This window comes from Brevibacterium sp. H602 (assembly GCF_051172395.1).
In the GTDB taxonomy this organism is placed as follows: Bacteria; Actinomycetota; Actinomycetes; order Actinomycetales; family Brevibacteriaceae; genus Brevibacterium.
The window spans coordinates 288,358-399,019 of sequence record NZ_JBPIZD010000001.1 but is presented as its reverse complement, the minus strand read 5'-3'; the positions used below and the strand labels follow the sequence as shown (position 1 = coordinate 399,019).

The window sequence follows — 110,662 nt, the reverse complement described above, 5'->3', positions numbered from 1 at the left end:
CGCATCGTCGATGAAGACCGGTTCCTCACGGCTCACGGCGCTGACGACGGTGGGTACGCTTGCGTCGTAACGGTCGCGGATCCGAACCGTCTTGCGCTTCTCGAAATCGACTCCGCTGAGATGCTCGATGAACGTCGTCACGAAGTGTTGGCGGGTCTGCTCTCCGTCGCTGACGATATCGATGCCGCGGTTGTTCTGCTCATGAGTCGAGATGCGCAGGGCATCGCGCCTGCCCTCGAGCAAGGCATCGCCCTGGAGGTTCCAGGGAGACCAGAGGGTTTCGGGCTGCGCGAGCCAGGACGGCTTCGGCAGACTGCCGACGATTGAGGTGGGCAGCAGCGGCTGGGTCATCGTTTCTTCTCCTGCGGTCATGCGACTGGGGCGGGTCGGTCGGACGCCCACTGCTCGAGCATCTCTCGGTGCGGGTTGACGAAGAACTTCTCCGTGAACTTTCCCTGTCTGGTGCCGAGCTGGTTGCGTTCGACGCGATCATAGGTGACCGGCATCTCCGAGAAGTCGTGCCGGTCCAGCGTCGGCCGGTAGACCTCTCCGGCGGCGGTATTCGCGTTGTAGATCTCGGGCCGATAGATCTTCTGGAAAGTCTCCATCGTGCTGATCGTGCCGATGAGCGCCAGATCGGAATAGTCGCCGAGCAGGTTGCCGCGATGGTAGAAGGCCAGCGGTGCGACGCTGCCCGGCGGCATGAAATACCTCACCTGGAGTCCCATCTTCGCGAAGTAGTCATCGGTCAGCGAGTAATCGTCCTGCTGGTATTCGAACCCGAGAATCGGGTGGTGATTCTCGGTCCGACGGTACGACTTGCTTGTGGACACGCTGATGCAGATCACGGGTGCCGTCTGGAACCGTTCCCGATAGGCGACAGAGTCGAGGAAGTGTTGAAATAGTTTGCCATGCAGATCACCGAAGTCATCGGGGACCGTGAACTCGGTTGCGGCCTCATTGGCAGCCGGCAGCCGCACGCTGAAATCGAAATCGCGGACGAAGGACGAGAAATTGTTCCCCACGATCCCGGGATGACGTTTTCCAGTCAGTCTGTCGATGATCTGGATATCCAGGACTTCGAGCAGGGGGAACTCCTGTTCCCGGCCGCCCGAGGTGAAGTGAAGCCCTCCGGAGACGATGTCGAGTTCGAGGACATAGCGATCCCGATCGGGATTGTCCCAGGACGCGAGTTCGTTGAAGCGGCGATTGATAATGCTCAGAGCAGTGCGGAGGTTCTGCTGACGGTCCTCGCCCCTGGCGAGATTGGCGAAGTTCGTCGTCGCTCGGGTGCTCTCTGACGGCGAGTAGTCCTCGTCGAATCGAGTCGTGGTGATGCTGAATGAGAACTCAGGTGTCATGGAGGTCCAATTCGGTGGGTGTGCGGCCGGTTGCGATCGCTGGCATGTCTGTGAGCCATCCTGCCCGTCCCCGGTGGTCATCGGGTAACTCGGGGGAACTATGGATTCCTATAGCCTTGATCTATGTCTCGAGGCCTGAAGAACATCACGCTGCTGCAACTCCAGTACTTCATCGAGGTCGCCTCGGAGGGGTCGATCACCGCCGCCGCCGATCTCCTCTATGTCTCCCAGCCGACCATGTCTGCTGCGATGAAGGACCTGGAGACCCGTGTGGATCGCGCTCTGCTCGTCCGATCCGCTCGCGGGGTGACTTTAACTGACGACGGTGTGGAGTTCCTCGGCTATGCCCGGCAGGTCGTCGAACAGGTGGAACTGCTCGAACAGCACTACCTAGGGCGCCCACCGTCACGGCGTCTGCTCGGAGTCTCGGCGCAGCACTACTCGTTCGTCGTCGATGCTTTCGTTCGGATGGTCAAGGCCAGCGATGCTGCCGAGTACGAGTTCTCACTGCGAGAGACGCGTACCTGGGACATCATCGAAGACGTTCGCACGCTCCGCAGTGAGCTCGGCATCCTCTACCGCAACGACTTCAACAGGAAGGTCATCGACAAACTGCTGCGAGATTCGGGGCTTGCATTCCACCCGCTCTTCCTCGCCTCCCCGCACATCTTCATCTCTCGTACGAACCCGCTTGCCTCCCGCCACCGCGTCACCCTTGACGATCTCGCCGCCCTGCCGCGGCTCACTTTCGACCAGGGGGCGAACAACTCGTTCTCCTTCGCCGAGGAGATTCTCTCCACCCTGTCGAGCAAGCAGGAGATCCGGGTTTCTGACCGTGCGACCATCTTCAACCTCATGATCGGTCTCGACGGCTACACCATCTCGACGGGCATCATCAGCGACGATCTCGATCCGGCCATTGTCGCGATTCCACTCGAGGTCGATGAACGCATCGAGATCGGCTGGATCGATCATTCCGGGATCCCGCTGACCGAACAGGCGCAACGCTACCTCGACGAAGTTCGGGCCGTCGTCGGCGGTTTCGGCATTGCGCTGCTCGATCAGCCGTGACCGAGGACAGCGCCGAGGCGGTCTCGAATAGCCGACGACTCGCTGCGCCCCTCGTTTGAAGACCACCTCGGTGCAGGGGCCGTGCTCTCTGGGGTTGCAGATCGCGGAACCCGCGAGGCGATGAGCCCTGGGGCCACGGCTGTCGCCGACCTACTCGAGCCAGCGAGGCCGCGTCTGACTCAGGCCCTGGCCGTATGCATCGGGGATCGAGAGCTGGAAGCGATGAGATTTCACTCCGACGTCGATATGACAGCCTCGTTGGACGTCTCATGGGTGGAACTCAGATCCGACGTCTAGCGGAGGGTGACCGTGTCACCGAGTATCGAGACCTATCAACTGATCCGTGATGCTGCGGGGGCTGCGTCCGAGGAAGCGCGTGAGCGTGGGGTCCGAATCAGAGAAATGCCCGCTCCTCGTTGCCTGGAACATCGACAGGGTGAAACGCGCGACCTCCTCGGGCGTACCGCGGGAAATGGCGTCGGCCACCCACTTCTCGTCGTCCACGACGACGCGCTCGATTCGGCGTCCGGCGATCTCGGACGCGGAAGCGGCGAAATCCGCGAGGGTGACCGGCTCGGGCAACGTCAGGTCGATCGGGCCCTCGAACGGTTCATCCGCAGTCAGAACCGCAGCGGCGGCCTCCGCCGCGTCGCGGCGATCGATCCAGGAAAATGGTCCATCGGCGGGCATGGCGATCTCGCCGGTTTGCTCCCACGCACCGAGCAGCTGAGCCGGGTCTCCGTAGAAGCCGTTTCGCAACGAGGTCCAGGCTGCTCCCGATTCTGATAAATACTGTTCCGTGGCCGCATGGATTCCGAGCGGCGGGTAGGGAGTGTCGAAGCCTGCTCCGTGGGTGCTTGTGTACAGGATCCGCTGAGCCCCTGCATCGACGGCTGCGTCGATCGCCCTGCGGTGTTGTGCGACGACGTCGGCAGTAAGGTCGCTGGAGGACACCAGGAGAACCTGTTCGGCGTCCGCGAATGAATGGCGCAGAGCTGCTGCATCGTCATAGCTCCCCTGCCGGACGCGGACTCCTTGAGCGGCCAAATGGGTCGCACGCGAGGGATCGCGGACACTGACGCCGATCTGCCCAGGCGGAATCCGCTTCAGAAGATGGTCGAGAGTAGCTCCGTTGAGAGTGCCTGTCGCTCCGGTGACGATGATCATCTGACATTCCTTTCGTATGAACTGTGAGCTGACAGCGTGTTTCGTGCGCACGTCAGAGCTGCTGCAATGGCTGAAGTTGACCCGTGGGGTTAATTTGTGTGGTCCCATCCTGCACTAACTTGACTGCTATGATCAAGTTATTTGTCACCGCGGGAGGGAGCGTCATCGTGTCTGATCCAAGTGGTGTGAAGTCTCTCCGCTCGGATGCTCGCCGCAACGTCGACCGGATTCGACGTGCGGCGGCCCAGGTGTTCCGGGAGCAGGGGTTCTCTGCGCCCCTCGAGGAGGTCGCCGCTGTTGCAGACGTGAGCAAGGCGACGATCTTCAATCGGCTCGGCGGGAGAATCGGCTTGATTGATGCTGTCATCGACGAGGTTGTTGCGGTGGAACTGCGGACGGTCATCGAGGAGATGTGGTCCATCGACGAGATCCGAGAACGTATCGGCTCGTATATCTATGCGTTGCGTGACCTGCAGTATCGAGTTCCTGCGGTCAACGATGTTCTCCTCCAGGAGTATCGCGACTCCGAGCCGTTGCTGGCCCTGTGCCATGCCGGAACGGAATTCCACGACAGCCTTGTCGCTCAGGGGCACGCCGCCGGCGTATTGGTCCCCGACTTCACAGCAGAAGACTTCCAATCACTTGCCCGGGACAATGCCCTCGTCCTCAAACACGGGGGCCGACCGCCTCGAGCCGACTACGACCGCCGAACCGCATTCCAGCTCGGTGGGATCTGCAGATCGTCCAGCGTGCCCGACTAGCCTCGTGACCTCGATGAGGCTGACTCAGTGCAGGGAGTCTCCGCTAAATTCCGCTGCGCTCCCAGGGCCGTGGTCGCAGGCCGATTCATCTAGGTTGTGAGAATCGGACTGCGTTAGAGTGGCCCCTGGCGTCAGGAGGTGACCGCCACGATGAGATCTGCTGCAGCGGGAATCTCAACCCGAAAGATCGGAAGGCGAGGACCGAAGTTGACGGCCAGTAAGAATTCGTCACAGCCCGCGGTGCCTCAGCGCGTGACCAAAACAGTTCGGGCAACGGGCCTCATCCTCGCGCTCGTGTTCGGTGCGATCGCTGCGGTCATCGGCCTGGCATCGCTCGTTCCCGGGCTTGGCCCAGTCAGTTCCGCCGCGGCTCGGTTTGCGCCCACGATCGCGCCGATGGCGACTGTGGTCGGAGCGATTGTGTTTGGGTTGGGAATCTTCTGCCTGCGCCGAGGCCGGCGAAGGCCCGGAGCTGTGGTGACAGGATTCGGAGTGGTGAGCACGATCGCGAATCTGGCTGTCGTCATTGTGCTCCTCGTTGCCATCACCTCGGCTGGTGGTTCGGTGAATCTGTTCACTGCGACGTTCGGGCTCTCGGCGATCGACTCGGCGTCGCCTGATCGCAAGGAAGTGTACGACAAGTCCAGCTCGGGCGATGACCTCTCCGTATCGATCTACGAACCGGAGAGAGCGAAGGGGTCGGCCCCGACGATCATGTACGTCCACGGAGGCGGTTGGATCGCAGGCGAACCGGACGCAGCGAGCTCAGAGCTCCGTGAACTCGCCGATCACGGCTACCTGGTCGTATCGGTCAAATATGAACTCGCCACCCTGGATAACGCAACCTGGCAGAGCGCACCATCGCAGGTCGCATGTGCGGCAAGCTGGATCCAGACCCACGCAGACGCGATCGGTGCGGATACCGATCGCCTTGCGTTCTGGGGCGAGAGTTCGGGCAGCAACATGGTCGCCAATACCGCTGGTGCCGCAGCGCAGGGCGACGCCGAGTCGTCGTGTGGCGGGACGGTTCCGGTTCCGGCGGCGGTGATTGCCGACTACCCAGCGTTCGACGTGACGGGTCTCTACGAGAACGCACCCACCGGGCCAGGTGCGGGATCCGGCACGCGCCTGTTCGCGACCAGTTACACGGGTGGCACACCGGAGGAGTATCCGGAACGCTATGCAGTGGCCGATTCCGTTACGCATCTGAAAGCACCCGCGCCGCCGATGCTCATGATGACAGCGATGCGAGATGACGTGATCACCCCAACCGACCAGCTTTCATGGGCCGAATCAGCCCGAAGTCGCGGCGTCGACGTCAAAGCCGTGAAAGTTCCTCTCGCCAATCATGCGTACACGCAGAAGGCGAAGAACTCAATCGGCAGCCAGGGACATCTGAGCATCGCAGAGGCCTACTTGTCCGAGCAGCTTCGCTAGGCACACGTCTGTTGTGGACCTCAGCTGCCCTGGCGGGAGGCGTCGATGCAGGTATCGTGGAAACCGGCAGCCACGTACGGTTGTCAGCACTTCCAGGTACCTAAGCCTGAATCATTGCGGAGAGCTCCGGTCGGCCCGGAACATGTCCAGATGGGGTGCGGCGCATTTCTGCGCCGTCTTCAACCGCCGGTGCGACACACCGGCTGACGTAAGGACATGACATGACGACCAAAGACGAGAAGAACCTGTTCCAGGTGACCGCCAAGATCGCGAAGATGGACGAGCCGGAGCGATCGCTCATGCAGCGAGCGCACGAGATCATCGTGACCGTCGCCCCGAGTCTCAAACCGCGGATCTGGTACGGCATGCCGGCCTATGCTCTGTCCGCGAGCACTCCCGTACTGGTGACACTGCGCAATGACGAGCGGATCAACCTGGCCCTCACGGAAAAGGTCGAACTCACCCCAGCCGGTGATTCCGACGGAACGCTGATGCCCGCCGCGTGGTACTTCGAGACCATCGACGAGGCCGCCGAGAAGCGCATCGCCGAGATCGTCAGGACGGCAACCTCCTGACGGTGACGATCGCCGGGGCCGCGCCCGCAGACGTCACTTCGTGCGATGTCTGTGACTGGGGCTCGGCCGCGCGGTCGGCGCTGAGCGTCTGAGTTCCGATTGGCTATGGTGGTGCTTGAAGGGAAAGCAGTTCCGTCTGCCATAAGTCTGAGGAGTGATCGACATGAGTTTCTCTGTCTACCTGTCCGGTGAGATCCACACCGAGTGGCGCGATGAGATCAAGCGCGGCGCCGAGGCAGCGGGTCTCGACATCGAATTCACCGCACCCGTGACCGACCATCCCGCCAGCGATGCTGCTGGTGACCACCTCGGCGAGAACGACAGTTCATTCTGGCGAGACCACCAGTCGTCCAAGGTCAATGCCATTCGCACACGCACCCTCATCGAGAAAGCCGATCTGGTCGTCGTGCGTTTCGGGGATAAGTACAAGCAGTGGAACGCCGCCTTCGACGCCGGCTACTGCGCAGCACTCGGCACACCCTATATAACCCTTCACGATGCCGACATCGTGCATCCGCTCAAGGAAGTCGATGCCGAAGCCAAAGCCTGGTGCCAGACAACCGATCAGGTGGTCGAAACCCTGAAGTATGTCCTCAGAGACTGATCCTCAAAAAGGCTGAGCTCGACGAGCTGAGGCCGCGAATGACCGGATGGGAACCGATCGTTCGCGACCTCTGGCCTTGCGAGTCGTGACGCTATGGCAAGGGATGATCGCCCTTGATCTTGAAGAAGGATCCGCGGATCTCTCCGGCGAGCTTCGACTTCTGACGGGCGAACTTGAACGCCGACAGCTCGGGAGGAACGTCCATCCCTTCCGAAAGCTTGAAACCGACGGCCCGTTTGCCATTGCCTGCTCGCGTCCACAGGACATTGATTGCGAGCCCGGACTCATAGAAGACGTGCACCCAATAGATGCCGTCGACATCATTGACGCTGACTTCGAGAGCCGACGAAGTCGGCACGATCTCACGCTCGGAGGCAAGGATCTCCTCCACCCAGTCCAATTCCTCCTGTGCCTCAGCGGCCGGGGCCACTGTGAACGTGTGCTTGTACTTGTTGGAGAAGTACCGCGCCTCGTTCGCGCGCAGGCCGGCCAGCGCCTCGGCGACGGGGGAGGATTCGAGTCCCGCGGTGGAGACATCGGTGAATGAAACGGCTTCGAACGGCATGGGTCAAGGATATGCCCGAGGTATTCGACCGTACACGCCTGAATGCGAGAGTTGCTTGCCCATCCGTACAGAGCTGAGGTCCGCGACCTGCGATAGAGTATCGGCATCTCGGCGATTGTTCTGATTGTTATGGAATCTCGGTGTAGACGACGCAACTGACAAAGGAGTCCGGCTTTGGCCCTGCACGAAATCACATATCCCTCGAGCAACGACCGCGACACGATCAATGCTTGGCTCTACACTCCGACGACAGCCCCGAACGCCATCGTGCAGATCATCCACGGACTCGGCGAGCATTCTCGGCGCTACCTCCACCTCATTACGACCTTGCTCGACGCAGGATTCGCCGTTGTCGCCGACGACCATGCCGGTCACGGACGTACGGCGATGGAATCCGGCATCTGGGCCGATGCCGGAGACGAGGCAGCCCGCGTCATCGTCGATGACGAGCTGACTCTGCAGGCGAAAGCCCGCGATATCCTCCCCGGACTGCCCTATATCGTCTTCGGCCACAGCTGGGGGTCGATGATCGCACGGGGAATGGCCTCACGTCCTGAATCCGAACTCACGGGTCTGGCTCTGTGCGGCATCGCCGCCCAGTGGCAGGGGATCGAGCGCGTCATCGACCGCAAGGACCTCGCCGAGGCGGCCACCGGCGACGACCGCGCGGACCCCGTGCCGGGCCACCTCGTCGATCAGTTCTTCGATGGGTTCCTCGACCGCTGTGGTCCCGATGCCGGCCCCACCGCCTGGGTCGCCCTCGACGATGCTGTCGTCGCCGATCATGGGCGGGACCCCTTCAACAACTTCGGCGCCCCGATGAGCTCCCGATTCCTGCAGGGCTTCGTCGAACTCTATGACGGTGCCAATGCCGATTCCTGGTACGCGACGATCCCCAGCGGTCTGCCGGTGCTCATCCTCGCAGGTGACCAGGATCCTGTCGCGAACTACGGCGAAGGCGCCTATCACGTCGCGAACCGCCTCCGCGCGACCGGACACGACGATGTGCGCACCCGCGTCTTCGCCGGAGTCCGCCACGAAGTCCACAACGAACCGACCACCCGCCTCGAAGTCGAGGCGGAGATCGTCGACTTCGCTTCCCGCATCAGCAATCGGACGAGGCCCGATCGAACGAACGAGAGCTGAATCCGTGAACCCGGCAGAGAGCTCGAACTGCAGCGTGAATTGGCCACAGGCGACACCCATCGTCACCGACAGGTTGCAGCTTGAGCCGCTCGAAGTCCATCATGCGCCGGAGATGGTGGAGACACTGTCCTCACTCGACCTGTACACCCATATCGGTGGGACGAGCCCGAGCCTGTCCGAACTCGAACGACTCTATGCACTCCAATCCGCAGGTGCCTCACCGACCGGTGACGCCGGCTGGCTGAACTGGATCGTTCGCGAAACGGCTGAGTCCGCTGCAGTCGGATATGTCCAGGCCACAGTGACAAGAGCCGAAACCGGTTATCAAGCCGACATCGCTTGGGTCATCGGAGTCGACAGCCAAGGGCAGGGATTCGCCACCGAGGCGGCCCGAGCCATGGTCGATTGGCTGGCGGATCACCTCGTAACTGTATCGCAAGCGGCCATCCAGCCTGACAACGCCGCCTCCGCCCGAATCGCTGATCGTCTCGGACTGCAACCGACCGACGAGATCGACGACGGTGAAGTCATCTGGCGCGCAGAGGCGAGGACAGAGGAATGACCATGTTGACACCGACTACGACGGACCTGCCGGACATCATCGACACGGTCACGTCCTGGCAGCGCGAAGGACTGCCCATCCAGGTTCATCCCGGCGACCTCGGCTGGTACCAGCGCTTCGGAGCCGAAGCGCTCGCCTCGGCCCTGAGGGTGTGGACGGTCGGTGACGAACCCGCGGCCGTCGGATTCCTCGACGAATCTGAACTCATCCGAATGGCCATCTCACCCGATCACGCCGATGACCGAGCGCTCGCTGAGGCGATCCTGGCCGACCTCAACGGAGACCTCACCGAACTGCTGCCGGCAGGGACAGGCATCGTCGAGGCCCGGTTCGGATCCGCCCTGCAACATACCCTCACCGAGGCGGAATGGGGATCTGACGGCCCGTGGACCACTCTTCACCGAGACCTGAGCGAACCGATCCCACCCGTTACCCTGTGGATCGAAACGGTTGACCCCGACAGAGCAGATAACCGTATCGCCGACCGTATCGCGGTCGAATCCTCGGCTTTTCCAGGGTCCTCATTGACCGCGGACCGTTGGCGATCCATGGCCGACGGTCACGCTTACAAGCAGGCCAAATGTCTCGTCGGCTTTACCGCCGACGGCGCTCCAGCCGGTGCCGCAACCGTCTGGTCGGCCGGAGCCGGACGTCCAGGCATCATCGAACCACTCGGCGTCCACAGCGACCACCGGGGTCACGGATTCGGAGTCGAGATGACACTGGCCGCGGCCACTGCGCTGCGCGGGACGGGAGCCTCGAGCATCACCGTTGCCACTCCGTCATCGAACACCGCCTCAGTCGCCACCTACCGTGCGGCCGGGATGAGCATCCTCGGCGAAGTCAGGGATTTCTGTCGACCCTGAACCGAATCAAACAGTCGCACCTGCGATGAACGCCGCCTGCGCGACATGCTGGATCGCATCGTCGATGATCGAGACCATGCGAACTCCGCGAGTGACTGCCGGCGTCCAGTTCTCGTCGATGACTTCGTCGAAGTCATCCTCGGAGAGCGTCTTTGCATAGTCGGTGAACGCGTTCAGAGTAGCGGCGAGGTAGTCGACGAGCAGCTGTTGATCGTCGACCTTGATCTCTGCCGCCTGTTCGGGACTGTGTCCGTAGCCGAAGGTCTCGCCGATCTCGCCGAGATCGAACCGGTTCCGGAAGTCCTCCCACTGCTCGGGCTTGCCCGTGAGGGCTGAGAGCTGCACATCGATCTCTCGGCCGCTGTGCCAGAGCAGCCAGGCGATGGAATTCGGATGACCGCCGAGGTGGCTGTTGAGCTGTTCGGGGGAGAGGCCGGGCAGAGCTTGGGCTGCCTGGCGAGGACGCTGGGACAGGTCGGTGAGAATGTCAATGCTGTTCATATCGCCCATTCTGCTCTTCACAGCAACCGCTGTCACCACCGCCCATCAACCGCTGTCACCACCGGGGCTCAATCGAGACGGGGCCTGCGACGGTTGCGTTTGATCTCTGAACGCCGCTGTTCGGTCCGGACTCGGCGACGACGGGAATTGCGGGACGGCTTCGTTGCTCGCCTCTGCACCGGCGGAGCCAACGCTTCCCGCAGCAGCTGCGCTAGCCGTATGCGTGCGTCCTGACGATTCTTCAGCTGTGACCGCTGCTTCTCCGAAGTCACGGTCACCACAGTGCCCGACAGACGTGGTGCCAATCGACTGAGCACCCGCTCGCGTTGGACCTCGGTGAGGAAACTCGCAGAGGCCAGGTCGAGGCTCAGCTGCACCCGTGAATCGGAGGTGTTGACGTGCTGGCCACCCGGGCCGGAAGACCGGGAGAACTGTTCGGACAGGTCGGATGCGGGGATGACCAGCCCGGCGGGGATACCCGGCCCGGCGGGGACGCGCAGATCACCGTCCATCTCAGTTCGGCTCCGCTTCGCCTTCGCGATCGTCACCAGCGGAGTCTTCTTCGCGCAACCTCGGCGTGACCTGCAGGTGCGGTCGGATTCCACGCTTGTCGGCGTAGAATTCGCGGATCCGATCCATGTCCGCGGCGATGTCGCCGCTCATCTCCAGGGTCGGGCCCAGCCCCGTCGTCCGGGTCGCGGTATCCAGGTAGCCCAACGTGACGGGCATTCCCGTTGCCATCGCGATGCGATGGAACCCGGACTTCCAATGAGTATGCCCGCCGCGGGTTCCGTCTGGAGTGATGACGAGAGCGAAGACCTCCCCTTTACGCATACGGCCGACCACCTCGTCGACGATCTTGCTCGGATCCGACCGGTCGACGGGTATCCCGCCGAGTCCGCGCATTATCGGCCCACGCCATCCGGTGAAGAGGGAATGCTTGCCCAGCCAATGGACATCGACACGAAGGCGCCACGCGATCGCGAGCATCACGACGAAGTCCCAATTGGAGGTGTGGGGTGCCCCGATGAGGATCGTCGGACGATTCGGGGCGGGCTCGGTGACGAGCTTCCACTTGCTGAACGACCAGAAGGCGCGGGCGAGGAGGCGTCGGATCATGATCTCAACAGTAAGGCACGCGCATGTGCGGGCCTATCGGGGCCCATGAAGGCGCGGTGCGAAACGGGCGTGTGCGGCTTTCAGGACCGGGAAGAGTCGACGGGGACTGAGGACAAAACCATTCCTGACGAGTAACCGCGGATGATGCCCGCGCCCGAGTCGTCGACGGGTCGCCTCCTCGGTGAGGATATACGCCGCGGCCTTGAGGCCACGGCGTGCCGCCTTTTCGAACACGATCGCTTCGATATCCTGCCACGGCAGCAGCGTGCCGGGCAGTACCTGATCGCGCCGTGCCAACGCGACGCCGGCGGGGGAGAGGACGAGGGATTCGCGCCTGCGCATTCGCACGAACAGACCGATCGGTGCGACGACCAGGCACCCGACGATGCCGATGACCAACGCCCACATGCGCAGGTTGATGATGATCAGCCACGGGCTGCGCCAGTCCTCGATTGTGGCGGTGACGACGTAGATGAAGAAGGCGAGTAGACCGATGCCGATGACGAGCGCGACGAGCAGACCAAAGAGGACCTGCCGATTCGAGGAGGGGATGACGACCTGCTGTCCACGGTCGAGCCGACGCACGACTGCGGCAGGGGAGAGATCGTCGGTCATGGACATCAGAATACCGGCGGCACGGAATAATTACGGCCGACCTGTCGCTGTACCGGACACCAAGCATCACCGACAACGGAGGTAGATATGTCTGATTCAGCTCGTGTCGTCATTCTCGGCGGCCATGGAAAGATCGCACTCCTGGCAGCACCCAAGCTCAAGGCCGCAGGTTTCGCCGTCGATTCGGTGATCCGCAACCCCGACCAGTCATCCGATGTCGAAGCCGCAGGGGCCAACCCGGTCGTCCTCGACATCGAAACCGCCGACTCTCAGGCGCTCGCCGACCTGTTCGCAGGAGCCCAGGCGGTCGTCTTCTCCGCCGGAGCCGGCGGCGGCAGCCCGGAGCGGACGAAGGCCGTCGACCTCGAAGCAGCCAAGCGATCCATCGACGCAGCCGAACAGGCCGGGGTCAAGCGCTTCGTCATGGTCTCCTATGCCAGCGCGAGTGTCGACCGTGACCGTGTCGACCCGGAGAGCTCCTTCTACCCCTACGTGCAGGCCAAGAGCGGTGCCGATGAGCACCTGCGAGCAAGCTCGTTGGACTTCACGATCCTCGGACCCGGCGGTCTGACCCTCGAGCCCTCCAGCGGCAAGGTTCTCATCGCCGATGCGGCCGGCGACCTCGATGGGCAGACACCGGCCGACGATGTGCGGGTGACCTCACGCGACCTCGTCGCCGACGTCATCACCCATGTCCTCGCTGAGTCCGCTGCGGTGCGTGAGACCGTGAACTTCTACGACGGGCAGACCCCCATCGCCGAGGCGATCAGCTGAGCTGAATAGTCACACGGGCTCAGCCCCAATCGAACCCGCTGGCCTGTCGTCTCCGATCGGAGACGACAGGCCAGCGGTCTTTCGATCGAAACAGTCTTGTGCCGCGCGTGAAGTTTAGCCCTTTCGATTCCACAGTTGATGGGTCAGACCACTGGCCGTGGTGATGGTCTCGATCGTGAAATCCTTCTCCAATCCCTCGAGTCCTTCCCAGAGCCAGACTCCGCGGCCGAGGGTGACGGGGACGATGACGAGGTGCATGAAGTCGAGGAGGCCGGCCGCAAGGAACTGTCTGACCATCGAAGGACCGCCGCCGATGCGGACATTGCCGCCGTCAGCGGCGGCGGTCGCCTCGGCGAGGACATCGGCTGGGGAAGCATCCACGAAATGGAAGCTCGTGCCGTTGTCGAACTCCATCGGCTCCCGCGGATGATGAGTGAGAACGAAGCACGGAGTCTTGAACGGCGGTTCCTCACCCCACCAGCCGCGCCAGCCGTCGTCGGGCCACGGCCCTGTCTGGGGGCCGAACTTCTTCCGGCCCATGATCTCGGCTCCGATGCCCTGCCCCCACATGGCGAACAGAGCGCGGTCTGCGGTCACCGGGGCGTTGACCTTGTCCACTCCCTCGATGCCGCGGCCGTCGAAGAAAGAGAACAGTGCTTGGGCTTCGCCGATCGGCTGGTCGAAGGTGACGAACTCGCCGGCAGCGAAGCCGTCGAGGGAGACGAAGAGGTTGTTGACACACGCTTTGGCCATGAGCACTCCAATGTGATGGTTCGGCTGATGTCTTCAGTCCGACGGATGGCGGCGGTTCCGGAGAAGTGGACCCAGTGTAAGATTAAGTAGTTTCAGAATGCAATCACTGGAGGTGGGGCGATGCCTGCACAGCCGCGTTCAGGATGTGCGATCAATGCCGCCGTCGAGGTCCTCGGCGACAACTGGTCGCTCATCGTCCTGCGCGACATCATCTTCGGCAATCGTCGGCACTTCCGCGAGCTGCTCACCCACAACAATGAGGGCATAGCCTCGAACATGCTCGCCAGTCGTCTGCGGAAGCTCATCGACGAAGGGCTGCTGACAAAGGCGGAAGCCGCACGCGGGCAGCGAGCCGAATACTCCCTCACCGAGGCTGGAATCCAGACTCTGCCCGTCATGGTCGCCCTCGGAACGTGGGGAATGACCCACCGGGAGACTGCACCGGAGCTGACGATCCGATCCAGAATCATGGCCGATGACCCCCAGCTCGTCGCCGGCCTCATGGATGAACTTCGGGAGACCCACCTCGGGGTGCCGCGCCCGAATCCTGACGAGCCGCGTTCCTCAGAGCAACTGCAGGCCGCCTACGAGGCGGAGATCTCCGGAAGCTGAATTGGGTGGGGCTACTGCTCAGGCGGTCTCAGTCGCTCCAGCAGCTTCCTTGAGGTGATCGAGACGATGCCGATCATTCTGCCGTCTGCCACGGTGCATGCCATGAGTCCCAAACGGTGACCGCTTGCGGTCAGAACGAGCAGACCCGGCTCGCCGTTGACGTTGACCTTTCGAACTTCGATCCTGTGCGGATCGCCGCGGCGAATCGCTGCGAGCACCTCGTTCGCACCCATCCGGACCATGTGGCCGCGGGTGTTGCTGCGGTGCCACGTCAGTCGCGGGTCGAGAATGTGCAGCAGAGCGTCGAAGTCTCCATGCCGTGCGGCAGTGAGGAACGCGTCGACGACAGCACGACGCTGTGAGAGTTCTCCGGACGGTCGTGGTGTGACCTTGACCTTGCGTCGGGCCCGACTGGCGGCCATCTTCGCAGCAGCTTCCGAGGATCCGTTGACGGCCGCGATTTCGGCGAAGGGCACTGAGAACATGTCATGGAGGACGAAGGCGACTCGCTCCTCCGGACGCAGTGAATCGAGCACGATGAGCATAGCTGGTCCGAGCGAATCCGACAGCGTCGCATTCTGCTCGGGAGTCGGGTCGTCCTCGTCGACGATGGCTTCGCTTAGCCAGGCATCAAGCGACGATTCTCCCCGAGTGGCGCGTCGGCGGAGCGCATCGAGACAGATGCGACCGACGACCCTGGTCAGCCACCCGGCGAGATTGTCGATGGACTCCGGGCCGTTCCGCTCCCAGCGGAGCCATGTCTCCTGAACGGCATCCTCGGCGTCCGAGTGCGAGCCGAGCACTCTCGTGGCCAACGCGGTGAGGCGAGGGCGATGAGCTTCGAACTCTGAGGTCGAAGATGACTGCGCGATGGCTGTTACCTTTCCTGGCGGCGGTGCGTCATCAGAGCGAGAGTCCGACCGGGCTCTTTCGGCAAAGGAGAATTGCAATGATGGACATCGTACTATGGGTCGTCGCCGCTGCTATGGCAGTGGCTTTCGGTATCGGCGGAGCCTCGCAGGTGATCCTGTCCAAGGAGAAGTATCGGGCGCTGGCCCGCAGCCAGCACTGGGTGGACGATTTCGGTTCGGGACATATCAAGGCCATCGGAACCATTAAGCTCCTCGGCGTGATCGGACTGATCGTGCCGCCGCTGGTGGGGATCCTTCCGGTTCTCTCGCCGATCGCGGCGTGTGGACTCATGCTGGTGATGGCTGGGGCGGCGACGACCCGATTTCGGCGCAGCGAATGGGGCCTGATGATGGGGGACACCGCATACCTGCTGGTGTTTGCGTTCCTCGCATGGGGCCGGTTTGCGTTGGCCCCGTTCGGGGGCTGAGCTGAGCGTCGCTCTTGTTCCCGGGGCCGATGTGTGCTTCCATGGAATAAGTGATTGCAGAATGCAATCACTCGATCTCGAGACTGATCCCGAAGGAGCGATCATGATCACCGGACTCATGGCCAATATCGTTGTCACCGGCGAGAAGGAAGCGACCGAATGGTATTCCCGACTCTTCGAAAGACACCCGGACAGCAAGCCGATGGCGGGGCTGGCCCAATGGCTCTTCGACGAGAGTTTCGGAATCCAGATCTGGCAGGACCCACAGCGAGCCGGACGCTCCAACGTGGTTCTCGACGTGGACGACCTCGACAAGATGGCCGAGCATCTGCGAGCGGCCGGAATCGACCATGACGAACCGTCCCCAGGCGGCGGACAGCGCATCCTGCCGGTCACCGATCCGGACGGAAACCAGGTGGTGTTCTTCGGTGAGTGAGGCAGCATCTGACCAGGGGGCGCCGGTGACCGCGACGATCAGCCTCGGCGCTGATTTCGAGCATCCGGTCTCGACGGTGTGGAACGCCTTCGCCGATACGGACCAGCGCGTGCAGTGGGGTGTCCCCGCGGGAGAGGAGATGGTCTGCAACATCGACGAATTTCGTCCGGGCGGATCGATCCGTGCCCGCTGTGGGTCACCGGGAGAACTCGAGTTCGTCTCCACCGGGCAGTACTGCTCATTGGAACCGGAGCGTCATATCGTGACCACCGAGACTCTCACCAACGACGATGAGATCCTCTCGACGGCCATCATCACCTGGACCCTGACCGCCATCCCGACAGGCACCCGGGTCGAGCTCGTCGACCAGGTCGTGTCCTTCGTCGGTCAGGGAATGATCGACGGACACCGCAACGGGCACGACATCTGCCTGCGACAGCTCGGCGAATTCCTCAGTTCGTGAGGTCCCCGGCCCACGGCAGATCCGCACCCTCACGGCTGACCGTGATCGCCGCAAGCGCCGATGCACGATCTCCCAGGGCCGCGAGTTGTGCCGTGCTGAGATCGGACACAGCGTTCTCCTGAGCATGCAGGTCGTGGATGAGCGAGACCATGAACGTGTCCCCGGCCCCGATCGTGTCTTTGACTTCCACCTTCCTTGAGGTCACCGATGCCCGCGCCGAGGCGGTCGCTACGATCGCACCCTCACCACCGCGAGTCATGGCGACCAGATTCGCCCCGAGGCTGAGAAGACGGTCGACCTGTGCGGTCTCGTCGAGATCGGGATAGAGCCAGTTCGCATCAACGTCGCTGAGTTTGAGAACGTCGACTCGACGAGCCAACTCCTCGAATCGCGGCAGCGCATCGTCGCGGGAGCCGATGATCGACGGTCGGATATTCGGATCGAAGGAGATGAGCGGACGAGGATGCGTACCGGAAGCCCCGGTCGCAGAGGCGAGGACATCATCGATGACTGCGGAGCCGGGCGACAGGAATGCCGCAATCGAACCGAAATGCACAACAGAGCGTGGTGCCTCCTTGAGCGGGGAAGAGTCAGGATCCCACCGCAGGTGGAACTCGTACTCGGCGGAGCCGTCATCGGCGAGGCGAGCCAGCGCTGTGGACGTGGCGCCACGTGGTGAAGCGAGCACGGCGACCTGAGACTTCTGAAGGTGAGCGAGAAGGAATCCGCCGTGGAAGTCATCACCGACATCGGTGAGGAACTCGACCTCGACGCCGAGGCGGCCCAGGCCGAGAGCGACATTGGCTGGAGCTCCACCCGGTGCATAGCGATCGGGAGCGCCGGGCGTGCTGACGATGTCGATGAGGGCCTCACCGATGACGAGAATGCTCATGGGAACGATTCTAAGGTGAAGAATCATCTCCGGCTGTGACCTGCAGAAATAGGACTAAAATCGGGGAGCGATGTGAAGTCGCATCGTTTCGTGTCAGTGCCGTCTGGAACTGTGTGGTCATGGACAAGAACACCATTGACAACGACGTCAGAACGATCATCGACGAGGAGACCGCCCGTGTCTTCGCCCCGCGCCCCGGCGAATGCCTGGCCTGCTACGTGTTCCGACAACTCGGCGAATTCGGCTGCAACGGCACACACCGGTTCGCGGAAGGCTTCCGCGACCGTACGGCTCCACGCGCCACGGCACTGCTCGCGCGGCTGAGCAGCATGGGTGCCTGCTGCTGTGACTGTGAAATGTTCCTCAATGCTTTCACCCTCGCCGCCAAACCGTGGATCACCAGCATGCCGTTCGGTGAGGTCATCGGCACTCCCTTCGGCAGTGAGGAGGCCATCGACATGAGAGAAAGGTTCGGAATCGACGAACCTCCCTCGACGAAGCTCTACCTCTGCTGTCGACTGGTGAGACGGGGATCGACCCAAGCCTGCGGAAACTGGGCCCGCATCCGACGGTGGTGACACAGCCGGGTCCGGCAGAATGGGACCATGTCATCCACTCTGCCGCTCTTCCTCGACTGCGACCCCGGAATCGACGATGCTATTGCACTGGCCTACCTGTGCTGCCAAGACGATGTCGACGTTGTCGGCATCGCCGCGTCTGGAGGCAACGTCGCCACTGCACAAGTCGTCGAGAACACCCGCGGGTGGTTGTCGCTGGCCGGACGCAGCGACATTCCCGTCCACGCCGGCCACAATCTTCCGCTGGCACGGCAGGTCCTGCAGATGGATCCGCAGGCATCGGAGACGGCAGCGGGCGAAGCCGTGGAATATGCCGACCTCACCCATGGCGAGACCGGGCGGGGATATGCGCGGCTGCCGGCCTCGAGCACGCCGGTGAGTTCGGCAACGGCGGCTCAGGCTTGGGTTGATGCCGCCCACGCCCATCCCGGACAGCTCCTCGGTGTCGTCATCGGTCCGGCCACGAATCTCGCGCTCGCCCTCGAAATCGACCCGGATCTTCCGAGTCTGTTCAAACGGCTCTTCATCATGGGCGGAGCGTTCAACTACCGGGGCAACACCCATCCGACGACGGAATGGAACGTCACCTTCGACCCCGAGTCCACCGCCCAGGTGCTCGCCGCTTTCGACCGCACCAATCAGAAGGTGGGGCTGGCACAACTTCCGGTCATTGCCCCGATCGAAGCGACCGAAGCCGTAGAGATGACACCCGAGCGGCTGACCACCATCCTTGACGGAGCCTCTGCCGATGCTGCCGATGACCGCTGGCAATCAGCACTCGCAGAACTGGCCGAGGCGCTCCGGTTCTACTTCGAATTCCACGAATCCGATGGACTCGGCTACCTCGCCCACATCCACGATCCCTTCGTCCTCGCCTGTGCTCTGTCCTGGGCTCGGCAAGACACCACAACGTCGTCCGGAACAGAGCCCGAAGGATCGGACTCCGACGCCCGGGAGCCGTCCGCCCCGGTGCCCGTGAGAGGAGCTGCGGGGGCCCTGCCATGGGCGTCGACGCTGTGGGCACCTGTCGATGTCGAACTCACGGGTACACTCACACGAGGCGAAACCGTCGCCGACTGGCTGGGGCGGTGGGGCCGCCCCGTGAACGCAGAGATCATCCGCGCCATCGATGCCCCCGCATTCCTCGACCACCTCAGCACCACCCTGATGAAAGGACCACCCGCATGACCGCACATTCCAGTCCGTCTGGGCAGGGGCCGACCACCACGGTCGGTCCCGGACAAAATCGCAACCGCACTCTTCCCCTCATCCTCACTCTGCTCGGCACGCTCGTCGTCATAGGCACCTACGTCGCCGTACTCCTCACCCAACCCGCCAACCTCGGCGTCGACCTCGGATACACCACTCTGTGGGTCATGCTCGGCTATCTCGGTGGAGGCATTCTGCTCGCCGCCGGCACCCTCCCGCTCATTCCCCGCAGCGTTCTCGCGCTCATCCCGGTCGCCATCGCCCTCAACGTCGTCATCGGGCAGGTCATCGGCAACTACACACCCGTGCCCCTCTATCTCGACTCCATCGGAACCGTGCTCATCGGCGTTCTCGCCGGTCCCGCAGCAGGTGCCTTCACGGGAATCGTCTCGAACCTCATCTGGGGCGTGACCCTGAGTCCCAGCGTCATCGCCTTCAGCTCCGGGGCCGCCTTCATCGGCGCCGCCGCCGGCTGGGCAGCAAGGCTCGGAGTCTTCCGCACACCCTGGACCGCGGTCATCGTCGGCGCCGTCGCCGGTGTTCCCGCCGGTGCCATCGGAGCACCCGTCGCCGCTTATGTCTTCGGCGGCGGGCTGGGTGCCGGCACCGGGGGAGTCGTTGCGATCCTCCAAGCGGCGGGCCTCGAGATGTTCAACGCCACCTTCGCACAGAGCATGGTCTCCGACATCGTCGACAAGGCGCTCATCTTCGCCCTCGCCTATGTCGTCATCCGGTCGCTGCCCAAACGCATCGTCGGTCGCTACGAGTTCGCCGCCCACAGTCGCCCCCGGACGAAGAAGACCGACGGCCCTGATCTGACCAAACAGGCCGAATCGGCACAGCCTGCGGAATGAGTCCCGCCTCTTCCGACACGCACACCGCCGTTGACGCGGCTGAGGCTCACCGCCGGAAACGTCGTCTGCACCCGGCCACGGAATTGATCATCCTGGCCTGCAGCCTGCTTCTCGTCTTCGGAATCCCCTCTCCGATCGTGCCGGTCATCATCCTGACCGGCACGGTCGTGACCGTGACAGTCTCACCCGTCGTGCGACTGCGGGCATGGGCGATGACGGTGGGTCTCCTGTGCCTGCCGACTCTGGTTGTGCTCATCGTCGTGCAGGGGCTGTTCTACCCCGGCACCGATGTGCATGTGCTCTGGCAAGCCGGACCCGCTCGCCTCAGCGTCGAAGGACTGAGCATCGCCGTCCAGATCTGGCTGCGGGTGAGCGCCTTGATCGGGCTGTGCACGCTGTTCGGCCTGGGCGCCGACTCCGCTCGCCTCTTCGACGGTCTGCGTCGACTTCGTCTGCCCTCGGCAGTCGCCTATATGTGTGCCTCTGCCATCGGTCTCATCCCAATGATCGGCGCCCGCACCCGACACATCATCGAAGCCAGACGGGCGCGAGGCTGGGCCACCGACTCCTGGCGGGTGCGCATCCGACTGCTGCCGGGAATCGTCGCAGGACTCGTCACCGCGATCCTGCTGACCGTCGACCAGCGTCACGACGTGCTCGAATCCAGCGGACTCGATTCGGATGGGACCGCGACTGCGCTTCAAGACCACACGGACGGGACAGGGCAGAGTCTCCTGCGGATCCTGACTCCGCTCGTGACCATCGGACTCATCGTCGCCTCGGTGATGGGAGTCCTCCCGCTGCCGGGCGCCGCGCAGCTGATCGGCGGTGCCTGAGATGACCGTTGCGATCACGGACGCGTGGTTCACCTATCGTGGAGAGGATGCTGCCGCGCTGAGCGGAATCACTTTCGGCATCACTGGTGGAACCAAGACCGCAGTGCTCGGACCGCTCGGATCGGGAACGTCGACTCTCTGCCGCCTGTTGGCCGGACAGCTCGTCTCCCGGGGAGCCCTGACCGGCACCATCGACCGGCACGGAACCGTGGCGCTGCTCGGCGATGACCCGGAAGCGCAGCTGAGCGGAATGACCAGCCACGTCGGTGACGAGTCGCAGCTGGCGTGTCGACTGCACGGGTATGACCCGGCCGATGCCCACCGCCGCGCCCGGAACCTGCTCGAGCTCCTCGGCGTCGGAGACCTGTGGAACCGACGGCTGGACACGCTCTCCGGCGGGCAGAGGCAGCTGGTCGCGGTGGCACGGATCCTCGCACCCGGTCCCGACCTGCTCGTTCTCGACCAACCAGCAAAGTCCTTGGATCCGCAGATGCGTGTGCGTCTGGCGACAGTGCTGCAGGAGTTCTGTGATCGGGGAGGGGCCGTGCTCATCACCGGTCATCAGACTGACGAACTGACCCGGATCTGCGAAGAGATCCGCTTCCTCGACGCAGGTCGGCTGCAGACGGCGACTCCCACGGCTCGATCCGGCGGGATCTGGGACAGCCGCCCGAACGATGAAGCGACCCTCTCGGCGATGCCGAGGTCACTGGCAGATCCGCTGCTCACCGTTCGCGACCTCACCGTGGATCGGGGAAGCAGCCGCATCCTCGACGGCCTCGATCTCGATCTGCGGCCCGGCGAACTCACCTCAGTCACCGGAGCCAACGGGGCCGGCAAGTCCACGCTTCTGCGGGCCCTCCTCGGCCTGCTCGACCGGTCGGCGTCCGTGACGGGCACGATCACGGTCAGCCGCCTCGGCGAGATGATCCGATTGGACACCCTGCCCGCCCACGCACGCAGTGCTCACCTCGGATGGGTGGGACAGGATCCGGGCCTGCAGCTCTCCGCCGCCACAGCGGCACGCGAACTGCTCCACGCCGTGCCGCTGCCGCCGCATCGACGGCGAGACCGAAAACGAGTGCGCAGCCATCGCCAGGCAGACGCAGACTCCGTCCTCGCCGAGGCGGAACTGACCGAGGTCGCCGACGACCATCCCTTCGACCTCGATGTGGCCAGGCGCAAAGACATCGTCATCGCCTCGGCGCTGATGACCGAGGCGACGGTGCTGCTGCTCGACGAACCGACGATCGGGCGCGACCACGCGGCAATGACCCGGCTGAACGCGATCATCGAGTCGTTCCTCAACCGTGGCGGTGCCGTTCTGGCGACGACACACGACCAGCGCTGGGCGAACGAGTTCGCGCACCGCAGACTGCGGCTGACCGACGGGCGAGCCCGGTCATGATGGAATGGCGGACGGATACTTGAGAGCGGATGACAGCGGTCAGTAGTCGAAGGAGTCGTCTCCGGCGGCCGCGGGGCTGCGCAGCCTCTGCAGGTGCAGATGCCTGATGAGGCGGATGACCGGGCGAATGAGCATCTCGACACTGCCGATGACGAACAGCCAGGTTCCCGAATAGGTCAGAGTTTCGGAGAAGAACATGAAGCTGCCGATGAGGAACCACAGGCCGATGAGCACATCATTGGCGATGCTGATGACCTGGTAGCGCTGCCGGATGACGAGTTCCTCCCGTCCGATCCGCAGATGAAGATCCGGATTGTGCTCGGTCAACACTCTCTCCTTTCCGCTGAATCCTTCTCACATCGAGCCTACCGCCGGCGTCCGGGCACGGACTCCGACCGGGGACGAATCTCGTGTCAGGGGCTGCACCTACCGTGAGGACATGGACCAGAAGTCGAAACCAATCGATTCCCACGCTGCCGAGTCGTTTGACCGTCACCTGCCGATGCCATGGGACGAGCTGCTCGCCGCTGTTCGTCGATCCCCGCAGCTCTCCGCCGTGGAGGCGGCCCGCACTGTGAGGCAGCGGTCCGATCTCACGACCGACGGTCTCAGTACTCTGCCCGCGGCGAGCCCACCCACCTGGGATGGACTGCACACAGCCATCAACACGCTGCACCGGAAGAACCTGCTGCCGGACGACCTTCCGCACACCCGCAGCCCCTCCGTCATGCTCACCCATCTCCTCAACGAACTCGCCCTCATCTTCACCGGCCACCGCAGGCTAGGGCATGACCACGGTGCGGCGTCGGCCGAGCCGAGGAATGAGGGCGCGCAGGTGCGTTTCGAAACCGAGTGCATCACCTGGCTCATCACCGGACGACTCGGAGTGAGGGCCGCCGCGACAGGATCACTCAAGGGCTATCTCAAACACGGAGAGCTCATTCCCGAGTTCTCACGAGACCGAGTGCTGCAGACCGTCGACACGATCGAGGGACTCTTCGGAGGTGCGGTCGCCTTCGGGACCACGATCCGCGAGGAGATGCCCAGCTTGTTCGAACTCGATGGCAGCCTGGCTGTCTGAACCCTGACAAATCATCCGCGACCCTGGTACTCAGCCACCCACCGGAGCAGAATGACCACCATGTCCACCTCACCACAGCGTTGGAGCATTGCCACCGTCTACCCCGATATGTGGGTCGATCCCGACGACGATCCCCGCAACTCCGACGGACACAGTCCCGACGGAGAACTCGCCACACTGCTGAGCTACCTGCACGACTACCGGCTGACTCTCAATCTGAAATGCCAGGGGCTCACCCTCGAGCAGATGATGAAGCTCTCCGTCCCACCGTCGACGATGTCGCTGCTCGGGTTGGTCCGACACATGACCGAAGTGGAGCGAGACTGGAGGAATTGGATCACCGACGGCGAACCCGAACCCCCGATCTACGGGAGTTCGGACGACGCATTCGACCTCAGCGATGCTTTGTCCCATCCCGACGAAACCGTCCTCACCGATGCCTTCGCCCGGCTGGAACAGGAACAGGTCGCCACTGACGCCGAAGTCAGCAGACACGACGACCTCGGCACACACGTAGGCCGAGAAGACATCGCGGTGCGCGAATTCCTCGTCCACCGCATCGAAGAATATGCCTGCCACTGTGGTCACGCTGATCTGCTGCGTGAATGCATCGACGGCAGAACCGGACAATAGGGAGCCACCGATCATGAGCCGAATAATCCAGGTCACCGTCGACTGCCACGATCCCGAAAGGCTCGCCCGCTTCTGGGCCGAAGTACTCGGCTACATCATTCCGGGTCCTCCCGGAGTGAGACTCGGTGCCGACGACGATCCCCTCGTCGCTTGGAAGGAGTTCATCGCCGGTCTCGGCATCGAACTCAGCCCCGAGAACATGCGTGCCGCCATCGAAGACCCTGAACAGGTCGGTCCCCGGGTCTTCTTCCAAACGGTGCCCGAGCCCAAAACGGTGAAGAACCGCGTGCACCTCGACGTCCGTGCCGCTCCGGGACTTGACGGCGATGAGCGGATGGATGCACTCGAAGCAGAATGCACCCGACTCACCGAACTCGGAGGCGCTCGGTTGCGCCGAGTCGATCCGGACCCGCCATTGGAACACGGCTTCATTGTCATGGCCGACCCCGAAGGCAACGAATTCTGCCTTGACTGACCACCAGAATCGAACCGTTGCCCAGATGAGATTGTTCTCAGAAACCACTGGTGAGAGGCGTTCCCTTGCTAGCGTGGCGGCCATGAAGACGAATCGCATGGCAATGAGTACAGCGGCCGGACTTGCAGCACTCGCTCTCGGCCTGGCCGGGTGCGGCGGAAGTGATTCCGGAAACGGAGGCGATGAGGCGCAGGACTCGCCCGCGGCAAGCGAATCGGCCGAGGCCAGCCCTGCCGGAGGCGAGGACCAGAGTGGCGACGACCAAGGCGACGACGGTGATGAAACCAAGTCGGCAGAGGAATCGTCCGGGAAAGGCCTGAGCGCCGGCGCCGACCTGAGCAAGGAATCGCCGGCCATCAGTGCCGAAGACGCGATCAAGACAGCCGAGGAGGAAGTCGCGGACGGAATCGTTCACGGCATCGAGCTCGACTGGGACGACAAAGACGGGGCTTGGCGGTACGAAGTATCCATCCTCGACGGAAACACCGACCATGACGTCGAGATCGACGCGGAGACCGGGAAGATCGCCGAACACGAGCAGGACTCGACCGATGACAAGGAGAAGGCCATCGACCTCAACGACCCTTTGACCTTCGACGACGCTCTCAAACGTGCCCAGAAGGAAGCCGACGGAAAGCTCGTGAGCTGGAAACTCGAATTCGACGACGGCAAACAGGAATATCAGTTCGACTTCGAGAACGGCGGCGAAGACACGGAAGTCACCGTCGAAACCGATTCCAAGAGAGTCAGCGTCGATGACTGACACCGGTCGTCTCACGGTCATCGCCGGACCCATGTTCTCCGGAAAATCCGAAGAGCTCATGCGCAGGGTCCGGCGGGCCACGATCGCTGGAATCGATGTCCTCGTCGTGTCCCACTCACTCGACACTCGCTCGGACATCTCCACGATCACCTCCCACACCGGGGTGAACATCCCCGCAGTTCCGCTCGGAGACGTTTCATCCCTCGCCGAGGCGGCCCGACAGAAGGACTATGACCTCATCGCCATCGATGAGGCGCAGTTCTTCGGCCCGGAGCTCGTCCCCGCCGTCGAGGACCTCCTCGGACGGGGCCTCGATGTCATCGTCGAAGGACTGTGCGTGACCTTCGACGGGCAGCCGTTCGAACCGCTGCCCAGCTTCATGGCCGTGGCTGAGGAGGTCCTGAGACTCACCGCGGTGTGCACAGTCTGTGGGAAGGACGCTGTGTTCCACCAGCGCTTGGAACAGACGGAGAGCTCGAACGGATCAGACGCAGCACAGACAGCTCAGTCACCCGAGGCGACTCTCGCCGCGACAGCGATCGATGCCAGCCATATCGGTGGGCTGGATGCCTATGTCGCTCGTTGCCGCCAGCACTTCACCGGAGCCGGCCCAAGGGCTTAGCCGTCGATGCTGTTCCAGACCTCATTCCAGATTCGCGCGAGGTCTGGTATCTGATAATGGGCGTTGAGGCCGCTCGGCTGCGGAACCACGTGCAGCGCGACCTCCGCCGGCCATCCCTCGATCTGCGTCGTATCCTGCCGACCGAGTTGAGCCTTCGGCACCTGAAAGCCGGTGCGGAACGCTGTGATCCCGGCGATTGCGACCGCTCGGGGCCTGATATCGGCAAGACGCTCGACGAGGTGGGTCGCACCTTCACGCAGCTCTTGCCGGGAGAGTTCGTCGGCCCGGACAGTGGCTCGCCCCACGAGGTTGGTCAGACCGATTCCACGACTGAGCAGCTGCAGTTCATCCGCAGGCTCCAACCCACACGAGGCATCGACCTGGTGATCGGTGAGACCCGCCTGGTGCAGAGACGGCCAGAAGCGGTTGCCAGGTCGTGCGAACGGCGCATTCACTGCGGCCGTCCACAGCCCCGGGTTGATGCCGACGATGAGCATCTTCAGCCCGGAGGAATCGCTCGGCAGAATATCGTCGATCGCATTCGGGTCGTCCGTGGCGAAAGCCGCAAGATCGTCCTTGGTCGGTTTGCGACCGCCCAGAGGGGATGGCCGACGATTGCTGACGAAGTTGTCCTTACTCACATCTTTCACACTACCGTCGGACCATGAGCTACGAGCATGTGACCCCGCAACCCGGAGAGTCCGCACCCTTCCATTTCAACGACCGCTGGATCACCGACGCCGGCATCGAATCGGTGTGGGCGGTTCTGGAACAGGTCGATGAGTGGCCCGGGTGGTGGCCGGGACTGACAGCAGCCGAAAGGGTCGGGGCCGCACAGGCTGACGTTGATGCCGCCGATCTGCCGGTGACCCCAGGCAGCCGAGCCCGCCTTCTGGTCCGAGCGCCGATCGGGTGGTCTCTCCGCTTCTCCATCGAAGTCGACGAGGTCGATGCACCCCATCACATCCGGTTCCGGGCGGAAGGTGACCTCTGCGGCGAAGGCCGCTGGACTCTGACCGCCTCCGAGGGTGTGACGACAATCGATTCTCTGTGGTGTGTGACGACGAGCAGAACGATCATCAGAGCGATGCGACCGCTGTCCGGACTCATGCACGGAGCTGTGATGAGAGCCGGCGAACGGGGACTCCGTCGGCGACTGTCAGGACTCAACCGCCACTGATCCGAACCCCTCAGGTCACCCGAAACTCGAAAACGACGCCGCCGGTGACGTTAGTTTCGAGTTTCGCGTGACCTGAGCTCGTTTCGCGCTGCCGGAGGCTTCAATCCTGCTCGGCCCACGCATCGATGCCCCCGGCAAGGGAACGCAGACGGACTCCGGTCGGGACCGATCCGGACAGAATCCGGACGGCCTCGGCCGATCGGGCCCCGGACTTGCAGTGGAAGACGATGTCGACAGGCGCCTCCGGCCGGACTGAAGCACCGACCAGCGACTGGAGCGCCGGCCACCCGCCGTCTCGGAGGCCGCCGAGGGGCAGGTGGAGTGAGCTGGGGATGGCCGCCAGCTCACGTTCCCAGTCCTCCCGCACATCGACGACGAGCACATCGTCTTCGACAGACAGGAAATCGGCGACGTCGATCTCATCCGGGCCAGGCTCTGCCACGCCGTCGGCGTCGAGGTCCACAGCACAGGCGGCAGCCACTTCGGTGAGGTCGGTGACCGGGGGACGGTCGGGATCAGGGGAGAATCGCAGGGTCGAGTACTCCCCGGTCAGCGCTTCATAGCGCAGGAGCCGACCGATGCATGGGGCACCGATGCCGCAGATGAGTTTGATCGCCTCGGTCGCCATCGCCGAGCCCACGGTTCCGCACAGCACTCCCAGGACCCCGCCCTCCGCGCAGTTGGGCACCGAATCGGGTTCCGGGATATCCGGGAACAGGTCGCGCAGCATCGGCCCGTGACCGGGAACGAACGTGCTCACCTGACCGGCGAAGCGGAAGATCGTGCCCCACACCAGCGGGGTGCCGGTGAGTTCGGCGGCATCATTGGATAAGTACCGGGTGGCGAAGTTGTCCGCCCCGTCGAGCACGACATCGTGTTCAGCGAAGAGACCGAGCGCATTCTCCGGGCTCAGCCGGTGCTCGATCGTGCGCACCTCGAGGTTCGGATCGAGCCGGTGCAGGGCATCGGCGGCAGAGGCGACCTTCGGTCGGCCCACATCGGCATCCCGGTGGATGATCTGGCGCTGCAGGTTCGAGGCCTCCACCACGTCATCGTCGATGATCGTGATCGACCCGACCCCGGCGGCCGCCAGATAGTTGAGGACCGGGGCCCCGAGACCGCCGGCCCCGATGACCAGCACCGAGGCGGCCCGCAGACGCCGTTGTCCCTCGAGTCCGAAACCCGGCAGGCTCAGGTGCCGGGAGTAGCGTTCCAGCTCCGTCCGGGACAGGGATTCCACGGGGTCGACGAGCGGAGGCAACGATGTCGGAGTGGTGGCAGCGGCGGTCATTGTGCTGCGACCATTCCGTCGAACGGCGATGACGCCAATGCCAACGGTCGTTTGGGAATCCTCCCGGCACCGCCAGCGAGATGCCCGGCCTCGACGGCCAAAGCCATCGCCCGGGCCATGGCGTGAGCATCGTGGGCGCGGGTGACGGCCGAGGCCAGAAGTACCGCGGTGCACCCGAGCTCCATCGCCAGAGCGGCATCGGAGGCGGTGCCGACACCGGCGTCGAGGATGACGGGCACCTGTGCACGGGAGACGATGGTCTCGATGTTGTGAGGGTTGAGGATGCCCAGCCCGCTGCCGATCGGAGCTCCGGCCGGCATGACCACAGCCACACCGGCGTCCTCGAGACGTTTTGCCAGGGCCGGATCGTCGTTCGTGTAGGCGAAGACCGTGAACCCGTCGAGGACGAGTTCCTCGGCTGCGGCGAAGAGTTCGATGGGGTCCGGCAACAGGGTGTCCTCATCGGCGATGACCTCGAGCTTCACCCAGTTCGTCTCCAGAGCCTCTCGAGCCAGTCGGGCGGTGAGCACGGCATCCCTGGCCGTATAGCAGCCGGCCGTGTTCGGCAGCACCCGAATACCCAGACGCTGGAGCATGGTGAAGACCGAGTCCCGGGACTCAGCGTCGAAACGGCGCATCGCCACAGTCGTCAGCTCGGTTCCCGAAGCCACGAGTGCGTCTTCGAGGATGCTCAGGGAACTCGCCCCTCCCGTGCCCATCACGAGGCGAGACGACATCTCCACATTATCGATCGTCCAGGTCATCTCAGCCTCCCTGCACAGCGGTGACGATGTCGACGGTGTGCCCATCGGCAAGGGTGAGAGAGGACCAGGTGCCGCGACGGATGACTTCACCGTCGACGGCCAGGGCGATGCCCAATCGTCCACCGTCGGCCGCTGTCCCATCGGGATTCAGTTCCCGTCCGGTGACCTCGGCGACGAGGTCGAGCGCCGAGGTGGCACCCGACAGCTCATGGCGATCGCCATTGAGGACGATGGTCGGTGAGTGGTCGCGGTCGGTCATGAGATGCTCCTCATCGGGTAGGCAGTGGTGTGTTCTGTGGTGAAGCGGTGCGGGGACACGGACTCGAGGGCCCCATCGGGGGACCAGCCGGAATCGACGCCCAAGGTGATCTCGGCGCCGAGCCGGCCACCGAACGGGGCCAAGAGGATGCCGTGGCGGAAATACCCTGTGCTCACGATGCAGCCGGGATCGATGCGGCCGATCATCGGCAGATCGTCGGGCGAGCCGGGTCGGGCACGGGTGGTGATATCGGTGATCTCCGCGTCGAGGATTCCCGGGACCAATCGCTGCCCGTCGGCGAGCAGTCGGTGGAGCGCCCCGGCCGGAGTGCCGGAGAGTCCGTCCTCACGCGAACTGGCACCGAGCACGATCTCGCCATCGGGGCGGGGGACCAAATAGACGGAGCGACCGTTGACCAGCCCGCGGATGGTTCGGCTCAGCAGCGGAGCCGCCTCGGCGGGGGCGCGCAGTCGCAGAACATCACCCCAGACCTCACGCAGAGGCAGCTGTGGGGCACCGACGATCGCGGACACAGCGCTGCCGGCGCAGATGACCACCTGATCGGCCTCCAGCCGGCGGCCGTCGCCCAGCTCGACTCCCACAGTCGTATCGCCGTCCTTGACCAGTCCGGCCGCGCGCTGGCGAACGAAGCCACCTGAATCAGAGGACAGGACAGTCAGCAATGCGGCAGTGAGCCGACGGGGGTCGATCGAGTGATCGCCTGGAATGTGCACGGCCCCGGCCACGGCAGGCGACAACGACGGCTCAACCCGGCGGGCAGCGCTGCCGGTGATGAGCTCGGTGGCGAAACCGGATCGGGATTGTGCATCGCGCAGCTCCCGCAGAGCTTGCAGATCAGCTCGGTCACCGGCGCACACCAATGTGCCGGCATCCGAAAAACCGAGATCGCTGCCGGCGGCGCTCGCCACCTCGGCGGAGAACTGAGGATACATCTGCGCGGAGGCCCGCATCAGCGGGTACAGGGGAGTCTGCCCCCAGACCACCTCGGCGGCGGGAGCCAGCATCCCCGCAGCAGCATGGCTCGCACCCTGGGCGGGCGCAGGATCGATGATGGTGACTTCGGCGCCGAGGCGGTGCAGATACCAGGCCGTGGACAGGCCGATGATCCCGGCGCCGACGACAATGACTCTCACAGCTTCTCCCTCCGGCGGCATGATCCGCATCAGGTCTGACGGTCGGCTCTTACGCCCTCTCAGCCTCGTTGGGAGGCTCCCGCGAACTCCTCTACTCTATGACCATGACCACACAGATGCCACCGCGCACCGCAGCGCGGCAGACGAAAAGAGCCTGGAGAGAGGCCCGACTGGCGGAGGCGAAGCTCTACCTGTGCACCGATGCCCGGACCGGTCAGGACGACCTCGCCGAGTTCCTCGACGCCGCCTACCGTGGGGGAGTCGACATCATCCAACTGCGGGACAAGAGCCTCGAGGCCCGCGCCGAGATCGCGGCCTTGGAGGTCCTCAAAGATGTCGCCGCCGATCACGACAAGCTCTTCTCAGTCAATGACCGTGCCGACGTCGCGCTGCTGACCGACGCCGACGTCTTCCACGTCGGTCAAGGCGACCTCACCAGTGCTCAGGCCAGGGCCGTGCTCGGACCCGATGTCATCCTCGGTCGCTCGACGCATTCCCGCGAGCAGGCGCTCGCCGCCGAGGCGGACCCGGAGACCGACTATTTCTGTGTCGGGCCGGTCTGGGAGACCCCGACGAAGCCCGGCCGTGCTTCTGTGGGGACGGCTCTGCTGACCGCCACCGCCGCCAAGGCGGCCAAACCGTGGTTCGCGATCGGTGGTATTGCGACCGGGGAGAGGCTGGACGCGATCCGTCAGGCGGGCGCGAGGCGTGCCGTCGTCGTCCGTGCGATAACCTCGGCTGAGGATCCCGCTGCGGCCGCGCGGGAGCTCAAGGAGGAGTTGGAATGACCCAAGCAGCTGACAGCGCATCCGACGGAATCAGCACTGGTGCCGACCTGTCGATTCTCATCGCCGGGGCGGGGGCCACCGGCGGAGCGTTCGGCACCTATCTGCAGGAGGCCGGACGTGATGTCACTTTCCTGCTCCGGCAGGCACGGGCGGAGACGGTCCGCGCGGAGGGACTGCGCTTCACTGCACCCGGTGATGATCGGACGAATCAGGTCGATGTCATCACCGCTGAGGAGCTCGCAGCCGCACCACGAACTTTCGACCTCGTCATCGTCGCGGTCAAAGCGGGTGGACTCGACTTGGTCATCGCCGATATCGGACCGGCTGTCGGCGAACAGACGACGATCATCCCGTTCCTCAACGGCATGGCTCAGATCGAGAAGCTGCAGAGCAGATACCCCGGACAGGTGCTCGGCGGGTTCGTCAAGATCGTCGGCACAATCAGGGACGGAGCTGTCGTCCAGCTCACCGACATGGCCGTGATGACTATCGGAGATCTCCACGGCGCTGAAGTGCCCACACGCATCTCCGAAGCGCTCGATGTCCCCGGTTTCAAACTGCAGACCGTCGACGGCATCATCGATGGGCTGTGGGAGAAATGGATCTTCATCGCCGCGGCGGGAGTCGTCACCTGCCTGTTCCGCGCCCCGGTCGGAGCGATCATGGAAGCCGGCGGCAGGTCGCACGTGCATGCCATCGTCGATGAGCTCGAAGCCGTGGCGGCTGCGGCCGGACACTCGGTGTCGGAAGCCTCCCACACCATGACAATCAAGATGCTCACCGAGGATGGTTCGGCCTTCACCTCATCTCTCTACCGGGATGTGACGGCAGGGCTGCCGAGCGAAACGGAGCACATCCTCGGCGACCTGTCGCTCAAGGCGGAGGAACTGGGAGTGGCGACTCCGCTGCTCGACCTCACGCTTGTGCAGCTGCGGGCAGGGGAAGCCCAGAAGCGGCTCTGACTTCGGCTGTGCCCGTGCGCAGCATCGCCAGATACGGCTCCTGCGGCTGAGTGTGTTCGACGTCGGACGAACCGTGCGCGGCGGTGAACGTGACCATGGGGACGCCGTCGACATCATCGAGGACGAGCAGCGTCTCGTACCCGCCCGGACCCAGCGAATGGGAGCTTCCTGTCGGCAGGTCGAAGACGAGGCGTTCCACCGGACTGTCCGGTTCGGGTGGGCGGTGCATCTCCTGTGCCGCCACATCGGCGAACTGTTCGGCGGTGATGAGGTAGGCCTTGGCGGGGGTCGGCCCCGGGACGGAATGATCGTAGAAGGCCATGCCGCCGCCCCACACCTTGGACTCGCCGGCGAAGTAGATCGTTCCGGGCAGTTCGATCCCTGCCTCGGCGCGGGGCAGTGTTCCGTCCCTGGCACCGGGGTAGGTCACCATCGCCCCGGGCGGTCGCCCGCCCTGCAGATAGCAGGAGAGCCGATCGCGAGCCATGTTCGATCCGTAGCTGACGTACCACACATATGTTTGAGACATCCCTGCCATCGTGACATCTCGGTCTTGGAATTTGGTGAACCGGTGACGTGCGCGTCCTCTGCCGCGCCGGCGCAATCGGCGGACGAGCTCGGCGCTGCCGGTGATGGCCAGGGCGATGCCGATGCCCACGGCGACTCCGAGCAGCGGCCGGTCCTCGAAGACCATTCCCCCGATGAGTCCGATCACCGTCGAATAGAGCGCCCAGGCGAGGCTGCCGATTCCGTCCCAGAGCAGGAAGGTGCGGATCGGGAACCCGAGCAGACCGGAGCCGATGGTGGCCAGGCTGCGGCCCCCGGGAACGAATCGGCCGGCGATGAGCACGGTCCCGCCTCGGCGAGAGAAGACCGTGTGGGCGGAGCCAAGCAGGTTGGCGATGCGAGTCCACCGCCGCCATCGGCCGACCCCGGTCGCAGCGAATCGGCCGACGAGGTGAGCTGCCAGATCCCCGAGGAGAGCCCCTCCGGCAGCGGCGAGGACGAGCCCTGCCGGGTGAGGGTGCCCCATCGCGGCGAAGGTTGCAGCGGTGATGAGCAGGGTCTCCGACGGCACAAGCGGCACGAGCGAGTCCAGTGCCGCGGCCACGGCGATGAGCAGGTACACCCACGGAGAGGTGAGGGTGGCGGTGAGCAGCTCGAGTGCGAGATCCATACTCATCCACGCTAGGCACAAGGCGGCAGGGCCGGTACGCGGTCGGGCGCACGGTCAGTGCGGCCGACCGGCAGCCGCCATTGCGGAAAACCGGAATCCGGGAGTGCGGCCGAACCCCTGGGAGGCGGCGACGGGCGTTGCTACGATCGACTTATGCCCTGGCCGAGCGCGCTGTCCACCCGCCTTCCTCCTGAAGTACGGATGTTCACCGCGCGGTGGGCGCGGTCCGTGCTCGCCGTCGTATGGGGCGGTCTGCTGTGTCTGCCGCTGCTCATCGCCTCCGTGCTTCCGCCCACTTCACGCATGGCCGCGAAGGTGCGGAGCTGGGAACTCGCTCGGCATTCTCGCGGGTTCGGACTCGTCCTCGCCGACGAGCCGACCAAACGTCGATTCCTGCTCGGCAACGGCCTGGTCGCCGCACTCGCCATCATCCCCACCGCGAACCTCCTCGGCGGCTTCTTCGTCGTGACTCTCGGATCCCTCTTCCAAGGATTCTTCATCGGGGGAGCTGTCAACATCGGGTTCGATATGTGGTCGATCTCCCAACCCACGCTCTTCGTCGGTGTCCTCTATGGGGCGGCGAACCTCATCGGCGCCGTCGCCCTGGCCGAGGCGGCAAGTTGGGCACATGGTCGCATCGATGCGCGTTTCGTCGAGGTGGAGCGTCCCTTCGCCGTGTACACCCGCATCAGCGAGCTGCTGACGACCCGCCGTGGAGTCGTCCTCGCCATCGACGAGGAACGACGTCGGATCGAACGGGACCTGCACGACGGCGTACAGCAGAACGTCGTCTCTCTCTCCGTGCTCATCGCCCGAGCCAGGCGTGCCTCTGACCCGGCGAAGTCCCAAGCGCTGCTCGACGATGCGCTGGTTCAGTCCCAGGACCTCATCGACGAGATGCGCGAAGTCGCTTGGCGGGTCTATCCCACAGCGCTGGACGAACATGGTCTGAGAACCGTCCTCGAGAGGATCGCCGGTCGCAGTCCCATTCCGCTGACCCTTGTGACCGTGCCGGAAGGCAGATTTTCACCCGCAGCGGAATCCGCCGCCTACTTCGTCGTCCGTGAAGCCGTCACGAATGTCGTCAAACACGCCGAGGCGACCGCGATCACGGTGAGCATCGTCGCCGAGGCCCGGACCGCGTTGACCGTGACCGTCTCCGACGACGGTGTGGGCGGAGCCGATCCGCGCGGGGGAGGGCTCCAAGGGCTCACACGGCGGGTCGGAGCGCTCGACGGGAGTCTCGAAGTCGACTCCCTTGAGGGCGCAGGCACCACAGTGACCGCCCGGATCCCGCTCGGGACCGACGCACAGGACGGCAGCACGACGAAGGAGAAGAGACAGAAGTGATCACGACAGAAGTCCAGCCAGAGAACCGGATGCGCGTCGTCCTCGCCGATGACGCGGTGCTGCTGCGAGAGGGTGTTCGCAGTCTGCTCGAAGACGAAGGGATCAGCGTCGTCGCGTCCGTCGGAGACGGAGGGGAGCTGCTGCGGGCGGTCGCCGAGCTGCGGCCGACCCTGGCGATCGTCGATGTGCGGATGCCTCCGACTCACACCACCGAAGGACTGGAGGCGGCGTTGGCGATCAAACGTCGCTTCCCGGATATCGGAGTCCTCGTCCTCAGCCAGTACGTGCTGCGCGAATATGCGACCGAGCTGCTGAGCACCGAATCAGTGGGCGTCGGCTACCTCCTGAAGAACCGGGTGACCGACATCGACCGGTTCCTCGAGTCGGTACAGCGAATCGCCGAGGGCGGTACGGTCATCGACCCCGACGTCGTCCGGCAGCTGCTCACCACCTCGGAGAGGCAGAACACGCTGTCGACCCTGACCCCGCGCGAGAGTGAAGTGCTCGAGGCCATGGCCGAAGGGCTGTCGAACCGGGGAATCGGCGAACGCCTCTTCGTCTCGGTCAGCTCCGTCGAAAAAGCGATCAGCTCCATCTTCGATAAACTCGGCCTCCAGGCAGGAGAGACCACGAGCCGCCGTGTCGCGGCAGTGCTCGCCTACCTCAACCGAGAACGAGGAGAGAGATGAAGCGCCGACTGCCCGATCTGAAAGAACTCGCCCCCTTGCTGCAGTTCGACCTGCCCCGACTCGACCGGGTCGCAGCCAGATTGGAGTCGGCCGCAGACACCTGGGACCTTCGCCTCATCGCCAAGCGCGTAACACCGACCGCGCCGTTCGACTATGTCGACGGTGCCGCTCTGGACGAGCGGACCTTGGCGAAGAACCGTGAAGCGCTCGGCAACGTTGAGCTCCTTCCGCGCATCCTCCACGGCGTCGACGCGCCGGATACGTCGACGACGATCGCCGGTGCCCGGGCCAGGCTGCCCTTCGGCATCGCTCCGACCGGCTACACCCGCATGATGCACTCCGAAGGCGAGGTCGCCGGAGTGCGTGCCGCAGCCAAGGCCGGAATCCCGTTCTCACTGTCGACGATGGGCACGACCTCGGTCGAAGACGTCGCACAGGCGGCACCGGACTCCACCCGGTGGTTCCAGCTCTACCTGTGGAAGGACCGGCAACGCAGCCTCGACCTGATCCAACGAGCCGCCGCCAGCGGATACGAGACCCTGCTGGTCACCGTCGACACTCCGATCACCGGTCAGCGTCTGCGCGATCACCGCAACGGTCTGACGATCCCGCCCCGGCTGACGCTGGGAACCATTCTCGACGCCTCCTACCGTCCCGGCTGGTGGTTCAACTTCCTCACCACCGAACCGCCGAAGTACGCATCGCTGTCGAACACCTCCCAGTCCCTGGCGGAGATGACGAAGACGATGTTCGATCCCACCCTCGACCTCGATGACCTGCGATGGATCCGTGAACAGTGGAACGGACGGCTGTTCGTCAAGGGGATCCTCACCGCCGAAGATGCCCGGCGAGCTCAATCCATCGGAGCCGATGGACTCGTAGTGTCCAACCACGGCGGCCGCCAGCTCGATCGGGCTCCGGACTCGCTGACCTCACTGGCCGAAGTCCGTGCAGAAGTCGGACCCGAGATGGAGCTGATCTTCGACTCCGGGATCATGTCCGGCACCGATGTCGTCACCGCGCTGTGCGCCGGAGCCGACTTCGTGCTCATCGGCCGGGCGTACCTGTACGGGCTCATGGCCGGAGGCCAACGCGGAGTCGAGAAGGCAATCGAGCTCATCGGACAGGAGATCCTCACCGCCATGGGGCTCATGGGAGCCCGCAGCATCGCCGACCTCGGTCCTGACCTCGTCCGCGGGCTGCCTCAGGCACCGGCCACGGACCGGGAGCTGCGGACCGACTCTGTGTGAGCCTGTCTCAGGCACTCAGCAGACGCGTGAGCAGTCTGAACTGATGGGTTGAGATCTCCTCCGGGCCGACTGCTGCGCTATCGCTCTCCGTGAGGTGCAGAGCCCGTTCGTCGAAAGTCCGGAGAAGCGAGAACACTGCCGTGGTCTGGAGCTCAAGCGGACACTCAACATCGATCGCCGCGGCCTCACGCCCGACGATGAGCACAGCGCGCACCCATTGTTCGACCCGATCGGCGAGCTCCCGGACAGCGAGGCTGTCCGAATTCGCGTAGACGATGTGCCACAGGAATGTGAGCTCTGTGCTGCCGGGCCACGTCTGCGCTATGTCATCCCAGACCTTGCGCGCACGGTCCCAGAACCCGTCTGCGAAGCTGCCCGGGTCAGGCGGGGCCCAATACCGGCCGGCTGCTGCAGCGAGATCGGTGACGACGAGGGCGAAGAGGTCGTCCTTCGAGTCGACGACATGGTAGAAAGAGCTCTTGCTCATCCCGCAGGTGGTGATGATGCGATTGAGCGATGCCTCCTCGAACGTCCTCGAAGCGAATTCTCGCGCGGCGGCTTCGATGAGCGCAGCACGCTTCTCGGGGCGCATACGCGCCAACGCAGTCTCGGACACGACGTCAGTCTAGCAATCCTCGGCACCCTTCTGGACCATGTGGTCCACTCGGTGCTACCGTGTGTGGACCAGTCGGTCCACAATGGCCTCGGCAAATCGGTCAGACGGGGAGTCCACGCATGATCATCGCGGCAACGGTCAATGAGCAGCTGAAGCACGTGAACACGAACGAGCCGCGCATCCTCATCGTCGGAGCCGGAATCGCCGGAGTAACCCTGGCGCAGCTGCTCCGGGGTCGCGGGATGCACCCGATCCTCATCGACCGGTCGGCCGATTCCGGCCGGATGATCGGTGACAATCGTGCCGGATATATGCTCGCCCTCATGCCCATGGTCGATCCCCTCATCGAAGAACTCGAGTGCCGGGTGGCCTACCTCGAAGCCAGCGTCGGCATCGATCGCTATATCGCCCATGCACATACCGGGAAAGTCCTCCGACAGGACCACCTCGGTGATCTTCTGGCCCACTTCGGCGACTATCGCGGAATCTCCCGCTCGGCGCTGCTCGACGTGCTCACGGGCGGGGACTGCCCGATCGCCTTCGGCACCACAGTGACCGGTCTGTCCGACGACGGCGGCACCGTGACACTGGCCCAAGCGAGCAACGGCGGACAGCGCTATGGAGAGCAGGAACAGAGCCGTGGCCAGGAAGAAGTGCTCGAATTCGATGCCGTCGTCATCGCGGACGGAATGAATTCCCGCACCCGCAGGCTCGTGTCCGCTGGGCCTGCCGTGACCGCCGAGTCCGGCTCAGGTAAGACTGCCGCTGTGGTTTCCGGGAGGCCCTCGTCAGAGTCCGCTGTGGACACGACATGGGGCGGATGGGTCTGCTGGGCCGAGGCCGATGACGATCAGGGCGCCGTCGATGAGATATGGGGCGATGGATTCTTCCTCGGCATGTATCCGGTCAAGGGCGCCATCGGAGTCTTTCTCGGCTGTCCCGACGCCCGGCAGTCGCTCGGCCCCCGGCGGTTCGCCGCCGAGGTCCGCAGTCGACTCACGGTGATGACTCCGCGGATCGACGCCTGCCTCACCGCGGTCGAAGAGGCCGAAGCGACGTTCTTCTGGCCGCTGCGGGATTCTCGGGCGCAGCGCTGGAGCCGTGGTCGCACCGTTCTGCTCGGCGATGCGGCGGCCGGATTTCTCCCCACTGCAGGAATCGGCGCCGGAATGGCGATGGAATCAGCCGGAGTGCTCGCCGAAGAGCTCTCTGCCCTGACGACTGGGCCAGGTGCAGTTTCAGGCGGGGGCGTCCGAACCGGGTCCTCAGGCGCTGCAGGTCCAGTCGTAATCCCATTCGAGGGCGGTCCAGACGCAGCTTCCTCAACGGTCGCCGCGCTCGAACGCTTCGAGACCCGCCAGCGGTCGCGAGTCGAAGCCGCTCATGACAACTCGCGGTCCCTGGCGCGACTGATGCTCGGCCGGTCCCGCCTCCTCGCCTTCGCCCGCGACCAGGCGTTCCGCTTCATCAGCATCCGCACCGCGCTCAAACCGATACTGCAGCTGCTCGAATCTCCGCCGAAGAGGATGTGACCCTCCTCCCACCCTGCATCCTCATCGGCCGCGGACGCCCCCGATTGTGGTAGGAATGGCCAGGGTCCTCGTGCACGGACCTGCCGAACCACGAACGAGGATGACCATGGGAATGCCAGCCGCCTCGGCGAACGAAGAACGCCGACTCCGACGGGGACTGAAGTCCCGCCACCTGCAGATGATCGCCATCGGCGGTGCCATCGGCACCGGGCTCTTCCTCGGTTCCGGCGGTACGATCTCACAAGCCGGCCCCGGCGGTGCCCTGCTAGCCTACGCCGCGATCGGCATCATGGTCCTCTTCGTCATGCAGTCCCTCGGCGAGATGTCGACCCACCTGCCGGTGGCAGGATCGTTCCACACCTACGGAACCAAATACGTCAGCCCCTCGTTCGGCTTCGCGATGGGCTGGAACTACTGGTTCAACTGGGCGATCACCCTGGCCGCCGAACTCGTCGCCGCCGGCGTCATCATGTCCTTCTGGTTCCCCGACGTGCCGTCATGGATCTGGGCGGCGGTCTTCCTCATCCTGCTGGCCGGGCTGAACTTCCTGTCCGCGAAGGCCTTCGGCGAAGGCGAATTCTGGTTCGCCGCCATCAAGGTCACAGCCGTATTGGCGTTCCTCGTCCTCGGTGTGCTCATGATCGCCGGCATCCTCGGTGGAACCTCACCCGGAGTGAGCAACTGGACGACGGGAGAAGCTCCGTTCGTCGGCGGCTGGATGTCCGTCATCAGTGTGTTCATGATCGCCGGATTCTCGTTCCAGGGAACCGAGCTCGTCGGCGTCACCGCGGGGGAGTCGGAGAACCCGCGCAAGGACATGCCGCGCGCCATCCGCACCGTGTTCTGGCGCATCATGCTCTTCTACATCGGCGCCATCGCCGTCATCGGCTTCCTCCTGCCCTATACCGACCCGTCGCTGCTGGCCTCGGCGAACAACGAGGACATCACGGCCTCACCGTTCACCCTCGTCTTCGAACGCGCCGGAATCGCCGTGGCCGCCGGAATGATGAACGCCGTCATCCTCACCGCCATCCTCTCCGCCGGCAACTCCGGCCTCTACGCCTCCACCCGCATGCTCTACGCCATGGCCAAAGAGGGAACCGCGCCGAGGCTGTTCGCCCGTCTCAACGAACGCGGAGTCCCCGTCATGGCGCTGCTGGCCACCGCCATGATCGGCCTGTTCGGATTCCTCACCGAGATCATGGGCGACGGTGGGGCCTATACCTGGCTGATGAACGTCTCCGGACTCTCCGGCTTCATCGTCTGGGTCGGCATCGCATGGTGTCACTTCCGGTTCCGCCGCGCCTATGTGCGGCAGGGGCACAGTGTTGCGGACCTGCCCTACCAGGCGCCGCTGTTCCCGATCGGGCCGGTCATCGCGCTCATCATGCTCATCGTCGTCATCATCGGCCAGAACGTGCAGGCCATCGTCAACGGCCAGCTGCTCCAGGTGGCCAGCGCCTATGCCGGGCTTCCCGCGTTCCTGCTCCTGTGGGTCATCCACCGCATCGTCACCGGCCGACGCTCACGCATGGTCGCCCTCGATGACATGGACGTCGAGGGACTTGAGATCAAGGCGTCCTGACCCGGGGGTCGCTTCTCGCCGAGGCGGCCTCGCGGTGGGAATCACACCACCGGAGAAATGAGTTAAGCTAGGCTCGCCTAACTACTCAAGAAGGATTCCATGCGCCGTATTCTCGCCCCAGTGATTGCCTCTGTCCTCGTCCTCGCCGGCTGCGGCGGAGGAGGGGGCACAGCCGAGGAAGCCTCGGGTCCCACCGTCGAAACGAAATTCGGCGCCGTCGAGGTGCCTGCCGATCCGCAGAGGGTCGTGGCTCTGGGGTGGGGTGATGCCGAGACCGCGCTGGCGCTCGGCGTCCAGCCCGTCGGTGCCTCCGACTGGGTCGAATTCGGCGGCACGGGCGTCGGCCCCTGGGCCGAGGATCTCTACGACGAAGCTCCGGAGATCATCGAGACGATGGAACCCGACTACGAGGCCATTGCCGCGCTCGAGCCCGACGTCATCCTCGATACGAACAGCTCCGGAGAGAAGAAGCGCTACGACCGCCTCTCCGAGATCGCTCCGACGGTCGGAGTTCCCGAAGGCGGCGACAACTACCTGACGACGATGGACCAGCAGGTCGAGCTCGTCTCCCAGGCACTCGGCAAGGCCGACGACGGGAAGAAGCTGCTCGACGACCTCGACAAGACCTACGCCGATGCGCGCGAAGCTCATCCGGAGTTCAAGGACAAGTCCGTGACCGTGGCAGCGAAGACCTCCGAGGGCTGGGGTGCCTATGTCGAGGAGTCAGGTCGTGTGCAGGTCATGGAGCAGCTCGGCTTCAAGCAGTCCGAGACGATTGCGGGAATGAAGGCCGAAGGCTTCTCCGTTCCGATCTCCGAGGAGAACCTCGATCAACTCGACGCAGACCTGCTTCTGACGTTCCCGATCTACATCGAGGACAAGGAAGTCACCGAGGATGCTGCCTACAAGCGCATCCCGGCCGTCGAAGACGGACACGACTTCGTTCTGACCAAGGACAACGACGACATCCGCAAGGCGTTCTCACTCAACTCGATCCTCTCGGCCGAGTACACCGCGGAGCAGCTCCCGGGACTCATCGCCGACAAGGTGAAGTAACCGACTGACGAGCGCTGCTGCGCGCCCCTGCGCAGAACTTAAGCAGAACTCACACGGCGGCACGCCACGCATCGAGGCCGAGGTCGATGATGCGGGCGTGCCGCACACTTTGCAGCGAATCGATCGGCAGCCATTCCGCCCGATCCGTCGTCCCATCGACTTCGAGAGTGCCCAGGGTGCCCCCGATGATCCGAGCCTCATAGACGACGCGGGCTCCTTTGAAGGGGCGAGCCGTCGAGTCGCCGAAAGCCGGATTGCGACGTGACTCCGTGAATGAATGTGTGGTCAGGGGGCGGATCAGTTCGGCGTCGAAGCCGGTCTCCTCCTTGATCTCCCGGATCGTGCCCGCTTCGATGCTCTCGTCGAACTCGATTCCGCCGCCGGGCAGCGTCCAGATCGCGTGCAGGCGGTCCTTCCCGCCGTTGAACCAGCTGAGTAGGATTTCGTCGTCGTCATTGACGATGACCGCGTAACCGGCAAGTCGAGTGTCGTATTCGGAGAAGTGCATGACCTCACCCTACCCGCGTCGACACCGGTCACCGATGAATGAAGTCGGCACGGATCTCTTGTTCGGCGGCACGCGGATGCATACTGTGAAGACATGAGCGAACAGCCGCAGACGCCGAACGACAGGCTCGTCCGTACCCGCACGATCCCCGCCTCCGTCGACCAGATCTTCACACTGCTGTCCGACCCGCGACGCCACCATGAGACCGAACCCGGCGACTGGGTCCGCGGCGCCATCGACGGCGCCCCCATCACGGAAATCGGCCAGGTGTTCTCCATGGACATGTATCTCGATGTCGTGGGCGGGGCCTACCGCGTCGACAACACCGTCACCACCTTCGATCCTCCGCACGCCATCGCCTGGGACCCCGGCCAGGCCGACGAATCCGGCCGGATCGTTCCGGGAGGGTGGAGATGGCGCTACGACCTCACTGCGTCCGACGCCGGCACCGAGGTGACTCTGACCTATGACTGGTCCGCAACGACCGAAGCCACCCGGGAGGAATTCGGCGGCTTCCCTCCGTTCCCTGCCGAATTCCTCGACGCCTCACTGGAGAGCCTCGAACGTGCCGTCACGGGCTAGGCTGGGATCGTGACCACCATCAACAGCACTCGAATCGGCGAATCCGGGCGCCTGGTCGTCTTCCTCCACGGCCTGTTCGGCCGAGGCAAGAACTTCACCCGCATCGCCAAGGACATCGAGCCCGAATTCTCCAGCCTGCTGATCGACCTGCCCAACCACGGCGAGTCCGAATGGACCGAGACCTTCGACTATGTCGAGCTCGCCGATGCCGTGGCAGCCCATATCGCCGAGGCGGTCGACCCCGACGATCAGCCCGTGCACCTGGTCGGACATTCCCTCGGCGGAAAAGTCGCCATGGTGCTCGCCCTGCGCCACCCGGAACTCATCGACCGCCTCGTCGTCGTCGACATCGGCCCCAACGCCGGCGGGTCCACCGGAGTCTTCGACCATCTGCTCTCCAGCCTCGCCGCCCTCGACCTCGACCGGATCGAATCGCGCACCGACGCGGATGAGGCGCTTCGGGACCCGATCCCCGAGGCCGCGATCAGGGGATTCCTGCTGCAGAACCTGCGCCCCACCTCGGCGGGGTATTCCTGGCAGCCCAACCTCGCGTTGCTGCATTCGAGCCTCGACGTCATCGGGGGCTTTCCGGACATGGGCGATGCCGTCTTCGACCATCGGGTCCTCTGGATCGCCGGTGAGAGATCGGACTATGTCGACCGTGCCGACCTGCCGCAGATGCGCAGCCTGTTCCCCCGCACCACCCTTCTCACGGTCAAGGGCTCGGGACATTGGGTGCATTCGGAGAAGCCGCGGGAGTTCGTCTCAGCACTGACGGCATTCCTCAGCCGCCCCTGAAAAGGAATATGCTGAACGCGCTCGACGTTGCCACAGCGAGCACAATTGGACCCAAACTCTCAGGAGGAATGCGTGAGCACTTCGATCCCGGCCGATCCCGCAGAGAAGTTCGCCGAATACGCGGACGGAACCCGACTGGTCAGCACCGATTGGGTCGCTGAGCATGCAGGCGATCCCGGACTCGTCATCGTCGAAAGCGACGAAGACGTGCTGCTCTACGAGACGGGGCATATTCCCGGAGCGGTCAAGGTCGATTGGCACACGGAACTCAACGACCCGGTCACCCGTGACTACGTCGACGGCGAAGGATTCGCCGCACTCATGTCCGCCAAGGGCATCTCGCGCGATGACACCATCGTCATCTACGGCGACAAGTCCAACTGGTGGGCCGCCTACGCGCTGTGGGTCTTCACTCTCTTCGGCCACGAAGACGTCCGCCTCATGGACGGCGGTCGCTCGAAATGGCAGGCCGAGGGCCGCGAATTGACCACGGACAAGCCGCAGCCTGTGCCCACCGAATACCCCGTCGTCGAACGCGACGATTCAGTCATCCGCGCCTTCCTGCCCGAGGTCCGCGACAGCCTCGGCGACCTGCCGCTCATCGACGTGCGCAGCCCGGAGGAATACACCGGCGAACGCACCCACATGCCCGCCTACCCGGAGGAAGGCGCACTGCGCGGTGGCCATATTCCCGGCGCGAAGTCGATGCCCTGGGGCAAGGCAGCCAACGAAGACGGCACCTTCAAGTCCGCCGCCGAACTCAAGGAGCTCTACACCGAGCAGGCAGGGCTGGGCACCAGCGACGAGGTCATCGCCTACTGCCGGATCGGCGAACGCTCCAGCCACACCTGGTTCGTCCTCAAGCACCTCCTCGGATACGAGAACGTGCGCAACTACGACGGCTCCTGGACCGAATGGGGCAATGTCGTCGGCGTGCCGATCGTCACCGGAGCCGAGCCCGGAGAGGTGCCCGGACGCTGATGACCGAGACGACGACGCCCAAGACCGACGATCTGCCGGAGGCGCTGGCAGAGATCGTCACGGATTTCGCCGAAACCCCGGCCGACGAGCGCCTCCAGGTGCTGCTGGAGTTCGCGACGGACCTTCCCGACCTGCCGGAGAAGTACACGGACCATCCGGAGCTGCTCGAGCCCGTGCCCGAATGCCAGTCACCGATCTTCCTCGTCACCGAGGTGGCCGACCCCGAGGCGGGGGAGCGGGCGGAAGTGCGCCTGCACTTCTCGGCACCTCCGGAAGCACCGACCACGCGCGGCTTCGCCGGGATCCTGCACGAAGGACTCGACGGAGCCAGCGCCGAGGCGATCCTGTCGGTTCCAGCCGACCTGCCCCTGCGGCTGTCGATGTCGGAGATCGTCAGCCCGCTGAGGCTGCGCGGAATGAGCGGAATGCTCTCGCGGATCCAGCGGCAGGTGTCCGAGAGGATCGGCAAGATCACAGCCGAGTGAGATCTCTTTCGCTTGGCTGAGGTGGTCCAGTGAGTTACAGTGTGGTTAGCCTGCCCTTAGTCACTTGACCGCCACCTCACTCAAAGGACCACCTCGATGACCGGTTCCGCCACCTCTGCCGAGGCGAAACCGCATACCGACACCGGTCATCCGACCGGTGGGAGCCTGCGGACCAGAAGAGTGCTGGGGCTGGTCGCAGCGATCATTGCGCTCGTCGTCGTGATCGCAGCCTCCCTGGCGATCGGCGCCAGGGATATGCCGCTCTCGGAAGTCCTCGCAGCCCTGTTCGCACCCACCGGCAGCGACGATCAGCTCGTCGTCCTCGAATTGCGCCTGCCGCGGACCGTGCTCGGCATCCTCGTCGGCATGGGATTGGGCCTGGCCGGCGGTCTCATCCAAGCCCTGACGCGCAACCCCCTGGCCGATCCGGGAATCCTCGGTGTCAACGCCGGTGCGTCCTTGGCGATCACGATCGGGGTCGCATTCTTCGGGATCTCCTCGATCACCGGGTACATCTGGTTCGCGTTCGCAGGAGCCCTCGTCGCCACCGTCGGCGTCTATGTCATCGGGTCCGCGGGTCGCAGTCGCACGGTCGATCCGATCCGCCTGACTCTGGCCGGAGTCGCCGTCGCCGCTGTGCTCACCGGACTGACCAAAGCGATCCTGCTGACCAACGAACGCGCCTTCGACGCCTTCCGATCCTGGGACGTCGGCGCAATCGCCGGCCGCGATTTCGATACGATCACCACGATCCTGCCGTTCATGGTCATCGGCACTGTGCTCGCACTGGCACTGTCCCACTCACTCAACGCTGTGGCCCTCGGTGACGACCTGGCCGCCAGCCTCGGCACCTCGGTCAACCGCACCCGAGTGCTCTCCATCCTCGCCGTGACCCTTCTTGCCGGAGCGGCCACGGCCGCTGCCGGACCGATCGGATTCATCGGCCTGATGATTCCGCACATCGCCCGGTGGATCGTCGGTCCCGACCAGCGTTGGATCCTCGGCTACTCAGTCGTCCTGTCACCCATTCTGCTCTTGGCCTCTGACGTCATCGGCAGAGTCGTGATGAAACCCGGCGAACTCCAAGTCGGAGTCGTCACCGCGTTCGTCGGTGCTCCGGTGCTCATCGCCCTTGTCCGTCGAAAGAAGGCGAGCGGCCTGTGAAGACCACCCACCTCGCGGTTCCCGACCGCAGCCTCACCGCGCACCCGCATGCACTGCCGGGGGAGAAAGTCGACTTCGGCCGGCCCATGCTGCGCATCTTCGGATTCCGCATCGACCTGCGGGTCGTCATCACTGCCGGAATCATTACTCTTCTGGCACTGGCCTGCGGTTTCGCCGGTCTTATGCTCGGCAAGTTCTCGCTGACTCCGACCGAAGTGTTCCAGGGCCTGTTCGGTGCCGCCGAGAAGCGCATCGTCAACACCGTCGTCGGGGAGTGGCGGGCACCGCGCATCATCGCCGGCATCGTCCTCGGTGCCGGACTCGGAGTCTCCGGAGCCGTGTTCCAATCGCTGACACGCAATCCTCTCGGCTCTCCGGACATCATCGGCTTCTCCACCGGTGCCTACACCGGCGGCATCGTCACGATCATCGTCTTCGGCACGAGCTTCGTCTCCACCGCGGCGGGCGCGATCATCGGCGGGCTTCTGACCGCCGTGGTCGTCTACCTGCTCACGTGGAAGGGCGGGGTGCAGGGCTTCCGGCTCATCATCGTGGGCATCGCCCTGACGGCGATGCTCAACGCCTTCAACACCTGGCTGATCATGCGCGCCGATCTCGAGCTCGCCATGGCCGCTGCCACCTGGGGTGCCGGCACCCTCAACGGAATGGGCTGGTCGACGATCGCACCGGCGGCTGTGGCCACGATCGTCCTCGGCCTGGCCTGCGGACTCTTCTCCCGAGATCTCGGCACCCTGGAACTTGGCGACGATACGGCGAAGGCCCTGGGCGTACGCAACGAGCCCATCCGTGCCGTTCTCATCGTCATCGCCGTCGCCCTCGTCGCCGTGGTCACGGCCGCAGCCGGACCTATCGCCTTCGTCGCCTTGGCCGCACCGCAGATCGGGCGGCGGATCGCGCGGGCACAGGGCACCAGCCTGTTGACCTCTGCGGCGGTCGGAGCGCTGCTCCTCGTCGCCGCGGACCTCATCGCCCAGCATGCGTTCGGTGACATCCAGCTGCCCGTCGGCGTGATCACCGTGAGCATCGGCGGCATCTACCTCATCTGGCTCCTCATCCAAGAAGCTCGGAAGGCATCATGAGCATTCCCCACCCTGCAGGCGCAGCCTCACCGCTGATCGCCGAGAGCCTCGATCTGGCCTATGACCAGCGCCAGATCGTCAGCGATCTCGACGTGAGCATTCCCGACGGAAAGTTCTCGATCATCGTCGGCCCCAACGCGTGCGGCAAATCAACCCTGTTGCGGGCCCTCGCGCGATTGCTGCCGCCGGCGAAAGGAACTGTGCTTCTCGATGGGAACAACATCGAGAAGATGAAGACGAAGAAGATCGCCCAGCGGTTGGGTCTTCTCCCGCAGTCGTCCATCGCCCCGGACGGGATCACGGTCGCCGAGCTCGTCTCCCGCGGTCGCCATCCGCATCAGTCTTTCCTGCGCCAGTGGACCGACGCCGATGAAGCGGCTGTGCTGTCGGCGCTGCGGGCGACGAACACCGAAGATCTGTCCTCGCGGCTCGTCGACGAGCTCTCCGGCGGTCAGCGCCAGCGCGTCTGGGTGGCCATGGTGCTCGCCCAGGAGACATCCCTCCTCCTGCTCGACGAACCGACGACCTTCCTCGACGTTGCCTACCAGATCGAGCTGCTTGACCTGTTCTCCCAGCTCAACCACGAATACGGGCACACGCTGGTCGCCGTCCTCCACGACCTCAACCAGGCCTGCCGTTACGCTGACGAGATCATCGCCATGAAGAACGGTTCGATCGTCGCTCAGGGTGCTCCGGAGACGATCATCACCTCGGAACTCGTCAACGAGGTCTTCGGCATCGACTGCACAGTCATCGACGATCCGGTCACGGGTGCTCCGATGATCGTGGCGGGAGCGCCGAAGAAGACCTTCGCTCAGCGCTGAGCCGGAGTCGACCGGACGACTACGTTCGGGACTGATCTGAGTGCGGCCCCGCCTCGGCGGGCGCGTGCGTGCCATCCGAAGAGCTCTTGCCTTTGAAGAGCGCTTTGACCCCGAAGATCACGCCGACGACGATGCCTCCCCAGATCGCACCGAGGATGAGGGAGAAGAACGTGTTGACGAGCCATCCCAGGAAACCGCCGATGACCGCGATCGCGGCGACGGGCTCTTCGAGGTGGTGGACGAAGCCGTAGAGGGCGTGGAAGCCGAGCTCATCGGTGCCGACGAGGATGATGTGGCCTCCGACCCACAGCATGGCGAAGGTGCCCACGACGGAGAGCAGTGCGAGCAGCTTCGGCATAGCCTCGACGAGGAACCGTCCGAACTTCTGCTGCCCGGGCGCGTCCTTCTTCGCCATATGCAGCCCGATGTCATCCATCTTCACGATGAGCGCGACGACACCGTAGACACCGACGGTGATTCCGAGACCGACGATAGCGAGGATGATGGCACGGCTGGTCAGGGACTCGCCAGCCACCTCGTTGAGGGCGATGACCATGATCTCGCAGCTGAGGACGAAATCGGTGGTGATGGCCGATCGCACAACTTTCTTCTCTGCCGCCTTGCCATCGGTTGTCTGCTCTGAGGCCGGGGTGTCTTTCTCGTGGTGGGCGATCCAACCGAGTTTCTCGAAGACCTTCTCGGCACCCTCGTAGCACAGGTAGGTGCCGCCGATCATGAGCAGAGGGGTGAGGAGCCAGGGCAGAAATTGGCTGAGCAGCAGAATGATCGGGAGGATGATGACGAGCTTGTTGAACAGTGATCCCAGGGCGATGCGCTGGATGATCGGAAGCTCGCGCTTCGGGTCCACTCCTTCGACGAACTTCGGTGTCACTGCCGCATCGTCGATGACGACGCCCGCGGCTTTGGCACTGGCTCGCGATGCACCCGCGGCGACATCGTCGAGGCTGGCAGCCGAAAGCTTGACCAGCGCGGCCACATCGTCGAGGAGCGCGATCAGACCCCCGGCCATCTAACGACCGCCGAGCTTGTGAGTGGTGCCCGGGGGCTGACGGTGAAGATCACCGAGGTGGTTGTCCGCAGCATCGAAGAGCTGCAGACGATCGCCATCGGGTTCGACCCTCCTGGCTTTGGGAACCCAAGTGATCATTCCGGGAGCGGCCTTGAGCGTCATCATCGAGGACTTGATCATCAAACCCTCGGGTTCAGCCGACCACGAGGTCACAAGGTTGTTGGCGCCGTCGCTGCCACGCAGTGAGCCGTCCTCGGAGAATTCGAGGAAGGCTCGTTCGTTCGTCTCGGCAATCCAGCGGCCGATGAGTTCTTGTGTCATTTGTCTTCCTTCTCCAGTCCGCCGATGACTTTTCCGTTGCTGTCTTTGACCTTCATGACATTGCCTTCGATAGTCGCAGTTGAGGCTTTGCTCAGCCATGTGTCGACGCCGGCGCAGGCTTTCTGGGTCGACATGAAGGAGTCGATGGCGATCTCGTCGCCTTCGACTTTCCAGCTGGTGACGATCGCGTTGCAGCCGTCAGAGCCTTCGAGCGAGCCGTCTTCAGCGAATTCGAGGAACGGATCGCCCTTTTCCGGTGAGGTCCACTTGCCGGTGGGATCCAGCTTTGAGGCGTCGTTGCTGGGTGAAGTGGTTTCGCTGGATTCGGTAGGGGACGGAGAGCTTGGATTCCGTGGGTCGTTACCGGTGTCACAGGCTGCCAACGGCAGGGTGAGCGCAAGGGCAGCAAGTCCGAGCGCGAGCCTCGAGGTGGGTCTCGTAGGGTCCAGGGTGCGAAGCATTGTGTGGTTCGGCATGCCCCCGATCATAACGGCACCGTTTTCGAGCGGCCTGGCAGAACACAGGACAGCTTGTGCAGTCCGACTTCTGTAAGTTGTGTTCACCTGCGACATTGATGGTTTTTGCATTGCGTCGTGATCAAACCGTAACCTTTCACACGGTTGGAAATCTGACGCCGGAAGCATGAACCGCCGAGTCGCGGCGAAGCCTGTTGACGGGGTCGGGCAATCGAAGCATCGACAACGATCAAGGGAATCAACCTTATGCAGAAGAAACTCGTGCAGAGTTCGCTGGCCATCAGCGCCGCTGCGGCGCTGGGCCTGAGCGGCGCGCTCGTCGCCTCGCCGGCGATGGCTGACAACGCCCCGCAGAAGCTGGACCTCCAGAGTGAAGCTCACGTCCAGAAGGCACTGTCCGGCATCGAAGGCGTCAACGCCTACGGCACCGACGGCGGCGAGCTCAGCATCGGCGTTGCCAAGAAGACCGACGAGATCAAGAAGCTCGAAAAGAAGTACCAGAACATCAAGGTCACCGAGGGCATCAAGGAACTGAAGCCCTACGCGAAGAATGACCTCGTCGGCGGTGCCGGCTACCTGGTCAAGGCTGGCGAGGGCGGCGGAGCCTGCTCGACTGGCTTCTCCGGCTGGGACGGAGACGGCAAGCCCGTCGTCCTCACCGCCGGACACTGCTCGAAGATCATCAACGAGCAGACCAACGAGTTCGACGGAGACACCACTGTCGACCAGACTGAGAAGCCCTCGATCTCTCAGGCAAACGGCGGAGAAGGCTTCCAGGCCTCCGGCAACGGCGTCATCGGCAAGTGGGGCTTCGCCAACTTCGGCGGCGACCTGCTCGAAGGTGCCGACTCGGACAACTGGCCTGAGCCCAGCGCGTCCGACATCGACTTCGCTGTGATCAATGTCGATGAGTCGAAGTACAACGTCAAGAACGGCATCACCGACTGGTCGACCGCCGATTCGGACGATCTGGCTAAGTCGACCACCGAGATCACCGAGGTCGGCGCGCATAAGGACGGCTCCATCAGCAAGTCCGGTCGTACCACCGGCAAGACCGAGGGCGAGGTTCTGCCGCGTTCGGAGTACGACTTCGACTACCAGAACGTCGGCGGTCGCTGGGTCCACGGATTCGGCGTGACCGCTCCGATCGACAAGCCCTTCTCGCAGCCGGGCGACTCCGGTGGCGGCGTCTACCAGGGCAATACTGCTGTGGGTGTCATCTCCGGCGGCGGCAACCTCGACGCGAACACCTCGTTCACCTGGGTTGCCGACCTGGATCACTCGCTCGAGGAGTCCGGCACGGACTTCAACCTCGAGAAGCCGGGCGAGGAGACCCCTGAGGCTCCTGCCGCTCCGAAGGCCGAAGACCAGACAATCGAACCTGAGGGCAAGGTCAAGGGCAAGGCCGAGGCCGGCGCCGAGGTCGAGGTCAAGTGGGAAGCCGCTGAAGGCGAAAAGGGCACCCAGGCCAAGTCACAGGCCGAGAACGGTTCTGAGACCGTCAAGGCCGACAAGGATGGCAACTTCTCCGTCGAAGGCCCCGAGGCCGAAGGCGAGTACAACTTCACTGCGACTGCGACCGTCGATGGACAGGAGTCCAAGACGACCGAATTCGACGTGACCGTTGAGAAGGACGAGTCCGAGACTCCTGCTCCTGCCGAGCGTGAGATCAGCATCGATCCCAAGCAGATCGCGGCTTCCGACTTCGTGAAGGAAGACAACGGCGTGACGATCACGGTCAAGGGCTTCGAAGAGGGCGAGGAGGTCAACCTCGAGGTTGCCAGCGGACCCGAAGGCGTCGAAGGCATTGAGCTGGAAGAGACCGCCAACGAGAACGGTGCTGCCGCATTCTCGATCTACGGCACCAGTGCCGAGAACCCCGAGGCCTACCTCGGCAAGTATGACGTCGAGGTCACCGGCGCCAACGACACCGAGGACGAGTCGGCACTGACCGGTTCGTTCGAGGTTGTCGCTGACGAAGACGGATCCGGCGGCGGATCCGGTGGCGACGATGACGGAAACAACGACGACGGCAACGCCGATGGCGGAGCTGGCGACGGAAACGACGATGACGGAAACGGTGACGGCGGTTCTGACCTGCCTCGCACCGGTGCCGAGCTGACCGGCTTGGCTGCCGGAGCCGGACTGCTCCTCGTCGGTGGAGCCGCAGTGGTTCTGACCATGCGTCGCAAGAACAACAACTGAGTACAGGGATGCTGACCGTCTGACGGTCTGCTGAGCTGGCACTGACGATGCCCCCGGTCTTCTGACCGGGGGCACCGTCTATTCATGGGGGCGGTCTCCTGGAAGATGCCGGCAAGTCACTTTGTACATCTGCTGAAGTTTCGGTCATTAAGTTCACAGTTTTGGGCGTACTTTTTTGGTAGTTCCTGAGAGCGGCCCGTAACCTTATCGTGACTTAGGTCATCTACTTGTGACAATTGATCCCTCAGAACAGAGAGACAACAACTTATGCAGAAGAAACTCGTGCAGAGTTCGCTGGCGCTGGCAACCGCGACAGCACTCGGCCTCGGCGGCGCGTTCGTCGCTGGGCCGGCCGTCGCTGACAACGGTCCGCAGAAGCTGAATGTGCAGAGCGAAGCGGCAGTGCAAAAGGCCCTAGACAAGGCATCCGGCGTGAATGCTTACGGTGCCAAGAACGGCAAGCTCACCATTGGTGTGGATAAGGCCGATAAGAACACCGAGAAACTTGAGCAGGATTTCTCGAACGTCAAGGTCGTCGAGGGAATCAAGGAACTCAAGGCCTACGCCGGCAACGACCTGGTCGGCGGTGCAGGATACCTCGTCAAAGCGGGCGCGGGCGGCGGAGCGTGCTCGACCGGTTTCTCCGGATGGGATGCGGACGGCAAGCCGATCGTGCTCACGGCCGGTCACTGCGCCAAGATCATTAACCAGACTACCAATGAGTTCGAGGGCGACACGATCGTCAACGAAACCGAGCAGCCGTCGACTGCTCCCGCCAAGGGTGGCGAGGGAGGAGTACAGTCGGGACTTGGTATCATCGGCACGTGGGGCTACCACAAGTACGGCGGAGAATTGGTTCCTCCGGGCTCAGATGCTCAGCCCAAAGCCGACGATATCGATTTCGCGGTTATCAATGTCGATGCCTCGAAATACAACGTCAAGACCGGTGTGACTGACTGGTCGACCGCCGGCGAAGACGATCTCGGTGCGAAGCTCGCTACCGACATCACCGAGGTCGGCGCCCACAGCGAAGGTACCGTTCAGAAGGCTGGCCGAACTACCGGGCTGACCGAGAACGAGACGTGGACTGTCTACAACGAGGAGTTCGAGTTTACCAAGGTCAGCGGACGCTTCGTCCACGGCTTTGGCGTCAAGGCGCAGGAGGGCGATCCGTTCTCCGCTCCAGGAGATTCCGGTGGCGGCGTATTCCAGGGTGAGACTGCAGTCGGAGTCATTTCCGGTGGCGGTCCCGCAACGGATGAGAACGGCGACGCAATTGACTTCAGCTGGGTTGCTGATCTCGACTACTCGCTCGAGAAGTCCGGACAGAAGATCTCCTTCACCGACCCGAACGAAGAACCTCCAGGTGAGGACGACAAGGACGCAGATGCTTCGGCCGCTGCCGACGGCGAAGATGCAGATGCTTCGGCCGCTGCCGACGGTGAGGACGCAGATGCTTCCGCCGCGGCTGAGGGCGACGATGCCAACGCTTCCGACAACGCTGACGCAGACGCCAAGGAAGCCGACGCTTCGTCCGCTGCAGAAGGCGACGACGCTGAAGCTTCGGCCGACGCAGACGGAGCAGAGGCTGATGCTTCCGCTGCCGCTGATGGTGATGACGCCGATGCATCCGCTGCCGCCGACGGCAAGGATGACAAGGCCGATTCCGACGCTGACGGTGACGAGAAGCCTGAAGCTCCCAAGGTCGGAGATCAGACCGTCGTTGAAGGCGGAAAGATCACCGGTAAGGCTGCTCCGAACGCTGAAGTGAAGCTGACCTGGAAGCCGGCTGGCGATGCCCAGGCGGGTTCGGCTCAGGCACAGGCCGCACCGGCTGAAGGCAGCGTCACGGTCAAGACCGATGCTGACGGAAACTTCGCCACCGAGGCTCCTGCTGAGGCCGGCGAGTACGCCTACTCCGCCACGGTTACCGCTAACGGACAGACCTCGGAAGCAGCCAACTTCATGGTGACTGTCCAGGCTGCCGAGGCCGATCGCAACCTGACCGTCGAGCCGAAGGAGATCTCCGCTTCGAACTTCGTGAAGGAAGACAAGGGCGTTCAGATCACCGCTGAAGGCTTCGAAGAGGGCGAGAACGTCACCCTCGAAGTTGTTGCCGGTCCTGAAAACGTCGAGGGCATCACCCTCGAAGAGACCGCTAACGCTGACGGAGTCGTCGGATTCTCGATCTACGGCACCAGCGCCTCGAACCCCGAGGCCTACCTCGGTAAGTACGACCTCGAGGTCACTGGCGCCAACGACACCGAAGACGAAGATGCCCTCACCGGCTCCTTCGAAGTTGTTGCCGACGAAGACGGCAACGGCGGCGGCGACGACGGTGACGACAACGGCAACGATGATGGAAACGGTGACGGCGGCGGATCTGATCTGCCTCGCACCGGTGCCGAGCTGACCGGCCTGGCTGCCGGAGCCGGACTGCTCCTCGTCGGTGGAGCCGCTGTTGTTCTGACCATGCGTCGCAAGAAGAACAACTGAAACACACTCTGACAGTCACTCGTTGACCGACTGAGAGAAAGTGCCCCTGGCCCGAAGGCCAGGGGCACTTTCATGTCAGCGGAGGAAAGCACGGACCGCTGCCTCTGCAGACGGGGCGGCCTCGCTGAAGCCGAGCGTCGTGTAGAACTCAGCCAGTCCGGGATCGGCGTCGGTGAGCAGGACGGTCTGCCGGACATCGGTGAAAGGTTCGAGGACGCGAGCGACGAGTTCAGCCCCGAGGCCGCGCCGCTGCATTCCTGGATCGACGAGGACATCTTGGAGGTAGACAAGTGTTCCGAAGTCGCTGACCACGCGCGCCAATCCGACGAGCAGCTCTGCCTGGTGAGCACAAACCACGTGCGAAGAATTGAGGACACTGCGGACCAGTCGTTCCGGGGCGTTCGTGTACGCCGACCATCCGACTGAGTTGTAGAGCGCGAGCATCTCACTGCGCGATGGTGGAGTATTCGACGAATACGTGATCCCGGCACGAGTCTGCTCACGGAAATGACGGCGATCGTGCCAGTGCAGCTCATGGACGACGCCTGTCTCCCATTCCTCGCGCAGGATCGCATAGCCGACCGAATCCAGCGGATCGCTGCCGATTACAGGCCACGAGCGGCGATAGTGAGCTTCTTTCGTCCAGCCCGCCCGGTCGAAAACCGACCTCATGGCGTGATTGTCTTCGCGGGTCTGACCCTCCAACCGATTTGCTCCCGTGGTGGAAAAGACATGAGCGGTAATGGCGGTCAATGCCTCAATGCCGAAGCCCCGGCCTCGAAATCGCGAGGCTAATCGGAGGTCGAACATCCGGGTCTCGTCACGAAGACCCTCGAGGCGGACGATGCCGATCCGGCCACGCTCGCTGTGTACGAGCCAGAACGTCTCGGTCTCCTCACTGTTGAAGTAGCCGTCCCCGATCCGTTCGCGCACTTCTTCCTTCGACTAGACGGACAACTTGGCGTGAAAGGGGAACTGTTCCGTGGTGTAGAGATCAATAAGATGATCATCGTGGTAGCCATGTGGATCGACCCGGGTCAGCTTCACACTCATGCGCTTAGACTAATCGGTGAGTGCTCACAGCAACTCAACGCAGAGTTGAAAGCGTCAAGGTGCGCCCGACGAAGGAGTCCAGACATGAGCCTTGAAGATGACCCATTCGACTACCAAGTCACCAAATCCGGAATCCTCCTCATTCGCCGAGGCGGCCGCACCGTCATGGAGCTCGGCGGCAAGAATGCTGCCGCACTCATCCCCAAACTCGGCCGAGATGACGACACCGACCAGCAGCTGTTGGCACGGGCGACAGGAAACTATCGCCACGGCAACGAACGACAGGCTGGTCGGCATTGAATCTGGCTGGACGTTCGTTCAGTTGTTGGTACTGTATGTGATATGAGTCAATCGACCGTCAGTGAGTTCTCACAGGCCACCGCAGTCACCCGTCAAGGCGACCACAGCTTCACCGCCGACCTCGACGCCGGCTGGAAAGTCGCCGGAGCCGTCAACGGAGGCTACCTCCTCGGAGTCGCCGGACAAGCCCTGCGGGCCGTCAACCCGAGCACCCCGGACCCCCTCGTCATCTCCACCTTCTATCTCGGACCGAGCAGAGAAGGTCCGGTCGACATCACCACGCGCTCACTGCACGAAGGCCGATCGACGGCGAGCTACGGCATCGAACTCTCCCAGAACGGGGCACCGACGATCTCGGCGATGGCCACGATGGGCAACCTCGGCGAGCTTCCCGACGATGTCGGCACGACAGCCACGCCGCCCCAGCTGCCCCCACCGGAAGAATGCGTCGGTGTCGCCGAAGCCAGCGAGGACTTCAAGAAGGCGGCGCCGCTCATCGAACGGTTCGATATGCGCCTCGACCCGGCTACCGCAGGATTCGCGGTCGGCAAACCCAGTGGTCGCGGAGTGCTGCAAGGTTGGATTCGGTTCATCGACGGGACCGACCCGGACCCGCTGTCATTGCTGACTTTCCTTGATTCGTTTCCGCCGGTGATGTTCGACCTCGGTCGCTTCAACTGGGCGCCGACGATGGAACTGACCGCACACGTCCGCGCCTTGCCCGCTCCGGGCTGGATCAGCGCGCGACTGTCCACTCGGAACATCGCCGGCGGAATGTTCGAAGAGGACTGCGAACTGTGGGACTCGGCCGGTCGCCTCGTCGCTCAGTCGCGGCAGTTGGCGCGCCAGCCCCGCGGGTGACGCGACGATGACGGCGGATAACCGCCGATGACGGCTTCGACGTGTCGTGTCAGTGGGGTGCTCTAGAGTCGGGTCAACACCTATCCGACTGCGAAAGGACCGCGCTCATGGCGTCGCTGGCATCTTTGAGCATCACCTTCGACTGCCTCGATGTGGAAGCACAATCGATCTTCTGGGCAGACCTTCTCGGTGCCGACATCGATCCCGGCGCCAACGAGTTCGTCGCGAGCATCGGGGGAGTCCACAACAGCGAGTCACCGACCCCGGGAATGCTCTTCCTCAAGGTCGACGAACGGGCAGAAGGGAAGAATCCGCTGCACATCGACCTCGACGATCCGGACTATCCGGCGGACGTCGACCGCGCGGTCTCCTTGGGCGCACAGAAGCTCGCGTCTTTCGACGAGTATGGGATCGAATGGACGACTCTGAAAGATCCCGAAGGAAATCTCTTCGACATCGGTCGGCGAAAACTAGACTGAACCTCATACGCCTGGTTCGAACATCAGGCCGTCTGCATGATCAGAGAGGCTCAGCATGACCCTGCCATTGACCGATCCGAGCAACTCCCCGAACGAACGTCGTGGGCTCGAAGAATTCGTCGAGTACTTCCGACAGGTGATCCGTCGCAAGGTCGATGGGCTGACGCCCGAGCAGCTCGACCACACCGTGGCCTCATCGTCCCTGACGATCGGCGGCATCCTCCGTCATCTCACGCTCGTCGAGGAGAGCTGGTTCGTCGAAGTACTGCAGGGCCGAGAGCTGGGGGAGCCGTGGTCGGGAGTCGACTGGGCCTCCGACCGCGATTGGGACTTCGAGTCCGCGTCCGGAATGACCGCGGACGAGCTCCTGGCCGACCACGAGCACGCCTGTGAGAAGTCACGTGAAATCCTCGCCGAGGTGGCCGACCTCGACACCCTCACCGAACGAGGTAACCGTGACGGAGAGAAATTCAACGTTCGCTGGATCCTCATCCATCTCATCGAAGAATACGCACGACATGCAGGTCATGCGGACATCCTGCGCGAAGACATCGATGGTGAGATCGGCGACTGAGTCGCGACTCATCTGCGTGGAGTGGATCAAATAAGCTGGGAGGTATGACGAACACCCCGCCGACCGATACCGACACTGCGCCGAAAAGATCCAAAGCGCTCCTCCCGCTCGACCTGATCCGCGGTTTCCTCATCGGCAGCGCCGAACTCGTCCCCGGAGTCTCTGGGGGAACCATCGCTTTGGTCACCGGAGTCTACGACCAGCTCATCGACTCCGCAGCCCACGTCGTTGCGGCAGCGAAGACTCTCGTGACAGGACCGAACCGTGTCGCGGGAGCGCTGGCAGAGCTGCGGCGCACCGACTGGTTCCTCGTCATTCCTGTTCTGTTGGGCATGGCCGCGGCAGTGTTCACCATCGCCGGTGTCATGGAAGGCTTCGTCACCGGCAACCCCGAACTCTCACGCGGGCTGTTCTTCGGACTCGTCGCCGCGAGCATCGCGGTGCCGTTGCGGATGCTGCCGGCACGGTCCTCGCGACAGCCCGCGCTCCTCGGTACTCTTGCCTTCATCGCCGCCGCCGCTCTCGCATTCTGGATGACGAGTCTGGCCGGAGGGGCAGACGTGGAGAACCCGCCGCTCATCGCAGTCTTCTTCGTCGCCTCGATCGCCGTCTGCGCACTCGTCGTTCCCGGAGTATCCGGATCGTTCTTCCTGCTGGCAGTCGGCATGTACTCGACGACGCTGCGTGCAGTCGACGCCCGTGATTTCGGGTACCTCGGAATCTTCCTGCTCGGCGCGATCCTCGGCCTGGCGGTCTTCGTCAATATCCTCAAGTACTTCCTGCACAACCACCGGTGGTGGACTCTCATCGTCATGGCCGGCCTGATGTTCGGGTCCCTGCGTGCGCTCTGGCCCTGGCAGTCTTCTGCCGAGGTGGGCGCCGACGGTGAAGAGCACGGAGCGGGCGGCCTGCTGGCCCCCGTTGATCCGGTACTCGGTCCGATCCTGCTCGCGGTCCTCGGCGCGGCGGTCGTCGTCATCCTCATCATCGTCGAATCGAAATTTGCGTCTGCGAAGGGTGAGGCAGGTGGAGCCGATTCCGCCACAGCGTGAACGCAAGAGAATTTGTGCAAATTTCTCTCAAGATCCATCCAGAAAACGATCAGCGTCCACTAGGGTAAGAGAGTTGGATCACTTTCATCCTCTTTGACCAGTCTTCTGGAGACTCATGCGTCTGCGCACCCTGACCTCGTCCACACTCGCCCTCGCACTCATCATCACCGGCCCTGCAGCCGCCTCCGCGACCGGCCTCGGCAGTGCCGATGCCCCCGCCGGCTCTCAGGCGGCGACGACCGGAGAACTGACACTGTTGGCGACCACCGACGTCCACGGCAACGTACTCAACTGGGACTACTTCGCGAACAAGCCCTATCCGGCAGGGGAGGAGCTGGGCATGTCCCGAGCCTCGACTCTCATCAAGGGAGTGCGTGAGGACAAAGGTGCCGATTCCGTGCTCCTCGTCGACAATGGTGACTCGATCCAAGGCAATCCTTTGGCCTATTACTTCGCCAAACAGGAACCGATCACGACGAGCGGCCCAACCCACCCGCTGGCCAAGACCTACAACCACCTGGGATACGACGCGCAGGTCGTCGGCAACCACGAATTCAACTACGGACTCGATCTGCTGGCCACCTACCGCGACCAGGTCGACTTTCCGCTGCTCGGAGCCAATGTCATCGACGATGCCGACGGACAGTCCCATTTGGACCCGTATGCGATGGTGGAAAAGCAGGTCGATGGTGAGACGATCACCGTCGGTGTGCTCGGCGTGACCACTCCCGGCAGCCGCATCTGGGACAAGAACAATCTGTCCGGGAAGGTGCACTTCGACGATCCGGTCGAGACGGCACAGAAGTACGTGCCCGAGATGAAACAGAAGGGCGCAGACGTCATCGTCGTACTGTCCCACTCTGGCAAAGATCCGAAGGGACAGAGCTGGGATCCGGACGAGCTGCAGGAGAACGTCAGCACTTCGGTAGCGAAAGTGCCCGGAGTTGATGTCCTCGTCGCCGGCCATACTCATCAGAACGAACCCAGTCAGGTCGTGACCCGTGACGACGGCACCCAGGTGCTCATCACCCAACCGAACTATTGGGCACGGTCGGTATCCGAGGTGGGACTGCCGATCAACCTTGACACCCACCACGTCGACTGGGGCGAGACCACGCCGCACGCAGATGCTCTTGCCACCCAAGGGGAGGTCGCCGAGGACCAGGAGATCAAAGACCTTGTCGATGAGCAGCACCAGACCACGATCGACTACGTGAACACGAAGATCGGATCGGTCACCGAAACGTTGTCGGCGAAGACCTCCTACTATGAAGACACGGCAATCCTCGACTTCATCTCCCACGTCCAAACCGAGACGGTTGAAGAAGGGCTGAAGGGAACGGACTATGCCGATCTTCCCGTGATCTCGCAGGCGTCACCCTTCAGCCGCACCGCAGAGTTCCCCGCCGGCGACATCACGATCCGAGATGTGGCCGGACTCTACGTCTACGACAACACTCTTGCCGGAGTCGAGATTAACGGTGCTCAACTGCGCGACTATCTCGAATACTCGGCACGCTATTTCAAACAGACCGATGAAGGCGCCGAGTTCGACCCGGTCGACGGCACGAACGCGATCGACGAAGTCTCGGAATCTCCGATCCCGGACTACAACTACGATGCTCTGGCCGGAATCGACTACGACATCAATGTCTCCAAACCGACCGGGGAGAGGATCGAGAACCTCACGCAGGCCGACGGCAGCGAAATCGGAGACGATGACCGGTTCATCCTCGCCATCAACAACTATCGTCAGTCCGGTGGTGGCGGCTACCCGGTCGACGGACTCAAGGAGGTCTACAACGAACAGGTCGAGGTGCGTCAGGCACTTATCGACTGGGCGGAAGAGAAGCAGATTGTCGACCCCGCCGATTTCTTCGACGAGAACTGGCAAGTCGTCACCAGCAGCCGCGCGCCCGGCGGAGACGATGACGATTCCGGCGACAGCGAGGATTCCGACAGCTCCGGCGAAGACACTGCCGAGGCAGGCTCGAATGCGTCCGCTGGAGCCGAGTCCGATGCCGGTGGGGCCTCCGACGGCGCGAGTTCCGGGAGTGCTGGAAGCGCTGCCGGGGAGGACGACGCCGGAGAATCAACATCCGAGAACGACGGCTCGACGAACAGTGCATCGGACGGCAATGCTGAAGGCGGCGCCGACGGTCGTGAAGCTGACGGTTCGGCAACCGGCGCAGGCGACGGGGCCGACCTGCCGCGGACCGGCTTCGAACTTGCCACAAGCATCGGCATCGCTGCTGCGATCATCGCACTCGGTTCGGCACTCGTGGTCGTCTCACGCCGCCGTCGTCGCTGAGCGGCAGTCTGCCATCCGTGGTATTCATCAATCCGAGGGCAGGAGAAAGTCCGGTCGCTGTTCGTCGTGTTCCCCTCGGCACCGTCTGACGTAGAGTGAGGGTGACAGCAGTCAGCTCTGAAGAAGGAGAGAGTCAAGCATGGCCAACACAGCGTTTCAGGGATCTCCGGTCAAGACCGTCGGCGAACTGCCCGCAAAGGGCGAACAGGCCCCTGCATTCAGCCTCGTCGGTGCCGACCTCGGTGATGTGAACTCACAGGACACCTCGGGCAAGCGTGTCGTGCTCAACATCTTCCCCAGCCTCGATACGGGAGTGTGCGCCGCCTCGGTGCGCAAGTTCAACGAACTCGCCTCTGGCCTGGAGAACACCACTGTTCTCTGCGTGTCCAACGACCTTCCGTTCGCCCAGGCACGCTTCTGCGGCGCTGAAGGCATTGAGAACGTCGTGACGGCGTCGGGATTCCGCAGCTCGTTCGGCAAGGATTTCGGTGTGACCATGGTCGACGGTCCGCTCGCCGGTCTGCTCGCCCGGTCCGTTGTTGTCCTCGACGAGAAGGGCACCGTGACCTACACCCAGCTCGTTGACGAGATCACCACCGAACCCGACTACGACTCGGCGATCGCAGCTCTGGGAGCCTGATCTTCTCCCGCGAGTCGAAGGTTCGACTCGTGAAGTACGAACCGGGTGGGACGCACACGCGTCCCACCCGGTTGTTCTCTATCAGCAGCGTGCCGGTCGAAGTGGTTCGGAGCACCGGCTGCTGGCAAGGAGCAATTGGCGAAGTGCTCACATATCGACGACTGTGATCGGTAAGGCGTAGTCGACGCCGGCGAGTTCTCCACCGCTCGTGGCGATGCCGGGGATCATATCCTTCGGCGCCGGATGATCACTGAGGGCGTCCAAATAGACCTTGTGCGCCTCAAGCGATCGCACACCACGATCGACGTGCGCAGCAGTGAGCGCCACAGCGTGGGTGGGCTGGGCGCCGTTGATGAGCAGCCGGTCGGCTTTCCACGCTTCAAGTCCCTCGTCCTTGAGGTCGGTGAAGACCCAGGGATTGTCGGCATCGCGAATGGCATCGACAGTGGCAACGCCGGCATGGCGATGGTCAACATGATTGAGCCCCCACTGCACTTGGAGGTCGAAGGTCGTCACGACAACCGCATTCGGGCGGAACTCGCGGATCTTCCGCGCGATTGCCCGACGCAACTCGTGCGTGGGTTCCAGCAGACCATCCGGGAAATCGAGGATCTCCAGATCGTCGACCCCGACGATATTGCATGCACGACGCTGTTCCTCGGCGCGCAGCGGTGCCACTTCCTCCGGGCTCATGTCCCGGATACCTGCTTCCCCTCGGGTGAGCAGAAGATAGGCGACTTCTTTGCCCTCATCGGTCCATTTCGACACGGCTGCCGAACCCCCGTATTCCATATCGTCAGGGTGGGCGACCACGCAGAGCACACGGTTGATATCGGAGTCATCGAACAGCGGGATCTCAGTCATGAGTCCAGGCTAGGCGGCAGTTGACACTTGCGCCAGAGGCCGGGGACGACCAGATGATTGGGTACGATGTGGAGGACCCACCGATCGAGTGAAGGCAGACAATGATGAACAGACCACTCGTAGCGGTGACGCTGGCCCTGGGCCTGACTCTCAGCGGATGTTCGGCATTCCGGGTCAGCAGCTCCGAAGATGCGGGATCCAAACCGGCGAATGTGGGAATCGGCGACGGACAGTCGCCTTCGCCGACGGCAACCGGCCCGACGATTCCCGACGGGATGAGCGAGACCACTGTCGACCTGGGCGGACAATGTCCCGTCGAAGTCAGTTTGGCCTTGGGCGCCGACTGGGCAGATGGGTCCGGCTACGACGGATACCGGCTCTATGAAGCCGAATCGGGCGCGATCATCACTGTCAACTGCATTGCTGACGACGAGTCGTCACCTCAAGATTTGGTGGACAAGGCGCGGGAGAGGATGTTCAGCACGTCGGGATCGTCCATGACCAGTGAGGCCACCGGATCACTCAGCGGTGGAGAGTACTGGGTCTTCCACGGCACCTTGGCACCCGATGACATGCGAGCTGTCGACAAAGAGGACTCCGTGATGTTCGGTGCAGTTGCCGGAATATCTGTCGACGGTCGGCTCTTCAAGGTCAGCGTCGACATGCTTGCGCAAGCCGATGACACAGAGGCTCAAGACCAGTTCCGACAGATGCTGCCGACGGTTCGCTTTGGCGATCAGGTGCTCAAAGCCCCAGACCTGCGCTGAGGCTGCCGACTGCCAGACATGCGTTTGAGCAGTTCTCGGGCCGCTATCCTTCCGGCCCTGGTCGCGCCGACCGTGGAACTGGCTGATCCGTAGCCGACGAGGAACAGCCGTGGATCGTCTTTGACCGCGACCTCGGTTTCCATGGAGATTCCGCCGTCTGGTGTGCGCAGGCGCAGCGGTGCAAGGTGTTTGAGTGCTGCTCGGAACCCGGTGTTCCAGAAGATCACGTCGACCTCTTCGACACGGGGTTCGTCGAACGGCGCCCATGAGTCGGGCACTGCCAGGTAGTCGCTGGCCGAAGGACCCAAGCCTTCCGACGTGGTCGGAAGCTCAGTGTCGCCGAGTCCGGGGAAGTGGACGCCGTGGGGAAGGATGCGGTCGAACATGCCTCGAGACACCAGAACTCCTGAGTCGATTCCTTCCCGGAACTCTCTGCGGATCGGCAGGCCAGTCGTGCGGACGACGCTGGCTGGGGCCAGACCGGACAGAGTTCGTTCGCGAACGGCTCGTTCGACCTCAAGTCCCCATTGGCCGTCGAATTCCCTGGACGTGAAGTTCGGTGGACGGCGTGTGGCCCAAAGAGTGTCGGTCACTTCGGCGAGTTCGAGGAGAAACTGCGTGGCGGAGATTCCACCGCCGACGACGAGCGTGCGCAGTCCCCGGAAGTCCTCGACGTCACGGAAGTTCACGGTATGCAGCTGGTGGCCCTCGAACTCCGCGATACCGGGGACGAACGGGACATAAGGCTGGGTCCACGTGCCGGTCGCGTTGATGAGGTAGTCGCTGGAGAGCGTCACGTGTTCACCGTCGACGGTGGCAGTGATGGTGAACCGTCCCTGTCCGGGTTCTTCGGACCGGACGGTGTCCACTTCAGCCGGGCGGATGACGCAGAGTTCCAGTTCGCGTTCGAACCGGGAGTAGTAGTCGGACACCACCTCCGAGGCGGGGACGTTCGGGTCGGGACGTCCGAGAGGAAACCCAGGTAGGTCGGAGATGTGGTTGGTGGTCCCCAGGGTCAATGAGTCCCACCGTTCTCGCCAGGCACCACCGGGGCCGTCTCCGGCATCGAGGAAGATGAAATCTTTGCCCGGTGCGAGACCGTCGCGCCACAGGTAATGTGCCGCGGACAGTCCGGCTTGGCCCGCGCCGATGATGACGATAGGCCAATGAGAGTCGATCAGGAGCTCGTTGATTCGGCACACCATGGGGCCATTGTTTCAGGTTTCTCTCGTCAAGGGCTCACTGATCATGGCCAGGCGATAGGAAGACGGTTTCCTGCTGGAGATGGCTGCGGACTCACCGGGCAGATCGGGCACAGTCCGGCCCGCGGGGATTGGAATAGCAGTCTTCGTCGACAAGGTAGCGGTGATATCGGTAGACCTCGATGCCGATGTCGTTGCTGGCGACGTGTGCGAATCCGTCGATAGGGAGCCAGGGTCCGCCGTCGACTGAGAATTCTCCGCTGAATGTCGCGGTCATCGACGCGGATACCTTGCCGGATTTTTGGTATTCGTGTCCGATCTGGGGTGTGCCGCCGGGCAGGGGCTTCAAACCTTTCGCAGTAGTGGTCGTGCCCGAGCCGTCTCCGAAGTCCCAGTTGAATCGTTCTGGCGTGACTTTTACCTTGACTGCGTAGGTCAGCAGGGTCATGTCGATATAGCTGACGTCGATGTCCGTCCAGAAGGCGGCTGGTTTGCCGACGACGGCCCAATCCTTCGGCCAGGCATAGATTGTGGGAGCCGGTATGTCGAAATTCTGGAACTGCGATTCCGGGATGTGCGTCGGGGGATCGGGCCGAGCCGGAGCGCCGCCGCCACCGCCCCCTCCGCCACCGGGGCCGGGCTCACTCACACACAGATAGCCGACGTCTTCCGTCGGACAGTCAGGCTGTCCGCCGCCTCCGCCGGGACCACCTCCGCCAACGGATCCACCGCCGCCGTTGCCGCCTCCACCAGAGCCGCCTCCACCAGAGCCGCCACCGCCGGAGCCTCCGCCTCCGTCAGATCCCCCTCCGCCCGGAGGCGGTTTGGGCGCCGGGGGCTTCACCGCTTCACATCCGCTTGTGTCGCCAATCGTGCAACCTGGTGCCGCCTCCGCCGGCGGAGGAAACATGAACAGGCAAATGGCGACGATTGCAAAACAAAGAATGCTGTGGGAAGACCTATTTCCTAACAACGTCGTTCCCAGAGAGTTTGCTGGTCGACTTTCCAGCTTTCGTCATCTAACAGAATGGTGTGTTGCATCGTCACTTTTCCATCAGGATTCAAAGTCGGAGTTTGACCTGCCGGCGTCATTGTCCACTTAGAGGTGTCAACACAAAAGTTCACCAGGACCGAGCCAGACTTCGCTGTCTCGTCCAATTTCGTGACTTCGAATACTTCGACCTTCAACGGTTCGATTTGCCCCTCAAAGGTAGCCTCGTCGGCGGCTACTGATTTGGCTTCAGTCTGAATTGACTTAAGCGCATCGCCGGATGCGAAATTCGGAAAGTCATCAGCTACCTCGGACTTCCCGGAATACGCTTCATTAATGGCCTGAATGAAGTCGTCGAACGCAACCAACGCGCCCTCGACGGCCTTCTTTTCCTCGTTGTCGAGGTCAAGGTCTGTTTCGTAGTCGGGGATGGCCACCTCGGCGGGGTTATCGGTCGACCCTCCGTCGGGCTGCTGCGCGGGCAGGGTCGATGTCGGCGCGGCTACCGGAGAATTGTCGGCACAGCCGACGACCGAGACCAAACTCAGAGCGGAGAAAACGGCAACGAACATTTGGGCAGGTCGACGATTCGGTCGGGACGATCCAGTTCTCATTCCACGCCTCTGTGGTCTGCAACTGCGGCGCGACCCCGTCGGCCGACACCCGGATTCCCTACATTATTCGACAGGCACGCTTTTTAGAACAGGCGAAGTCGAATCTGTGGATAACTCACGTCGGAGTGCGTGGAAGCATGAAACTCTCGGCGACTGCGGCTACTTGTTCGCGGCCTTTGCCGCCTTAGCCGCGGCCTTCTGCTGCTTCTTGAAAGCACGCACCTCTTGCAGAGTGACGTCATCGACGACGTCGGCGATCGAACGACGAGCATCCGCGTCACCGTAGTCACCGGCCGCCTCCTGCCAGCCCTCAGCCTGGAGTTCGAACTGCTTGCCGAGCAGCGCTAGGAAGATCTTGGCCTTCTGATCACCGAATCCGGGCAGCTTTTTGAGCCGTTTGAGGACTTCGGCGCCGCTGGGGTCACCCTCAGTCCAGATCGCCTCGGGCTTTCCGTCGTACTCGTCGACAATAGCTGCGGCCAGCTTCTGCACCCGGCCAGCCATCGACTTCGGGAACCGGTGAACCGCGGGCGTCTGCGCGAAGATGTCGAGGAAATCATCCGGGTTCATCTCAGCGATTTCGTCGATATCGAGCTTGCCCAGCCGATCTGCCAGCTTTGCCGGCCCGGCAAAGGCGCTCTCCATGGTCACCTGCTGGTCGAGCAGCATCCCGACGAGCAGGGCGAAGCGGTCTTCGGCCAAGAGTTCATCGGCCTTCGGATCTCCAGACAGGAACAGTGAAGTCATGACTCCATCTTCGCACGCCCGCCACTGCAGTCCACTGCCGATATCATCGACAGATGATCTGCCCCTGCTCCGGAATGCCTCCCGGCGCCGCCTACGACGACTGCTGCCGCCCCGCCCTCGACGGTGAAACCTGGCCCACCACCGCCGAGGCGCTGATGCGCTCTCGCTACACCGCCTTCGTCCGCGGCAACGAAGACCACCTCTTCCGCACCTGGCATGCCAAGACCCGGCCCGACGATGTCGGCGTCGATGACGCCACCACGTGGCTCGGCCTCGAAATCGTGTCCACCACGGGCGGAGGAGTCGACGATGCCACCGGCACCGTGCACTTCCGTGCGCGATTCCGGGACCACCTCGGCGATCATGTCCTCGAGGAGAACTCCTCCTTCGTCCGCAGATCCGGACGGTGGATGTACCTCGAAGCGCTCGAAAGCTGACAACCGGCAACCGCTTCGAACACCGACCACTGCGTCTATACTGGTGGCCGGCGCATCCAACGCCCAGCCGAGGTCGTGTTCCCAGCACACCGACCGCATGGCGAAGGGGAGAGAATCCTCGGACGAAACCGGCACGGTGATTTCCTGACCAGGTTTCGTGCTGGGGGAGACTTGGTCGCTTGAGGAAGTGACACCATGACCAAGGACAAAGATTTCAAGAAGCTCGTTCGCACGCGGATGACCGAAACCGGTGAGAACTTCACCACGGCCCGCACCGCGCTGCTCGCCGCGAACCAGGGGACAGATTCCGACAGAGTTTCCCGCAGCGAATCCGTCATCGACCCGGAGATCGCACGGTTCCGGGCGAAGACACTGAAAACGTTCATGCCAGATGGCCGGATCGTCTCCGTCCCGACGAAACGACGCGCCCTCGTGCTCGTCCTCATCGAGGTCCTCGCTGCCCTGGACCCAGACCAGGTCTACGACGAGAAACGGCTCAACGGCCTCCTCGGGGAATTCCATCCGGACTTCGCCCTGCTGCGTCGCGAACTCATCGACTACCGCCTGCTCGAACGCAATGCCCACACGGGGGAGTACTGGGTCAACTCGAACCCGCCCACCCATACCGGATCACAGGCGCAGGAGATGGCCGGGCTCGAGGTATTTCTGCGCTGAACCGGCGACAGCGTATCCTTGAAGCTCGAACCACAAACGGTCAGACACGAGGAGCATCCATGGCCTATCACGCCGATTCGACCGATCTCGACGAAAAAGAGATTCTCAGCTGGGACATGTTCGGCCGATCGGCGCGTGAGATGGCGCAGACCATCGCGGATTCCGACTACGATCCCGAGATCGTCATCGCCGTGGCACGCGGTGGGCTGTTGCCCGCCGGAGCACTCGCCTACGCGCTCGGACTCAAGCTCTCCGACGCCATCAACGTCGAGTTCTACACCGACGTCCACGAGACCCTGCCCGACCCCATCCTGCTCGCCCCGATGCTCGACGTCGAAGCGATCAAGGGCAAGAAGCTGCTCGTCGTCGATGACGTCGCCGACTCCGGCCGCACCCTGGCCCTCGTCCTCGAACTGCTGCGCAAACACGGCGCGGAAGCCCAGTCGGCCGTCATCTACGCGAAGTCCGCATCGATCATCGATCCTGACTTCGTGTGGAAGCGCACCGATCAGTGGATCGTCTTCCCATGGTCGGCCGAGCCTCCGGTCGAACCCAGCAAGTAAGCTGACCAAATGGAGGAGACACGGGACATCGCCGCCCCGTGCGGACGCGTGCGCGTCTACGTCAGCGATGACGTGATCCGCGCACGAGGTATTCGCTATGCCCGTGCAGGTCGTTTCCTCCCTCCCGTCGATGAACCTCCGGTGGACTTCATCGACGGCGGTCAACCGGGTCCGGCAAGCCCGCAGCTGCGCCGCGACCCGAATGCCGGAATGACCTTCGACCAGCTCGGCGGGCTGCCCATCAGCGAAGACTGTCTGCGCGTGAGCGTGACCATGCCGAAGGACACCACCACCGAGGCGGGGCTTCCCGTCCTCGTCTGGATCCACGGCGGAGCCTACGTCGCCGGGGCCGGGGACGCGGAGATCTACGATCCGCATGCCTTGGCCGCCGAGCAGAACATCATTGTCGTCTCGGTGACCTACCGGCTCGGCGTCCTCGGATACCTCGGTACCGGGCGCGACGAACACCTCAACCTCGGTGTGCTCGATCAGATCTCCGCCTTGCGCTGGGTGCAGACGAACATCTCCGCCTTCGGCGGCACCCCGGACAATGTCACGATCGCCGGGCAAAGCGCCGGGGCAGACGCCTGCGCCCACCTCATGATCGCCGAAGGCACCGCAGGGCTCTTCCATCGTGTGCTCATGGCCTCAGCTCCCTTGGGACTGGCCGGCGGCACCGACGCCATGAACTGGGCGATGGGGAAAGTCGCCCAGAAGATCGACCCTGAAGCATGCGTCGACGACATCCTCCGAGCACAGGAGGAAGTGCACAAGGCCGCCCTCGTCGGAGGATTGCATGCCGGAATGTGCTTCGGAGTCCGCTACGGCAAGTACCCGCTGCCATCACGAGCGAAGTCAGCCGAAGCCTGGGCTGCGGTCGCCCCGAAATTCGATGTGCTCATGACCCGCACGGAACGCGAGATGGCGTTCTTCGCCGGTTTCGTTCCCGCACTGCGTCGCCTCCACGACCGCACCCTGACCTCTCCGATGCTCGAATCCCTCATCTCCGGCATCACCTCAGCGGTCTACACCCGGGCCGGTCGCGAATTCTACGACCGCCACCGGATGTCCGGCGGTCAAGGCGCACGCCTGCTCATCGTCTCCCGCGGCGACGGCAGCTTCTTCGACGCCGCGCACTCGGGAGACCTGCCGCTGATCTTCCCCGGCGAGATCTGGCACGATTCCTTCCTCGACTACGGTGCGACCACCGATATCGCCGGTCCCGAGCTGCGCCGGGTCTGGGGAGAGTTCGCCTCCTCGGGCACTTTGCCGCGGGTGCGGGTGCCCGGACTCATCGACATCATGGGCTGAACAGATTCGACTGCGCGATCTTCGTCTGCGAACCCCGTCTGCGAACCCAGTGCTGTCGCCTTTTCACAACCGCCGTGTCACCGGCGTGCACTACCGTTGGACCATGGACGCACATCAGATCTCGGCAGCCCGTCTGATCTCGCAGGGACTCATCGGACCTCCACCCGAGTCACCGACAGGAACCGACCTCTCAAACGCCGGCGCAGTCGTCGAACATCTCGGCTGTGTCCAAGCTCAAGCCCTCGGCGGAGCACTGGTCTCCATCGCCCTGCGCCTAGGACCGGATGTCACTGACGGTATGGCCGCAGTCCGGGCCGCCATCGATGCCGGAGAGATCGTGCGTTCCTGGACCCAGCGCGGCACCATCCATCTGACCACGGCCAAGGACATCGGGTGGATCCTCGGCCTCACCGGGGCACGGATCATGAAAGCCACGGCCAAGAGGCGTGAGCATTTCGGCATCACCGACGCCATGCTCGACACTGCAGCGGAACTCGCCACAGCAGCCATCCGGGAGCGGGGACCGCTGACACGAGAAGAGCTGCTCGAAGCGTTCGCTCCCATCGGCGCCGGAGACGAATACGGCCACGCCCGATACCTCATCACGTCCCTGGCGCTGCAGAACATCATCGTTCAAGCCCCCATGATCGAGGGCAAAGATGACATGAAATATGTGCTCACCGCAGATTGGGTGCCCACACCGACGACGCTGGACGACGAGGCGGCCGACCGCGAATGGATGAGACGCTTCGTCACCAGCCACGGACCGGTCACGGTCGATGACGCGGCACGGTGGACTGGACTGCCGAAGACGAGGATGAGAAAGGCTATCCAGGCCGGGATCGATGCCGGAGAGATCGTGAGCACCGAGATCGACGGCACCGACTACGTTCACGCCCCGGATTTGGAGGACCGACTGGGCGAATGGGAGGCAGCGGCGCAGGAGACCATGTTGCTGCCGGGATTCGACGAGATCATCCTCGGGTACAAGGACCGCAGCGCCACACTCGACCCTGCGAATGAGAAACTCGTTGTGCCCGGAGGCAACGGAATGTTCAAGAACACACTGGTGGCCGGTACTCGGGCACGCGCCACGTGGAAGCGAACACCCCGCAAAACCGGTCCGCGAGTCCTCGTCGACACCTTCCCAGGGGAGAAAGTTGACCTGGCCGCCGTCGAATCGGTGAGTGCAACCCACCCGGCCTTCGTCTGAGCACGCAGAGACCACCGACGATGGACGATCGCCACATGCCACTCGAACAGGTGTCCGGCCGGGTGGATGAGGACGACCCACCAGCATCGCCCGCAGGCCGAATTGCCGTTGGGATCATCCTCAACCCCAAACATTCGGCGACCCTACGGGCGTATGCCGAGCTCGTGCCGCAGCTGCGCAAAGCCGGCGCGCACTACCGAAGCATGACCACCAGCGTCGAACGTTCCGGTCGGTGGCAAGCCGAACAGCTCGTCAGGTGGGGAGCCGATACCGTCATCGTCCTCGGTGGGGACGGCACCATCCGAGCGACAGCCCCGGTGCTCGCCGAGGCGGACATCCTGACCTTCCTCGTCCCGACCGGGACCGCGAACGTGCTCAGCCGCCATATCGGCCTACGATCCTCCCGGCACGCCATCGACCACTGCGTGCGCACGATCGCCTCGACCATCCGCGGCGCTCCGCCGACCCATCGCAGCGTCCCGATCAATACTGCGGAGTTTCAGACCGCGGACGGGATTCGACATCGCGCCGACTTCATCAGCCTCGCAGGAATCGGGGGAGACGCCCGGGCCGTCGCCCACCACCACGCCGCGCCCGGACTGCTCGGCTACGCCTGGGGAGCCGAGCGGGCCCTCTTCGCCGCGGACTTCACCGCAAGTACAGACTTCGCCGCGAGAACAGGGGAGACCTCGAGCACCGGGGGAACCGCCTCGGCGCCGGTGTGGTCGGTGATGGCATCGAAAGTGGCTCGTCCTGCAGGGCCCATCGCCGTGTTCCCCGAGGCGCACATCGATGCTCAGACCTTCTCCATGCTCACCGTCGGTCCATTCCCGCACTCGCCCATGGCGGCGTGCCGAGCGTGGGCAGGAATCGCCGCGGCATGCCTGCAGGGCAGACCAGACGCCCACCCGTTCATGAACTATCGCGTTACGACCGAGGTGACGGTCTCCGTCGAATCACCGGTACCGGCACAACTCGACGGAGACCTCATCGGCGACTGTCTGGAACTGCGGGTGAGCGCCGGTGAGAAGACTCTGCGGGTATCAGCGCCGGCGTCGTGAGGTGCCGAAGATTCCGCGTGCGATCTCGCGTGCCGCGGTCCTTGTGAACTGTTTGAACGCCGAGGACTTCACGACCTGGGAAAACAGGTTCTCGTCGTCCTTCTTTGCCGGCTTCTTCCCGGAGCCGCCGGACTCCTCCGGGAAATCGATCTTGTCCGCTGAGGCGTCGCGACCCTGACTCTCGGCGGGCGCATCGGCAGGTGCTGACTTCTGTTCCTCGGCGTGAGCTTCTGACCCGCCTTCGAGGCGCTTGGCGAGGATCTCGCGGGCAGATTCGTTGTCGATCGCGGTGCCGTACTTCTCATGCTGGGGCGAAGCCGCCACAGCCGCTTTGATCTCGTCCTCGCTCATCGGCCCCATCTTCGACTCCGGGGCTCGCATCCGCGTCGGCGCCACCGGGGTCGGAGCACCATCGGGGTCCATGACGGTGACCACGGCTTCGCCGATGCCGAGCGAGGTGAGCAGCTCTTCGAGGTCGTAGTCGGACTTCGGGAAGGTCTGCACGGTTGCCTTGAGCGCCTTCGCGTCGTTGGGCGTGTGTGCCCGCAGCTGGTGCTGAATGCGCGAACCCAACTGTGCGAGCACATCCTCGGGAACATCCTTCGGCGTCTGAGTGACAAAGAAGATGCCGACACCCTTCGAACGGATGAGCCGCACGGTCTGCGTCACCGACTGGAGGAAGGCCTTCGACGCGCCGGCGAAGAGCAGGTGGGCTTCGTCGAAGAAGAACACAAGCGAGGGCTTGTCCGGGTCGCCGACCTCAGGCAGGTCCTGGAACAGGTCGGCCAGCAGCCACATGAGGAACGTGGAGAACAGGGCCGGCGACTGACTGAGTTTCTGCAGTTCGAGCACCGAGACGATTCCGGCACCGTTGTCATCGGTGCGCAGCAGATCAGCGGTGTCGAACTCCGGCTCACCGAAGAACACGTCGCCGCCCTGGGCGGCGAGTTCGGAGATCTTGCGCAGGATGACGCCGACGGTGGCCTTCGATGCTCCGCCGATGCCTTCGAGATCGGCTTTTCCCTCGTCGGAGGTGAGGAAGGTGAGCACGGCCTTGAGATCGGAGAGGTCGAGCAGCGCCAGCCCTGCCTGATCGGCATAGTGGAAGACCAGAGAGAGGACGGATTCCTGAGTGTCGTTGAGTTCGAGCACCTTTGCCAGCAGGATCGGCCCGAACGAGGTCACGGTCGCTCGCAGGGGAGTGCCGAGTCCTGAATCGCCGAGGGTGTAGAACTCGGTCGGATTGGACCGCGACTGCCAGTCTTGACCGGCGGCATCGAGGCGCTTGCGCAGTTTGTCGGATTCGACTCCGGCAGCGCCGATGCCCGAGAGATCGCCCTTGATGTCAGAGGCGAACACCGGCACTCCGGCCCGTGACAGCTGCTCGGCGAGCACCTGCAGGGTCACGGTCTTACCGGTTCCCGTGGCCCCGGCGACGAGGCCGTGCCGATTGAGCATGGACAACGGAATGGAGATCGGAGTCTCCTTCGACGGTTCTTCTCCGTCCAGGGCGACCCCAAGATCGAGTGTCTCGCCGTCGAAGGTGTATCCGTCTTTGAGTGTCTGCAATGCCTGCTCAGTCATGAGTCAATCTTTACACAGCGGCACCGAGGTGGTGGAGGAATTCTGCATGGATTCGTCCGTCGGTGCCCAATTCCGGGTGGAAGCTGGCACCCCAGACCGAACCCTGCCGGACGAGGACGGGCGTGTCGTCGTGACGGGCGAGCACTTCGGTGTCGGGTCCGAGATCGAGGATCTGCGGAGCCCGAATGAATGTGCCCTCGACCGGTTCGCCCAGTCCGCGCACGGTCAGCGGGGTGGTGAAGGACTCGCGCTGTCGACCGTAGGCATTGCGGGCCACGGTGACATCGAGCCCGCCGAGGCGGTCGTACCCACCCAGCGAATCGTCGCTGAGCCGGTCGGCCAGGAGGATGAGCCCGGCACAGGTGCCGAAGACCGGCAGTCCGCCGGCCATGCGTTCGCGCAGAGTCGCGAAGAGATCCGTGCCGGCGGCGATGCGCACCATGGCCGTGGACTCACCGCCGGGCAGAATGAGCGCATCGAGGTCCGTAAGGTGTTCGGACTTGGTGACCTTGAGGGTGTCGACCCCCAGGGAGCCGAGCATGAGCAGGTGCTCACGGAAGGCTCCCTGGAGGGAGAGGACGCCGACTCTCACCAGCCGCGCTCGGCCAGGCGGTGCGGTGCAGGGACGTCGGCGACGTTGATGCCGACCATCGCATCGCCGAGTCCGCGGGATGCCTCGGCCACGGCCTGCGGGTCATCGAAGTGGGTGGTCGCCTCGACGATGGCCCTCGCGCGTGCCTCCGGATTGCCCGACTTGAAGATGCCGGAGCCGACGAAGACGCCGTCGGCACCGAGCTGCATCATCATCGCTGCGTCTGCCGGGGTGGCGATGCCGCCGGCGACGAAGGTCACGACGGGCAGACGGCCGAGGCTGGCGACCTGCTTGACCAGGTGGTACGGGGCGGCGATCTCCTTGGCCGCGACGTAGAGCTCATCTTCGCTCTTCGCTCCCAGCGCACGGATCTCTGAGTTGATGGTGCGCAGGTGGCGCATCGCCTCGGAGACGTCACCGGTTCCTGCTTCGCCTTTCGAGCGGATCATCGACGCACCCTCCTGGATACGGCGCAGAGCCTCACCGAGGTTGGTTGCACCACAGACGAACGGCACCTTGAAGACGGACTTGTCGATGTGGTTGACGTAGTCGGCGGGGGAGAGGACCTCTGATTCGTCGATGTAGTCGACACCGAGGGTTTCGAGGATCTGAGCCTCGACGAAATGTCCGATGCGGGCCTTGGCCATCACCGGGATGGACACGGCGCTGATGATCGAGTCGATGAGGTCGGGGTCGCTCATCCGGGCGACTCCACCCTGTGCGCGGATGTCGGCGGGGACGCGTTCGAGGGCCATGACGGCGGAAGCACCGGCCGCCTCGGCGATGCGTGCCTGCTCTTCGTTGACGACATCCATGATGACGCCGCCCTTGAGCATCTGAGCCAGTCCGGTGTTGAGCAGGGTCTGTGTTTCGGTCATTGTGGTGTAGATCCATTCACTGTCGCGGAGTCGATCCGGGTCGACACAGGGCGCAGGACGGAGCGTTCTCTGTCTGCTGCCAGTGGGTCGGAGGGATCGTGGTTCTTCGGGTGTGAACGGCCGTTCTCGACCAGCCTAAACCGATGAGTGGCTCAACGAGAGAGCCAGGAACGTGGAAGAATTTTAGGCCAGAATCACATCGTCGCACTATTATCGACTCATGGTCACGAAGTCACAGGACGGCACTCGGGCCGAAGGCATTGCTCTGCCGGTGAACGTCGACAAGAAACTGCCGACTCCGCTGCCTGATCAGCTCACTCAGGAGCTGCGGCGCCTGATCTCGGACGGGACTCTGCGCCCGGGGGATGCGGTGCCCTCGAGCCGTCGGCTGGCCAAGCATCTCGGAATCTCTCGCGGCAGTGTGGAGACAGCGTATGCGCAGCTCGCTGTGGAGGGGTTCCTCCTCGCCGCCGAACGATCGGCCACGCGGATCAATCCCGACCTGCCCGCCGCCTCGACGACGGTGGGTCCAAAGCATCGAGTTCCGGACTCGCCGAGGCGGCGTCTGCGCAACTATGTCGACCTGCGTCCGGGGTTCGGCGGGGACGATCCTCTGCGCGAACCGGCCTTTCGGCGGGCCTGGAGGGAATCACTCGACCTCGACCCGGGTCCGATCGATCCCTTGGGCCAGCCCCGAGCCCGGTGGGCGATCGCCGACTATCTGCGGCTGACTCGTGGGATGGCCGTCGACCCCGACGAGATCATCCTCACCAGCGGGTCTCGCGATGGTCTGCGACTGCTGCTGAGCCTCGGCGTCTCCGGAGCCATCGCCGTGGAGAATCCCGGTTTCCCGGGTCTGCGCCAGGCGATGACCGACCAGCAGCTTGTGCCTCTGGACATGGTCGGCTCCTCGCCGGCGCGGGCCGATGTGGCTGCGGCCGTCGTGACACCGAATCACCAGTTCCCGCACGGAACACCGATGCCGGTCGATCAGCGTGCCCGCTTGCTGGACTGGGCGGCTCGAGGAAACGTTCTCATCGTCGAGGACGACTACGACAGTGAGGCCCGCTTCACTCGCACAGTGCTGCCGACCCTCTTCGACCTCGCAACATCGACCGACAGCAGCGCGCAAGTCGTCCACATCGGCACCTTCTCTGCCCTGCTGACCTCGGCCGTATCGACCGGATACGTCATCGCTCGTGGACCGATCTCGGAGGAGCTCATGAGCCTGCGCGCGGCTCTCGGGCCGGCGTATTCGCCGATTCTGCAGATGGCCATCGCCTCCTACCTCGGCTCCGGTGGGCTGCGTCGTCGCATCTCCCGGGGACGGCGGCGACTCCGGGCCGCCGAGGAAGTCGTGTCCGAGATCGGTCCGATCCCCGGGCTGGTCCACGAGGGACGCACACTCGTCATCGAAACGTCTCAGGCGCAGGCCTCAAGCCTGTTGAGGGATCTGGCCGAGCGCGGCATCCTCGTCGCCTCTTTGGCTCGCGGCTGGGCCGGTGGCGACGAGGTTCGACACGGTCTGGTCATCGCCCATTCGAACGTCGAGGCCCCTGTGCTGCGAGAGGCACTGGGTGAGGTGAAGACCCTGTTGAGTAGGATTCAGTCATGAGGAATTCCGGATTTGCAGTCGACGGCATCATCAAGCTGCTGCTGGCCGTGCTCGGCTTCATCTTCATCGGCGGGCTCGAGGACTTCTTCCTCGCCCCACGCTGGTTGGTCATCACTGCGCTGGTGCTGCTCTTCCTCAGCGCCGCTACCCAGATCTCCTATGCCGTGACCAAGGGGGAGAAGCGCTACCTGAAGTTCCCGATGGTCTTCGACGCACTCCTCATCGTCGCGGTCGTCGTCGGCCTCATCCTCGCCGCTGCGAGCAACCCGGCTGGCGCCTGGATCCTCTTCGGGCTGGTCGGAGTGGGCTCGTTGGGCATCGCCGTGGTCTTCACGACCGGCGAGAACGGCCCGTCCTTCAGCGAAGACGAGCCGCAGAACCCCTGACCGTTCGCAGAGCCGCAAAATCCCTGACCCTTCGAGGCCTCCTCACGGAGGCTGCCCTGACTGCTGACCTTTCGTCGTTCAAGGCGAACAGCGGATATGTGGTCGTGCGCGGTCACATATCCGCTGCAGCGCTTGAACGACACAAAACTGGCTGCGCGAAGGGTCAACAAATGCGGCAGCGCTTGAACGAGGAGGGGTCAGCAGACCGGTGCTCAGCGGTTGAAGGCGATGGCAGCGATATGGCCGTCGGGAATACCGGTCTTGAGGTCGTGGATGTCGACATCGGGATGCGGTGAGTTCGGTTCCGGCCCGGCGCCGATGTAGTCGAGACCGGGATCGCGAGCCAGGCCCGTGCTCAACGCCTTGAGAAAAGCTTCGGTGCGCGCCCATACGCGGACGAATCCGGCAGCGAAGTCGTCATCGGGAAGCTCCTCGAGCTCTGCCCGTTCCCTTTCATGGAGCAGCCGCATCGCCTCGAGGGCGACATCTCGTTCCGGGATCGCTTCGATGTCGAGTCCGACCGGGTCGTCGGAGACGGCGACGAGGACGAGGCGACGTGACCTCGACACGGAGAATTCGCTCTCGTCGTGACGTGGTTTGCCCGCCGAATCGAGGCGGATCTCGATCGCAGCGGGATCCTGACCCAGATACGCCCCGAGCACATGGCGGAGGACGACACGGCCGGCAGACCAGGTGGCGGCCGCCTCGGCGTCGAACTCCTTCGCATAGTTGCGTTCCTGCTCGGTGAGCACGGAATCGTCATCACGCGCCCACGCCGCCTCGGCCGAGGTATCGGCGAGGACCAGGGTGACGGGAAGTTCAGTGGGCAGTTCGATGAAGCTGGGGTGGTGCGCCATCGATCAGCGGCCCAGGGCCTTGTTGATCTTCTTCAGCTTGCGGTCGAGCACGAAGATCCGCACCGAACCGATGATTCCGGCAATGAGGATGCCGCCGATCGCGGCGAAGAGCATCGCCACACCCAGAGGCAGTTCGAACTGCCAGCCGAAGTACTTGAATTCGGCCGGGACATTGTTCTGCAGAATGAAGATGAGCAGCAGGACGACGATGACGGCGCCGAGGATGAGGGAGACCCACATTCCCGCCGACATTCCGGATCCGGCCTTCGTCGACGGCAGTTCACCAGTGTGTCCCGCCGGAGGCTGCGTCTGCTCATGCCTCTCCTGCGGGGACATCTCCCGGGTCTTGTCCACCGCAGCGGTTTCGCCCGTCGCGGGAGTATCGCTGCCGAGGACTGAATCGGTTTCGGCCAGGAGCTCTTCGGGCGTCTGCGAATCGCCACGCGGGTCTTGAGTACTCATGCGCCCCATCATAACTGCTGATGGGGCGCATAAGGCTGGTTTGCAGAAAGAGTCCCGGCAACGGCTGCCGGGACTCTTCCCTCAGTGTTGTCGATCAGTTGATCAGACGGTCTTGCTCAGCGAGGAGATGATCTCATTGAGCGTGGCCGAGGGCCGCATGGCGGCTTCGGTCTTCGCATCGTTCGGGTAGTAGTAGCCACCCAGGTCGACCGGGCTGCCCTGAACCTCGAGGAGCTCGGCCACGATGGCGTCCTCCTTCTCAGCAAGTGCCTTCGCCACCGGTGTGATGGCCTCGGCCAGAGCTTCGTCCGAGGTCTGCTCGGCCAGCTGCTGTGCCCAGTAGAGGGTGAGGTAGAAGTGGCTGCCGCGGTTGTCGATCTCGCCGACCTTGCGCGACGGCGACTTGTTCTCCTCGAGGAACTTGCCGGTCGCGGCATCGAGGGTGTCGGCCAGGACGCCGGCCCGCTCGTTTCCGTGGACGTTGAACTCGTGGCGGAAGGACTCTGCCAAAGCGAGGAACTCACCGAGCGAGTCCCAGCGCAGGTGGTTCTCTTCGACGAGCTGCTCGACGTGCTTCGGAGCGGAGCCGCCGGCACCGGTCTCGAACAGTCCGCCGCCCGCGATGAGCGGAACGACGGAGAGCATCTTCGCCGAGGTGCCGAGCTCGAGGATCGGGAACAGGTCGGTGTTGTAGTCGCGGAGGACGTTGCCGGTCACCGAGATGGTGTCCTTGCCCTCACGGATGCGGTCGATGGAGAACTGAGTGGCCTCCACCGGGTTCATGATGCGGATGTCCAGGCCCTCGGTGTCGTGGTCCTTGAGGTATTCCTCGACCTTCGACGTGATGTTGCGGTCGTGGGCGCGGGTCTCGTCGAGCCAGAACACGGCCGGAGTCTCGGACAGGCGGGCACGGGTGACGGCGAGCTTGACCCAGTCGCGGACGGGGATGTCCTTCGTCTGGCATGCACGCCAGATGTCGCCGGCAGCGACCTCGTGGCTCATGAGCACATCGCCGGCGGAGTTGACGACCTCGACGGTTCCGGCCTCCGGGATCTCGAAGGTCTTGTCGTGGCTGCCGTACTCTTCGGCCTTCTGCGCCATCAGACCGACATTGGGCACGGTGCCCATGGTCCGCGGGTCGAAGGCGCCCTTGGCCTGGCAGTCCTCGATGACGGTCTGGTAGACGCCGGCGTAGGAGGAATCGGGGATGACGGCCAGGGTGTCCTGGGTCTGGTCATCCTTGTTCCACATCTTGCCGCCGACGCGGATCATCGCCGGCATCGAGGCATCGACGATGACGTCAGAGGGCACGTGGAGGTTCGTGATGCCCTTGTGCGAGTTGACCATGGCCAGGTCGGGCCCGTCGGCCAGCCCCTTCTCGATTCCGGCCTTGACTCCCGCGGCTGCGTCGGCAGGCAGGGTGTCGAGCCCGGCCAGGATGGCGGCCAGTCCGTTGTCGGAGGTCAGTCCCGCCTCGGCGAGGACGTCACCGTACTCGGCGAAGACGTCGGGGAAGAAGGCTTCGATGACCTTGCCGAAGAGGATGGGGTCGGAGACCTTCATCATCGTGGCCTTGAGGTGGACGGAGAAGAGGACGCCGTCGGCCTTGGCCGCGGCGATCTGGTCCTTGACGAATTCGTCGAGGGCGGCGGCGTTCATCTTCGTCGAATCGACGATCTCACCGGCCAGAACGGGCAGGGACTCCTTGAGGACCTTCGTCTCTCCCGTGGCGGTGCGCAGGCGAATCGACAAGGTGTCATCGGCCTCGATGATCACGGACTTCTCGTTGTCGCGGAAGTCGCCTGCGCCCATGGTGGCGACGCGGGTCTTCGAGTCCTTGGACCATTCGCCCATCGAGTGCGGGTGAGCCTTGGCGAAGTTCTTCACGGCCTGCGGAGCGCGACGGTCGGAGTTGCCCTCACGCAGCACCGGATTGACGGCCGAACCCTTGACCTTGTCATAGCGTGCCCGAACATCCTTCTCCTCATCGGTCGAAGGCTCTTCCGGGTAGGCGGGCAGGTCGTAGCCCTGAGACTGCAGTTCGGCGATCGTCGCCTTCAGCTGCGGAACGGAAGCGGAGATGTTGGGCAGCTTGATGATGTTGGCATCGGGGGTCTTGGCGAGATCGCCCAGCTCCGCGAGTGCGTCGCCGACCTGCTGGTCCTCGGGCAGACGGTCGCTGAACTGGGCCAGCACGCGTGCGGCGAGAGAGATGTCTCGAGTCTCAACCTCGACACCGGCCGACGTGGCGAAGGCTTCGATGATCGGCTTGAGCGAATACGTCGCCAGAAGCGGCGCTTCATCCGTGCGCGTGTAAATGATTTTAGCCATAGTTAAGGACCACTCCGCATCTTCTTGGGGTTTATCGCCCTCCATCCTACCTTCTGGGCCATTTCGGTAGGCGGCCCCGTCCGATGATGGTGCTCACATCTCCAGGTGGCACCCGGTAGTCTTCTGTGTCGGCACGGACAACAGAAAGAGGACGACAGTGGCCAAACTCTACTTCCGGTACGGGGCGATGAATTCCGGCAAGTCGACCGCTCTTCTGCAGGCGGCCTTCAACTACGAGGAACGCGGCCAGCGCGTTTTGCTGGCCAAGCCGCTGATCGACACCAAAGGCGCCTCGCAGATCGTGTCCCGATTGGGCGTCACCCGCGAGGTCGACTTCGTCATCCCCGCCGACGGCGACGTGGAGCGGATCTACGCCGAACATGCCGACTACGTCGACCACGATGCCCTCATCGAATCCATCGACGCCCCGAAGATCCCCGTCGCGTGCCTGCTCATCGACGAAGCGCAGTTCCTCAGCCCCGTCCAAGTGGATTCGCTCATGCGGATCGCCACCACCGCCTCGGTGCCGGTGATGTGTTACGGAATCCGCACGGACTTCCAGACGAAGGCATTCCCCGGTTCGGCGCGGCTGCTCGAGATCGCCCACACCCTCGAGGAACTGAAGACGATCTGCCGCTGCGGTCGCAAAGCCATGTTCAACGGCCGCCTCGTCGACGGAGCGTTCATCTTCGACGGCGATCAGGTCGCCATCGACGGCAATTCCGTGACCTACGAGTCGCTGTGCCCGAGCTGTTATCTCGAGTACTCCGGCGGTAGGCTGTCAACGACAGACTCCTGACCGATCCCGACACAGCTTCCCCGTCGAATCCAACTCATCGACGACCGTCGTATCCAGTCGAAATCCGTTCGCACTTTCAGTTCTCAAGGAGCCTCCATGCGCATCGCCGTCCGTGCCTTCAACGACAATCCCGGTTCCCCCGTCCTCGTCTTCGGCAACGCACTGGGCACCCGGATGCCTTTGTGGACGTCCGTGGCCGCGCGTCTGGCCGATGATTTCCAGATCTACCTCACCGACCTGCCCGGACACACCCTCCCCGCCGGTGATTTCCTCGCCGAGGCGTCCGCCCCGGTGACGATCGAAGCGCTGGCTTCCGGTGTCGTCGAGTCCCTCGCCGAGCTCGGGGTGGAATCCTTCGCCTACTGCGGAGTCTCGATCTCCGGAGCGATCGGCCTGACCTTGGCCCTCAACCATCCCGAAAGACTCACCGGACTCGTCGCCTGTGCGACGGCCGAGAAGTTCGGCACCTCGGAATCCTGGGACGAGCGCATCGGCGAAGTCCGCTCCGACGGCACAGGGAGCCTCGTCGATGACACCGCCGATCGCTGGTTCGCCGCCGGATTCCTCGGCGAGGACATCGCCACCGGTCACCTCATCCTGTCCGACCTCGCACTGGTCGATGACGAAGCTTATGTGGCGGCCGCCTCGGCGCTGAAGACCTACGACGTGAGCGGGAAGCTCGGCTCGATCACCACCCCGACGCTCGTCATGGCCGGCGCCCAGGACCCCGGCTGCACCCCCGAGGCGATGTCGTCCCTGGCCGAGCAGATAAAGGACGCACGCTTCGTCACGATCCCGGACTCCGCCCACCTGCCGATGGCCGAACACCCCGAGATCGTCGTCGACCACATCCAGGAGTTCTGCGGCCAGCTGTAGGAGCCACTGCGGCGAAGGGCCGCGAAGCACCCATGCGCTCACGGAGCGCGGGCGATTCTCTCGGTAGAGAGACCACATCTGGAGTATGCTGAGCGATAGCACAGGCACACCTGCTCAATGAGGAGTGAGAATGTCCCCGCGCCCGAACTCCGCCGAGTTCACATCCACCGAGATCGATATGCGCTCTCCCGGGGAACGAGAACCCGGCATCAGCCGCACCACCCTGCGAATCCGGTGGACCGGATTCCTGCTCGGCCTCATCTTCTCGACCCTGATCTATGCGATCATGCCCGCCGGTGTCGAGCACGCTGCCAAACTGACCGCGGCGGTCGCGGTGCTCATGGCAGCCTGGTGGATGACGGAAGCGCTGCCGATCGCGGCGACGTCCCTCGTCCCGCTCGTGGCGTTCCCCGTGCTCGGCACGGACGTCGAGATGGACACCGTCGGCGCCTCCTACGGAAACCCGATCATCTTCCTCTTCCTCGGCGGCTTCCTCATCGCACTGGCCATGCAGCGATGGAATCTGCACCGTCGCATCGCACTCGTGACGCTGAGCATCATGGGCGACAAGCCGGGACCGATGATCGCCGGCTTCATGATCGCCACCGGGTTCATCTCGATGTGGGTCTCGAACACCGCGACCGCGGTGATGATGCTGCCGATCGGAATGTCGGTGCTCATGATCGTGTCGAAGGTCATGGGCACAGCCCTGAACGGGGCGGCGGGCGCCGCAGACCAGGACGGGGCAGCAGGCGACCGAGGCGAAGGCACAGCCGGGAACCAGAGCGACGGCGGCGATGACACGGGAATTGGCGCGGTCGTGAAGTCGAATTTCGGCACCGCACTCATGCTCGGCATCGCCTACTCGGCATCAATCGGTTCTCTGGGCACCATCATCGGCACTCCTCCCAATCTCTTCCTCATCGGCTACCTCAAGGACAACCACGACATCTCCATCGGCTTCGGCCAGTGGATGATCGTCGGTGTGCCGCTGTCTGTGGTGATGATGGCTATCGCCTGGTTCCTGCTGGTCAAGGTGCTGTTCAAACCGGAGATCGACAGGATTCCCGGCGGACGCGAACTCATCCGCGAGGAACTGGCCAAACTCGGCCCCATGTCCACCGGTGAGAAGCTCGTGCTCGCGATGTTCGTCCTCGCCGCCGTCAGCTGGATCTCGCTGCCGCTGATCTTCGAGGAACCGCCGATCAGCGACGAAGGCATCGCCATGGCCGTGGGGCTTCTGCTCTTCCTCATCCCCGGCGGAGCGAACCGCGGCGTCCGACTTCTCGACTGGGACACCGCGGAGAAGCTGCCGTGGGGAGTCCTCCTGCTCTTCGGCGGCGGCCTCGCGCTCTCCGCTCAGTTCTCGGAGTCGGGTCTGACCGAATGGATCGGTAAGACCACGAGCGGCCTCGGCGTTCTGCCGACGATCCTCGTCGTTGCCATCTTCACCGCCATCATCCTCTTCCTCACCGAGCTGACGTCGAACACCGCAACGGCCGCAACGTTCGTACCCGTGGTCGGAGGAGTGGCGATGGGGCTCGACCTCGACCCGCTGCTGCTGACGATTCCCGTCGCACTCGCAGCGACGTGCGCCTTCATGCTGCCGGTCGCCACCCCGCCCAACGCGGTGGCCTTCGGCTCCGGATACGTCACCGTGGCGCAGATGGTCAAGGGCGGTCTGTGGCTCAACGTCATCGGCATCGTCCTCATCACTGCGACCGTCTATCTGCTCGCCGTTCCGGTATTCGGGATCGCTGTCTGACCACGGGCAAAACTGGCAGACTGATGTCATGACTGAGCTGTTCGAACCGCTGACACTGCGCGGAACCGAGATCCCCAATCGCATCTGGCTGGCACCGATGTGCCAGTATTCCTGCGAAGCCGAAGACGGCATGCCCGGCCCCTGGCATCTCGTCCACCTCGGTGCCCGGGCGCAGGGCGGATTCGGGCTCATCCTCACCGAAGCCTCCGCAGTCGTCCCCGAAGGTCGAATCTCACCACAGGACGCCGGAATCTGGAACGACGACCAGGCAGAGTCATGGTCGACCGTCGTCGACTTCGTCCACTCCCAGGGCAGCATCATCGGCATTCAGCTCGCCCATGCCGGCCGCAAGGCCAGCACCTATCGTCCTTTCACCGGTGAGCCGAAGGGCAGCGTCCCCGAGTCCGAGGGCGGATGGCCGACGTTCGGCGCCAGCTCCATCGCCTATCCGCAGCTGGCCGAGCCCGTGGAGATGACGAAGGACGACATCGCCGAGGTGGTCGCCGCCTTCGCGGCCGCTGCCCGACGTTCGATCGATGCCGGGTTCGACCTCGTCGAGCTCCACGCAGCCCACGGCTATCTGCTCCATTCCTTCCTGTCCCCGCTGTCGAACCAGCGCAGCGACGAATACGGCGGCGATCTCGCCGGTCGGTCCCGACTGCTCCACGAGGTCTATGCGGCCGTCCGCGCCGAGGTCGGTGAGGACGTGCCGGTGTTCGTACGCATCTCGGCCAGCGAATGGACCGACGGCGGATTCGACATCGCCGAAGCCGCCGATGTCAGCCGTGCGCTGTCGGAGGCTGGAGTCGACCTCATCGACGTCTCCTCGGGCGGCAACTATCCGGTGCGGATCCCCATCGGTCCCGGTTACCAGGTGTCGCTGGCCGCGGCGATCCGCGCCGAGGGCGTGCCGACCGGAGCCGTCGGACTCATCACCGATCCGAAGCAGGCCGAGACCATCCTCAGCACGGGACAGGCCGATGCGATCTTCATGGCCCGCGCCGCTCTGCGGGAACCTTCCTGGCCGCAGCGAGCCGCCCATGTCCTCGGAGTCGAACCCGGACCCTACCCTCCGCAGTACACCCGCGGAGCCTGGTGACCTGTCCCTGAACAGTTCGCAGCATCAGCACAGATTGAGGAGTTTGGAAATGAATACGATCGAAACCGAGCACGTCATCATCCGCTCTATCGCGGTCTCCGAGATGGCGAACAACGTCTATCTGCTCACCGCCAGAGAGACCGGCTCCCAGGTGCTCATCGACGCCGCCGACGACTCCGAGGCGATCACCGAACTCATCGGCTTGAGCGCGCAGGACACCGAGGCTGACCCGAAGCTCAGGGCGATCATCACCACCCACCAGCACTGGGATCATATTCGGGCACTGCCGGCCACCTCGGCGAACTATCCGGAGGCGATGACGATCGCCGGTGCCGCGGACGCGGCCGCCATCACCGAGGCGGAAGGAGTGGAGATCGCGCATTCCGTCGATCACCTCGATGTCGGGGACTTCGGCGGATTCGTCCTCCAAGCCATCGCTTTGCGCGGGCACACCCCCGGCTCGATCGCACTGCTTCTGCGTGACGGGGGCCAGACGATCCTGTTCTCCGGTGACTCGCTGTTTCCCGGCGGGCCGGGCAAGACCTGGTCGGCCGAGGACTTCACCTCTCTCATGGACGACCTCGAGGAGCGGGTCTTCGGCGAACTTCCGGACGAGACTCTCGTCCTGCCCGGACACGGGGACTCGACGACCCTGGGTGAGGAACGTCCGAAACTGGGGGAGTGGCGCGAACGCGGCTGGTGACCTCAGCGCGGCAGTGCCGCGAAGCCCAAGAGCGCCCAGACGATGACGAGGAGACTCACGGCGATGATGCCGATGTTCCATCTCGTCTCGATGACACGCTGCCCACCGGGGTTGGCGAGCTCTGCGTCACCGAGTGCCGAAAAGCGCTCGAGCACGGCATCGACGGCCGGGCTCGGATTCTCGACGAGCTGGCGCATACCGTGCTCGTCCTTCTCCCACTTCTTGCCTTTGCCGGCCAGCGGCCATGAGGCGAACTTCTTCTCATGGGTGCGCACACTCAGACCGAAATGGGTTTCGAAGCCGTCGACGAGGTTCCACGGGATCGTCACGGTCTTAAGTGGATTGACCAGCACAAGCTGCTGTCTGTGCAGTTCGACGCGGGGGAACCGGTAGAAGACGAAGACCAGGGTGCCGACGGCCAGTGGGATGCCGGCAGCGGCCAGACCGCGCAGTGTGAAGTCACCGAAGACGATCGAGAGGACGCCAAAGGCACAGAGCCCTCCGACGATGAAGAACAGCGTCGTCGAACTCGTCGTCCGCACGACGGTCGGCTCGGTCTCATTGCGATCTATCTCACTGTCAGCCACCTGATCATCCTATCCATTGAGACTGAACAAAAGTTGTCTGTTCCCTTGGTTTCGAAACGGTAACGATTCCGAAATTTGCTCATTATGTGGACTCCGTCACAGTCGCTGGTGAATTAACTTTGTTGCATTCCATGTGAAAAGCATGAACGCGGTCACATGCGCTTCGGTCTCTGCCGACGTGCTTCACGTGACCGGAATGCACTCCGGTTTTGGGGTGCAAGTACGAGGGTGACTCGCCCTAGAACAACAAGGAGAGAATGTGAACAAGCGCTTCCTCGCGGCCGGCGCCTCAGTTGCCGCAGCCGCTATGGTGCTCACCGCCTGCACACCCCCTGGCGGAGGCGACGACAGTGACTCATCGAAGGACACCGCCGTCAACATCGGATGGAACGAATCCTTCCGTTCGATGAACACTCTGACCGCGAACGGCAATGCGACCTCGAACGCCATTCTCACCTACATGATGAATGACAACTTCGGCTACTACGACGGTGACCTCGAAGTCCAGGACGGCGCCCTCGGCAAGGTCGAACAGGTCTCGGAAGATCCGCTCAAGGTCAAGTACACCTTCAACGATGATGCGAAGTGGTCCGACGGAACCCCCGTCGATGCAGCGGACCTCGCCCTGACCTGGGCAGGCACCTCGGCGAACTTCAACACCGTCGAATCGAACAACAAAGACGACGGATCGGTGAAGAAGAACGACGCGAAGACCGTCTACTTCGACTCCTCCACCGCGGGTTCGGCTCTGGTGAAGAAGTTCCCGGAGATCTCCGACGACGGCAAGGAGATCACGCTCGAGTACTCGAAGCCGTACGCCGACTGGCAGACCGAATTCGGCACCGGTGCCGACGGCGTCGGCGTGCCCGCTCACATCGTGGCGAAGAAGGCCCTGGGCATCGACGATCCGGAAAAGGGCAAGCAGGCGATCCTCGATGCCATCAAGGACAAGGACACCAAGAAGCTCTCGAAGATCTCGAACACCTGGAACACCGGGTTCGATTTCACCTCGATGCCGAAGGACGAGGACCTGCTGGTCCACAACGGTCCCTACAAGATGACGAAGTTCGAAGAGGGGCAGTACGTCACCCTCGAACTCGACGATAACTACACCGGACCGGTGAAGCCGAAGGTCAAGACCGTCACGGTCCGCTACAACGGCGACCCGATGGCGATGATCCAGGCGATCGAGAACGGTGAGGTCGACATGACCCAGCCGCAGGCGACCGCCGACGTCCTCTCCGCCGCAGAGAAGATCGACGGGGTGACGGTTGACGCCGCCGATGGTGCGACTTATGAGCACGTCGACTTCACCTTCGACAACAAGGGTCCCTTCGATCCTGCTGCCAACGGCGGCGACGAGGAGAAAGCGAAGAAGGTCCGTCAGGCATTCCTCAAGGCGCTGCCACGTGAGGACATCGTCGAGAAGATCATCAAGCCCCTCAACGACGAAGCCGTCACGCGTGATTCATACTCGCAGGTTCCCGGCTCGCCGATGTACGACGCGATCACCAAGGTCAACGGCGTCGCCGACGCCGCCGATGGTGACGTCGAGGCCGCGAAGAAGCTGCTCAAGGAAGCCGGAGTGGACTCCCCGACCGTCCGCGTCATGTACGACAACACGAACTCGCGTCGCCAGCAGGAATTCCAGCTGATCAAGGAATCGGCGGAGAAGGCCGGCTTCAAGATCAAGGACGTCGGAGATGTCAATTGGGGCACCCGCCTCGGCGACGGCACCTACGATGTCTCGCTGTTCGGCTGGCAGTCCGAGGGCACCGGAGTGACGGAGAACGATGCGAACTTCCGCACCGGCGCTCAGAACAACTACGGCGGCTACTCGAACAAGAAGATGGACAAGATCCTCGACAAGCTGCTTGTGTCCAAGGAAGACGAGCAGCAGGACCTGCTCATCGACATGGAGAAGCAGCTGAGCGAGGACGCCTTCGGTGCGCCGATCTTCCAGTTCCCCGAACTGACGATCTACCGTGACAGCGTCAAGAACGTGAAGTCGACGTCTGTATCGCCGACGATGTTCTGGAACTACTGGGAGTGGGAAGTCAACTGATCCGCGTTTGACGCGATCGGTTCTTCTCCACCCAAGCCTTCTGTGGGGATCACTGTGTGATCCCCACAGCGGCGTTTTCGGAAGATTGAAACGGAACTCTCATCATGATCAGATTCATCCTCCGACGATTGCTGTCGACGGCGCTCGTGCTCCTCATCGTCACCTTCGTCCTCTACCTGCTCCTCAATGTCGCGCTCGACTTCTTCTGGGACCTGCGCGCGAGCACCTCACCGAACATCGAGGCTCTCTACGAGTCGCGTCGACGTCTCCTCGACCTCGACACTCCCGCCGTCGTCCGCTACTTCAAGTGGCTGGCAGGCGTCGGCGGCTGCGCCATCGGCCAATGTGACTTCGGCATCGCCTGGAAGTCCGGCCAAGAAGTCACCGACCAGCTGCAGGGCGCAATCGTCAATACGATCAAGCTCATCACCGCCTCGACGATCGTGGCCATCATCCTCGGCATCGCCGTCGGCATGATCTCGGCAATCCGCCAGTACTCGGGCTTCGACTACTTCATCACCTTCGTCTCGTTCCTCCTCTACTCGCTGCCCGTCTTCTGGGTGGCGGTGCTGCTCAAGCAGTACGGAGCGATCGACATCAACAACTTCATCAACGACCCGACCTTGGAATCCTGGTGGCCGATCATCATCGGCTGTGTGGCCATGGGGCTGTTCTGGATGGGTGCGCTCGGCGGCAGCGCGAAGCGTCGCGCGATCACCTTCGTCGCCGCAGCGGTCATCACCTTCGGCACGATCTACTACATCCTCGCCAGCGGCTGGATGCAGCACCCGACGATCGGCCTCCTCGGCGTGGTCGTCATCGGCGCCGGTGCGGCCATCGTCATGACGTACCTGTCGACGGGTCTGAAGAACCGCCGCGTACTCTATGCCACGCTCACCACAGTGGTCGTCGGCGCGCTGCTCTACTGGCCGCTGATGAACCTGTTCTACTACGTCGACATGAACTGGCTGTGGATGTTCGGGCTCTTCATCGTTGCGATCGCCGTCGCCGTCGGCATCGGTCTGGCTTTCCGCGGCCCGGATCCGTGGGATACCGCGCGCACGACGAGCTTCACCGCCATCATCGTGGCAGTGCTCATCTTCGCCGACCGTGTGCTGCAGGGCTGGCAGGAGTATTCGGACGACCCGGCCATCAACAATCGTCCGATTGCGACGATCGGTGCATCGGCGCCGAATATCGACGGCGACTTCTGGATCACGAACCTCGACTCGTTCACTCACCTGCTGCTGCCGTCGATCGCTCTCGTCCTCATCTCCTTCGCCTCGTACACCCGCTATACCCGCGGTTCGATGCTCGAGGTCCTGGGCCAGGACTACATCCGCACGGCACGAGCCAAGGGCCTCAACGAACGTACGGTGATCATGCGGCACGCTATGCGCAATGCGCTGCTGCCATTGGCCTCGGTCGTTCCCGTCGACATCATCACGATGATCGGCGGCGCCGTCATCACGGAGACGATCTTCGGCTGGAACGGCATGGGCAAGCTCTTCATCGACTCGCTGAGACAGGCAGAGCTCGACCCGGTCATGGCCTACATCCTGATCACAGGCCTGCTCGCCATCATCGCCAACCTGGTCGCGGACTTCCTCTACGCCGTCCTCGACCCGAGAATCCGAGTGAACGCATGAGTACCAACAACGACAAACAGAACGCTCTCGCCCTCGACGAAGTCGGGGACAACGCGATCGAGTCGAAGGAAACCGAGGGTCTCTCCCAGGGCAAGATCGTCCTGCGCAAATTCCTCCGTCACAAAGGCGCGATGATCTCGATCGTCGTCCTTGTGCTCGTGGCCATCTTCGCCTTCAGCGCACAGGGATTTGCGGGAATTCCCGGTTGGTGGAAGTTCAGCCATACGGCGTCCGGGCCCGTGGTCAACCCCGGCGGAGCCCCGACCTGGTCGTTCGCGAACTTCTTCTCACTCGGCGATCACCCCTTCGGTCAGGACGAGATCGGTCGTGACAACTTCGCCCGAGTGATGAAGGGGACGCAGATCTCTCTCGTCGTCATGTTCATCATCGGCATCGTCTGCCTGATCATCGGCACGGTCATCGGTGCTGTTGCGGGCTACTACCGCGGTTGGGTCGACTCGGTGCTCATGCGCATCACCGACGGCTTCGTCATCCTGCCGGTCATCGTGGTCGGATCGATCCTCGGCGTGCTCGTCGGCGGAGCAAACGGCCCGCTGCTCGGTGTGGCGTTGGGCTGCATCCTCTGGGTGGGGCTTGCACGTCTCGTCCGCGGTGACTTCATGTCGCTGCGCGAACGCGAGTTCGTCGATTCGGCCCGCGTGGCCGGCGCCAGCGATTTCCGGATCATGTTCAAGCACATGCTGCCCAATGCCATGGGCGTCATCATCGTCAACACGACGCTGATCATGAGTCAGGCGATCGTGCTCGAAGCCTCGCTGAGCTACCTCGGCTTCGGCATCAAACCGCCCGGCATCTCGTTGGGTCAGCTCATCAGCGAATACCAGACCTCCTTCGCCACTCGTCCGTGGCTGTTCTGGTGGCCCGGCCTGTTTATCATCGTCATCGCTCTGTGCGTGAACTTCATCGGCGACGGTCTGCGCGACGCGTTCGATCCGCGGATGAAGACCATTCCGAGCTGGAGGAAGATGAAGAAAGCCGAGCGCATGGCACAGAAGGAGGCGAAGTGATGGCCGAGAAGAAAGCAGACAACCAGCCGAAGAAGGGCTCTCCGATCCTCGAGGTCAATGACCTCGGAGTCCAGTTCTGGGTCAGCGACGAATGGTGGATGGCCGCCGAACACCTCGACTACACGGTCAATGCCGGCGAGGTGCTGGCGATCGTCGGCGAGTCCGGTTCGGGCAAGTCGCAGTCGAGCATGTCTCTGCTCGGGCTCCTGCCGAGCAACGGCCGTGCGACCGGCTCAGCGAAGCTCAACGGACGTGAACTCATCGGCATGCCGCCGGAGAAGATGCAGGCCGTGCGCGGCAACGACATCTCTGTGATCTTCCAGGAGCCGATGACGGCGCTCAACCCGGTCTACACTGCCGGGTACCAGATCGTGGAGACGCTGCGCGTCCACCTCGACATCGGTCCCAGCGAGGCGAAGCAACGGGCTCTCGAGCTCATGCGGCTCGTGGAGATCCCTGATCCGGAGGATCGGTTCCATTCGTTCCCGCACCAGCTCTCCGGTGGTCAGCGTCAGCGCATCATGATCGCGCAGGCACTGGCCTGTCAGCCGAAGCTGCTCATCGCCGATGAGCCGACCACCGCGCTCGACGTCACGGTGCAGGCCGAGATCCTCAAGCTCATGCGCGAACTGAAGTCGAAGCTCGACGCGGGCATCATCCTCATCACGCACGATATGGGCGTGGTGGCGGATATGGCCGACCGCATCATCGTGATGCGCGCCGGCAAGGTGGTCGAATCGGGTACTGCGGAGGAGATCTTCTACAACCCGCAGCATCCGTATACGAAGCAGCTCCTCGAAGCTGTGCCCCACCTCGGCGCGGGAACCGACAGCGAAGTATTCGGCGGCAGCATCGACGATGTCGAGGCCTCGCTGTCCGATATCACCTCCGATCAGTCTGCGCACGCCGATGACCCGGTCGGCCAGCCGGACACCGGGGCAGGCGGCGACGGTCTCTCCGAGGCCGGGGCCGCCGATATGGCCGTGGCCGAGGCACGCGCTCAGGTGACTGAGCAGGACCGCTTCGAGATCGAGATGGACTCCACGGAGACGTACTACCATCCCGGTTCGCAGGCGGACTTCTCGAAGCCCTCTGCCCTGCAGCTGCGTGACGCCGCGATCGAGTACCCCGCAATCGGACGGAAGAAGGCCTTCCGCGCCGCTCACCACATCAATCTCATGATCGCCCCCGGCGAAGTCGTGGGCCTGGTGGGGGAGTCGGGGTCGGGTAAGACCACGATCGGACGCGCCGCTCTCGGGCTGCTGCCCACGGTCGAAGGCGACATGGTCGTCAACGGCACGAGCATCAAGGGCCTGAGCAATAAGCAGATGAGGCCCCTGCGCAAGGAAGTCGGGATCGTGTTCCAGGATCCCGGTTCCTCGCTCAATCCGCGACTGCCGGTCGGGGAGTCGATCGGTGAGCCGCTCTACCTCCACGAGGGGATGAAAGGGCCGGAGCTGAGCAAGCGAGTCGAGGAGCTGCTGACCGCGGTCGAACTGCCGACCTCGATGCGCAACCGCTATCCGCATGAGCTCTCCGGCGGTCAGCGTCAGCGCATCGGCATCGCCCGCGCCCTGACCCTGCGACCGAAGCTGCTCATCGCCGATGAGCCGACCTCGGCGCTCGACGTGTCCGTGCAGGCGAAGGTCCTCGACCTGTTCGAAGGCCTGCAGAAGGAATACGGCTTCGCGTGTCTGTTCATCAGCCACGACCTGGCCGTGGTCGAACGCATCGCCGAGCGCATCGCGGTGATGCGCCACGGCTACCTCGTCGAGATCGGCAAGTCCTCGCAGGTCGTGTCGAACCCCGTCCACCCGTACACACAGCGTCTGCTGTCTGCGGTTCCGGTTCCGGATCCGAAGGAGCAGCGCAAGCGTCGGGAGGCCAGGGACGCGGTCCTCGAGGCCACGATGAACGCCTGAGTCCGCCCAAGCTGACGGCCACCTGCACGCGAGAGCGTGCGGGTGGCCGTATAATTGTCTGTTGGGTCCGGGCTGGACCGATCTCTCTATCTCAAAAAGGTTCTTGATGACTGAAGCCATCACACGACGGGAAAACCGCCGAAACGTAGCAATCGTCGCACACGTCGACCACGGCAAGACCACGCTGGTCGATGCCATGCTCCGGCAGACCGGTGTGTTCAGCGAACACGGCGACTTCGCCGAACGCGTCATGGATTCAGGCGACCTCGAACGCGAGAAGGGCATCACCATTCTCGCGAAGAACACCTCCGTCCTCTACAACGGTCCCTCGGCCGGCGAGGACCCCATCGTCATCAACGTCATCGACACCCCCGGCCACGCCGATTTCGGCGGTGAGGTCGAGCGCGGACTGTCCATGGTCGACGGCGTCGTCCTCCTCGTCGACGCATCGGAAGGTCCGCTGCCGCAGACCCGCTTCGTCCTGCGCAAGACGCTGGCCGCGAAGCTGCCCGTCATCCTCGTGATCAACAAGACCGACCGTGCCGATGCCCGCATCGACGGAGTCGTCGAGGAAGCTCAGGACCTGCTCCTGGGTCTGGCCTCCGACCTCGCCGACGAAGTCCCCGACCTCGACGTCGACTCCGTCCTCGATGTGCCCGTCGTCTTCGCCGCCGCGAAGGCAGGTGCCGCCTCCCTCGAACAGCCCGCCGATGGAGCGGTCCCGGACAACCCCGACCTCGAACCGCTGTTCAAGACCATTCTCGAGACGATCCCGGCACCGGAGATCAACTCCGACGGCATCCTCCAGGCACATGTGACCAACCTCGACGCCTCGCCGTTCCTCGGCCGTCTGGCGCTGCTGCGCATCTTCGGCGGCACGCTGAAGAAGGGCCAGCAGGTCGCCTGGGCCCGCGGTGACGAGATCAGCTCGGTGAAGATCACCGAACTGCTCGAGACCCAGGGTCTCGACCGGGTGCCCGCCACGGAGGCCTCGGCCGGCGACATCGTCGCCGTCGCCGGCATCCCCGACATCATGATCGGTGACACGCTCACCGACATCAACAATCCGAAGCCGATGCCGGCGATCGTCATCGACGATCCGGCGATCTCGATGACCGTGGGCATCAACACCTCCCCGCTGGCCGGCCGGGAGAAGAACACGAAGGTCACTGCCCGCATGGTCAAGGACCGCCTCGACCAGGAGCTCGTCGGCAACGTCTCGCTCAAGGTCGTCCCGACCGAACGCCCCGACGCCTGGGAAGTCCAGGGTCGCGGTGAGCTGGCTCTGGCCATCCTCGTCGAGCAGATGCGCCGTGAAGGATTCGAACTCACGGTCGGCAAACCTCAGGTCGTGACCAAACAGGTCGACGGCAAGGTCCACGAGCCCTTCGAAGAGCTAACGGTCGACGTGCCGGAGGACTACCTCGGCGCCGTGACCCAGCTGCTGGCTGCCCGCAAGGGCGTCATGTCGACCATGACAAACCACGGCACCGGCTGGGTGCGGATGGAGTTCAAGGTCCCCGCCCGCGGCCTCATCGGCTTCCGCACTCGGTTCCTCACCGAGACCCGCGGCACCGGAATCGCGAACACGATCTCGGCCGGATACGGACCGTGGGCCGGCAACATCGAGTTCCGCATCAACGGATCTCTCGTGGCCGACCGCGCCGGAACAGTGACCCCGTACGCGATGATCAACCTGCAGGACCGGGGAACCTTCTTCGTCGAACCGACCTCCGAGGTCTACGAAGGCCAGATCGTGGGCGAGAACTCGCGTGCCGACGATATGGACGTCAACATCACGAAGGAGAAGAAGCTGACGAACATGCGTTCAGCTTCTGCCGACAGCTTCGAGAACCTCACTCCGCCGCGCAAGCTGACCCTCGAGGAGAGCCTCGAGTTCGCTCGTGAGGACGAGTGCGTCGAGGTCACCCCGGGTGCCATCCGCATCCGCAAGGTCGAACTCGATCAGAAGGAACGCGCAAAGCTCTACGCGAAGATGCGCCGCCAGAACGCCTGAGCCGGAATCCTTGATCCGGCAGCACCGAATGACCTCGAGCACCCAGGAACCAATGACTGTTACGCCACGCGTCCTCCTCGTGCACGCTCATCCCGACGATGAGACGATCACGACGGGCGGCACGATCACCGAATTGGTCTCCGAGGGTGCCGAGGTCATGGTGCTCACAGCCACCCGCGGTGAGGGCGGCGAGGTCATCCCCGCAGAGCTGAAGCAGCTCGAGGGCGACCGGGCCGGTCTCGCCCGGGTCCGGGAGCAGGAGATCGCCGAGGCGATGCGTGCTCTCGGTGTGCGCATGCACACATTCCTCGGCGGGACCACGCGAACCTTCGAGGATTCGGGAATGGAATGGGGACCGGACGGTCACGCTCGACCCGCGTCATCGATGAGCGACAACGCTCTGTGCGCAGCCGACATCACGACCGTGGCCAGACACATCGCCGCCGTCATCGACGCCTTCGAACCGCACGCGATCATCACCTACGCCGCCAACGGGGGCTACGGCCACCCCGACCACGTGCGGGTGCACGAGGCCACGACCGCGGCAATCGACTTCGCCGAATGGCGGACCGGTCGACTGCTCTACGTCGACACCCCCACCGAGGTGGCCCGCCATTCGTTCGACCCGCACCAGGCAGGCTTCGCAGACACCGGATTCGCCCCCGCCGAGACGATCCCGGCCAAACCGCCGGTCGGTCAGATCGTCATCGACCAGGACGTCAGCGCGGTGCTGCCGGCGAAACGGGCAGCACTGGAAGCCCACCGCACCCAAGTGAGTGTCGCCGGCGGCTTCTTCGCCCTGTCCAACGGCGTCGGTCAGAAGATCGGTGACCGCGAATACTTCTCGATAGGGGCAGGCACTCCGATCCCATCCGAGATCCTCAACAGCGGACCGGCACCGCACGTGCTCACCGGCCTCGACATCGCAGCGCTCGAAGCTCAGGAGAACACGGCGGCTCAGCCCCTGCGACGGCGACGCGAACCGCGGAAGCCCGGAATCTTCGCTTACCTCCACTCCGCCGTACTCGGACTGCTCATCGCGTTCCTCGGCACCATGCAGCATCTCAACGTGACGGTGGTCAACCTCGGCGAGACCCCGATCATCCTGCCATGGGGGCTCGTGCTGGCCCTGGCTCTGGCCGCGGCGGGGCTGTGGCACCTGAAGACGATGTATCGCAGCAGCGCCCCGATGCTGGTCGCCGCCGTGATCATCGCCGTACTGTCCTTCGTCTTCGGGCAGCCGAAGTGGCTGCCCGGCGCCGATATGATCGTCACCGGACTGCTTCGTTCAGTTGTGTGGCTGCTCGGACCGATGGTCCTGGCCGCGGTCTTCTCCTTCATCAACGTGCGCGGGCACGATCGCACTCGCTAGACTCGTGCGAACCGCACCGAATCAGTCGTTATCGACACCCTCGGGAGAATGATGCCGACCAATACCTTGTCCGATGGAACCTCGAACGCAGGCGGGCCCGACCCGTCCGGCAGCGCTGCCCGGAAGAAGTCGGTCTGGCCCTTCATCCTCGTGGCCGTCGTTGTGCTGGCCGCCATCTATGTGGTAATCGGCTTCTTCAGCGGTCGGATGCTCGCACCGGGGACGACCGTGGCCGGAATCGACATCGGCGGCAAGTCCGCAACGGATGCCGAGAACACTCTGCGCAACGACCTGCGCGATGACGCGGAGAACGACATCGTCTTGGAGGCCGGAGAGCCGACGGCGAAGCTCGACCCGGAGAAGGCCGGGATCACCTTCGACGCGGAAGCGACAGTTGAGCGCATCACCGGCTTCAGCCTCGACCCCACCGTCATCTGGGACCGCCTGTTCGGCGAGGACGAAGTCGATCCCGTCATCGAGGTCGACGAGGAGAAGTTCGATAAGGAAACCGCGAAGGTCACGGAATCCCTGGCCGTCGATCCCAAGGACGCCGAACTCGAGTTCGACAAGACCACACCGAAGGTCAAGGACGGCAAGAAGGGCCAGACCGTCGACACCGCCGCCGTGCGCACCGCCGTCGACGATCATTGGCTGCGCACCGAGGATGCTCTTCCGGTCAGCCCGACGAACGTCGATCCCGATATCACCACGTCCGAAGCCGAAGACATGGCCGACGGATTCGCGAAAGACGCCGTGAGCAAGGACCTCACGATCACGGCGAAGGCTGCGAAGGATGCGGACTCGGAGGTCAAAGGCGGTGACCTCACAGTGTCCCCGAAGACCGTCGCTAAGACTCTGACGTTCAAAGCCGAGGACTCGAAGCTCAAGCCTGTCTTCGATCAGGAGGCTCTGCAGAAGGCCGTGCTGGCCGCCAACAAGGACATCGGACGACCGGCCGAAGACGCGAGCTTCGAGATCAAGGACGGCAAGCCCGAGGTCGTGCCCTCCCGCAATGGCATCGGAATCAAGGCCAAGGAACTGACCGGGGCGGTCACCGACGCCATCAACGGCAAGGAGGACAAGCCCACAGTCACACTGGCGTCGGTCAAACCCGAGTTCACGACGAAGGATGCGAAGAAGGCCGATGTCTCCGACACCGTGTCACACTTCTCCACCGGCTACAGCTCGGAACCCAACCGCGATACGAACCTGCGGGTGGCTTCGAAGAAGGTCTCCGGCACGGTTCTCAAGCCCGGTGAGCAGTTCTCCCTCAATGAGGCTCTGGGCCAGCGCACCGCCGCAAACGGCTACAAGCCTGCCGGCGTGATCTCCGAAGGGCAGATGAAGGAAGACTACGGCGGCGGCGTCTCACAGGTGTCGACGACTCTGTTCAACGCGGCCTTCTTCGCCGGCTTCGAACTCGACGAACACCAGGCGCATTCGCGCTATATCTCCCGCTATCCGGAGGGCCGCGAGTCGACCCTCGACTGGTCGTCGATCGATATGAAGTTCACGAACAACTCGAAGACTCCGGTCGTCCTCGACATGTACCTCAAAGACGGAGAGGTCCACGCGAAGGTCTTCGGCGTCAAGAAGTACGATGTGTCGGCCGACGCCTCGGACCGGTTCAACCACACCTCACCGGGGTCGGTCACCGAAAGCGGAGCTTCGTGTTCCCCGCAGTCGCCGAAGGGCGGCTGGTCGATCCGGATCACCCGGACCATGAAGGACATCGCTTCGGGCAAGACCACGAAGGACGGCTTCACCACGGTCTACCGGCCGGTGAACAAGGTCGAGTGCAAGGGCTGAGCCCTCCTCACTGGATTCCGTCCGGCTCACCGTTCAGCGTGCTTCGGCGTACCAGGACCGGTGACGCACTGTCGCACCGAGGGAAGTGAAGAGGCCCAGCGACGCCTCATTGCTCGACTCCACGTCGACGAGGTAGGACCTGACCCCGCGCTGAGCGAGGAGTGCCGCCGCGGCAGCGACCACCGAACGCCCGGCACCGCGTCTGCGCAGATCGGGACGAGTGATGAGGTTGGTGATGACACCCCATTTGCTGCGCTCGACCACCCTGCAGGCCGCCACCATAGTCCGGGATCCATCGGGATGCTCGGCATAGGCGGTGACGAACTCACACGGCTGATCGGCTTCGATGAGCGTCTTGAACGCCTCGGCCGAATCCGGTTCCTCACCGGGGTTTCGCTGTGACGTCCATGCGGCGAAATGCTCGGAGGTCGGCGCATCGGAGACGTCGATGATCAGACCGGCCGCGGCCGCCTCGGCGGGGGAGGACGCACCGCCTGCTGCCTCCGCGGTGGCGCCCGTGAGCAGAAGTGTGGCCTCGGAAGGGGTGTAGCCGCGAGCCGAGAGCAGGGGAGCGAGCCCCTCACATTCGGGTGCCAGCGTCGAGGAATCGTCAGCGGAATAGATCTGGACGCGGCTCGGCTTGCCTCGGGTGCGGTACCACTCCTCGACGGCGTCGAGCCCCTGTTCCCACCCGAGTCCGGTGGCGGTCACGGGCAGGCAGGAATTGGCGCGACGGGTAGCGGATTCCGAATGCCGCAGCAGCCAGCCCTTCTGCAGCAGGCTGACCTCGGCAGCCGCCTCGGTGCCTTCGTTGCGCAGATTCTCCACGTGCAGCCAGGACACGTCGTGGGGAAGCCAGGCGGCGGCCGAGATGCGCCGCAGATCCACGGCGGAGACGATCTCATGCGTGCGCCCGGCCTTCGTCGGAGCCGGGGGCACCTCGTGGACGAGGAGGACCTGGTCGCGAGCGATGCGCAGGGGACCGCGCTTCGTATCGATCTCGAGCCCCGCCTCGTCGACGGCTGTGACGACGCCGAGGGCATCCGACGTCGAATGCGTGTCTCCGGGTGCGAGCGAATACCGCACGACCACTCGTCTGCCGGGCTGCAGATCGTCCACTTCTGGCCTTCCTCCGCGAAATTGATGCCCTCCCACCCTATGACACGCACGTCCGGGTCGGGCGCAGGCGTGGGCGGGAATTCAGATGCAGTGCGAATCACTTGAGACCGGTGGTCACGGGAATCCGGCGAAGGCGTATTGTGGGATGTATATGCGCACCATCCGTGAGTCTTCCGAGGAGTCAGCCCAGTGACGTACATCATTGCCCAGCCCTGTGTCGACCTCAAGGACAAGGCCTGCATCGACGAATGCCCCGTCGACTGCATCTACGAGGGCGAACGCAGCCTGTACATCCACCCCGACGAATGCGTCGACTGCGGTGCGTGCGAACCGGTGTGCCCCGTCGAGGCCATCTTCTATGAGGACGATGTGCCCGATGAGTGGGAAGAGTACTACAAGGCCAACGTCGAATTCTTCGACGACCTCGGTTCGCCCGGCGGTGCCGCGAAGCTCGGCAACACCGGCAAGGACCATCCGCTCATCTCCGCTCTTCCGCCGCAGAACCACGACGACTGACCGATGACGAACGCCTTCGGACTCAATCTCCCGGACTACCCCTGGGACCGGCTCACGGAATACCGCAACCGGGCCGCCGAGCATCCCGACGGAGTGTGCGACCTCTCCATCGGCACGCCGGTCGACCCCACCCCCGAGGTGATCCGGCGTGCGCTGTCGGATGCAGGAGATGCGCACGGCTACCCGACGACTGCCGGAACCGCACAGCTTCGTGAAGCCATCGCCTGGTGGTACGAGAACTGGCACTCGGTTCAGCTCGACCCCGCCACTGAGATCCTGCCGACTGTGGGCTCGAAGGAGCTCGTAGCCTGGCTGCCGACCCTGTTGGGACTGCGCGAGCGAGGCCTGGCCGTCGCCTGTCCGTCCGCCGCCTACCCGACCTACGAGATGGGTGCGACGATCGCTGGCGTCGAATGCCGCCGCCTCGACGCCGCGCAGATCGTCGACGGGGAGTCGTTGGACGGTGTCGGTCTGCTGTGGATCAACACACCGAGCAACCCGACCGGCGAGGTCCTCGAGGTCGACACCCTCGCCGAGGTGGTTCGCCGTGCTCGTGCCGCCGGAGTCGTCGTCGCATCGGACGAATGCTACGGACTGCTCAATTGGGCATCCGATGAGCCGGCGCCGAGCGTACTTGCAGCCGCGGGGGAGTCGAATGCCGGTGTGCTGAGTGTGTACTCGATGTCGAAGCAGTCGAACCTCGCCGGCTACCGCGCGGCGTTCGTCGCCGGTGATGCCGAGCTCATCTCCGATCTCACCCGCTCACGCAAGCATGCGGGAATGATCGTGCCGTTCCCGATTCAGGAAGCCATGGTCGCCGGACTCCGCGACACCGAGCACGTGCTGGCGCAGAAGGAGACCTACCGGTCACGGCGCGAGCAGCTGCGAACTGGTCTCGAAGAGTACGGATTCCGCATCGACCATTCGACCGCCGGTCTCTACCTGTGGTCGACCGCGGACAAGAACTGCTGGAAGTCCCTGGCCGACCTGGCCGAACTCGGCATCGTGGCGGGTCCCGGAGAGTTCTACGGAGCGGCGGCTGCCGACCATGTGCGGATTGCGCTGACCGCCACCGACGAACGCATTTGCGCCGCGGCCGAGCGTCTTCGGGCCGCCGCGAGATGATTGCGGGGGTGGGACACCGTGCGAGGAAGTTGCCGGTTTCCGAGCGTCCGCTAAGTTCCTGCTCAGACTTCATGCAGGGCGAAAAACTGTTATCTGCCCTGTTCAGACGTATTACCAGCCAGTATATGAAGCGTGCAGCGATTTTTTGATTCCCGCAGTTGTCGGTAGTCTTTGAAAGAACTGTGCAAAACACCTCAGGAAGTTCTTGGGGTCGGTCAACGGTGAGGAGATCGAATGACTTCGGAGGCGAACCTCAGGATCGCTGATACGGAGCTGACACTGCCCGAGGTGTCAGCAACAGCGGGCAACAACGGATACCGTATCGGTTCTCTGCTCAAAGAGACCGGCGCGGTCACATACGATCCCGGGTTTGCCAACACTGCAACCACCTCGTCGTCCATCACCTACATCGATGGTGACAACGGTGAGCTGCAGTACCGCGGTTACCCGATCGAACAGCTTGCCGAACAGTCGAACTTCGTCGAAGTCTGCTACCTCCTCATCTACGGTGAGCTGCCGACTCAGGAACAGTACGATGCCTTCGACGCTCGCCTGCGCGGACACACCATCGTCCACGAGGACCTGCGGCGCTTCTTCCGTGCGTTCCCGTACGACGCTCATCCGATGCCTATGGTTGCAGCTGCCGTCGCGGCTTTGTCGACGTTCTACCAAGATGACCTCGATGTCTTTGACGAAGATCAGATCGACACCTCGTCGTTCCGTCTGCTTGCGAAGATGCCGACCATCGCGGCACTGGCGCATCGGAAGAACATGGGCCTGCCGGTCATCCACCCGGACAACTCGCTGAGCCTCGTGGAGAACTTCCTGCGAGTGAACTTCGGTGTTCCCGCTGAGGAATACGAACCGGATCCGCTGGCGGTCAAGGCCATGGATCAGCTGTTCATCCTCCACGCCGATCACGAGCAGAACTGCTCGACCTCGACGGTTCGCCTCGTCGGCTCGTCGCAGGCCAACGTGTTCCAGTCGATCTCGGCCGGCGTCAACGCTCTGGCCGGACCGCTGCACGGCGGCGCGAACTCCGCGGTGCTCGAGATGCTCGAGCAGATCGCGGCCTCCGATGACGGACCGAAGAAGTTCATGGAGCGCGTGAAGAACAAGGAAGACGGCGTCCGTCTCATGGGCTTCGGTCACCGCGTGTACAAGAACTACGATCCGCGCGCGAAGATCATCAAGAAGACGGCTGACGAGGTTCTCGCCCGGTCCGGCGGCGACCCGCTGCTCGAACTGGCTCAGCAGCTCGAAGAGATCGCGCTGGCCGACGACTACTTCGTCGAGCGCAAGCTCTACCCGAACGTCGACTTCTACACGGGCCTCATCTACAAGGCTCTCGGCTTCCCGACGAATATGTTCACCGTGCTCTTCTCGGTCGGTCGGCTGCCCGGCTGGATCGCCCAGTGGCGCGAGATGATCAAGGACCCCGAGACGAAGATCGGCCGTCCACGCCAGATCTACACGGGCGAATACAACCGGAACTACAAGGACATCAGCGAACGCTGAGTCCCGGCAATCGGCATTCCGCTTCACCGCGCACCGCCGAGGTCCGTCTGGGCACCCTCGCACTGCTGGGTGCCGCACAGGCCGGATGAGCGCTGACAGCACGATGAACGTGCTGCGGCTGACGCAACGGCGTCGGAGCAGAATCCTCTGCCCGACGCCGTTGCGCATTCACAGGCTGGTCCCGCGCCGCTGCTCTTTCGCCATCCCGCACCGGCAGTGTCACTATGCGCCGCAGGAGGCTTGTCCTACAGGTATTGACGCATTTATCACCCTTCGTTCCACAACCCCCTGCAGGAGCACGGTGGTATGCCAGGTCGGGTGGCGGATGTCAGGCGTCCTGGCGAAGAACCGTCGAAGGCACGCTGATTCGGCAGCTGCCAGCAACCCTCACCGCCGGTGGCTGTTCAGACAGCTGCTTGAGCATCCATCACCCTTCGTGCCACAACCCCCTGCAGGAACGGGGCGTTATGGCACTCGCGAGGGGTTTTGTCGCCAGCCGGGTGACTTGCCGCGACGCATGTGGGATGCCCGGCGTCGGCGAGGAGGTGAATGCGCTGAGGGCGCGCCCACGTGTAGTGAACGCGCCCTCGGCTGCTCAGCGCAGGCGATTCGGCTTCAGCCTCACCGTCAGCTCAGCTAAAACGCAGCAGTGCCGCAATGCTACAGTGCTGCGGCGCGTTGTCGCGGCGAACGGCAGGTGGGGCAATCAGACCCGTTTCGCCGGTCGCCGGCGGCTGACTCAGTGCAGGTCGGGGTTGAGCTCGATGCCCTTGGAGTCGCGGGCGATCGCCTCGACGGTGCCGGTGACCGAATTGCGGCGGAAGAGGATGTTGTTCTTCCCGCTGAGCTCGGCGGCCTTGACCACGGTGTCGTCTTCGCCGGGGACCGTCACGCGAGTGCCGGCAGTGATGTAGAGACCGGCTTCGACGATGCAGTCATCGCCGATGGAGATGCCGACACCGGCATTCGCACCCAGCAGGCTGCCCGAGCCGATGGAGATGCGGTGCGTGCCGCCGCCGGAGAGCGTGCCCATGATCGAGGCGCCGCCGCCGATGTCGGAACCGTCCCCGACGACGACGCCCTGGGAGATGCGCCCTTCGACCATGGCAGAACCGAGCGTCCCGGCGTTGAAGTTCACGAAGCCTTCGTGCATGACGGTGGTGCCGGGAGCCAGATGAGCGCCGAGGCGGACGCGGTCGGCGTCGGCGATGCGCACACCGGAGGGGATGACGAAGTCCGTCATCCGCGGGAACTTGTCGAGCCCGTACACGGCAACAGGACCGCGGGCGAGGAGCTTGGCGCGAGTGGCCTCGAAGTCCTCGGGGGAGCAGGCGCCGAACGAGGTCCACACGACATTGGCGATATGGCCGAAGACTCCGTCGAGGTTGACGTTGTTGGGGGTCACGACGCGGTGGGACAGTGCGTGCAGACGCAGGTAGGCGTCGGCCGCCGAAGCGGGACCGGCGTCGAGATCGATCGTGGTGGTGACGACCTCGGAGCGGGTGCCGCGGGCCTCATCGGTGCCCACTAGGGCGTCGAGACCGTCGTCGGCGGCGCGAGCGGTGGCGGCCGCCTCGGCGGTGTCATGGGTATCACCGGTGCTCAAGGCGGGGTACCAGACGGAGAGGACGGTGTCGGAATGGATCGTGGCGAGTCCACGTGCGGAAACGATGCGTTCTGTCATGCCTCAAGCCTAGACGGTGGCGCCGTACTAGGCTAAGAGACATGACTGTCGATCCATCTGCTGAGACTGATGCCATATTCGCGCCCGCCGGCGACCTCGGCGAGTACCTGTTCGCCGCACTGGGCGACCCGGCCGAACTCACCGGCCGACTGTGCGCCATCGAATCCGTGTCCGGGAACGAAACGGTCCTGGCCGATGCCGTCGTCGCTGTCCTGGAGAGGATCAGCGCGGGTCCGGGGCCGGACCTGGAGATCCTCCGCGACGGAGACACCGTCATCGCTCGCACCGACCTGGAGCTGGCCGAACGCATCGTCGTCGCCGGCCACCTCGACACCGTTCCCGTCGAAGACAACCTTCCGCCAGTGCGCACCCACATGTCCGGAGACGACTACCCCGAGGATGAGGTCATCTGGGGACGGGGCGCCTGCGATATGAAGGCCGGGGTGGCGATGCAGCTGTCCACGGCGGCCGCGCTGACCACACCGAACCGCGATGTCACCTGGGTCTTCTACGACCATGAAGAGGTCGATGCCTCGCTCAACGGACTCGGCCGCGTCTCCCGCAACCACCCCGATTGGCTGGCCGGCGACTTCGCGATCCTCGGCGAACCCTCGAACGCCTCCGTCGAGGGCGGGTGCAACGGAACTATCCGCGTCGACGTCACCACCACCGGAGTCCGCGCCCACTCGGCCCGTGCTTTCATGGGCGTCAACGCCATCCACGCCGCCGCCGAGATCCTCACCCGGCTCGCCGAATTCGAGACCGGCACCGTCACCGTCGACGGACTCGACTACCGCGAATCCCTCTCCGCCGTGAACATCCGCGGGGGAGTCGCCGGCAACGTCGTGCCCGACGAGTGCGTGGTGTCCGTGAACTATCGCTTCGCTCCGAGCAAGTCAGCCGCCGAGGCGGAGTCCTTCCTGCGCGAGCTGTTCACCGGATTCGACGTCGTCGTCACCGATGCCGCCGAGGGGGCCCGCCCCGGACTCGACAGGGCGATCGCCCAGGACTTCATCGACACCCTCGGTCTGTCCCCGGCCCCGAAGCTCGGCTGGACGGATGTGTCCCGATTCAGCGCACTCGGCGTTCCGGCAGTGAATTTCGGTCCCGGCAACCCGCTGTACGCCCATAAGTCGGACGAGCATGTGAGGGTCACCGAGGTGGAACAGGCCACCGCAACTCTGCGCAGCTACCTTCAGGGCCGGTGAATGAGATGACCAGAGCGACAGACGACGTCGATGGTGAGCTTTCGAGTGCTCCCGGGCGCCTTCCTGCCGACGATCCGGCAGGCGACCGGGGAGACGACACAACACGTGACCCGGGCTTCTACAGCAAGGGCCCGCTCCGCCTGAGCGGTGACCAGGTGCCGGAGACGACGACGGACCAGCGCCTCCTCGAATCGAAGTCGGGCAGCGACTGGGTGCATGAGGACCCGTGGCGTGTCATGCGCATCCAAGCCGAATTCGTCGAGGGATTCGGCTCTCTCGCCGAGATCGGACCGGCTGTGTCGATCTTCGGCTCAGCCCGGCTGAAAGCCGGCACCCAGGCCTATGCGGACACCCGCGAGATCGCTCGCCGCATCGCGAAGAACGGCAACGCGATCATCACCGGCGGGGGACCCGGAATCATGGAGGCCGGCAACCTCGGTGCCTGTGAGGGCGGGGGAGTGTCCATCGGGCTGGGCATCGAGCTGCCGTTCGAGACCGGACTCAACAAGCACGTCGAACTCGGCGTGAACTTCCGCTACTTCTTCGTCCGCAAGACCATGTTCCTCAAATACTCGCGCGGATTCGTCGTCATGCCCGGAGGCCTGGGCACTCTGGACGAGCTGTTCGAGGCCTTCACCATGGTCCAGACCGGCAAGATCACCTCATTCCCTATCGTGCTGTTCGGGACCGAGTACTGGCGCGGACTCGTCGACTGGATGCAGAACACCCTGCTGGCCGCGGGGACGATCAGCGAAGCAGACCTGAACATGTTCACCCTCACCGATGACATCGACGAAGTCGTCGCCGCGATCGGACTGGGACACGACCTGGACTCGGCCGTGGCGAATCCTGCGAACGGTCGACCATGAGGGGCGACACCTCATCGGTGCCGGAGGGCGAACGGTTCGATCTGGCCCGGGCTCGGCCCGGAACCCCGGCGATCATGGCCGTGATCAACCGCACCACAGATTCGTTCTACGAATCCGCCGCCACCCTCGACGAGGCGATCACGGCGGTGGAGGCGGCCGCCTCGGCGGGTGCTCAGATCGTCGATATCGGGGGAGTGCGCGCCGGCCGCGGACGAGAGATCTCCGTGGCCGAGGAGATCGACCGCGTGTGCCCGACCATCGAAGCAGTCGCAAGGTCCTACCCGCACGTGCTCATCAGCGTCGACACCTGGCGCCATGAAGTGGCCGAGGCTGCCTGCAGGGCCGGTGCGGGACTGCTCAACGACACCTGGGCCGGGATCGACCCGAAACTCGCCGAGGTGGCCGCCCGACATGATGTCGGCATCGTCTGCTCCCACACAGGGGGGTTGGATCCGCGCACCGACGCCCACCGCAACCGCTATGGCCTGAAGGCCGGTGACGTCGTCGATTCCACCTTGGCAGGCGTCATCGACCTCGCCGAGGCGGCGCTTGCAGCAGGGGTGCGCGAAGACCGGATCATCATCGATCCCACTCCCGACTTCGGGAAGAACACGTACCACTCGCTTCGTCTGCTGCGTGAACTCGACCGATTCGCCGCCACCGGCTATCCGGTGCTGCTGGCGATCTCACGCAAGGATTTCGTGGGTGAGGCCATCGGTGAGGTCGCCCCGTCGGACCGGCTGTACGGAACGATCGCCGCGACCGCGCTGGCCGTCGAGAAGGGAGCGGCGATGATCCGCACCCACGATGTCAGGGCCACTGCCGACGCCATCGACGTGACCGTGGCGATCACCGGCGAAGCGGCGCCGAGACACACCGTGCGCGGACTGCGCTGAGCCCTCCGTGCAGGCGCCTATGCGAAAATGGGGGCATGCCTCTGTGGATTGTCATCGGTGTCGCAGCTGCGGTCTTCGTCCTCGTATTCGTCGTCGCAGCGACCTTCAACGTCTTCTCCTCCGAAACCGTCGACGAGGCCGAAGAGAGCTGGACCGGGCTGCCGGCGGAGTTCACCGTCAAGGACCTGGAATCGGTGCGGTTCCGGCCCGCCCTGCGCGGCTACCGGATGGAAGACGTCGACGCGGCCATGGCGATGCTGCGGGCACGCCTGAGCGAACTCGAAACCGCAGCCGCCCCCGCCGAGGCGGCATCGACCACCAGACCGACAACCTCACCTGACGGACCGGAAACGGCTGCCGGACCACGATGAGCCGCCCCGCAGACCTCCCCGGAATCACCCTCGCCCCCGAAGTCTTCGACTCCTCCCGTTTCAGCCGCCTCGGCGCACTGTTCATGGCTCTGCCCGTGTGGCTGCAGGCCGTGGCAGTGTACTTCGCCTCCCGCGTCGTGAGCATGTCGATCTTCGCCGCAGTCCTCAAACGGCAGGACCCGGCGAACTGGTCGTCGTCGCCTGTGACGACGACGCTCAATGACTTCCTCAATTTCTGGGACGGCGGCTGGTACGGGCGCGTCGCCGATGAGGGCTATCCCCGCATCCTGCCCGTCGACGAATCCGGAGCGGTCGCGGAGAACCAGTGGGCGTTTTATCCGCTGCACCCCTCGATCGTGTCCACTCTGGCCGACCTCACGGGGCTGAGCTACGAAGTCATCTCGCCGATCGTGTCCACGATCGCGGCCGGTCTGGCCTCGATCGTCATCCTCCACCTCTTCCGGAAGTACGTCGATGCCGGTCAGGCGCTGATGGGCCTAGCGCTCGTGATGTTCTTCCCACCGGCCGCGATCTTCTCCACCGGCTATGCCGAATCACTGACCCTCCTGCTGCAGGCGTCGGCGCTGTTCCTCGTCGTCGAACGCCGCTATCTCACGGCGATCCCGGTCGTCGTCTTCATGGATCTGTCGCGGCCGATCGGCGTGGCGTTCTCGTTCTTCATGCTCTTCCACCTCATCGACCGCTTCATCCGCCGCCGCAGCGATCCGTATCCGACCGGCGAGGTGATCCGGTCCTGGGCCCTGGGTGTGCTCTCCTGCGCAGCGGCCCTCATCCACCCGGTCCATGCCTGGTGGGCAACCGGATCGCTGACGGCCTATACCGACACCGAGGCGGCCTGGCACACCGGCGAGACCACGTTCGTCGTCCAGTGGGTGGCTCGGTCGATCAGCCTCATCGGTCCGCTCGGTCCGGTGCTGCTCGTCATCGTCGTCGCCGGAATGCTCGCGTTGGTCTTCTCCCCGGCGGGAGCGCATATGGGACGGACACTGCAGCTGTTCTGCCTCGGGTACGGCCTGTATCTGCTCATCTTCTTCAATCCGCAGACCTCCACCCTGCGTCTGCTGCTGCCGTTGTTCCCGCTGGCCCTGACGTTGTCGCTGGTGCGCTCACGAGGCTATCGGGCTGCGATGCTGGTGGCCTATATCCTGCTTCAGATCGTATGGGTCGCCTACCTGTGGCACTTCACTCCGCCGGCCGATCTGCCGCCGTGATCGCCTGCTGATCTGCCGCCGTGACCGTCCGTTGGGCGGGAGAGTTACCGGGAACGCGCGGATCATGGAATAATCGTAGGTACATCATTCGGTCCACCTGGTGTGAACCGTCTTTGAATGACAACGGAAGGAAGAGCCCATATGGCAGCCCAGAAACCCCGCACCGGCGACGGACCTCTGGAAGTGACCGAAGAAGGCCGAAGCATGGTGATGCGGCTTCCAGTCGAAGGCGGAGGCCGTCTGGTGATCGAACTCAGCAGAGATGAAGCCACCGGACTCCACGACACTCTCGCCCAGACGCTGGGGCTCTGAGCCGACGGCCGCAGAACACGGCCGGACGGAGACGCACGAACAGCAGAGACTTACCTGTAAGTCTCTGCTGTTGTTGCATTCACCGGGTCTTCTGCAGCAGCAGCAGCCCTTCTCCGATGGGCAGCAGAACCCGTTCGAGGTGCTCCTGTTCGGCGATGCGGTTGAGCATGCTCCGTGCCGCCTGAGTCCGGGGACTGCGATCGACGGGATCGGCGACGGCACCCTTGAGCAGAGTCTTGTGGATGACCAGGAGGCCCTGGGCGTCGAGCAGTCGGAGAGAGGGCTGGATCATCCGCTCGAGGTTGCCCGGCTCCACATCGATGAAGACCATGTCATAGGCCGAAGGCGCGAGGCGTTTGAGCACCTCTTCGGCTCGACCGCTCATCAGCCGCAATCGCCCCGGCCGGATGCCGGCCATGTCGACGAGGTCACGCGCTGCGCTCTGGGTCGTCGAATTCGTGTCGATCGACGTCAGTATCCCGGCGGTCGGCATCCCGCGCAGAAGCGAGAGCGTCGACGTTCCCACACCGGTGCCGACCTCGACTGCCGCGACCGGGGTGAGCAGTCGGGCCAACAGCGTCAGCGTCCTCGCCGTGGTTTGGGACACCGGTGCGATCCCGAACTCATGAGAGTGGGTGCGAGCGGCGTCGAGCAGCGGATCGGGACCGTTGTACTGTTCCGAGAAGGTGAGATCACCTGCATTTTCGCGTGCCAACCGGCCCCTCCCTTCTGGTGCTGAGTTCTCCCAAGTCTAACCGCATTCGGGGTCGATTCCGTGGCTGCGCCACAGCCCATCGAGTTCATCGACATCGAGGAATGCCGCGCGTTCGACCCGCTGATGAGAATGCGGTGTGCCCTCCTCTTCCCAGTGGATGCGGGCGCGGGCGAAGATCTCGGGCGGCAGGATCCCCGCCGCGTTGACGACTCGCCACCAAGTGACGTTCGATCCGAATTCCCGCATCACCCGTCCGACATAGCGGGGTGAGCACTCGGCAACGGC

At 63.7% G+C, this 110,662-nt stretch carries 118 protein-coding genes and 1 riboswitch (2 of these 119 running past the window's edge); of the genes, 78 read left to right on the top strand and 40 right to left on the bottom strand.

Features of this window, described 5'->3' with window-relative positions; translation table 11 throughout:
- On the bottom strand, positions 1-351 hold the beginning of the coding sequence (locus tag ACSBQT_RS01905) for a methionine synthase (protein ID WP_435000744.1). The gene continues 690 nt to the left of window position 1, outside the view; only the first 351 of its 1,041 coding nucleotides appear in the window; the start codon lies at positions 349-351; its stop codon lies off the left edge, out of view.
- Between the two features lie 17 nt (positions 352-368).
- The gene (locus ACSBQT_RS01900) at positions 369-1,361 is read right to left on the bottom strand and encodes a putative oxygenase MesX (protein ID WP_435000743.1); all 993 of its coding nucleotides are present in this window, start codon (positions 1,359-1,361) and stop codon (positions 369-371) included.
- Positions 1,362-1,484: 123 nt separating this feature from the next.
- On the opposite strand from ACSBQT_RS01900, the gene ACSBQT_RS01895 reads away from it, so the two are divergent.
- Positions 1,485-2,432 (top strand): LysR family transcriptional regulator, encoded by a 948-nt coding sequence (locus ACSBQT_RS01895; protein WP_435000742.1) that lies wholly within the window; start codon positions 1,485-1,487, stop codon positions 2,430-2,432.
- Between the two features lie 312 nt (positions 2,433-2,744).
- Here the strand turns inward: ACSBQT_RS01895 and ACSBQT_RS01890 are convergent, their stop codons facing one another.
- On the bottom strand, positions 2,745-3,599 hold the full coding sequence (locus ACSBQT_RS01890) for an NAD(P)H-binding protein (RefSeq protein ID WP_435000741.1): 855 nt from the start codon (positions 3,597-3,599) through the stop codon (positions 2,745-2,747).
- A 167-nt stretch (positions 3,600-3,766) separates the two neighbouring features.
- On the opposite strand from ACSBQT_RS01890, the gene ACSBQT_RS01885 reads away from it, so the two are divergent.
- The 4 genes from ACSBQT_RS01885 to ACSBQT_RS01870 all read left to right on the top strand — a co-directional run bounded on the left by ACSBQT_RS01885 (position 3,767) and on the right by ACSBQT_RS01870 (position 6,976).
- Positions 3,767-4,360 carry a TetR/AcrR family transcriptional regulator gene (locus ACSBQT_RS01885; protein WP_435000740.1) on the top strand — a complete coding sequence of 198 codons (594 nt, stop codon included), beginning with the start codon at positions 3,767-3,769 and terminating at the stop codon, positions 4,358-4,360.
- A gap of 495 nt (positions 4,361-4,855) precedes the next feature.
- On the top strand, positions 4,856-5,797 hold the full coding sequence (locus tag ACSBQT_RS01880; protein WP_435000739.1) for an alpha/beta hydrolase: 942 nt from the start codon (positions 4,856-4,858) through the stop codon (positions 5,795-5,797).
- Positions 5,798-6,018: 221 nt separating this feature from the next.
- Complete coding sequence (locus tag ACSBQT_RS01875; RefSeq protein ID WP_435000738.1) at positions 6,019-6,372, top strand: DUF1801 domain-containing protein; 354 nt, start codon at positions 6,019-6,021, stop codon at positions 6,370-6,372.
- Between the two features lie 163 nt (positions 6,373-6,535).
- Entirely contained in the window at positions 6,536-6,976 is a 441-nt protein-coding gene (locus ACSBQT_RS01870) for a YtoQ family protein (RefSeq protein WP_435000736.1), read from the top strand.
- 91 nt (positions 6,977-7,067) lie between these two features.
- Here the strand turns inward: ACSBQT_RS01870 and ACSBQT_RS01865 are convergent, their stop codons facing one another.
- Complete coding sequence (locus ACSBQT_RS01865; protein ID WP_435000734.1) at positions 7,068-7,541, bottom strand: phage tail protein; 474 nt, start codon at positions 7,539-7,541, stop codon at positions 7,068-7,070.
- Positions 7,542-7,715: 174 nt separating this feature from the next.
- Between ACSBQT_RS01865 and ACSBQT_RS01860 the strand changes: the two genes are divergently transcribed.
- Genes ACSBQT_RS01860 through ACSBQT_RS01850 form a run of 3 tightly spaced genes read left to right on the top strand, consistent with a single transcriptional unit; the run spans position 7,716 to position 10,115 of the window.
- Positions 7,716-8,687 (top strand): alpha/beta fold hydrolase, encoded by a 972-nt coding sequence (locus ACSBQT_RS01860; protein ID WP_435000733.1) that lies wholly within the window; start codon positions 7,716-7,718, stop codon positions 8,685-8,687.
- Between the two features lie 34 nt (positions 8,688-8,721).
- Positions 8,722-9,249 carry a GNAT family N-acetyltransferase gene (locus tag ACSBQT_RS01855; RefSeq protein ID WP_410710276.1) on the top strand — a complete coding sequence of 176 codons (528 nt, stop codon included), beginning with the start codon at positions 8,722-8,724 and terminating at the stop codon, positions 9,247-9,249.
- A gap of 2 nt (positions 9,250-9,251) precedes the next feature.
- Positions 9,252-10,115, top strand: a complete 864-nt coding sequence (locus ACSBQT_RS01850) for a GNAT family N-acetyltransferase (RefSeq protein ID WP_435000732.1) — start codon at positions 9,252-9,254, stop codon at positions 10,113-10,115.
- Between the two features lie 6 nt (positions 10,116-10,121).
- On the opposite strand, the gene ACSBQT_RS01845 is transcribed toward ACSBQT_RS01850, so the two are convergent.
- The 4 genes from ACSBQT_RS01845 to ACSBQT_RS01830 all read right to left on the bottom strand — a co-directional run bounded on the left by ACSBQT_RS01845 (position 10,122) and on the right by ACSBQT_RS01830 (position 12,350).
- Entirely contained in the window at positions 10,122-10,616 is a 495-nt protein-coding gene (locus ACSBQT_RS01845) for a mycothiol transferase (RefSeq protein ID WP_435000731.1), read from the bottom strand.
- Between the two features lie 68 nt (positions 10,617-10,684).
- A complete protein-coding gene (gene arfB / locus ACSBQT_RS01840; protein WP_410710503.1) occupies positions 10,685-11,128 on the bottom strand; it encodes an alternative ribosome rescue aminoacyl-tRNA hydrolase ArfB in 444 nt (147 codons plus the stop codon).
- 1 nt (position 11,129) lies between these two features.
- Positions 11,130-11,735, bottom strand: coding sequence for a 1-acyl-sn-glycerol-3-phosphate acyltransferase (locus ACSBQT_RS01835; RefSeq protein ID WP_410710273.1), 606 nt, complete (start codon positions 11,733-11,735; stop codon positions 11,130-11,132).
- Positions 11,736-11,768: 33 nt separating this feature from the next.
- Entirely contained in the window at positions 11,769-12,350 is a 582-nt protein-coding gene (locus tag ACSBQT_RS01830) for a hypothetical protein (protein ID WP_410710272.1), read from the bottom strand.
- 87 nt (positions 12,351-12,437) lie between these two features.
- Between ACSBQT_RS01830 and ACSBQT_RS01825 the strand changes: the two genes are divergently transcribed.
- On the top strand, positions 12,438-13,124 hold the full coding sequence (locus ACSBQT_RS01825) for an SDR family oxidoreductase (protein ID WP_435000730.1): 687 nt from the start codon (positions 12,438-12,440) through the stop codon (positions 13,122-13,124).
- A 114-nt stretch (positions 13,125-13,238) separates the two neighbouring features.
- Here ACSBQT_RS01825 and ACSBQT_RS01820 read toward each other — a convergent pair whose 3' ends face one another.
- Positions 13,239-13,877 (bottom strand): dihydrofolate reductase family protein, encoded by a 639-nt coding sequence (locus ACSBQT_RS01820; protein WP_410710270.1) that lies wholly within the window; start codon positions 13,875-13,877, stop codon positions 13,239-13,241.
- Positions 13,878-13,997: 120 nt separating this feature from the next.
- Here ACSBQT_RS01820 and ACSBQT_RS01815 point away from each other — a divergent pair, with 120 nt between their 5' ends.
- A complete protein-coding gene (locus tag ACSBQT_RS01815) occupies positions 13,998-14,489 on the top strand; it encodes a winged helix-turn-helix transcriptional regulator (RefSeq protein WP_435000729.1) in 492 nt (163 codons plus the stop codon).
- A gap of 11 nt (positions 14,490-14,500) precedes the next feature.
- On the opposite strand, the gene ACSBQT_RS01810 is transcribed toward ACSBQT_RS01815, so the two are convergent.
- Positions 14,501-15,361: a sigma-70 family RNA polymerase sigma factor gene (locus ACSBQT_RS01810; protein WP_410710502.1), complete on the bottom strand. Its 861-nt coding sequence runs from the start codon at positions 15,359-15,361 to the stop codon at positions 14,501-14,503.
- Between the two features lie 77 nt (positions 15,362-15,438).
- Here ACSBQT_RS01810 and ACSBQT_RS01805 point away from each other — a divergent pair, with 77 nt between their 5' ends.
- From ACSBQT_RS01805 to ACSBQT_RS01795, 3 genes are all read left to right on the top strand, one after another.
- Entirely contained in the window at positions 15,439-15,828 is a 390-nt protein-coding gene (locus tag ACSBQT_RS01805) for a DoxX family protein (protein WP_410710268.1), read from the top strand.
- Positions 15,829-15,931: 103 nt separating this feature from the next.
- Complete coding sequence (locus tag ACSBQT_RS01800) at positions 15,932-16,264, top strand: VOC family protein (RefSeq protein WP_410710267.1); 333 nt, start codon at positions 15,932-15,934, stop codon at positions 16,262-16,264.
- Positions 16,257-16,727, top strand: coding sequence for an SRPBCC domain-containing protein (locus ACSBQT_RS01795; RefSeq protein WP_435000728.1), 471 nt, complete (start codon positions 16,257-16,259; stop codon positions 16,725-16,727). Before ACSBQT_RS01800 ends, ACSBQT_RS01795 begins: the two co-directional genes overlap by 8 nt.
- On the opposite strand, the gene ACSBQT_RS01790 is transcribed toward ACSBQT_RS01795, so the two are convergent.
- Positions 16,717-17,619 carry a carbohydrate kinase family protein gene (locus ACSBQT_RS01790; RefSeq protein WP_435000726.1) on the bottom strand — a complete coding sequence of 301 codons (903 nt, stop codon included), beginning with the start codon at positions 17,617-17,619 and terminating at the stop codon, positions 16,717-16,719. The genes ACSBQT_RS01795 and ACSBQT_RS01790 overlap by 11 nt on opposite strands.
- A 119-nt stretch (positions 17,620-17,738) precedes the next feature.
- On the opposite strand from ACSBQT_RS01790, the gene ACSBQT_RS01785 reads away from it, so the two are divergent.
- From ACSBQT_RS01785 to ACSBQT_RS01765, 5 genes are read left to right on the top strand one after another with little or no spacing between them, the layout of a single operon-like run.
- Positions 17,739-18,197 carry a DUF2695 domain-containing protein gene (locus ACSBQT_RS01785; RefSeq protein WP_410710264.1) on the top strand — a complete coding sequence of 153 codons (459 nt, stop codon included), beginning with the start codon at positions 17,739-17,741 and terminating at the stop codon, positions 18,195-18,197.
- A gap of 27 nt (positions 18,198-18,224) precedes the next feature.
- Positions 18,225-19,385, top strand: a complete 1,161-nt coding sequence (locus ACSBQT_RS01780; RefSeq protein ID WP_435000724.1) for a nucleoside hydrolase — start codon at positions 18,225-18,227, stop codon at positions 19,383-19,385.
- The gene (locus ACSBQT_RS01775; RefSeq protein WP_410710262.1) at positions 19,382-20,260 is read left to right on the top strand and encodes a histidine kinase; all 879 of its coding nucleotides are present in this window, start codon (positions 19,382-19,384) and stop codon (positions 20,258-20,260) included. The genes ACSBQT_RS01780 and ACSBQT_RS01775 overlap by 4 nt, the downstream gene beginning before the upstream one ends.
- Positions 20,257-21,096, top strand: coding sequence for an energy-coupling factor transporter transmembrane component T family protein (locus ACSBQT_RS01770; protein ID WP_410710261.1), 840 nt, complete (start codon positions 20,257-20,259; stop codon positions 21,094-21,096). Before ACSBQT_RS01775 ends, ACSBQT_RS01770 begins: the two co-directional genes overlap by 4 nt.
- 1 nt (position 21,097) lies before the next feature.
- A complete protein-coding gene (locus ACSBQT_RS01765; protein ID WP_410710260.1) occupies positions 21,098-22,504 on the top strand; it encodes an ATP-binding cassette domain-containing protein in 1,407 nt (468 codons plus the stop codon).
- 39 nt (positions 22,505-22,543) lie between these two features.
- Here the strand turns inward: ACSBQT_RS01765 and ACSBQT_RS01760 are convergent, their stop codons facing one another.
- A complete protein-coding gene (locus ACSBQT_RS01760; RefSeq protein ID WP_410710259.1) occupies positions 22,544-22,834 on the bottom strand; it encodes a YrhK family protein in 291 nt (96 codons plus the stop codon).
- Between the two features lie 109 nt (positions 22,835-22,943).
- On the opposite strand from ACSBQT_RS01760, the gene ACSBQT_RS01755 reads away from it, so the two are divergent.
- The 5 genes from ACSBQT_RS01755 (at position 22,944) to ACSBQT_RS01735 (ending at position 26,078) form a co-directional block, all read left to right on the top strand.
- Entirely contained in the window at positions 22,944-23,585 is a 642-nt protein-coding gene (locus ACSBQT_RS01755) for a hypothetical protein (protein ID WP_410710258.1), read from the top strand.
- 60 nt (positions 23,586-23,645) lie between these two features.
- A complete protein-coding gene (locus ACSBQT_RS01750; RefSeq protein ID WP_410710257.1) occupies positions 23,646-24,218 on the top strand; it encodes a DinB family protein in 573 nt (190 codons plus the stop codon).
- A 13-nt stretch (positions 24,219-24,231) separates the two neighbouring features.
- A complete protein-coding gene (locus tag ACSBQT_RS01745) occupies positions 24,232-24,693 on the top strand; it encodes a VOC family protein (protein WP_410710256.1) in 462 nt (153 codons plus the stop codon).
- Between the two features lie 82 nt (positions 24,694-24,775).
- On the top strand, positions 24,776-25,456 hold the full coding sequence (locus ACSBQT_RS01740) for a PepSY domain-containing protein (RefSeq protein ID WP_410710255.1): 681 nt from the start codon (positions 24,776-24,778) through the stop codon (positions 25,454-25,456).
- Positions 25,449-26,078 carry a thymidine kinase gene (locus ACSBQT_RS01735; RefSeq protein WP_410710254.1) on the top strand — a complete coding sequence of 210 codons (630 nt, stop codon included), beginning with the start codon at positions 25,449-25,451 and terminating at the stop codon, positions 26,076-26,078. Before ACSBQT_RS01740 ends, ACSBQT_RS01735 begins: the two co-directional genes overlap by 8 nt.
- Here ACSBQT_RS01735 and ACSBQT_RS01730 read toward each other — a convergent pair.
- Positions 26,075-26,719, bottom strand: a complete 645-nt coding sequence (locus ACSBQT_RS01730; protein ID WP_410710253.1) for a mismatch-specific DNA-glycosylase — start codon at positions 26,717-26,719, stop codon at positions 26,075-26,077. The two genes, ACSBQT_RS01735 and ACSBQT_RS01730, sit on opposite strands and share 4 nt — an antisense overlap.
- Before the next feature lie 23 nt (positions 26,720-26,742).
- On the opposite strand from ACSBQT_RS01730, the gene ACSBQT_RS01725 reads away from it, so the two are divergent.
- Entirely contained in the window at positions 26,743-27,258 is a 516-nt protein-coding gene (locus ACSBQT_RS01725) for an SRPBCC family protein (protein WP_410710252.1), read from the top strand.
- A gap of 100 nt (positions 27,259-27,358) precedes the next feature.
- Here ACSBQT_RS01725 and moeB read toward each other — a convergent pair whose 3' ends face one another.
- The 4 genes from moeB to thiO form a co-directional block, all read right to left on the bottom strand.
- Positions 27,359-28,549 carry a molybdopterin-synthase adenylyltransferase MoeB gene (gene moeB, locus ACSBQT_RS01720; protein ID WP_410710251.1) on the bottom strand — a complete coding sequence of 397 codons (1,191 nt, stop codon included), beginning with the start codon at positions 28,547-28,549 and terminating at the stop codon, positions 27,359-27,361.
- On the bottom strand, positions 28,546-29,313 hold the full coding sequence (locus ACSBQT_RS01715) for a thiazole synthase (RefSeq protein ID WP_410710250.1): 768 nt from the start codon (positions 29,311-29,313) through the stop codon (positions 28,546-28,548). Before ACSBQT_RS01715 ends, moeB begins: the two co-directional genes overlap by 4 nt.
- A 1-nt stretch (position 29,314) precedes the next feature.
- Complete coding sequence (thiS, locus tag ACSBQT_RS01710) at positions 29,315-29,572, bottom strand: sulfur carrier protein ThiS (protein WP_410710249.1); 258 nt, start codon at positions 29,570-29,572, stop codon at positions 29,315-29,317.
- Positions 29,569-30,726: a glycine oxidase ThiO gene (thiO, locus tag ACSBQT_RS01705; protein WP_410710248.1), complete on the bottom strand. Its 1,158-nt coding sequence runs from the start codon at positions 30,724-30,726 to the stop codon at positions 29,569-29,571. Before thiO ends, thiS begins: the two co-directional genes overlap by 4 nt.
- A riboswitch (TPP riboswitch) is annotated at positions 30,716-30,819 on the bottom strand. (Overlaps the previous gene by 11 nt.)
- Positions 30,820-30,830: 11 nt before the next feature.
- Between thiO and thiE the strand changes: the two genes are divergently transcribed.
- Both thiE and ACSBQT_RS01695 read left to right on the top strand, forming a co-directional pair.
- Complete coding sequence (gene thiE / locus ACSBQT_RS01700) at positions 30,831-31,514, top strand: thiamine phosphate synthase (RefSeq protein WP_410710247.1); 684 nt, start codon at positions 30,831-30,833, stop codon at positions 31,512-31,514.
- The gene (locus ACSBQT_RS01695) at positions 31,511-32,476 is read left to right on the top strand and encodes a ketopantoate reductase family protein (RefSeq protein ID WP_435000723.1); all 966 of its coding nucleotides are present in this window, start codon (positions 31,511-31,513) and stop codon (positions 32,474-32,476) included. The genes thiE and ACSBQT_RS01695 overlap by 4 nt, the downstream gene beginning before the upstream one ends.
- Here ACSBQT_RS01695 and ACSBQT_RS01690 read toward each other — a convergent pair.
- Positions 32,430-33,653 (bottom strand): DedA family protein, encoded by a 1,224-nt coding sequence (locus ACSBQT_RS01690; protein WP_410710245.1) that lies wholly within the window; start codon positions 33,651-33,653, stop codon positions 32,430-32,432. The genes ACSBQT_RS01695 and ACSBQT_RS01690 overlap by 47 nt on opposite strands.
- 153 nt (positions 33,654-33,806) lie before the next feature.
- Between ACSBQT_RS01690 and ACSBQT_RS01685 the strand changes: the two genes are divergently transcribed.
- From ACSBQT_RS01685 to ACSBQT_RS01675, 3 genes are read left to right on the top strand one after another with little or no spacing between them, the layout of a single operon-like run.
- A complete protein-coding gene (locus ACSBQT_RS01685) occupies positions 33,807-35,003 on the top strand; it encodes a sensor histidine kinase (RefSeq protein ID WP_410710244.1) in 1,197 nt (398 codons plus the stop codon).
- Positions 35,004-35,032: 29 nt separating this feature from the next.
- Entirely contained in the window at positions 35,033-35,692 is a 660-nt protein-coding gene (locus tag ACSBQT_RS01680; protein WP_139467405.1) for a response regulator transcription factor, read from the top strand.
- Complete coding sequence (locus ACSBQT_RS01675; protein WP_410710243.1) at positions 35,689-36,942, top strand: alpha-hydroxy acid oxidase; 1,254 nt, start codon at positions 35,689-35,691, stop codon at positions 36,940-36,942. Before ACSBQT_RS01680 ends, ACSBQT_RS01675 begins: the two co-directional genes overlap by 4 nt.
- Before the next feature lie 7 nt (positions 36,943-36,949).
- On the opposite strand, the gene ACSBQT_RS01670 is transcribed toward ACSBQT_RS01675, so the two are convergent.
- Positions 36,950-37,558: a TetR/AcrR family transcriptional regulator gene (locus ACSBQT_RS01670; RefSeq protein WP_410710242.1), complete on the bottom strand. Its 609-nt coding sequence runs from the start codon at positions 37,556-37,558 to the stop codon at positions 36,950-36,952.
- A gap of 119 nt (positions 37,559-37,677) precedes the next feature.
- Here ACSBQT_RS01670 and ACSBQT_RS01665 point away from each other — a divergent pair, with 119 nt between their 5' ends.
- From ACSBQT_RS01665 to ACSBQT_RS01655, 3 genes are all read left to right on the top strand, one after another.
- Complete coding sequence (locus tag ACSBQT_RS01665; protein ID WP_410710241.1) at positions 37,678-39,090, top strand: FAD-dependent oxidoreductase; 1,413 nt, start codon at positions 37,678-37,680, stop codon at positions 39,088-39,090.
- Between the two features lie 106 nt (positions 39,091-39,196).
- The gene (locus ACSBQT_RS01660) at positions 39,197-40,675 is read left to right on the top strand and encodes an amino acid permease (protein WP_410710240.1); all 1,479 of its coding nucleotides are present in this window, start codon (positions 39,197-39,199) and stop codon (positions 40,673-40,675) included.
- A 120-nt stretch (positions 40,676-40,795) separates the two neighbouring features.
- Entirely contained in the window at positions 40,796-41,731 is a 936-nt protein-coding gene (locus tag ACSBQT_RS01655) for an iron-siderophore ABC transporter substrate-binding protein (RefSeq protein ID WP_435000720.1), read from the top strand.
- A gap of 49 nt (positions 41,732-41,780) precedes the next feature.
- On the opposite strand, the gene ACSBQT_RS01650 is transcribed toward ACSBQT_RS01655, so the two are convergent.
- A complete protein-coding gene (locus ACSBQT_RS01650) occupies positions 41,781-42,239 on the bottom strand; it encodes an NUDIX hydrolase (protein WP_435000719.1) in 459 nt (152 codons plus the stop codon).
- Positions 42,240-42,332: 93 nt separating this feature from the next.
- Between ACSBQT_RS01650 and ACSBQT_RS01645 the strand changes: the two genes are divergently transcribed.
- The 7 genes from ACSBQT_RS01645 (at position 42,333) to ACSBQT_RS01615 (ending at position 48,173) form a co-directional block, all read left to right on the top strand.
- The gene (locus ACSBQT_RS01645) at positions 42,333-42,821 is read left to right on the top strand and encodes an SRPBCC family protein (protein ID WP_410710238.1); all 489 of its coding nucleotides are present in this window, start codon (positions 42,333-42,335) and stop codon (positions 42,819-42,821) included.
- Between the two features lie 9 nt (positions 42,822-42,830).
- Entirely contained in the window at positions 42,831-43,619 is a 789-nt protein-coding gene (locus ACSBQT_RS01640) for an alpha/beta fold hydrolase (RefSeq protein ID WP_410710237.1), read from the top strand.
- Positions 43,620-43,691: 72 nt separating this feature from the next.
- The gene (locus ACSBQT_RS01635) at positions 43,692-44,600 is read left to right on the top strand and encodes a sulfurtransferase (protein ID WP_410710236.1); all 909 of its coding nucleotides are present in this window, start codon (positions 43,692-43,694) and stop codon (positions 44,598-44,600) included.
- Positions 44,600-45,085 (top strand): SufE family protein, encoded by a 486-nt coding sequence (locus ACSBQT_RS01630; protein WP_410710235.1) that lies wholly within the window; start codon positions 44,600-44,602, stop codon positions 45,083-45,085. The genes ACSBQT_RS01635 and ACSBQT_RS01630 overlap by 1 nt, the downstream gene beginning before the upstream one ends.
- Before the next feature lie 96 nt (positions 45,086-45,181).
- On the top strand, positions 45,182-46,249 hold the full coding sequence (locus ACSBQT_RS01625; RefSeq protein ID WP_410710234.1) for an iron chelate uptake ABC transporter family permease subunit: 1,068 nt from the start codon (positions 45,182-45,184) through the stop codon (positions 46,247-46,249).
- 86 nt (positions 46,250-46,335) lie between these two features.
- On the top strand, positions 46,336-47,349 hold the full coding sequence (locus ACSBQT_RS01620) for a FecCD family ABC transporter permease (protein WP_410710500.1): 1,014 nt from the start codon (positions 46,336-46,338) through the stop codon (positions 47,347-47,349).
- A complete protein-coding gene (locus ACSBQT_RS01615; RefSeq protein ID WP_410710233.1) occupies positions 47,346-48,173 on the top strand; it encodes an ABC transporter ATP-binding protein in 828 nt (275 codons plus the stop codon). The genes ACSBQT_RS01620 and ACSBQT_RS01615 overlap by 4 nt, the downstream gene beginning before the upstream one ends.
- A 19-nt stretch (positions 48,174-48,192) precedes the next feature.
- On the opposite strand, the gene ACSBQT_RS01610 is transcribed toward ACSBQT_RS01615, so the two are convergent.
- Genes ACSBQT_RS01610 through ACSBQT_RS01600 form a run of 3 tightly spaced genes read right to left on the bottom strand, consistent with a single transcriptional unit; the run spans position 48,193 to position 50,000 of the window.
- The gene (locus ACSBQT_RS01610; protein WP_435000718.1) at positions 48,193-49,203 is read right to left on the bottom strand and encodes a DUF808 domain-containing protein; all 1,011 of its coding nucleotides are present in this window, start codon (positions 49,201-49,203) and stop codon (positions 48,193-48,195) included.
- Entirely contained in the window at positions 49,204-49,524 is a 321-nt protein-coding gene (locus ACSBQT_RS01605) for an META domain-containing protein (protein ID WP_410710231.1), read from the bottom strand. It lies immediately after the preceding gene.
- Complete coding sequence (locus tag ACSBQT_RS01600; protein WP_435000717.1) at positions 49,521-50,000, bottom strand: META domain-containing protein; 480 nt, start codon at positions 49,998-50,000, stop codon at positions 49,521-49,523. Before ACSBQT_RS01600 ends, ACSBQT_RS01605 begins: the two co-directional genes overlap by 4 nt.
- Before the next feature lie 246 nt (positions 50,001-50,246).
- On the opposite strand from ACSBQT_RS01600, the gene ACSBQT_RS01595 reads away from it, so the two are divergent.
- Both ACSBQT_RS01595 and ACSBQT_RS01590 read left to right on the top strand, forming a co-directional pair.
- Positions 50,247-52,205, top strand: coding sequence for an LPXTG cell wall anchor domain-containing protein (locus ACSBQT_RS01595; RefSeq protein ID WP_435000716.1), 1,959 nt, complete (start codon positions 50,247-50,249; stop codon positions 52,203-52,205).
- Between the two features lie 267 nt (positions 52,206-52,472).
- A complete protein-coding gene (locus tag ACSBQT_RS01590) occupies positions 52,473-54,701 on the top strand; it encodes a S1 family peptidase (RefSeq protein WP_435000714.1) in 2,229 nt (742 codons plus the stop codon).
- Between the two features lie 75 nt (positions 54,702-54,776).
- Here the strand turns inward: ACSBQT_RS01590 and ACSBQT_RS01585 are convergent, their stop codons facing one another.
- Entirely contained in the window at positions 54,777-55,634 is an 858-nt protein-coding gene (locus ACSBQT_RS01585) for a GNAT family N-acetyltransferase (protein ID WP_435000713.1), read from the bottom strand.
- A gap of 204 nt (positions 55,635-55,838) precedes the next feature.
- Here ACSBQT_RS01585 and ACSBQT_RS01580 point away from each other — a divergent pair, with 204 nt between their 5' ends.
- From ACSBQT_RS01580 to tpx, 7 genes are all read left to right on the top strand, one after another.
- Complete coding sequence (locus ACSBQT_RS01580; RefSeq protein ID WP_435000712.1) at positions 55,839-56,054, top strand: hypothetical protein; 216 nt, start codon at positions 55,839-55,841, stop codon at positions 56,052-56,054.
- Positions 56,055-56,096: 42 nt separating this feature from the next.
- The gene (locus tag ACSBQT_RS01575) at positions 56,097-56,915 is read left to right on the top strand and encodes a thioesterase family protein (protein WP_435000711.1); all 819 of its coding nucleotides are present in this window, start codon (positions 56,097-56,099) and stop codon (positions 56,913-56,915) included.
- A gap of 107 nt (positions 56,916-57,022) precedes the next feature.
- Positions 57,023-57,394, top strand: a complete 372-nt coding sequence (locus tag ACSBQT_RS01570) for a VOC family protein (RefSeq protein ID WP_264801362.1) — start codon at positions 57,023-57,025, stop codon at positions 57,392-57,394.
- A gap of 55 nt (positions 57,395-57,449) precedes the next feature.
- Positions 57,450-57,968, top strand: coding sequence for a DinB family protein (locus ACSBQT_RS01565; protein ID WP_435000710.1), 519 nt, complete (start codon positions 57,450-57,452; stop codon positions 57,966-57,968).
- Positions 57,969-58,012: 44 nt separating this feature from the next.
- Positions 58,013-59,020 (top strand): DUF368 domain-containing protein, encoded by a 1,008-nt coding sequence (locus ACSBQT_RS01560; RefSeq protein ID WP_435000709.1) that lies wholly within the window; start codon positions 58,013-58,015, stop codon positions 59,018-59,020.
- A 115-nt stretch (positions 59,021-59,135) separates the two neighbouring features.
- Positions 59,136-61,331 carry a bifunctional metallophosphatase/5'-nucleotidase gene (locus ACSBQT_RS01555; RefSeq protein ID WP_435000707.1) on the top strand — a complete coding sequence of 732 codons (2,196 nt, stop codon included), beginning with the start codon at positions 59,136-59,138 and terminating at the stop codon, positions 61,329-61,331.
- Positions 61,332-61,470: 139 nt separating this feature from the next.
- Positions 61,471-61,971: a thiol peroxidase gene (gene tpx / locus ACSBQT_RS01550; protein ID WP_139907565.1), complete on the top strand. Its 501-nt coding sequence runs from the start codon at positions 61,471-61,473 to the stop codon at positions 61,969-61,971.
- Positions 61,972-62,118: 147 nt separating this feature from the next.
- On the opposite strand, the gene ACSBQT_RS01545 is transcribed toward tpx, so the two are convergent.
- On the bottom strand, positions 62,119-62,835 hold the full coding sequence (locus ACSBQT_RS01545) for a PIG-L deacetylase family protein (protein ID WP_410710222.1): 717 nt from the start codon (positions 62,833-62,835) through the stop codon (positions 62,119-62,121).
- Between the two features lie 104 nt (positions 62,836-62,939).
- Between ACSBQT_RS01545 and ACSBQT_RS01540 the strand changes: the two genes are divergently transcribed.
- On the top strand, positions 62,940-63,602 hold the full coding sequence (locus ACSBQT_RS01540) for a hypothetical protein (protein WP_410710221.1): 663 nt from the start codon (positions 62,940-62,942) through the stop codon (positions 63,600-63,602).
- On the opposite strand, the gene ACSBQT_RS01535 is transcribed toward ACSBQT_RS01540, so the two are convergent.
- The 4 genes from ACSBQT_RS01535 to ACSBQT_RS01520 form a co-directional block, all read right to left on the bottom strand.
- The gene (locus ACSBQT_RS01535) at positions 63,572-64,807 is read right to left on the bottom strand and encodes an FAD-dependent oxidoreductase (protein ID WP_435000705.1); all 1,236 of its coding nucleotides are present in this window, start codon (positions 64,805-64,807) and stop codon (positions 63,572-63,574) included. The two genes, ACSBQT_RS01540 and ACSBQT_RS01535, sit on opposite strands and share 31 nt — an antisense overlap.
- A 91-nt stretch (positions 64,808-64,898) precedes the next feature.
- Positions 64,899-65,453 (bottom strand): hypothetical protein, encoded by a 555-nt coding sequence (locus tag ACSBQT_RS01530; RefSeq protein ID WP_435000704.1) that lies wholly within the window; start codon positions 65,451-65,453, stop codon positions 64,899-64,901.
- Between the two features lie 317 nt (positions 65,454-65,770).
- Positions 65,771-66,367, bottom strand: a complete 597-nt coding sequence (locus ACSBQT_RS01525) for a hypothetical protein (RefSeq protein WP_410710218.1) — start codon at positions 66,365-66,367, stop codon at positions 65,771-65,773.
- Between the two features lie 201 nt (positions 66,368-66,568).
- Complete coding sequence (locus ACSBQT_RS01520; protein ID WP_410710217.1) at positions 66,569-67,156, bottom strand: HhH-GPD-type base excision DNA repair protein; 588 nt, start codon at positions 67,154-67,156, stop codon at positions 66,569-66,571.
- A 53-nt stretch (positions 67,157-67,209) separates the two neighbouring features.
- Here ACSBQT_RS01520 and ACSBQT_RS01515 point away from each other — a divergent pair, with 53 nt between their 5' ends.
- The 6 genes from ACSBQT_RS01515 (at position 67,210) to ACSBQT_RS01490 (ending at position 72,416) form a co-directional block, all read left to right on the top strand.
- The gene (locus ACSBQT_RS01515) at positions 67,210-67,593 is read left to right on the top strand and encodes a YchJ family protein (RefSeq protein ID WP_435000703.1); all 384 of its coding nucleotides are present in this window, start codon (positions 67,210-67,212) and stop codon (positions 67,591-67,593) included.
- 195 nt (positions 67,594-67,788) lie between these two features.
- Positions 67,789-68,268, top strand: coding sequence for a DUF2087 domain-containing protein (locus tag ACSBQT_RS01510; protein ID WP_435000701.1), 480 nt, complete (start codon positions 67,789-67,791; stop codon positions 68,266-68,268).
- A 59-nt stretch (positions 68,269-68,327) separates the two neighbouring features.
- Positions 68,328-68,831, top strand: a complete 504-nt coding sequence (locus ACSBQT_RS01505; protein WP_101544866.1) for a phosphoribosyltransferase — start codon at positions 68,328-68,330, stop codon at positions 68,829-68,831.
- 9 nt (positions 68,832-68,840) lie between these two features.
- Positions 68,841-70,142, top strand: a complete 1,302-nt coding sequence (locus tag ACSBQT_RS01500; RefSeq protein WP_435000700.1) for a carboxylesterase family protein — start codon at positions 68,841-68,843, stop codon at positions 70,140-70,142.
- Positions 70,143-70,245: 103 nt separating this feature from the next.
- Positions 70,246-71,355, top strand: coding sequence for a winged helix DNA-binding domain-containing protein (locus ACSBQT_RS01495; protein ID WP_435000699.1), 1,110 nt, complete (start codon positions 70,246-70,248; stop codon positions 71,353-71,355).
- Between the two features lie 35 nt (positions 71,356-71,390).
- Positions 71,391-72,416, top strand: a complete 1,026-nt coding sequence (locus ACSBQT_RS01490; RefSeq protein ID WP_435000698.1) for a diacylglycerol/lipid kinase family protein — start codon at positions 71,391-71,393, stop codon at positions 72,414-72,416.
- Here ACSBQT_RS01490 and ACSBQT_RS01485 read toward each other — a convergent pair.
- From ACSBQT_RS01485 to pdxS, 3 genes are read right to left on the bottom strand one after another with little or no spacing between them, the layout of a single operon-like run.
- Positions 72,399-74,000: a helicase HerA-like domain-containing protein gene (locus ACSBQT_RS01485; protein WP_435000697.1), complete on the bottom strand. Its 1,602-nt coding sequence runs from the start codon at positions 73,998-74,000 to the stop codon at positions 72,399-72,401. The genes ACSBQT_RS01490 and ACSBQT_RS01485 overlap by 18 nt on opposite strands.
- Before the next feature lie 10 nt (positions 74,001-74,010).
- Complete coding sequence (gene pdxT, locus ACSBQT_RS01480) at positions 74,011-74,592, bottom strand: pyridoxal 5'-phosphate synthase glutaminase subunit PdxT (RefSeq protein WP_435000696.1); 582 nt, start codon at positions 74,590-74,592, stop codon at positions 74,011-74,013.
- Positions 74,589-75,470: a pyridoxal 5'-phosphate synthase lyase subunit PdxS gene (gene pdxS, locus ACSBQT_RS01475; RefSeq protein WP_435000695.1), complete on the bottom strand. Its 882-nt coding sequence runs from the start codon at positions 75,468-75,470 to the stop codon at positions 74,589-74,591. Before pdxS ends, pdxT begins: the two co-directional genes overlap by 4 nt.
- A gap of 220 nt (positions 75,471-75,690) precedes the next feature.
- Between pdxS and ACSBQT_RS01470 the strand changes: the two genes are divergently transcribed.
- Together ACSBQT_RS01470 and ACSBQT_RS01465 are read left to right on the top strand one after the other, a co-directional pair.
- Positions 75,691-77,085 carry a PLP-dependent aminotransferase family protein gene (locus tag ACSBQT_RS01470; protein ID WP_410710208.1) on the top strand — a complete coding sequence of 465 codons (1,395 nt, stop codon included), beginning with the start codon at positions 75,691-75,693 and terminating at the stop codon, positions 77,083-77,085.
- Positions 77,082-77,471 (top strand): hypothetical protein, encoded by a 390-nt coding sequence (locus tag ACSBQT_RS01465; protein WP_410710207.1) that lies wholly within the window; start codon positions 77,082-77,084, stop codon positions 77,469-77,471. The genes ACSBQT_RS01470 and ACSBQT_RS01465 overlap by 4 nt, the downstream gene beginning before the upstream one ends.
- Before the next feature lie 212 nt (positions 77,472-77,683).
- Here the strand turns inward: ACSBQT_RS01465 and ACSBQT_RS01460 are convergent, their stop codons facing one another.
- From ACSBQT_RS01460 to ACSBQT_RS01450, 3 genes are all read right to left on the bottom strand, one after another.
- Complete coding sequence (locus ACSBQT_RS01460; protein ID WP_435000694.1) at positions 77,684-78,328, bottom strand: 4'-phosphopantetheinyl transferase family protein; 645 nt, start codon at positions 78,326-78,328, stop codon at positions 77,684-77,686.
- Positions 78,329-78,331: 3 nt separating this feature from the next.
- Positions 78,332-78,790 carry a LapA family protein gene (locus ACSBQT_RS01455; RefSeq protein ID WP_410710205.1) on the bottom strand — a complete coding sequence of 153 codons (459 nt, stop codon included), beginning with the start codon at positions 78,788-78,790 and terminating at the stop codon, positions 78,332-78,334.
- Positions 78,791-78,892: 102 nt separating this feature from the next.
- Positions 78,893-81,121, bottom strand: a complete 2,229-nt coding sequence (locus ACSBQT_RS01450; RefSeq protein WP_435000693.1) for an NADP-dependent isocitrate dehydrogenase — start codon at positions 81,119-81,121, stop codon at positions 78,893-78,895.
- Between the two features lie 157 nt (positions 81,122-81,278).
- Between ACSBQT_RS01450 and ACSBQT_RS01445 the strand changes: the two genes are divergently transcribed.
- From ACSBQT_RS01445 to ACSBQT_RS01425, 5 genes are all read left to right on the top strand, one after another.
- Complete coding sequence (locus ACSBQT_RS01445; protein WP_173153758.1) at positions 81,279-81,920, top strand: thymidine kinase; 642 nt, start codon at positions 81,279-81,281, stop codon at positions 81,918-81,920.
- Between the two features lie 96 nt (positions 81,921-82,016).
- On the top strand, positions 82,017-82,796 hold the full coding sequence (locus ACSBQT_RS01440) for an alpha/beta fold hydrolase (RefSeq protein ID WP_435000691.1): 780 nt from the start codon (positions 82,017-82,019) through the stop codon (positions 82,794-82,796).
- Between the two features lie 130 nt (positions 82,797-82,926).
- A complete protein-coding gene (locus tag ACSBQT_RS01435) occupies positions 82,927-84,561 on the top strand; it encodes an SLC13 family permease (protein ID WP_435000689.1) in 1,635 nt (544 codons plus the stop codon).
- A 28-nt stretch (positions 84,562-84,589) separates the two neighbouring features.
- Positions 84,590-85,660 carry an NADH:flavin oxidoreductase/NADH oxidase gene (locus tag ACSBQT_RS01430; RefSeq protein ID WP_435000688.1) on the top strand — a complete coding sequence of 357 codons (1,071 nt, stop codon included), beginning with the start codon at positions 84,590-84,592 and terminating at the stop codon, positions 85,658-85,660.
- A 49-nt stretch (positions 85,661-85,709) separates the two neighbouring features.
- Complete coding sequence (locus ACSBQT_RS01425) at positions 85,710-86,363, top strand: MBL fold metallo-hydrolase (RefSeq protein ID WP_435000687.1); 654 nt, start codon at positions 85,710-85,712, stop codon at positions 86,361-86,363.
- 2 nt (positions 86,364-86,365) lie between these two features.
- Here the strand turns inward: ACSBQT_RS01425 and ACSBQT_RS01420 are convergent, their stop codons facing one another.
- Complete coding sequence (locus ACSBQT_RS01420; RefSeq protein WP_435000686.1) at positions 86,366-86,950, bottom strand: hypothetical protein; 585 nt, start codon at positions 86,948-86,950, stop codon at positions 86,366-86,368.
- A gap of 259 nt (positions 86,951-87,209) precedes the next feature.
- Between ACSBQT_RS01420 and ACSBQT_RS01415 the strand changes: the two genes are divergently transcribed.
- From ACSBQT_RS01415 to ACSBQT_RS01385, 7 genes are all read left to right on the top strand, one after another.
- On the top strand, positions 87,210-89,015 hold the full coding sequence (locus ACSBQT_RS01415; protein WP_435000684.1) for an ABC transporter family substrate-binding protein: 1,806 nt from the start codon (positions 87,210-87,212) through the stop codon (positions 89,013-89,015).
- A 104-nt stretch (positions 89,016-89,119) separates the two neighbouring features.
- Entirely contained in the window at positions 89,120-90,664 is a 1,545-nt protein-coding gene (locus ACSBQT_RS01410) for an ABC transporter permease (RefSeq protein ID WP_435000682.1), read from the top strand.
- Positions 90,661-91,692, top strand: coding sequence for an ABC transporter permease (locus tag ACSBQT_RS01405; RefSeq protein WP_173153779.1), 1,032 nt, complete (start codon positions 90,661-90,663; stop codon positions 91,690-91,692). Before ACSBQT_RS01410 ends, ACSBQT_RS01405 begins: the two co-directional genes overlap by 4 nt.
- Complete coding sequence (locus ACSBQT_RS01400; protein WP_410710197.1) at positions 91,692-93,614, top strand: ABC transporter ATP-binding protein; 1,923 nt, start codon at positions 91,692-91,694, stop codon at positions 93,612-93,614. Before ACSBQT_RS01405 ends, ACSBQT_RS01400 begins: the two co-directional genes overlap by 1 nt.
- A 106-nt stretch (positions 93,615-93,720) precedes the next feature.
- The gene (gene typA, locus ACSBQT_RS01395) at positions 93,721-95,631 is read left to right on the top strand and encodes a translational GTPase TypA (RefSeq protein WP_139466927.1); all 1,911 of its coding nucleotides are present in this window, start codon (positions 93,721-93,723) and stop codon (positions 95,629-95,631) included.
- Positions 95,632-95,683: 52 nt separating this feature from the next.
- The gene (locus tag ACSBQT_RS01390; RefSeq protein WP_435000679.1) at positions 95,684-97,003 is read left to right on the top strand and encodes a PIG-L family deacetylase; all 1,320 of its coding nucleotides are present in this window, start codon (positions 95,684-95,686) and stop codon (positions 97,001-97,003) included.
- 48 nt (positions 97,004-97,051) lie between these two features.
- Entirely contained in the window at positions 97,052-98,812 is a 1,761-nt protein-coding gene (locus ACSBQT_RS01385; RefSeq protein WP_435000677.1) for a VanW family protein, read from the top strand.
- Between the two features lie 33 nt (positions 98,813-98,845).
- Here ACSBQT_RS01385 and ACSBQT_RS01380 read toward each other — a convergent pair whose 3' ends face one another.
- Positions 98,846-99,931, bottom strand: a complete 1,086-nt coding sequence (locus ACSBQT_RS01380; RefSeq protein ID WP_435000674.1) for a GNAT family N-acetyltransferase — start codon at positions 99,929-99,931, stop codon at positions 98,846-98,848.
- Positions 99,932-100,120: 189 nt separating this feature from the next.
- On the opposite strand from ACSBQT_RS01380, the gene fdxA reads away from it, so the two are divergent.
- The 3 genes from fdxA (at position 100,121) to ACSBQT_RS01365 (ending at position 103,090) form a co-directional block, all read left to right on the top strand.
- Positions 100,121-100,447: a ferredoxin gene (gene fdxA / locus ACSBQT_RS01375; RefSeq protein ID WP_435000672.1), complete on the top strand. Its 327-nt coding sequence runs from the start codon at positions 100,121-100,123 to the stop codon at positions 100,445-100,447.
- Positions 100,448-100,450: 3 nt separating this feature from the next.
- Complete coding sequence (gene dapC / locus ACSBQT_RS01370; RefSeq protein ID WP_435000670.1) at positions 100,451-101,572, top strand: succinyldiaminopimelate transaminase; 1,122 nt, start codon at positions 100,451-100,453, stop codon at positions 101,570-101,572.
- A gap of 234 nt (positions 101,573-101,806) precedes the next feature.
- Positions 101,807-103,090 (top strand): citrate synthase, encoded by a 1,284-nt coding sequence (locus ACSBQT_RS01365; RefSeq protein WP_101544913.1) that lies wholly within the window; start codon positions 101,807-101,809, stop codon positions 103,088-103,090.
- Positions 103,091-103,829: 739 nt separating this feature from the next.
- On the opposite strand, the gene dapD is transcribed toward ACSBQT_RS01365, so the two are convergent.
- The gene (dapD, locus tag ACSBQT_RS01360) at positions 103,830-104,774 is read right to left on the bottom strand and encodes a 2,3,4,5-tetrahydropyridine-2,6-dicarboxylate N-succinyltransferase (protein WP_435000668.1); all 945 of its coding nucleotides are present in this window, start codon (positions 104,772-104,774) and stop codon (positions 103,830-103,832) included.
- Positions 104,775-104,815: 41 nt separating this feature from the next.
- Between dapD and dapE the strand changes: the two genes are divergently transcribed.
- The 6 genes from dapE to ACSBQT_RS01330 all read left to right on the top strand — a co-directional run bounded on the left by dapE (position 104,816) and on the right by ACSBQT_RS01330 (position 109,662).
- Positions 104,816-105,982: a succinyl-diaminopimelate desuccinylase gene (dapE, locus tag ACSBQT_RS01355; RefSeq protein WP_435000667.1), complete on the top strand. Its 1,167-nt coding sequence runs from the start codon at positions 104,816-104,818 to the stop codon at positions 105,980-105,982.
- A gap of 5 nt (positions 105,983-105,987) precedes the next feature.
- Positions 105,988-106,851, top strand: a complete 864-nt coding sequence (locus tag ACSBQT_RS01350; protein ID WP_435000666.1) for a TIGR00730 family Rossman fold protein — start codon at positions 105,988-105,990, stop codon at positions 106,849-106,851.
- Positions 106,848-107,747, top strand: a complete 900-nt coding sequence (gene folP / locus ACSBQT_RS01345; protein WP_435000665.1) for a dihydropteroate synthase — start codon at positions 106,848-106,850, stop codon at positions 107,745-107,747. Before ACSBQT_RS01350 ends, folP begins: the two co-directional genes overlap by 4 nt.
- Positions 107,748-107,782: 35 nt before the next feature.
- A complete protein-coding gene (locus tag ACSBQT_RS01340) occupies positions 107,783-108,118 on the top strand; it encodes a DivIVA domain-containing protein (protein WP_435000663.1) in 336 nt (111 codons plus the stop codon).
- Entirely contained in the window at positions 108,115-109,350 is a 1,236-nt protein-coding gene (locus ACSBQT_RS01335) for a hypothetical protein (RefSeq protein WP_435000662.1), read from the top strand. The genes ACSBQT_RS01340 and ACSBQT_RS01335 overlap by 4 nt, the downstream gene beginning before the upstream one ends.
- Positions 109,351-109,491: 141 nt before the next feature.
- Positions 109,492-109,662: a DUF3117 domain-containing protein gene (locus tag ACSBQT_RS01330; protein ID WP_064485784.1), complete on the top strand. Its 171-nt coding sequence runs from the start codon at positions 109,492-109,494 to the stop codon at positions 109,660-109,662.
- Positions 109,663-109,741: 79 nt separating this feature from the next.
- On the opposite strand, the gene ACSBQT_RS01325 is transcribed toward ACSBQT_RS01330, so the two are convergent.
- The gene (locus tag ACSBQT_RS01325; RefSeq protein WP_410710187.1) at positions 109,742-110,377 is read right to left on the bottom strand and encodes an O-methyltransferase; all 636 of its coding nucleotides are present in this window, start codon (positions 110,375-110,377) and stop codon (positions 109,742-109,744) included.
- A gap of 36 nt (positions 110,378-110,413) precedes the next feature.
- A protein-coding gene (locus ACSBQT_RS01320; protein WP_435000660.1) for an MGMT family protein crosses the window boundary here: on the bottom strand, positions 110,414-110,662 show its 3' portion. 84 nt of this gene lie beyond the right edge of the window; only the last 249 of its 333 coding nucleotides appear in the window; its start codon lies off the right edge, out of view; the stop codon is at positions 110,414-110,416.

What these genes read in the sequence shown, in the direction of transcription:
- ACSBQT_RS01900 (WP_435000743.1), bottom strand. Translation starts at nt 1,361, where the DNA reads ATGACACCTGAGTTCTCATTCAGCATCACCACGACTCGATTCGACGAG.
- ACSBQT_RS01895 (WP_435000742.1), top strand. Translation starts at nt 1,485, where the DNA reads ATGTCTCGAGGCCTGAAGAACATCACGCTGCTGCAACTCCAGTACTTC.
- ACSBQT_RS01890 (WP_435000741.1), bottom strand. Translation starts at nt 3,599, where the DNA reads ATGATCATCGTCACCGGAGCGACAGGCACTCTCAACGGAGCTACTCTC.
- ACSBQT_RS01875 (WP_435000738.1), top strand. Translation starts at nt 6,019, where the DNA reads ATGACGACCAAAGACGAGAAGAACCTGTTCCAGGTGACCGCCAAGATC.
- ACSBQT_RS01870 (WP_435000736.1), top strand. Translation starts at nt 6,536, where the DNA reads ATGAGTTTCTCTGTCTACCTGTCCGGTGAGATCCACACCGAGTGGCGC.
- ACSBQT_RS01865 (WP_435000734.1), bottom strand. Translation starts at nt 7,541, where the DNA reads ATGCCGTTCGAAGCCGTTTCATTCACCGATGTCTCCACCGCGGGACTC.
- ACSBQT_RS01850 (WP_435000732.1), top strand. Translation starts at nt 9,252, where the DNA reads ATGTTGACACCGACTACGACGGACCTGCCGGACATCATCGACACGGTC.
- ACSBQT_RS01845 (WP_435000731.1), bottom strand. Translation starts at nt 10,616, where the DNA reads ATGAACAGCATTGACATTCTCACCGACCTGTCCCAGCGTCCTCGCCAG.
- arfB (WP_410710503.1), bottom strand. Translation starts at nt 11,128, where the DNA reads ATGGACGGTGATCTGCGCGTCCCCGCCGGGCCGGGTATCCCCGCCGGG.
- ACSBQT_RS01835 (WP_410710273.1), bottom strand. Translation starts at nt 11,735, where the DNA reads ATGATCCGACGCCTCCTCGCCCGCGCCTTCTGGTCGTTCAGCAAGTGG.
- ACSBQT_RS01830 (WP_410710272.1), bottom strand. Translation starts at nt 12,350, where the DNA reads ATGACCGACGATCTCTCCCCTGCCGCAGTCGTGCGTCGGCTCGACCGT.
- ACSBQT_RS01825 (WP_435000730.1), top strand. Translation starts at nt 12,438, where the DNA reads ATGTCTGATTCAGCTCGTGTCGTCATTCTCGGCGGCCATGGAAAGATC.
- ACSBQT_RS01820 (WP_410710270.1), bottom strand. Translation starts at nt 13,877, where the DNA reads ATGGCCAAAGCGTGTGTCAACAACCTCTTCGTCTCCCTCGACGGCTTC.
- ACSBQT_RS01815 (WP_435000729.1), top strand. Translation starts at nt 13,998, where the DNA reads ATGCCTGCACAGCCGCGTTCAGGATGTGCGATCAATGCCGCCGTCGAG.
- ACSBQT_RS01805 (WP_410710268.1), top strand. Translation starts at nt 15,439, where the DNA reads ATGATGGACATCGTACTATGGGTCGTCGCCGCTGCTATGGCAGTGGCT.
- ACSBQT_RS01800 (WP_410710267.1), top strand. Translation starts at nt 15,932, where the DNA reads ATGATCACCGGACTCATGGCCAATATCGTTGTCACCGGCGAGAAGGAA.
- ACSBQT_RS01790 (WP_435000726.1), bottom strand. Translation starts at nt 17,619, where the DNA reads ATGAGCATTCTCGTCATCGGTGAGGCCCTCATCGACATCGTCAGCACG.
- ACSBQT_RS01785 (WP_410710264.1), top strand. Translation starts at nt 17,739, where the DNA reads ATGGACAAGAACACCATTGACAACGACGTCAGAACGATCATCGACGAG.
- ACSBQT_RS01780 (WP_435000724.1), top strand. Translation starts at nt 18,225, where the DNA reads ATGTCATCCACTCTGCCGCTCTTCCTCGACTGCGACCCCGGAATCGAC.
- ACSBQT_RS01775 (WP_410710262.1), top strand. Translation starts at nt 19,382, where the DNA reads ATGACCGCACATTCCAGTCCGTCTGGGCAGGGGCCGACCACCACGGTC.
- ACSBQT_RS01770 (WP_410710261.1), top strand. Translation starts at nt 20,257, where the DNA reads ATGAGTCCCGCCTCTTCCGACACGCACACCGCCGTTGACGCGGCTGAG.
- ACSBQT_RS01765 (WP_410710260.1), top strand. Translation starts at nt 21,098, where the DNA reads ATGACCGTTGCGATCACGGACGCGTGGTTCACCTATCGTGGAGAGGAT.
- ACSBQT_RS01755 (WP_410710258.1), top strand. Translation starts at nt 22,944, where the DNA reads ATGGACCAGAAGTCGAAACCAATCGATTCCCACGCTGCCGAGTCGTTT.
- ACSBQT_RS01750 (WP_410710257.1), top strand. Translation starts at nt 23,646, where the DNA reads ATGTCCACCTCACCACAGCGTTGGAGCATTGCCACCGTCTACCCCGAT.
- ACSBQT_RS01745 (WP_410710256.1), top strand. Translation starts at nt 24,232, where the DNA reads ATGAGCCGAATAATCCAGGTCACCGTCGACTGCCACGATCCCGAAAGG.
- ACSBQT_RS01740 (WP_410710255.1), top strand. Translation starts at nt 24,776, where the DNA reads ATGAAGACGAATCGCATGGCAATGAGTACAGCGGCCGGACTTGCAGCA.
- ACSBQT_RS01735 (WP_410710254.1), top strand. Translation starts at nt 25,449, where the DNA reads ATGACTGACACCGGTCGTCTCACGGTCATCGCCGGACCCATGTTCTCC.
- ACSBQT_RS01725 (WP_410710252.1), top strand. Translation starts at nt 26,743, where the DNA reads ATGAGCTACGAGCATGTGACCCCGCAACCCGGAGAGTCCGCACCCTTC.
- moeB (WP_410710251.1), bottom strand. Translation starts at nt 28,549, where the DNA reads ATGACCGCCGCTGCCACCACTCCGACATCGTTGCCTCCGCTCGTCGAC.
- ACSBQT_RS01715 (WP_410710250.1), bottom strand. Translation starts at nt 29,313, where the DNA reads ATGACCTGGACGATCGATAATGTGGAGATGTCGTCTCGCCTCGTGATG.
- thiS (WP_410710249.1), bottom strand. Translation starts at nt 29,572, where the DNA reads ATGACCGACCGCGACCACTCACCGACCATCGTCCTCAATGGCGATCGC.
- thiE (WP_410710247.1), top strand. Translation starts at nt 30,831, where the DNA reads ATGACCACACAGATGCCACCGCGCACCGCAGCGCGGCAGACGAAAAGA.
- ACSBQT_RS01695 (WP_435000723.1), top strand. Translation starts at nt 31,511, where the DNA reads ATGACCCAAGCAGCTGACAGCGCATCCGACGGAATCAGCACTGGTGCC.
- ACSBQT_RS01690 (WP_410710245.1), bottom strand. Translation starts at nt 33,653, where the DNA reads ATGGATCTCGCACTCGAGCTGCTCACCGCCACCCTCACCTCTCCGTGG.
- ACSBQT_RS01685 (WP_410710244.1), top strand. Translation starts at nt 33,807, where the DNA reads ATGCCCTGGCCGAGCGCGCTGTCCACCCGCCTTCCTCCTGAAGTACGG.
- ACSBQT_RS01680 (WP_139467405.1), top strand. Translation starts at nt 35,033, where the DNA reads ATGCGCGTCGTCCTCGCCGATGACGCGGTGCTGCTGCGAGAGGGTGTT.
- ACSBQT_RS01675 (WP_410710243.1), top strand. Translation starts at nt 35,689, where the DNA reads ATGAAGCGCCGACTGCCCGATCTGAAAGAACTCGCCCCCTTGCTGCAG.
- ACSBQT_RS01665 (WP_410710241.1), top strand. Translation starts at nt 37,678, where the DNA reads ATGATCATCGCGGCAACGGTCAATGAGCAGCTGAAGCACGTGAACACG.
- ACSBQT_RS01660 (WP_410710240.1), top strand. Translation starts at nt 39,197, where the DNA reads ATGGGAATGCCAGCCGCCTCGGCGAACGAAGAACGCCGACTCCGACGG.
- ACSBQT_RS01650 (WP_435000719.1), bottom strand. Translation starts at nt 42,239, where the DNA reads ATGCACTTCTCCGAATACGACACTCGACTTGCCGGTTACGCGGTCATC.
- ACSBQT_RS01645 (WP_410710238.1), top strand. Translation starts at nt 42,333, where the DNA reads ATGAGCGAACAGCCGCAGACGCCGAACGACAGGCTCGTCCGTACCCGC.
- ACSBQT_RS01630 (WP_410710235.1), top strand. Translation starts at nt 44,600, where the DNA reads ATGACCGAGACGACGACGCCCAAGACCGACGATCTGCCGGAGGCGCTG.
- ACSBQT_RS01625 (WP_410710234.1), top strand. Translation starts at nt 45,182, where the DNA reads ATGACCGGTTCCGCCACCTCTGCCGAGGCGAAACCGCATACCGACACC.
- ACSBQT_RS01620 (WP_410710500.1), top strand. Translation starts at nt 46,336, where the DNA reads ATGCTGCGCATCTTCGGATTCCGCATCGACCTGCGGGTCGTCATCACT.
- ACSBQT_RS01615 (WP_410710233.1), top strand. Translation starts at nt 47,346, where the DNA reads ATGAGCATTCCCCACCCTGCAGGCGCAGCCTCACCGCTGATCGCCGAG.
- ACSBQT_RS01610 (WP_435000718.1), bottom strand. Translation starts at nt 49,203, where the DNA reads ATGGCCGGGGGTCTGATCGCGCTCCTCGACGATGTGGCCGCGCTGGTC.
- ACSBQT_RS01605 (WP_410710231.1), bottom strand. Translation starts at nt 49,524, where the DNA reads ATGACACAAGAACTCATCGGCCGCTGGATTGCCGAGACGAACGAACGA.
- ACSBQT_RS01600 (WP_435000717.1), bottom strand. Translation starts at nt 50,000, where the DNA reads ATGCCGAACCACACAATGCTTCGCACCCTGGACCCTACGAGACCCACC.
- ACSBQT_RS01595 (WP_435000716.1), top strand. Translation starts at nt 50,247, where the DNA reads ATGCAGAAGAAACTCGTGCAGAGTTCGCTGGCCATCAGCGCCGCTGCG.
- ACSBQT_RS01590 (WP_435000714.1), top strand. Translation starts at nt 52,473, where the DNA reads ATGCAGAAGAAACTCGTGCAGAGTTCGCTGGCGCTGGCAACCGCGACA.
- ACSBQT_RS01580 (WP_435000712.1), top strand. Translation starts at nt 55,839, where the DNA reads ATGAGCCTTGAAGATGACCCATTCGACTACCAAGTCACCAAATCCGGA.
- ACSBQT_RS01575 (WP_435000711.1), top strand. Translation starts at nt 56,097, where the DNA reads ATGAGTCAATCGACCGTCAGTGAGTTCTCACAGGCCACCGCAGTCACC.
- ACSBQT_RS01570 (WP_264801362.1), top strand. Translation starts at nt 57,023, where the DNA reads ATGGCGTCGCTGGCATCTTTGAGCATCACCTTCGACTGCCTCGATGTG.
- ACSBQT_RS01565 (WP_435000710.1), top strand. Translation starts at nt 57,450, where the DNA reads ATGACCCTGCCATTGACCGATCCGAGCAACTCCCCGAACGAACGTCGT.
- ACSBQT_RS01560 (WP_435000709.1), top strand. Translation starts at nt 58,013, where the DNA reads ATGACGAACACCCCGCCGACCGATACCGACACTGCGCCGAAAAGATCC.
- ACSBQT_RS01555 (WP_435000707.1), top strand. Translation starts at nt 59,136, where the DNA reads ATGCGTCTGCGCACCCTGACCTCGTCCACACTCGCCCTCGCACTCATC.
- tpx (WP_139907565.1), top strand. Translation starts at nt 61,471, where the DNA reads ATGGCCAACACAGCGTTTCAGGGATCTCCGGTCAAGACCGTCGGCGAA.
- ACSBQT_RS01545 (WP_410710222.1), bottom strand. Translation starts at nt 62,835, where the DNA reads ATGACTGAGATCCCGCTGTTCGATGACTCCGATATCAACCGTGTGCTC.
- ACSBQT_RS01540 (WP_410710221.1), top strand. Translation starts at nt 62,940, where the DNA reads ATGAACAGACCACTCGTAGCGGTGACGCTGGCCCTGGGCCTGACTCTC.
- ACSBQT_RS01535 (WP_435000705.1), bottom strand. Translation starts at nt 64,807, where the DNA reads ATGGTGTGCCGAATCAACGAGCTCCTGATCGACTCTCATTGGCCTATC.
- ACSBQT_RS01525 (WP_410710218.1), bottom strand. Translation starts at nt 66,367, where the DNA reads ATGTTCGTTGCCGTTTTCTCCGCTCTGAGTTTGGTCTCGGTCGTCGGC.
- ACSBQT_RS01520 (WP_410710217.1), bottom strand. Translation starts at nt 67,156, where the DNA reads ATGACTTCACTGTTCCTGTCTGGAGATCCGAAGGCCGATGAACTCTTG.
- ACSBQT_RS01515 (WP_435000703.1), top strand. Translation starts at nt 67,210, where the DNA reads ATGATCTGCCCCTGCTCCGGAATGCCTCCCGGCGCCGCCTACGACGAC.
- ACSBQT_RS01510 (WP_435000701.1), top strand. Translation starts at nt 67,789, where the DNA reads ATGACCAAGGACAAAGATTTCAAGAAGCTCGTTCGCACGCGGATGACC.
- ACSBQT_RS01505 (WP_101544866.1), top strand. Translation starts at nt 68,328, where the DNA reads ATGGCCTATCACGCCGATTCGACCGATCTCGACGAAAAAGAGATTCTC.
- ACSBQT_RS01500 (WP_435000700.1), top strand. Translation starts at nt 68,841, where the DNA reads ATGGAGGAGACACGGGACATCGCCGCCCCGTGCGGACGCGTGCGCGTC.
- ACSBQT_RS01495 (WP_435000699.1), top strand. Translation starts at nt 70,246, where the DNA reads ATGGACGCACATCAGATCTCGGCAGCCCGTCTGATCTCGCAGGGACTC.
- ACSBQT_RS01490 (WP_435000698.1), top strand. Translation starts at nt 71,391, where the DNA reads ATGCCACTCGAACAGGTGTCCGGCCGGGTGGATGAGGACGACCCACCA.
- ACSBQT_RS01485 (WP_435000697.1), bottom strand. Translation starts at nt 74,000, where the DNA reads ATGACTGAGCAGGCATTGCAGACACTCAAAGACGGATACACCTTCGAC.
- pdxS (WP_435000695.1), bottom strand. Translation starts at nt 75,470, where the DNA reads ATGACCGAAACACAGACCCTGCTCAACACCGGACTGGCTCAGATGCTC.
- ACSBQT_RS01470 (WP_410710208.1), top strand. Translation starts at nt 75,691, where the DNA reads ATGGTCACGAAGTCACAGGACGGCACTCGGGCCGAAGGCATTGCTCTG.
- ACSBQT_RS01465 (WP_410710207.1), top strand. Translation starts at nt 77,082, where the DNA reads ATGAGGAATTCCGGATTTGCAGTCGACGGCATCATCAAGCTGCTGCTG.
- ACSBQT_RS01460 (WP_435000694.1), bottom strand. Translation starts at nt 78,328, where the DNA reads ATGGCGCACCACCCCAGCTTCATCGAACTGCCCACTGAACTTCCCGTC.
- ACSBQT_RS01455 (WP_410710205.1), bottom strand. Translation starts at nt 78,790, where the DNA reads ATGAGTACTCAAGACCCGCGTGGCGATTCGCAGACGCCCGAAGAGCTC.
- ACSBQT_RS01450 (WP_435000693.1), bottom strand. Translation starts at nt 81,121, where the DNA reads ATGGCTAAAATCATTTACACGCGCACGGATGAAGCGCCGCTTCTGGCG.
- ACSBQT_RS01440 (WP_435000691.1), top strand. Translation starts at nt 82,017, where the DNA reads ATGCGCATCGCCGTCCGTGCCTTCAACGACAATCCCGGTTCCCCCGTC.
- ACSBQT_RS01435 (WP_435000689.1), top strand. Translation starts at nt 82,927, where the DNA reads ATGTCCCCGCGCCCGAACTCCGCCGAGTTCACATCCACCGAGATCGAT.
- ACSBQT_RS01430 (WP_435000688.1), top strand. Translation starts at nt 84,590, where the DNA reads ATGACTGAGCTGTTCGAACCGCTGACACTGCGCGGAACCGAGATCCCC.
- ACSBQT_RS01425 (WP_435000687.1), top strand. Translation starts at nt 85,710, where the DNA reads ATGAATACGATCGAAACCGAGCACGTCATCATCCGCTCTATCGCGGTC.
- ACSBQT_RS01410 (WP_435000682.1), top strand. Translation starts at nt 89,120, where the DNA reads ATGATCAGATTCATCCTCCGACGATTGCTGTCGACGGCGCTCGTGCTC.
- ACSBQT_RS01405 (WP_173153779.1), top strand. Translation starts at nt 90,661, where the DNA reads ATGAGTACCAACAACGACAAACAGAACGCTCTCGCCCTCGACGAAGTC.
- ACSBQT_RS01400 (WP_410710197.1), top strand. Translation starts at nt 91,692, where the DNA reads ATGGCCGAGAAGAAAGCAGACAACCAGCCGAAGAAGGGCTCTCCGATC.
- typA (WP_139466927.1), top strand. Translation starts at nt 93,721, where the DNA reads ATGACTGAAGCCATCACACGACGGGAAAACCGCCGAAACGTAGCAATC.
- ACSBQT_RS01390 (WP_435000679.1), top strand. Translation starts at nt 95,684, where the DNA reads ATGACTGTTACGCCACGCGTCCTCCTCGTGCACGCTCATCCCGACGAT.
- ACSBQT_RS01385 (WP_435000677.1), top strand. Translation starts at nt 97,052, where the DNA reads ATGATGCCGACCAATACCTTGTCCGATGGAACCTCGAACGCAGGCGGG.
- dapC (WP_435000670.1), top strand. Translation starts at nt 100,451, where the DNA reads ATGACGAACGCCTTCGGACTCAATCTCCCGGACTACCCCTGGGACCGG.
- ACSBQT_RS01365 (WP_101544913.1), top strand. Translation starts at nt 101,807, where the DNA reads ATGACTTCGGAGGCGAACCTCAGGATCGCTGATACGGAGCTGACACTG.
- dapD (WP_435000668.1), bottom strand. Translation starts at nt 104,774, where the DNA reads ATGACAGAACGCATCGTTTCCGCACGTGGACTCGCCACGATCCATTCC.
- dapE (WP_435000667.1), top strand. Translation starts at nt 104,816, where the DNA reads ATGACTGTCGATCCATCTGCTGAGACTGATGCCATATTCGCGCCCGCC.
- ACSBQT_RS01350 (WP_435000666.1), top strand. Translation starts at nt 105,988, where the DNA reads ATGACCAGAGCGACAGACGACGTCGATGGTGAGCTTTCGAGTGCTCCC.
- folP (WP_435000665.1), top strand. Translation starts at nt 106,848, where the DNA reads ATGAGGGGCGACACCTCATCGGTGCCGGAGGGCGAACGGTTCGATCTG.
- ACSBQT_RS01340 (WP_435000663.1), top strand. Translation starts at nt 107,783, where the DNA reads ATGCCTCTGTGGATTGTCATCGGTGTCGCAGCTGCGGTCTTCGTCCTC.
- ACSBQT_RS01335 (WP_435000662.1), top strand. Translation starts at nt 108,115, where the DNA reads ATGAGCCGCCCCGCAGACCTCCCCGGAATCACCCTCGCCCCCGAAGTC.
- ACSBQT_RS01330 (WP_064485784.1), top strand. Translation starts at nt 109,492, where the DNA reads ATGGCAGCCCAGAAACCCCGCACCGGCGACGGACCTCTGGAAGTGACC.